96 protein-coding genes and 6 pseudogenes (1 of these 102 cut by a window edge) are annotated in these 112,713 nt (G+C 59.0%); 25 read left to right on the top strand and 77 right to left on the bottom strand.

What is annotated here, in order from left to right; all coding sequences use genetic code 11:
- Positions 1 to 819: the 5' portion of a DUF1036 domain-containing protein gene (locus NCT03_RS34225; RefSeq protein WP_250495055.1), read on the bottom strand. The gene continues 183 nt to the left of window position 1, outside the view; only the first 819 of its 1,002 coding nucleotides appear in the window; it begins with the start codon at positions 817 to 819; its stop codon lies beyond the left edge, outside the window.
- Positions 820 to 1,063: 244 nt separating this feature from the next.
- On the opposite strand from NCT03_RS34225, the gene NCT03_RS30160 reads away from it, so the two are divergent.
- Both NCT03_RS30160 and NCT03_RS30165 read left to right on the top strand, forming a co-directional pair.
- Positions 1,064 to 1,207, top strand: a complete 144-nt coding sequence (locus NCT03_RS30160) for a hypothetical protein (protein ID WP_250495057.1) — start codon at positions 1,064 to 1,066, stop codon at positions 1,205 to 1,207.
- A gap of 6 nt (positions 1,208 to 1,213) precedes the next feature.
- Entirely contained in the window at positions 1,214 to 2,032 is an 819-nt protein-coding gene (locus NCT03_RS30165) for a tyrosine-type recombinase/integrase (protein WP_250495059.1), read from the top strand.
- Positions 2,033 to 2,122: 90 nt separating this feature from the next.
- Here NCT03_RS30165 and NCT03_RS34230 read toward each other — a convergent pair whose 3' ends face one another.
- Both NCT03_RS34230 and NCT03_RS34235 read right to left on the bottom strand, forming a co-directional pair.
- The gene (locus NCT03_RS34230) at positions 2,123 to 2,299 is read right to left on the bottom strand and encodes a type I secretion C-terminal target domain-containing protein (protein WP_350030186.1); all 177 of its coding nucleotides are present in this window, start codon (positions 2,297 to 2,299) and stop codon (positions 2,123 to 2,125) included.
- A gap of 54 nt (positions 2,300 to 2,353) precedes the next feature.
- Positions 2,354 to 2,575 (bottom strand): calcium-binding protein, encoded by a 222-nt coding sequence (locus NCT03_RS34235; protein ID WP_350030187.1) that lies wholly within the window; start codon positions 2,573 to 2,575, stop codon positions 2,354 to 2,356.
- A 1,225-nt stretch (positions 2,576 to 3,800) separates the two neighbouring features.
- On the opposite strand from NCT03_RS34235, the gene NCT03_RS30170 reads away from it, so the two are divergent.
- Together NCT03_RS30170 and NCT03_RS30175 are read left to right on the top strand one after the other, a co-directional pair.
- Entirely contained in the window at positions 3,801 to 4,076 is a 276-nt protein-coding gene (locus NCT03_RS30170) for a hypothetical protein (protein ID WP_250495061.1), read from the top strand.
- Between the two features lie 227 nt (positions 4,077 to 4,303).
- Entirely contained in the window at positions 4,304 to 5,008 is a 705-nt protein-coding gene (locus NCT03_RS30175; RefSeq protein WP_250495062.1) for a hypothetical protein, read from the top strand.
- Between the two features lie 32 nt (positions 5,009 to 5,040).
- On the opposite strand, the gene NCT03_RS30180 is transcribed toward NCT03_RS30175, so the two are convergent.
- On the bottom strand, positions 5,041 to 5,196 hold the full coding sequence (locus NCT03_RS30180; protein WP_250495064.1) for a hypothetical protein: 156 nt from the start codon (positions 5,194 to 5,196) through the stop codon (positions 5,041 to 5,043).
- A gap of 77 nt (positions 5,197 to 5,273) precedes the next feature.
- Here NCT03_RS30180 and NCT03_RS30185 point away from each other — a divergent pair.
- Positions 5,274 to 6,245 (top strand): annotated as a pseudogene (locus NCT03_RS30185) (3'-5' exonuclease); the annotation flags it as partial.
- Between the two features lie 4 nt (positions 6,246 to 6,249).
- On the opposite strand, the gene flhC reads toward NCT03_RS30185, so the two are convergent.
- The 8 genes and pseudogenes from flhC to NCT03_RS30225 form a co-directional block, all read right to left on the bottom strand.
- A complete protein-coding gene (flhC, locus tag NCT03_RS30190; RefSeq protein ID WP_250495068.1) occupies positions 6,250 to 6,834 on the bottom strand; it encodes a flagellar transcriptional regulator FlhC in 585 nt (194 codons plus the stop codon).
- A gap of 2 nt (positions 6,835 to 6,836) precedes the next feature.
- Entirely contained in the window at positions 6,837 to 7,133 is a 297-nt protein-coding gene (locus NCT03_RS30195) for a flagellar transcriptional regulator FlhD (RefSeq protein WP_250495069.1), read from the bottom strand.
- A gap of 816 nt (positions 7,134 to 7,949) precedes the next feature.
- Positions 7,950 to 9,182, bottom strand: coding sequence for a hypothetical protein (locus NCT03_RS30200; RefSeq protein ID WP_250495070.1), 1,233 nt, complete (start codon positions 9,180 to 9,182; stop codon positions 7,950 to 7,952).
- 102 nt (positions 9,183 to 9,284) lie between these two features.
- The gene (locus NCT03_RS30205; RefSeq protein ID WP_250495071.1) at positions 9,285 to 10,589 is read right to left on the bottom strand and encodes a DUF2779 domain-containing protein; all 1,305 of its coding nucleotides are present in this window, start codon (positions 10,587 to 10,589) and stop codon (positions 9,285 to 9,287) included.
- Positions 10,590 to 10,747: 158 nt separating this feature from the next.
- Positions 10,748 to 11,910: pseudogene (locus tag NCT03_RS30210) on the bottom strand (IS3 family transposase).
- A 275-nt stretch (positions 11,911 to 12,185) separates the two neighbouring features.
- A complete protein-coding gene (locus NCT03_RS30215; protein WP_250495073.1) occupies positions 12,186 to 13,001 on the bottom strand; it encodes a shikimate dehydrogenase family protein in 816 nt (271 codons plus the stop codon).
- Positions 13,002 to 13,017: 16 nt separating this feature from the next.
- Positions 13,018 to 13,248, bottom strand: a pseudogene (locus tag NCT03_RS30220) (DUF2255 family protein); the annotation flags it as partial.
- Positions 13,249 to 13,454: 206 nt separating this feature from the next.
- Positions 13,455 to 14,174 carry a carboxymuconolactone decarboxylase family protein gene (locus NCT03_RS30225; RefSeq protein WP_250495074.1) on the bottom strand — a complete coding sequence of 240 codons (720 nt, stop codon included), beginning with the start codon at positions 14,172 to 14,174 and terminating at the stop codon, positions 13,455 to 13,457.
- A gap of 266 nt (positions 14,175 to 14,440) precedes the next feature.
- Here NCT03_RS30225 and NCT03_RS30230 point away from each other — a divergent pair, with 266 nt between their 5' ends.
- Together NCT03_RS30230 and NCT03_RS30235 are read left to right on the top strand one after the other, a co-directional pair.
- Positions 14,441 to 15,349 (top strand): LysR family transcriptional regulator, encoded by a 909-nt coding sequence (locus tag NCT03_RS30230; RefSeq protein WP_250495075.1) that lies wholly within the window; start codon positions 14,441 to 14,443, stop codon positions 15,347 to 15,349.
- 163 nt (positions 15,350 to 15,512) lie between these two features.
- On the top strand, positions 15,513 to 16,526 hold the full coding sequence (locus NCT03_RS30235; RefSeq protein ID WP_250495174.1) for an aldo/keto reductase: 1,014 nt from the start codon (positions 15,513 to 15,515) through the stop codon (positions 16,524 to 16,526).
- A gap of 376 nt (positions 16,527 to 16,902) precedes the next feature.
- On the opposite strand, the gene NCT03_RS30240 is transcribed toward NCT03_RS30235, so the two are convergent.
- On the bottom strand, positions 16,903 to 17,184 hold the full coding sequence (locus tag NCT03_RS30240) for a hypothetical protein (protein WP_250495077.1): 282 nt from the start codon (positions 17,182 to 17,184) through the stop codon (positions 16,903 to 16,905).
- Positions 17,185 to 17,242: 58 nt separating this feature from the next.
- Between NCT03_RS30240 and NCT03_RS34240 the strand changes: the two genes are divergently transcribed.
- Positions 17,243 to 17,566, top strand: a complete 324-nt coding sequence (locus NCT03_RS34240) for a hypothetical protein (protein WP_350030188.1) — start codon at positions 17,243 to 17,245, stop codon at positions 17,564 to 17,566.
- 424 nt (positions 17,567 to 17,990) lie between these two features.
- Here the strand turns inward: NCT03_RS34240 and NCT03_RS30245 are convergent, their stop codons facing one another.
- The 3 genes from NCT03_RS30245 to NCT03_RS30255 are packed head-to-tail and all read right to left on the bottom strand — an operon-like array spanning position 17,991 to position 22,318.
- A complete protein-coding gene (locus tag NCT03_RS30245; RefSeq protein ID WP_250495079.1) occupies positions 17,991 to 20,372 on the bottom strand; it encodes a membrane-bound PQQ-dependent dehydrogenase, glucose/quinate/shikimate family in 2,382 nt (793 codons plus the stop codon).
- A 31-nt stretch (positions 20,373 to 20,403) separates the two neighbouring features.
- The gene (locus NCT03_RS30250; protein ID WP_250495081.1) at positions 20,404 to 21,165 is read right to left on the bottom strand and encodes an SDR family NAD(P)-dependent oxidoreductase; all 762 of its coding nucleotides are present in this window, start codon (positions 21,163 to 21,165) and stop codon (positions 20,404 to 20,406) included.
- Positions 21,166 to 21,211: 46 nt separating this feature from the next.
- A complete protein-coding gene (locus tag NCT03_RS30255) occupies positions 21,212 to 22,318 on the bottom strand; it encodes an alpha/beta hydrolase (protein ID WP_250495082.1) in 1,107 nt (368 codons plus the stop codon).
- A 267-nt stretch (positions 22,319 to 22,585) separates the two neighbouring features.
- Here NCT03_RS30255 and NCT03_RS30260 point away from each other — a divergent pair, with 267 nt between their 5' ends.
- Together NCT03_RS30260 and NCT03_RS30265 are read left to right on the top strand one after the other, a co-directional pair.
- Positions 22,586 to 23,479: a LysR family transcriptional regulator gene (locus tag NCT03_RS30260; RefSeq protein ID WP_250495175.1), complete on the top strand. Its 894-nt coding sequence runs from the start codon at positions 22,586 to 22,588 to the stop codon at positions 23,477 to 23,479.
- Between the two features lie 72 nt (positions 23,480 to 23,551).
- Positions 23,552 to 24,445, top strand: coding sequence for a LysR family transcriptional regulator (locus tag NCT03_RS30265; RefSeq protein WP_250495084.1), 894 nt, complete (start codon positions 23,552 to 23,554; stop codon positions 24,443 to 24,445).
- 21 nt (positions 24,446 to 24,466) lie between these two features.
- On the opposite strand, the gene NCT03_RS30270 is transcribed toward NCT03_RS30265, so the two are convergent.
- Positions 24,467 to 25,240 (bottom strand): carboxymuconolactone decarboxylase family protein, encoded by a 774-nt coding sequence (locus NCT03_RS30270; protein WP_250495086.1) that lies wholly within the window; start codon positions 25,238 to 25,240, stop codon positions 24,467 to 24,469.
- A gap of 17 nt (positions 25,241 to 25,257) precedes the next feature.
- Complete coding sequence (locus NCT03_RS30275) at positions 25,258 to 25,737, bottom strand: (R)-mandelonitrile lyase (RefSeq protein ID WP_250495088.1); 480 nt, start codon at positions 25,735 to 25,737, stop codon at positions 25,258 to 25,260.
- Positions 25,738 to 26,179: 442 nt separating this feature from the next.
- On the opposite strand from NCT03_RS30275, the gene NCT03_RS30280 reads away from it, so the two are divergent.
- Positions 26,180 to 27,139, top strand: a complete 960-nt coding sequence (locus tag NCT03_RS30280) for a LysR family transcriptional regulator (protein ID WP_250495089.1) — start codon at positions 26,180 to 26,182, stop codon at positions 27,137 to 27,139.
- Positions 27,140 to 27,189: 50 nt separating this feature from the next.
- Here NCT03_RS30280 and paoC read toward each other — a convergent pair whose 3' ends face one another.
- From paoC to NCT03_RS30335, 11 genes are all read right to left on the bottom strand, one after another.
- Positions 27,190 to 29,400, bottom strand: coding sequence for an aldehyde oxidoreductase molybdenum-binding subunit PaoC (paoC, locus tag NCT03_RS30285; RefSeq protein ID WP_250495091.1), 2,211 nt, complete (start codon positions 29,398 to 29,400; stop codon positions 27,190 to 27,192).
- Positions 29,401 to 29,404: 4 nt separating this feature from the next.
- On the bottom strand, positions 29,405 to 30,355 hold the full coding sequence (locus tag NCT03_RS30290) for an FAD binding domain-containing protein (protein WP_250495093.1): 951 nt from the start codon (positions 30,353 to 30,355) through the stop codon (positions 29,405 to 29,407).
- Positions 30,352 to 30,993, bottom strand: coding sequence for an aldehyde dehydrogenase iron-sulfur subunit PaoA (paoA, locus tag NCT03_RS30295; RefSeq protein ID WP_250495094.1), 642 nt, complete (start codon positions 30,991 to 30,993; stop codon positions 30,352 to 30,354). Before paoA ends, NCT03_RS30290 begins: the two co-directional genes overlap by 4 nt.
- Positions 30,994 to 31,120: 127 nt before the next feature.
- The gene (locus NCT03_RS30300) at positions 31,121 to 32,266 is read right to left on the bottom strand and encodes an NRAMP family divalent metal transporter (RefSeq protein WP_250495096.1); all 1,146 of its coding nucleotides are present in this window, start codon (positions 32,264 to 32,266) and stop codon (positions 31,121 to 31,123) included.
- 147 nt (positions 32,267 to 32,413) lie between these two features.
- Complete coding sequence (locus NCT03_RS30305; protein ID WP_250495098.1) at positions 32,414 to 33,550, bottom strand: porin; 1,137 nt, start codon at positions 33,548 to 33,550, stop codon at positions 32,414 to 32,416.
- 212 nt (positions 33,551 to 33,762) lie between these two features.
- The gene (locus NCT03_RS30310; RefSeq protein WP_250495100.1) at positions 33,763 to 35,265 is read right to left on the bottom strand and encodes a sugar ABC transporter ATP-binding protein; all 1,503 of its coding nucleotides are present in this window, start codon (positions 35,263 to 35,265) and stop codon (positions 33,763 to 33,765) included.
- A complete protein-coding gene (locus tag NCT03_RS30315; protein ID WP_250495102.1) occupies positions 35,265 to 36,371 on the bottom strand; it encodes an SMP-30/gluconolactonase/LRE family protein in 1,107 nt (368 codons plus the stop codon). Before NCT03_RS30315 ends, NCT03_RS30310 begins: the two co-directional genes overlap by 1 nt.
- Entirely contained in the window at positions 36,352 to 38,490 is a 2,139-nt protein-coding gene (locus NCT03_RS30320; protein WP_250495103.1) for an ABC transporter permease, read from the bottom strand. Before NCT03_RS30320 ends, NCT03_RS30315 begins: the two co-directional genes overlap by 20 nt.
- A gap of 14 nt (positions 38,491 to 38,504) precedes the next feature.
- Entirely contained in the window at positions 38,505 to 39,512 is a 1,008-nt protein-coding gene (locus NCT03_RS30325) for a sugar ABC transporter substrate-binding protein (protein ID WP_250495105.1), read from the bottom strand.
- Between the two features lie 43 nt (positions 39,513 to 39,555).
- The gene (locus tag NCT03_RS30330; protein ID WP_250495107.1) at positions 39,556 to 40,605 is read right to left on the bottom strand and encodes an ABC transporter permease; all 1,050 of its coding nucleotides are present in this window, start codon (positions 40,603 to 40,605) and stop codon (positions 39,556 to 39,558) included.
- Between the two features lie 381 nt (positions 40,606 to 40,986).
- On the bottom strand, positions 40,987 to 42,609 hold the full coding sequence (locus NCT03_RS30335) for a GMC family oxidoreductase (RefSeq protein WP_250495109.1): 1,623 nt from the start codon (positions 42,607 to 42,609) through the stop codon (positions 40,987 to 40,989).
- Between the two features lie 11 nt (positions 42,610 to 42,620).
- Between NCT03_RS30335 and NCT03_RS30340 the strand changes: the two genes are divergently transcribed.
- The gene (locus tag NCT03_RS30340; RefSeq protein WP_250495110.1) at positions 42,621 to 42,824 is read left to right on the top strand and encodes a hypothetical protein; all 204 of its coding nucleotides are present in this window, start codon (positions 42,621 to 42,623) and stop codon (positions 42,822 to 42,824) included.
- Between the two features lie 306 nt (positions 42,825 to 43,130).
- On the top strand, positions 43,131 to 43,682 hold the full coding sequence (locus NCT03_RS30345) for a DUF2889 domain-containing protein (RefSeq protein ID WP_250495112.1): 552 nt from the start codon (positions 43,131 to 43,133) through the stop codon (positions 43,680 to 43,682).
- Between the two features lie 10 nt (positions 43,683 to 43,692).
- On the opposite strand, the gene NCT03_RS30350 is transcribed toward NCT03_RS30345, so the two are convergent.
- The 6 genes from NCT03_RS30350 to NCT03_RS30375 all read right to left on the bottom strand — a co-directional run bounded on the left by NCT03_RS30350 (position 43,693) and on the right by NCT03_RS30375 (position 50,954).
- Positions 43,693 to 44,970, bottom strand: coding sequence for a CaiB/BaiF CoA transferase family protein (locus NCT03_RS30350; RefSeq protein ID WP_250495176.1), 1,278 nt, complete (start codon positions 44,968 to 44,970; stop codon positions 43,693 to 43,695).
- A 228-nt stretch (positions 44,971 to 45,198) separates the two neighbouring features.
- Complete coding sequence (locus NCT03_RS30355; RefSeq protein WP_250495114.1) at positions 45,199 to 45,759, bottom strand: carboxymuconolactone decarboxylase family protein; 561 nt, start codon at positions 45,757 to 45,759, stop codon at positions 45,199 to 45,201.
- Positions 45,760 to 45,782: 23 nt separating this feature from the next.
- Positions 45,783 to 46,403, bottom strand: coding sequence for a 3-isopropylmalate dehydratase small subunit (leuD, locus tag NCT03_RS30360; protein WP_250495115.1), 621 nt, complete (start codon positions 46,401 to 46,403; stop codon positions 45,783 to 45,785).
- Positions 46,404 to 47,801, bottom strand: a complete 1,398-nt coding sequence (leuC, locus tag NCT03_RS30365; RefSeq protein ID WP_250495177.1) for a 3-isopropylmalate dehydratase large subunit — start codon at positions 47,799 to 47,801, stop codon at positions 46,404 to 46,406.
- On the bottom strand, positions 47,798 to 49,132 hold the full coding sequence (locus tag NCT03_RS30370; protein WP_250495117.1) for an MFS transporter: 1,335 nt from the start codon (positions 49,130 to 49,132) through the stop codon (positions 47,798 to 47,800). Before NCT03_RS30370 ends, leuC begins: the two co-directional genes overlap by 4 nt.
- A gap of 307 nt (positions 49,133 to 49,439) precedes the next feature.
- A complete protein-coding gene (locus NCT03_RS30375; protein WP_350030189.1) occupies positions 49,440 to 50,954 on the bottom strand; it encodes a 3-hydroxyacyl-CoA dehydrogenase in 1,515 nt (504 codons plus the stop codon).
- Between the two features lie 370 nt (positions 50,955 to 51,324).
- Here NCT03_RS30375 and NCT03_RS30380 point away from each other — a divergent pair, with 370 nt between their 5' ends.
- A complete protein-coding gene (locus tag NCT03_RS30380; RefSeq protein WP_250495119.1) occupies positions 51,325 to 52,554 on the top strand; it encodes a CaiB/BaiF CoA transferase family protein in 1,230 nt (409 codons plus the stop codon).
- Positions 52,555 to 52,616: 62 nt separating this feature from the next.
- Here NCT03_RS30380 and NCT03_RS30385 read toward each other — a convergent pair whose 3' ends face one another.
- Complete coding sequence (locus NCT03_RS30385; RefSeq protein ID WP_250495121.1) at positions 52,617 to 53,396, bottom strand: SDR family oxidoreductase; 780 nt, start codon at positions 53,394 to 53,396, stop codon at positions 52,617 to 52,619.
- Positions 53,397 to 53,680: 284 nt separating this feature from the next.
- Here NCT03_RS30385 and NCT03_RS30390 point away from each other — a divergent pair, with 284 nt between their 5' ends.
- On the top strand, positions 53,681 to 54,475 hold the full coding sequence (locus NCT03_RS30390) for an enoyl-CoA hydratase/isomerase family protein (protein ID WP_250495123.1): 795 nt from the start codon (positions 53,681 to 53,683) through the stop codon (positions 54,473 to 54,475).
- A 41-nt stretch (positions 54,476 to 54,516) separates the two neighbouring features.
- On the opposite strand, the gene NCT03_RS30395 is transcribed toward NCT03_RS30390, so the two are convergent.
- A complete protein-coding gene (locus NCT03_RS30395; protein WP_250495125.1) occupies positions 54,517 to 56,232 on the bottom strand; it encodes a sigma-54 interaction domain-containing protein in 1,716 nt (571 codons plus the stop codon).
- A gap of 346 nt (positions 56,233 to 56,578) precedes the next feature.
- On the opposite strand from NCT03_RS30395, the gene NCT03_RS30400 reads away from it, so the two are divergent.
- Genes NCT03_RS30400 through NCT03_RS30410 form a run of 3 tightly spaced genes read left to right on the top strand, consistent with a single transcriptional unit; the run spans position 56,579 to position 59,837 of the window.
- Positions 56,579 to 57,358: an enoyl-CoA hydratase-related protein gene (locus tag NCT03_RS30400; protein WP_250495126.1), complete on the top strand. Its 780-nt coding sequence runs from the start codon at positions 56,579 to 56,581 to the stop codon at positions 57,356 to 57,358.
- Between the two features lie 27 nt (positions 57,359 to 57,385).
- Positions 57,386 to 59,071 (top strand): class I adenylate-forming enzyme family protein, encoded by a 1,686-nt coding sequence (locus tag NCT03_RS30405; protein WP_250495128.1) that lies wholly within the window; start codon positions 57,386 to 57,388, stop codon positions 59,069 to 59,071.
- 22 nt (positions 59,072 to 59,093) lie between these two features.
- A complete protein-coding gene (locus NCT03_RS30410; protein ID WP_250495130.1) occupies positions 59,094 to 59,837 on the top strand; it encodes an SDR family NAD(P)-dependent oxidoreductase in 744 nt (247 codons plus the stop codon).
- Positions 59,838 to 59,894: 57 nt separating this feature from the next.
- Here the strand turns inward: NCT03_RS30410 and NCT03_RS30415 are convergent, their stop codons facing one another.
- The 25 genes from NCT03_RS30415 to NCT03_RS30535 all read right to left on the bottom strand — a co-directional run bounded on the left by NCT03_RS30415 (position 59,895) and on the right by NCT03_RS30535 (position 89,485).
- Positions 59,895 to 60,455: a carboxymuconolactone decarboxylase family protein gene (locus NCT03_RS30415; RefSeq protein ID WP_250495132.1), complete on the bottom strand. Its 561-nt coding sequence runs from the start codon at positions 60,453 to 60,455 to the stop codon at positions 59,895 to 59,897.
- Between the two features lie 100 nt (positions 60,456 to 60,555).
- Positions 60,556 to 61,971: an MmgE/PrpD family protein gene (locus NCT03_RS30420; RefSeq protein WP_250495134.1), complete on the bottom strand. Its 1,416-nt coding sequence runs from the start codon at positions 61,969 to 61,971 to the stop codon at positions 60,556 to 60,558.
- Positions 61,972 to 62,141: 170 nt separating this feature from the next.
- Positions 62,142 to 63,959 carry an NAD(P)-binding domain-containing protein gene (locus tag NCT03_RS30425; RefSeq protein ID WP_250495135.1) on the bottom strand — a complete coding sequence of 606 codons (1,818 nt, stop codon included), beginning with the start codon at positions 63,957 to 63,959 and terminating at the stop codon, positions 62,142 to 62,144.
- 60 nt (positions 63,960 to 64,019) lie between these two features.
- A complete protein-coding gene (locus NCT03_RS30430) occupies positions 64,020 to 65,453 on the bottom strand; it encodes an aldehyde dehydrogenase family protein (RefSeq protein ID WP_250495136.1) in 1,434 nt (477 codons plus the stop codon).
- A 3-nt stretch (positions 65,454 to 65,456) separates the two neighbouring features.
- Positions 65,457 to 66,824 carry an MFS transporter gene (locus tag NCT03_RS30435; RefSeq protein ID WP_250495137.1) on the bottom strand — a complete coding sequence of 456 codons (1,368 nt, stop codon included), beginning with the start codon at positions 66,822 to 66,824 and terminating at the stop codon, positions 65,457 to 65,459.
- Positions 66,825 to 67,203: 379 nt separating this feature from the next.
- Positions 67,204 to 68,151 (bottom strand): LysR substrate-binding domain-containing protein, encoded by a 948-nt coding sequence (locus NCT03_RS30440; protein WP_250495139.1) that lies wholly within the window; start codon positions 68,149 to 68,151, stop codon positions 67,204 to 67,206.
- A gap of 229 nt (positions 68,152 to 68,380) precedes the next feature.
- Positions 68,381 to 69,226, bottom strand: coding sequence for an oxidoreductase (locus NCT03_RS30445; RefSeq protein ID WP_250495141.1), 846 nt, complete (start codon positions 69,224 to 69,226; stop codon positions 68,381 to 68,383).
- Positions 69,227 to 69,278: 52 nt separating this feature from the next.
- Positions 69,279 to 69,761, bottom strand: a complete 483-nt coding sequence (locus tag NCT03_RS30450) for a MaoC/PaaZ C-terminal domain-containing protein (RefSeq protein WP_250495142.1) — start codon at positions 69,759 to 69,761, stop codon at positions 69,279 to 69,281.
- Between the two features lie 60 nt (positions 69,762 to 69,821).
- On the bottom strand, positions 69,822 to 70,943 hold the full coding sequence (locus tag NCT03_RS30455; RefSeq protein WP_250495143.1) for a CaiB/BaiF CoA transferase family protein: 1,122 nt from the start codon (positions 70,941 to 70,943) through the stop codon (positions 69,822 to 69,824).
- Positions 70,940 to 71,623, bottom strand: a complete 684-nt coding sequence (locus NCT03_RS30460) for a 3-hydroxyacyl-CoA dehydrogenase family protein (protein ID WP_250495144.1) — start codon at positions 71,621 to 71,623, stop codon at positions 70,940 to 70,942. Before NCT03_RS30460 ends, NCT03_RS30455 begins: the two co-directional genes overlap by 4 nt.
- Before the next feature lie 2 nt (positions 71,624 to 71,625).
- A complete protein-coding gene (locus tag NCT03_RS30465; RefSeq protein ID WP_250495145.1) occupies positions 71,626 to 72,501 on the bottom strand; it encodes a 3-hydroxyacyl-CoA dehydrogenase family protein in 876 nt (291 codons plus the stop codon).
- Positions 72,502 to 72,510: 9 nt separating this feature from the next.
- Positions 72,511 to 73,677: an acyl-CoA dehydrogenase family protein gene (locus NCT03_RS30470; protein WP_250495146.1), complete on the bottom strand. Its 1,167-nt coding sequence runs from the start codon at positions 73,675 to 73,677 to the stop codon at positions 72,511 to 72,513.
- 45 nt (positions 73,678 to 73,722) lie between these two features.
- A complete protein-coding gene (locus NCT03_RS30475; protein WP_250495179.1) occupies positions 73,723 to 74,493 on the bottom strand; it encodes an enoyl-CoA hydratase/isomerase family protein in 771 nt (256 codons plus the stop codon).
- 182 nt (positions 74,494 to 74,675) lie between these two features.
- Positions 74,676 to 76,115, bottom strand: a complete 1,440-nt coding sequence (locus NCT03_RS30480; protein WP_250495147.1) for an NAD(P)(+) transhydrogenase (Re/Si-specific) subunit beta — start codon at positions 76,113 to 76,115, stop codon at positions 74,676 to 74,678.
- Positions 76,112 to 76,447 (bottom strand): NAD(P) transhydrogenase subunit alpha part 2, encoded by a 336-nt coding sequence (locus NCT03_RS30485; protein WP_250495180.1) that lies wholly within the window; start codon positions 76,445 to 76,447, stop codon positions 76,112 to 76,114. The genes NCT03_RS30480 and NCT03_RS30485 overlap by 4 nt, the downstream gene beginning before the upstream one ends.
- Positions 76,448 to 76,530: 83 nt before the next feature.
- On the bottom strand, positions 76,531 to 77,682 hold the full coding sequence (locus NCT03_RS30490) for a Re/Si-specific NAD(P)(+) transhydrogenase subunit alpha (protein WP_250495148.1): 1,152 nt from the start codon (positions 77,680 to 77,682) through the stop codon (positions 76,531 to 76,533).
- Between the two features lie 116 nt (positions 77,683 to 77,798).
- Entirely contained in the window at positions 77,799 to 78,980 is a 1,182-nt protein-coding gene (locus NCT03_RS30495) for a thiolase C-terminal domain-containing protein (protein ID WP_250495149.1), read from the bottom strand.
- Between the two features lie 7 nt (positions 78,981 to 78,987).
- Positions 78,988 to 79,404 (bottom strand): Zn-ribbon domain-containing OB-fold protein, encoded by a 417-nt coding sequence (locus NCT03_RS30500; protein WP_250495150.1) that lies wholly within the window; start codon positions 79,402 to 79,404, stop codon positions 78,988 to 78,990.
- Between the two features lie 95 nt (positions 79,405 to 79,499).
- Positions 79,500 to 80,453, bottom strand: coding sequence for an electron transfer flavoprotein subunit alpha/FixB family protein (locus NCT03_RS30505; protein ID WP_250495151.1), 954 nt, complete (start codon positions 80,451 to 80,453; stop codon positions 79,500 to 79,502).
- Positions 80,454 to 80,466: 13 nt separating this feature from the next.
- Positions 80,467 to 81,216: an electron transfer flavoprotein subunit beta/FixA family protein gene (locus NCT03_RS30510; protein ID WP_250495152.1), complete on the bottom strand. Its 750-nt coding sequence runs from the start codon at positions 81,214 to 81,216 to the stop codon at positions 80,467 to 80,469.
- Between the two features lie 220 nt (positions 81,217 to 81,436).
- Positions 81,437 to 82,852 (bottom strand): aldehyde dehydrogenase family protein, encoded by a 1,416-nt coding sequence (locus tag NCT03_RS30515; RefSeq protein ID WP_284503530.1) that lies wholly within the window; start codon positions 82,850 to 82,852, stop codon positions 81,437 to 81,439.
- A 661-nt stretch (positions 82,853 to 83,513) separates the two neighbouring features.
- On the bottom strand, positions 83,514 to 84,920 hold the full coding sequence (locus NCT03_RS30520) for an amidase (protein WP_350030190.1): 1,407 nt from the start codon (positions 84,918 to 84,920) through the stop codon (positions 83,514 to 83,516).
- A 4-nt stretch (positions 84,921 to 84,924) separates the two neighbouring features.
- On the bottom strand, positions 84,925 to 86,361 hold the full coding sequence (locus tag NCT03_RS30525; RefSeq protein ID WP_250495154.1) for an aldehyde dehydrogenase family protein: 1,437 nt from the start codon (positions 86,359 to 86,361) through the stop codon (positions 84,925 to 84,927).
- A 20-nt stretch (positions 86,362 to 86,381) separates the two neighbouring features.
- On the bottom strand, positions 86,382 to 87,929 hold the full coding sequence (locus NCT03_RS30530) for an acetolactate synthase large subunit (RefSeq protein ID WP_250495181.1): 1,548 nt from the start codon (positions 87,927 to 87,929) through the stop codon (positions 86,382 to 86,384).
- Positions 87,930 to 87,949: 20 nt separating this feature from the next.
- On the bottom strand, positions 87,950 to 89,485 hold the full coding sequence (locus NCT03_RS30535) for an ABC transporter substrate-binding protein (RefSeq protein ID WP_250495155.1): 1,536 nt from the start codon (positions 89,483 to 89,485) through the stop codon (positions 87,950 to 87,952).
- Between the two features lie 161 nt (positions 89,486 to 89,646).
- On the opposite strand from NCT03_RS30535, the pseudogene NCT03_RS30540 reads away from it, so the two are divergent.
- Positions 89,647 to 90,812: pseudogene (locus NCT03_RS30540) on the top strand (pyridoxal phosphate-dependent aminotransferase).
- Between the two features lie 75 nt (positions 90,813 to 90,887).
- Here NCT03_RS30540 and gabT read toward each other — a convergent pair.
- The 9 genes from gabT to NCT03_RS30585 form a co-directional block, all read right to left on the bottom strand.
- Positions 90,888 to 92,189 (bottom strand): 4-aminobutyrate--2-oxoglutarate transaminase, encoded by a 1,302-nt coding sequence (gene gabT / locus NCT03_RS30545; protein WP_250495156.1) that lies wholly within the window; start codon positions 92,187 to 92,189, stop codon positions 90,888 to 90,890.
- Positions 92,190 to 92,247: 58 nt separating this feature from the next.
- A complete protein-coding gene (locus tag NCT03_RS30550) occupies positions 92,248 to 92,997 on the bottom strand; it encodes a class II aldolase/adducin family protein (RefSeq protein WP_250495182.1) in 750 nt (249 codons plus the stop codon).
- A complete protein-coding gene (locus NCT03_RS30555) occupies positions 92,997 to 94,454 on the bottom strand; it encodes an NAD-dependent succinate-semialdehyde dehydrogenase (protein WP_502800445.1) in 1,458 nt (485 codons plus the stop codon). Before NCT03_RS30555 ends, NCT03_RS30550 begins: the two co-directional genes overlap by 1 nt.
- 52 nt (positions 94,455 to 94,506) lie before the next feature.
- Complete coding sequence (locus NCT03_RS30560; protein WP_250495158.1) at positions 94,507 to 95,535, bottom strand: ABC transporter ATP-binding protein; 1,029 nt, start codon at positions 95,533 to 95,535, stop codon at positions 94,507 to 94,509.
- Complete coding sequence (locus NCT03_RS30565) at positions 95,532 to 96,587, bottom strand: ABC transporter ATP-binding protein (protein WP_250495159.1); 1,056 nt, start codon at positions 96,585 to 96,587, stop codon at positions 95,532 to 95,534. The genes NCT03_RS30560 and NCT03_RS30565 overlap by 4 nt, the downstream gene beginning before the upstream one ends.
- Positions 96,584 to 97,372, bottom strand: coding sequence for an ABC transporter permease (locus tag NCT03_RS30570; protein ID WP_250495160.1), 789 nt, complete (start codon positions 97,370 to 97,372; stop codon positions 96,584 to 96,586). The genes NCT03_RS30565 and NCT03_RS30570 overlap by 4 nt, the downstream gene beginning before the upstream one ends.
- Before the next feature lie 10 nt (positions 97,373 to 97,382).
- Positions 97,383 to 98,321, bottom strand: a complete 939-nt coding sequence (locus tag NCT03_RS30575) for an ABC transporter permease (RefSeq protein ID WP_250495161.1) — start codon at positions 98,319 to 98,321, stop codon at positions 97,383 to 97,385.
- Positions 98,322 to 98,353: 32 nt separating this feature from the next.
- Complete coding sequence (locus tag NCT03_RS30580) at positions 98,354 to 99,838, bottom strand: aldehyde dehydrogenase (RefSeq protein WP_502800443.1); 1,485 nt, start codon at positions 99,836 to 99,838, stop codon at positions 98,354 to 98,356.
- A 66-nt stretch (positions 99,839 to 99,904) separates the two neighbouring features.
- A complete protein-coding gene (locus NCT03_RS30585; RefSeq protein ID WP_284503525.1) occupies positions 99,905 to 100,885 on the bottom strand; it encodes an aldo/keto reductase in 981 nt (326 codons plus the stop codon).
- Between the two features lie 110 nt (positions 100,886 to 100,995).
- Between NCT03_RS30585 and NCT03_RS30590 the strand changes: the two genes are divergently transcribed.
- Both NCT03_RS30590 and NCT03_RS30595 read left to right on the top strand, forming a co-directional pair.
- Positions 100,996 to 101,781 carry an alpha/beta fold hydrolase gene (locus NCT03_RS30590; RefSeq protein WP_350030191.1) on the top strand — a complete coding sequence of 262 codons (786 nt, stop codon included), beginning with the start codon at positions 100,996 to 100,998 and terminating at the stop codon, positions 101,779 to 101,781.
- Positions 101,782 to 101,830: 49 nt separating this feature from the next.
- A complete protein-coding gene (locus NCT03_RS30595) occupies positions 101,831 to 102,541 on the top strand; it encodes a GntR family transcriptional regulator (protein ID WP_250495163.1) in 711 nt (236 codons plus the stop codon).
- Between the two features lie 61 nt (positions 102,542 to 102,602).
- On the opposite strand, the gene NCT03_RS30600 is transcribed toward NCT03_RS30595, so the two are convergent.
- From NCT03_RS30600 to NCT03_RS30625, 6 genes are all read right to left on the bottom strand, one after another.
- Entirely contained in the window at positions 102,603 to 103,217 is a 615-nt protein-coding gene (locus tag NCT03_RS30600; protein WP_250495164.1) for an amino acid synthesis family protein, read from the bottom strand.
- A gap of 2 nt (positions 103,218 to 103,219) precedes the next feature.
- Entirely contained in the window at positions 103,220 to 103,618 is a 399-nt protein-coding gene (locus tag NCT03_RS30605; protein ID WP_250495165.1) for a carboxymuconolactone decarboxylase family protein, read from the bottom strand.
- 18 nt (positions 103,619 to 103,636) lie between these two features.
- Positions 103,637 to 104,356, bottom strand: a complete 720-nt coding sequence (locus NCT03_RS30610) for a hypothetical protein (protein WP_250495166.1) — start codon at positions 104,354 to 104,356, stop codon at positions 103,637 to 103,639.
- Between the two features lie 110 nt (positions 104,357 to 104,466).
- Positions 104,467 to 106,224, bottom strand: coding sequence for a hypothetical protein (locus NCT03_RS30615; protein ID WP_250495167.1), 1,758 nt, complete (start codon positions 106,222 to 106,224; stop codon positions 104,467 to 104,469).
- 223 nt (positions 106,225 to 106,447) lie between these two features.
- Complete coding sequence (locus NCT03_RS30620) at positions 106,448 to 107,620, bottom strand: porin (RefSeq protein WP_250495168.1); 1,173 nt, start codon at positions 107,618 to 107,620, stop codon at positions 106,448 to 106,450.
- A gap of 258 nt (positions 107,621 to 107,878) precedes the next feature.
- Complete coding sequence (locus NCT03_RS30625) at positions 107,879 to 109,420, bottom strand: ABC transporter substrate-binding protein (protein ID WP_250495169.1); 1,542 nt, start codon at positions 109,418 to 109,420, stop codon at positions 107,879 to 107,881.
- 704 nt (positions 109,421 to 110,124) lie between these two features.
- Between NCT03_RS30625 and NCT03_RS30630 the strand changes: the two are divergent.
- From NCT03_RS30630 to NCT03_RS34430, 4 genes and pseudogenes are all read left to right on the top strand, one after another.
- A pseudogene (locus NCT03_RS30630) lies at positions 110,125 to 110,462 on the top strand (helix-turn-helix domain-containing protein); the annotation flags it as partial.
- A gap of 625 nt (positions 110,463 to 111,087) precedes the next feature.
- Positions 111,088 to 111,559 (top strand): annotated as a pseudogene (locus NCT03_RS30635) (cupin domain-containing protein).
- Positions 111,556 to 112,071 (top strand): (R)-mandelonitrile lyase, encoded by a 516-nt coding sequence (locus NCT03_RS30640; protein ID WP_250495170.1) that lies wholly within the window; start codon positions 111,556 to 111,558, stop codon positions 112,069 to 112,071. The pseudogene NCT03_RS30635 and the gene NCT03_RS30640 overlap by 4 nt, the downstream one beginning before the upstream one ends.
- 184 nt (positions 112,072 to 112,255) lie before the next feature.
- Complete coding sequence (locus tag NCT03_RS34430; RefSeq protein WP_502800444.1) at positions 112,256 to 112,510, top strand: carboxymuconolactone decarboxylase family protein; 255 nt, start codon at positions 112,256 to 112,258, stop codon at positions 112,508 to 112,510.
- Positions 112,511 to 112,713 lie beyond the last annotated feature (203 nt).

Consider the following 112,713-nt stretch of genomic DNA (forward strand, 5'->3'; position numbering starts at 1 on the left):
ATTTTTACGAGCGTCGTCTGCCGTTAGACTTTTTCCCGCGGCGTCCTGGGCGTAATAAAAAACATCTCCCAAAGGGACTGCGGCGTAGCCTTTACACGAATTGGTACCCACCGTGATCCATCCCTGCACTCGAAAACTCGTATATTCTGGTCCTTCTCGAAATGCGGTAGCGATCGTGATTGGGCCGTTGGTCTGGTTGCAGAAAGTCCATACAAACATTTTCGGATTTTTCGGGGCGGGTTTTTGCACTCCAAGTTGCGTACTGTCAAAGAAATCGCGATCGTAAAGTCCAGGATCAGCGTCTGAATCAGCGCTAACGGACGCGTCGCTTGTTGGACTACTTGACGCCGGACTTGCAGCCGAAGCAATAACCGGTTCACTGGGCGGTAAATTGGACTGAGTCTCCGTGGCCCTCGTGCCGGGGCCGGTGGCCGCGCTGACACCGTCATTAGAAGTTTTCGCTGCTGCCGATGAAGCCCCGGTTGTCACAGCCTGCGAAGAGCCATTGAATAATTGAGAGCCCCTGAGCACTGTGTAGGCAACGATGACGACTGCCACGAAAAATGAGCACAGAGCAAACCATAGCAGGCTAAGTGCCGGCAGGCGCAGGTCTTGTGTTGGCAGCTTCGTGATCGCGATAAAAACCAGCACAACAATCATAAAACCGACCAGAATTCCAGCACCGACCAGGAGCTGTGAAGTGCTTAGCCCAAATCGAGTGATGATAAGGACCGCTGCACACAACGCTACAACCGCTATCGCGTAGACCATCCCCGGTAGTTGTTTTACTGCCTCTTTCAGAACAGTCCACGGATCCACAAATCCCCCCTTTCTCGACAGTTGACGCTATCGGCTCTTTTTGAAGCGGAGTCGTGCAAGGTGCTATATGTGTTGTCATATGCAAAGGCGGTAACCGCGTGTTCGGCAAACCAATGCGAAGTGTGCGGGGATTCGATCAGTCGCAGAGGCAGGGGAAACTCTCGCCACAGAATATCCTTCAATTCCTATATGATGAATGATAACGTCCTTTATCATTCATGATCCTTCCCGCCCAAAGTCTGATATGACAAACGAGATCGCCACCATCGCCCGGGGACCGGAATTCAGGCCGCCGGCCGTGTTCGCGCCGGACCCGGCCGCCGCGAAGCGCTTTCTCGAGTTTTTTACCGCCAACATCCGAAATCCAAACACGCGCCGGGCCTATTGACGGGCCGTGCGCGAGTTTGCCGCCTGGTGGGACCAACACGGCGGCGGCGAGCTGCGCGACATCGAGCCGTTCCACATCGCCGCTTATGTCGAAACCCTGCAGCTCAGATTGTCCGCTCCATCGATCAAGGTCCACCTGGCGGCCGTCAAAATGCTGTTTGACTGGCTGGTTGTCGGTCAGGTCGTCGCCGTCAATCCTGCAGCCGTCGTCCGCGGTCCGAAGCACTCCGTCAGGCAAGGATCAACCCCTGTGTTATCGAAGGAAGACACGCGAACCCTCCTGGATTCGATTGACGTTTCGACGCCCATTGGATTGCGCGACCGTGCCTTGATCGCGCTGATGACTTATACATTTGCCCGGGTCGGCGTCGTCATAAAAATGCAGGCCGAGGATGTGTACGAGAAAAACCGGCGTCTATGGGTTTGCTTGCACGAGAAAGGCGGCAAGCTGCACGACATGCCGGCGCATCACTCCCTTGAAGAATATCTGCATGTCTATCTTTCTCAGACCGGCATGCAAGAAGGGTTCTTATTCCGGTCGGCAGTGGCACGAACAGGACAGCTAACCGATAAGCCGATGTCGCAGTCAGACGTTTACCGGATGATCCGGCGCCGCGTCGTCGCCGCCGGCATTGAGGGCGGACGATCGCGAAAGACCGGGTGTCACTCGTTCCGGGCGACCGGCATCACCGAGTACCTTCGCAACGATGGAAAGCTGGAAACAGCCCAGAAAATGGCGAACCATGAAAGCTCGCGAACGACCGGGCTTTACGACAGGCGCGACGACCAGGTTTCGCTCGACGAGGTCGAACAGATCAGAATCTAGCGGCAACTGGGACCAAACGGCGAAGCCGCCGGTCCCAATTGAGATTGTGGACCTAGTGGACGACCAGATTGCCGCTGGCGATGAGGTCGGTCACATGGGTATCAAGGCCCCGGTCACGCCTGTCAGCGTGGCAACGTTGACAAAACTATGCCCGGTAGCAGTGCCATCCGTATCCACCGAAACCACGGTATTCGACCCGCTGGTGGTCAGGTGCACGAAGTCCGTGATTGCCTGATGAACCGGGTCGTAGGACGACAGCTCCGACACAATCTATATCTCTGCAGGTCCGACGGGCTCAAACGAAAATCGCGGAGATCCAGTTTATCCCCCTGCGAAGTGCCGAAATTCGCCAACTGTGAACGATGTCCCCATGGCGGCCGCTTTGAACACAAAGATGTCCGCACCCAAGTCACCATATAGGGTGTCGGCACCGCCTCCGCCCGTGATCGTATCGTTCCCCGCTCCGCCGTGAATGACGTTCGCGCTGGTGTTGCCGGTCAGGGTATCTTTGTAAGCCGAACCCAGAACGGTACCGCAATTCATGCTGTTGACGGACTTAAAGAAAATCAGATCCTCGTCTTTTGTGAACGTTCGAGGAATTATCGCTATGTAAAAATCGGTCTGCTCACGAGATTGTGTAAGTCTTTTTTCTTTGCTGATTGTTTCGTTTAAAAATGGATATTCTGAGAGATTTTATATTTATCAGACACTGCGGCAAATTTGAATCGCTGCAGATCTCGGTTTGTTTTCCGAGGCTTTTCCATCTCTTAGAGCGAACCCTGCTTGAAGGATAAGAATGGCGGCGATCAAAGGTTTAATTATCTGTCTCATCGACTGCTTCTTTGCTGGTCTAGTTGCTATTTTTTAGCATTGCCCGCCTCGCTTGAAAAAACTAGCCCCAATATTTTTAGTTTTTGATGTATTTAAATTGACGTTACAACCAAGCTCTGAATGTGAGGGCATTCCGACTATGGCCACTAAATTTGGTGTACCGGCGTCGTCGGCCGGGTCTAGAGCGGCGTTGATCCGAGCCCCAAAGGCGATATCATTGATATTAGGGCGATCCATTTGCCCGATCCCTTTGCTGTGAAAACCAAAAAGCCACCAAGGCAGATCCCTGGTGGCCGGAGGTTAAACACTGTCAATTAGACCGGCGCGGCAGTCTTTAGCCGCGAGGCTTGGACATGCACTGCCGCCCCCCGGCCTAAGGCGCGAGGGCGTCTTTTCAGCAGACGCGAGCCGCTAATCGAGGGGTGTTTAAGGCCCCGGACCGGACAACGCCGACCCAACTTCAACCTGAAACGGCGCGCATCGGTTGTGAAGGGTAAAAATGATCGCGCGTAGCGGTTTTGGGTGTGGAAGCGGATTTCTAACTCTTGACCTTTCACGCCCACCTTGCCTTCATACCTTCGCAGGGTTGGGGGGCGCGACTAGCCCCCGAAATATGAAGCGGCAAAGCCTTGGTTAGACGCACGGAATCGGCCTGGCTGACGGCACCATTCGTGCTAAATCAAATGGAAACAGGCAGGAGGTCGTTATGTGCTACGGAAATCCGGCCGCAATGCTGTCAGCCTTGTTGGAGGCGCACCCGCTGGAGCCAAATTAGAACGGGCATACGCTTGAAGACGATTTCGAGCACTTTTGCGCGTATTCCGGGCTGAGCGAAAAGGCTGTCGGCCCGATCGCGTTTGCCTGGGCCAAACTGGCGTATTTCAACGGGACGGGGCCGCGCCCTGCCCTGCAACACGGGCTAACCTATGACGCCTTCATGTCCCAGCTGGGAATGCTGCTGCGTGACGAGCCAGCCGGCAGGGTGGCGCTGCTGACCGATTATGCAATCGCATGGTGGAGCGGGCCGGAAATCGTCTTTGCGTATCTCCGAGACGAAGATCCAGGCCAGGTCGACGAGGAATTCAACCTCGACGACTACCATTGGGAGGAATGGAAACCACGCCTGATCGCTTGGCTGGCAAAGCCGGTCTTTGTCGACCGGCCGCAGGTCGCGGAATGGCGCAGCGATGCTCCGCCTTTCGACGCGCCGTGACGATACCGAACCTTAAGCAGGGGACCTACGCCCTTTGTCCTAAGCGTAGGTTTCATTTCGTCGTTCCGTTTACTAATCTCCTTCTAGCGCCTGAAATATTGAAATAAGACTTCCAGGAGCGGTCTGGGCAGTTTGGTCTCGACGGACGGCCGAAGCTCGACCGTCAAGGTGGAATGTGGAATCGCTACGGAAATCCTATGGCTAAGGAGAGTTCGAAGTCGACAATCTTGGTCGCCATCATCGGCGCCATTGCCACCATCGTGGCGGCCGTCATTGGATGGATGAGCCACTCCGCAGAGCCGTCTGCGCAGAACAGCGGGGCACACACCACAACTATTACTGGAGACAATAATTCGACCGTCACTGGGAATGACAACTCGACGATTTCCAACAGCCCGGGGGCCACCATCGGCGAAGTTCTCAGCCCTTTCGACACACAGAACGCCGTGATGATCGGGACGGGTTATGGGACTTATATCATGGGCGATCCGCCTTCCTGGATGCATAAAGACAATGTTGCCTGGTTCATGATTGGCTTCTCGAACTCCTCGCACAGAGAACTGAAAAACGTATCGTTTTCCATGTTCACCGATAAAAATCTGGATGAAAAGCCCGCCTTATATTTCACTGCCGACGCAGTCAATACTCACGATTACGAACAGAAGAAATTCATCTTTGACGAAAACCGTCCGTTACCTCAATCGGTGACTCTGTGCGTGAGTTTCGATGGCGAGACGCCACAGCAATATATCAATATTGTGCATTATGCCGTTCGGCGCGATTCGCCGCCCGGTCACCTACCCGCAGCCATAAACTACTCATATAAATTCGTCGGAAAATATACTATTTTCACGTCCGATCGCCCGAACGATTGTGCCCGCAAAGGTGAAACCCACGACGTGGACCTTTCGAAATCGAGGTTTTATTATTGAAGGGCGGCCCCCTGTTTAGGCGCAAGGAACGGCTATTCAGGGATGATTTTCTTCACCTCGGTCTCCGCTACCTGATACAGCCCGGCCGCCTCGTATTGACGGACGGATGTCACCAGCTGCTTGGCCCGCTCTACTCGATCCTTTCGCCACTGCGCTTCCATGTAGCCGACGCCCAGATTATTGATCATTGTGAATGTCACGTCGAAAGCGCCCGGTCGCCACGCCGCGCTCCAGGATCGTGCTGATGACTTCGACCACCGGGCAGCTCGCGCCGAGCATCGCGCGGCTCTGGGCCGAAAGCGTCAATCCGCGCGGCCTGAAGGCAATACAGCCGGACGTTTATCTCAAGGTATGGGCTCAATCGAATCCGCGTATCAGCGCAGACTTCATCCTGTTCGACGAGGCTCAAGATAGCGACGGCATCATGCTGTCCGTCCTTGCACGGCAGCGGCATGCGCAGACGATTTACGTCGGCGATCCCTATCAGCAGATCTACGAGTGGCGCGGTGCCGTCAACGCGATGGCGCAGATCGATGCGCCCGAGCGGCCGCTGACAGAGTCGTTTCGCTTTGGGCCCACCTTCGCTGGACTTGCGAGCTGTGTGCTCGCGCTTCTCGGCGAGGCCACGCCGATCCGAGGCCAGCCCAGCATCGGCTCGATCATGGTCGAAGACCCGTCAGTGCAGCCACCGGTGGACGCAGTGCTTTGCCGCAAGAACGCGACCGCAATCTGGCAGTTCGCGGCGGGCATTGAGATGGGCCATCGACCGGCGCTTCGCATGAACCCGAGTGAGATCATCGCGTTCGCCGACGGTGCCGATCAGTTGCTCAACGGAAGGCGGGCTTTCCGGCCGACCGCCCTGTCGCTCTTCGAGAACTGGAGAGAAGCGCAGGCCTTCGCGCGCAGCGCGGTCGGGCGCGACTTGCTGCCGGTTGTCGAGATCGTCGACGATCGCGGTACCGACTACTTGCGGGCGCTCGCTCAGCGTCAGACGCCCGAGGCACAAGCCGACTATGTCATCTCGACCATTCATCGCGCGAAGGGGCTTGAATGGAAGCGCGTGCGGATCGTCAATGACTTCCGCTTCAAGATGGTCGACGGTCGGCTGACGCTGGATGAGGACGAGATGCGGCTGCTGTACGTCGCGCTCACGCGTGCTCAGCATGTGCTCGACATCTCGGATGTGCGGGATGAGTTGCTGCGGCTCTTTAACGTGCCCAAGGCGGCACGCCGATAAGCGGTCAGGCCGCCTGTGCTTGCAACGCGGCGTCGCGCTCGAGCGCTGCTTCCGCGGCCGCCTTCGTCTTGCCTGCTCGCGACGGCGGCTGGCAGATGCCGCAGACCATCGAGTGCGACGGCTCATGAGCGTGCGCGACAAACTTGCCGCGGCAACGCGTACAGCCGGCGAGACGAAGGATCCCTGCGTCCTTGAAACGGATAAAGGTCCAGGCGCGCGTCAGGTCCATCTGCAGCGGCTCGCCGTTCAGTTCGAAGTGCTCCGCATACAGCGAATAGGCGCGCGTCAGCAGGTCGACGCGGTCCAGCCCTTTGCTGTTCGCTTCCAAGAACGCGTAGACGTTAGCAAACATCGACGTGTGGATGTTTGGCGCCCACGTCAGATACCAGTCCTCGGAAAAAGGCAGCATGCCCTTGGGCGGCGAGGCGCCCTTCACTTCGCGGTATAGACGGATCAGTCGCTCGCGCGAGAGAGTCGGGATTTCGGACTCCAGCACCTGCATGCGCGCGCCGAGCTTGATCAGCGCGATTGCGCGCATGACTTGAGCAGCTTCGTCAGCGAGGCTTTTCGAGGCGGTCGTCGCGGTCATGGTCAGGCTGCCAGCAGAGCGTCGTCGGTTACTGCCGAGACCGGCGCTTCGCTGTTGCGGCCAGCGAGGCCGGCGAGCATCGCATCCGTGCTCATGCGGAAGAAGCACAGCACTTGCGACGATGATGCAAGCTTCTGCGCTTGCTCCGGCGAAAGCTTGAGAAGCAGGTTGGCCATTTCCACTGTGAGACCCAGATGCGACTGTGCCGCTTCCCGGTCCGATGCCAGGACGCGTCGCGCGAGCATCAGATACGACATGTTCAATTCGCGGATAGCACTGAGATCGGAGGTGGCGTTCATGGCGGCAGACCGTAAGTATTGTTGACTTGCTTATCGCGCCGTCCGTAGGCGCAAAAGAATTGTCTGATCTACAACCGACCTTTGCAACAATTTGTTACCTCGGGTTAACGTTTGCTATGAAGTAAAGAGCTCCCTCTAATCGTTACCGGTGAATTATCTCTCCCCGGAAAGTGGCGCGTCATTCGAACATTGTTCCGTCTATTGCGCCACGTAAATAATTTAATTGCGGTAGCCGCTGGCCACATCCGGGTTCGGTCGCTTGCTAACATGGTAACATTTGCCTTACTTTAAAATTTACCGACGTCTATTTACGACAAACTTACCCGCACGACTTCCCGCTCCTCCCCGCGCCAGCTCGCTACGCGCGAGATTCGATTTGGAACACGCCGACGGTGCCGCTGACGCAAGTCGACTCACTGCCGCCGGTCGGGCTGTCTGGAGTTCAACGGCCGGTAACGGAGTGGTCCGGTCATCCAAGCCAGTTTCTCAAAGATAGTAGTTCGGCCGTTGCGGACCCTCGATGAGGCTCTGCCGAACGTCGGCAATAGTTACAGTTTCGACAGTGGCGGCTGCGCACTGCGGGGATGACCGCTTTAGGGATGCCGCGACTCATGGTTTCAGCCCTATGCAACTTTTCGACCCTGTAGGCCGAATGTCTCTGGTTGACGTGCAAAGGACAGTCGCTTGTAAGAACGACCGTCCCGCCGTGCCGATCTACTGTCCGCTTAATGGCTTACAAGAACGACGCCCATGGGCAATCCCAGCCCATGCACAACCGCTCATCCTTCTGCTCACCCCCAGGGTGACAGGCATGATTTAATCTCTTTTGGGCTCGTAGTCAGCCGCGGCCGAGCGCACCAACGGCCGCAGAACGTTTACGAATGCATTCAGGCGATCGGCCAGCCAAGCGAATGCCTCAGCTTGCACTTGCGGATCAGATAAAGGCGCGAACCGGTGTTCTTCGATGATCCGCGGCCTGCCGTCCTTCTCCGTCAGCTTCGCGTTTCCGCCCAGCGCACCTCTGACCTCTGCCCAATTCTCCGCAATCGTCTCCATCGCGTATTCACCAGCCGTATTGCGATTGGAGGACAAGAAAATGCCCACTTCACCCTTATACAAGTCGCGATAGACAGTGAGCCAGGAACTGCCATTGGGCGCGGGAAGCATGAAGCCGAGCCAGCCTTTGCGCGATGCCTTGGGGATCTGCTGTTCCGGATCCGTCAACCGGAGCTGCTGCAGGAAGTGGGACCAAAAATCGAGGCGTTCCTGCATTAGTGCGGCGCGATCCGGATCGACCTCTGCGTCGATCGCAGCCTCTTGCGAATCCTCGATCGCCAGGCCCAGTCCATCCGGCAACGCGACCACATTGCGGGTCACGAGCTTCGTATGGGCGAGCACGCGCGGAACGACCAGCCGGCCGATGCCGTTCGGCATCTCATAGACCGGCAGTTCGACCAGCCCGAGCGTGAAATGCAGCGATACATGATCATGCAGATACTCGGCAATGGCCTCCACGCCTTCGCGAATTCCGTCGCCAACGATCAGGAGCAGAAAGCGCCCACGACGTAGATTGTGCGTCAGCGCATCGTTGAACTGGATCTCATCGACGCCCGGGTGCACCTCGCGCACGCGCGCGAGCAGCGGATTGCCTTCGATGCCGAGCCGCTCCTTCACGGCACGCTGCAAGTCGGCAGAGGACCAGCGGCTGAGTTCCTTCGCATAGTCCAGAATCTGGCCGACGACCTCGCGCCGCGCTTCCGGATTGCGCCAAAGCTTGCATTCGACTAGCACCGGCAATCCCGATGCGGTGACCATGAAATTGTCGATCGATCCGGCCGGCGTACGCAATTCCGTGCAAATAGCCACAGGTTCGACGAACATCGGATCGATCTCAGCGACTGGCAGACAGCCAGGATGGCGCTGGACCCATCCTTGAATGTCTGCCTCGCTGACAGAGTCAGCCCCTGACTGCTTGTCGAGCGCCATCAGCCTGGCTGCCTCGGTGATACCGGAACCAACGAAAAGTGGGCTGCAATGTTGCCGTGTCATGAGTCTCGTCCTGATGATGGTGTCGTTGTGATGAGCGGGGTCATTGTCCGTGTGTCGCCCCGTTTGCAGCGACGCACCTCGTGTGCTTTTGCGCATTACGCCTCATAATCCGTCAATCGGTCGACGGCCGTCTGCCATGCGCGCTGAATGCCTCACGCAGCGAAAGCGTTTGCTGCCGGCCATAGCAGAGCAGGTCATCGGCAAGGCGATGCCTGCGTTCCCTGTCAGTCGCGGATGATGCTGCTTCCCACCAAGCACGCTGCGGGAATTCGCTGTTCGTGACTTCGATGCATCTGGCAGCATCGGCGACGTCATGCGCCATGCGCGCCCGGGCGTCGGATACACGAGGCGCCGCATGAGCGCCTTCAGTTCCAAGCGCCGTTCGGGCACGCTCTCACCCAGCGCATTCAGGCCCGCACGCTCGACCGACGTCGCGACGATGACCGCGCCATCGTATCCGAGCGCATCGATCAGCGTACGGGTGAAGTCGTCCTTGGAAGGCGCATCGAACGAGTCGAGAAACGCGCGATGAATAAATGTTCCCGACCGCGTCTCCGCAAGGCATGACCATTGAACGGGAATGCGCTGATAAGGCCGCGTCCCGGTCCACAGCGGCACCGGCGACGCGATCGTTTCGAGCCAGAGAAAGTGTCTGGGGTACGCGAGCGCTGGCGGCGAACCGACTGTCGCGTGATGAGCAGAGCGGCCGCCCACCCCACGCGCGCCCGCATTGTGCGTGCCGCAATGCGCCATGAATGGGCAGGCGTAGGGCGAGCAGCAATGAGATCCTGCGGTAATCTGCGGTTCGTCGCTACTCAGCATCAGGCGCAGATCTTCGACGATGCCATCCACCGCCGCTTTTCTGCGCCCGACTTCCGCCGTGACGTCGATATACCGAAGCAATCCGTCATAGTCACCACCGCCCGGATAGACGAAGCGGCTTTCGATGCACGCAAGCGTCACCTTGTGAACCGGATAACCGGCGCCTTCCGCGACCCAGGCTTGAGTCGCGCAATCCTGATAGAAGTAGTCCTTCACGGCGTTGGCGGCCTTCACTTCCGTCATGTGCCACCCACCCGCGTATGGCGCAAATCCGTCCGCGCGCGCGACGACGTTCCGATGCGAGAAAGCTGCTTCATAGACCATCGATCCTCGGTCCGACGCTTGCTTCAGCGCCACACGCGTTTCCGCGATAGCTTTACCCACGTCCAGCACGTGACCGATCAGTTCGCCCTGTCCCATGAGCGGACGGGCGCGTTCACCAAACAGATGCCCCATCCGGAAGATGTGCTCGCTCGCGGGTGAAACGCGCGCAAGGTCGCGACGATGCGTTTCCAGCCACAACCGTCTGCGACATTGCACACCCGCCATGATTTTCGATTTGGAAAGACGAAAGTCTCTGGACATATCCGCTTTGCTCGAACCGTCGATCTCGATCAGGGTATCGACAGAATGAGACAAAATGTGTCTCGCCGAAAACACGAACCAGCGTCGCGGCGGTTAGTTTCGCCACCGCTTATCCGAACACTTATTGGTTCGGCTCGGCGCGATGTCGTCTGTAGTTGTCAACTAATCCCGGACACTGCGTTAAGTTTTTCTTCCGCAACAGCTGGTGCCAGTCCGTCGTTGAACTGATGCGGTCGTATCCAGTCGTACCGGTGCATCAGATAGTGGCTGATATCCCGGTGCGCTTCCTGCGCCGACATGTATCCCACTGACGGCAGCCATTCCGTCTTGAAGCTGCGGAACAGCCTTTCCATCGGGGAGTTATCCCACCAATTTCCTCGACGGCTCATGCTCTGCTGTATCCGATAGCGCCAGAGGCGCTGACGGAATTTCCGGTTTGCATATTGGCCGCCTTGATCCGAGTGAAACAGCAAGCCTTACGGTCGACCACGCTGCTCATAGGCCATCTCCAACGCCTGTACGACCAGATCGGCATCAGGGCGTGTCGAGAACGACCAGCCAACAACCCGACGCGTGAACAGGTCGAGTACTACGGCCAGATAATGCCAACGGCCCTGCGCCCAGACATACGTGATGTCACCACACCAGACCTGATTCGGCGTACCAACCTCGAATTCGCGATTGAGATGGTTCGGGATATCGATCCGCTCGACCGTGGCTTGCTTGTAGGTATGGCGCCCCGGCTGCTTGCAGATCAACCCGAGCTCTTCCATCAAGCGGCTGACCTTGAAGCGGCCAATTGCCGTACCTTCCTCACGCATCATGCCCATGATGCTGCGACTGCCAGCAGAACTTCGACTTTCGATGAACAGCTCACGTACTCGGCTACGCAGTGCCATGCGCTCGGCATCAACGCGTCTGGCTCGCCCTCGGCGGGCATACAGGCAGGACCGCGATACGTCGAATACCGCGCAGATCAGTTCGACCGATTCGCTTGCGCCAATCTGATCAATTACTTCGTACGTTCGATGCCTTCCAACATCAAGAGCGCGGTAGCCTTTTTCAAAATGGCCTTCTCACGCTCGAGGCGTTCGATACGTGCCTTGAGTTCCTGAATACGCTGTTGATCCGGCGTGATTGCCTTGCCCTGTGGCGTGACGCCCTGGCGTTCCATCTGAAGTTGCTGCACCCAGCGGCGCAGCACCGTCTCGCCAACGCCGACCGAGCGGCTTGCTTCCATATGGCTATTGCCCTGCTCGAGCACCAGACCGGCGGCGTGCTGTTTGAACTCCGGGGAAAACGTACGTCGTTGCTTGCGCATCAGACACCTCTTCATGGCGACCATTCTCGCCTAAATCAGCGTCCGGATTCATTAGACCACTACATACACGTCGACATTGCCTCGGCACCCTGGCGAATGTGGTCGCTTCTCCGGTTGCTCCGTCAGAGACTCTTGTCATTGTCGGCAAAATGGCGCAGCGATCTTTGGTGCGAGGACCATGACCATTAGTTGCGCTTTCACTTCAAGTCGGAGTTCCGTGACACTGTAACGTCGTGACGTGCTGGGTTGAACGCATATCGCAGCCAAGCTGTCGGCTAGGTGCTACGGCCGGAGTGCTGACCCAGCAGAAAAAAATCAAGCATCATTTCCTGGACCGCGTCGACCATCTCGACGCCGCTCGAGGTCTTGCAACCTGCGGACTGAGCCGCCTTTAATAGCGGCGTCATGCCGTGCCCGGCAATCACGTCACCCACGAACATGGACGAATCCAGCAGGTCGGCGGACACCGGAAGCGGATCGGTTTCGGCAAGTCCCATCGGAGTCGCGTTAAATACCAAGGTGCAGCCAACTGGATCCGCCGGGCCGACCCGCACACGGTTTCGGTCAAGGTCGGAGAGTAGAGCCTTCAGATGCGTAGCGCGAGATTCGTCTGCGTCATAAATGATCAGTTCGCGTACGCCCGCGGTGAGCAACGCGATGGCGATCGCACTGCCCGCCGCACCGGCACCGACCAGCAACGCGCGCCCATCCTTCAATCGCGCGCCGCGATCAGTTTGCGCTTTTACAAACGCGAGGCCGTCTAGCATGTCGCCGTGCCATGTACCGTCAGGATTGCGACGTATGACACTGACGCAACGAAGCAATCGAGCAGTATCGGAGCTGGTCGCACAGCAGGCGAATGCCGCTACTTTGTGCGGCATCGTGACCAGCAGGCCGTCAACGTTTCCCGTCAGCGTTAGCGCCTGCATGACCGGCTCAAGATCGGCTTTCGCCACCTGCATGGGCACGCATAGCCCGTTGTAGTCGCGTAACTTAAATCCCCGTGTCAATTGCTGCGGCGATTTCACGAACTCGATGGGGTCGCCGATGATTGGAAAAAGACGCGTGGCGCCATCGAGCTTTTCAGGCATCGGGTATCTCTCGCATTTATCTAACAACGCTTTCGGCGTCTGAGCGCCGCAGGATTTTGCCGGTCGCGGTGCGCGACCGCGTACCCGTCATCGAACTCAGATAGGCGCTAGCGCAATTCGCTCGGTAAGCAGCGTCGACACGTTCATTAAATTGATCCATGGCAGGCTCGAAGCTCGCGCCTCTCGTCATTCCGGCAACGCTGATTCGACCGCGCTGCAGCGGGTTCGCGGCGTGATACCAGCCAGAGGCATGGCCGTTCTATCCGCGCACGTTAAAGGTCACCATCGACGACAACCGACCAGATCCATGTCAGTACGACAGGTTACGCCAACGTCGCGAAACGGCTAGAAATGCAGGTTGTCGCTCACAGCGATTGCTTTGATCTCATTTTCAGGCCACGTTGGCATCCGCCCCCGAGGTTGTCAATCGGTTGCCACGCTACTGGAAGCAGGTCAGCCGGGGCGCTTTTCAAGCACTTCCTTGACGACTGGAAGTGCTGTAAAGACACTCGGCCAACCCGCATAGAACGCTAGTTGCGTCATGACTTCCGAGGCCTGTGTTTTGGTCAGTCCGTTATCCATTGCTCGGTTCAGATGGTAAGTCAGTTGTCCGACCTGACCGGTGGCAACCAGCGCGCTGACGGTTGCAAGACTCCGGTCTCGCGGCGCCAACCCTGGCCGCAGCCATAGGTCGTTGAACAGCGTGTCTCGCGTGAATTGAACGACCCCTGGCGAGACTGCGCCGAAATTGTGTTGCACCACCACCTCGCGCTCGGCTTCTGCTGCCTCGTCGAGAGGAAGAAGTTCAACAGACGCTAGCGGAAGTTGCGCTGACGTAATTCCACGTCTTTTGAATACATCGCTGGTCACTTTTATAGCCGCCGTCGCATTGGCCCAACCGGTATAGAACGCGAGGTGCGTGATGATCTCTGAAATCTCGCTGGGGTTAAGGCCACTGTCGAGTGCGACATCGAGATAAAACGGCAACTCTGTGGCCTGACTGCGCGCGATCAACACCGAGAGCGTAACGACGCTTCGGTCCCGCGTCGAAAGTTGCGGACGCTTCCAAAGGTTGCCCAGCACGACATCGGTCGTATAGTGCTCAAGGACGGGCGACACGGCGAGCATTCCGTCAATCAAGTTGACGGGGGAACAATGATCTTGACCTTCCATAGCACTCTTCCTTTCGATTTCAAACAGACGGCGCACCGGACGAGAGCGCTATCGCTACAGCGAGTAATCTCATGGGTCAGCTCCTCGCCGGCGTTCGCGGGTTTCGCCGCACTGGGTTGTTGTTCCGGAAGCACGTGTCCGACCCGACGGACTTTTCGCAAATATGAACATAGCGCACGGCGCAGTAGTTGAATTGCAATGTAATGCACATACTCGAGACCGACTAGGCGTTAGAATCGGCAAACACCTATGAGGCCAGTTCACTAATGCGTCGCGAAAGCTATAACGATTTATTGGCGCTGATCGCGGTGGCACGCGCGCGCAGTTTTACCCGTGCGGCCGCACACCTCGGCGTGTCGCAGTCCGCTCTGAGCCACACCATTCGCTCACTTGAAACCCGTCTTGGGATAAGACTTTTGATCCGAACTACGCGCAGCGTGGCGCCGACCGAGGCGGGCGAGCGTCTTCTACGGACCATCGCTCCTCGGTTTGAGGAAATCGATGCGGAACTGGCCGCCGTCACCGAATTCCGCGACAAACCTGCAGGCACGATTCGAATTACCGCGACCGACTACGCGATAGAAACGCTCCTGTGGCCCAGGCTAGCGAAGGTCCTGCACGACTATCCGGATATCAAGGTTGAGATCACGACCGACTATGGCCTTTCCGATATCGTGGCGGATCGCTACGACATTGGCGTTCGCCATGGCGATCAGGTCGCCAAAGACATGATCGCGGTGCGCCTTGCACCGCAAATGCGTATGGCAATTGTTGGTACGCCGGAATACCTCGAGAAACATGTACGTCCGAAGAAACCCCAGGATCTCACTGGGCACCAGTGTATAAATCTGCGTCTGCCGACGTTGGGTGGCTTCTATCCCTGGGAGCTCAAGAAGGGGAACCGAGAGGTGCAGGTTCGAGTCGATGGGCAACTCGCATTTAACGGGACCTACCAAATGTTGGCAGCGGCGCTGTCGGGATATGGACTCGCGTACGTTCCAGCAGACTTGGCCCAGCAGCATGTCGCAGCGGGGCTTCTCGTGAAGGTACTGGAGGACTGGTGTCCCGTCTTTCCAGGTTTGCACGCCTGTTACGCGAACCGTCGAGAGTTCTCTCGGGCGATGACGGTGATCATCGACGCAATCCGCTATCGCAATGACGGATCGAAGACATGACATGCAATTAATGAAGCCAGTTCATGGGAGCTTGCGATTTCAAAGGATTTATCACTGATCATCGACGGTCTATCATCTATCTCTGACGAACACCGCGCGCGCTACCTGCAACAGGAAGGTAGCGCTTTCGCAACCGCAGGCCCAGCCCTGCATGGAGATTATGATGGACTATATATATCTGGGTCGCAGCGCCCTCAAGGTTTCGCCCCTATGTCTGGGGGCAATGATGTTTGGCGGCGAAACGGATGAAGCCACATCGCACCGGATTATCGACAAGGCTTTCGACCAAGGCATCAATTTCCTCGACACCGCCGACGTTTATCACACGGGCCGGTCCGAGGAGATCGTTGGTCGGGCGATCGCGCAGCGACGCGACGACTGGGTCGTGGCGACCAAGTTTGGTTACCCGGCGTCTGCTTCAGCTCGCCCCAACGAACAGGGGCAATCGCGCAAATGGATTTACCAGACGGTCGATGCCAGTCTGAAGCGCTTGGGTACCGATTTCATTGACGTTCTCTACTTTCATCGCTCGCTCAACGATGCGTCTCTAGAAGAAGGCGTGCGGGCGATTGGTGACCTCATTCGTCAGGGGAAGGTGCGTTACTTTGGTTTGTCCAATTTTCGGTCTTGGCGTGTTGCGGAAGTCGTTCGTCTCGCTGATCAACTTGGCATTGATCGCCCGGTTGCGCTTGAGCCGGTGTACAACATGGTGGATCGCACGGCAGAGGTCGAACTGATGCCTGCTGCCGGACATTACGGCATCGGTGTGGTGCCTTACAGCCCGCTCGCACGTGGCGTGCTGACTGGCAAATATGCGCTCAACGGTGCCCCGCCTCCTGATTCGCGCGCGGGCCGAGGCGACAAGCGCATTCAGCAGACCGAGTGGCGACCGGAATCGCTCGCCGTCGCGCAAAAAGTCGCGACGCATGCTGCTGAGCGCGGTACGACTGCAATTGCGTTTGCTATCGCATGGGTGTTAAAGAACAGACTCGTGAGTTCCACTATCGCCGGTCCGCGCACAGAAGCGCATTGGGATAGCTACATGGATGCACTAACACTGCAACTCGGACCCGAAGACGAACAATTCGTCGACAGTCTGGTTCCTCCAGGGCATGCGTCGACGCCCGGTTATACGGATCCAAACTATCCAGTCGAAGGACGACAGACGATGGCTTAAACTGCCTTATAAGGAGCCGCAACCGCTCGAGGAGACGCGGGTGGGCCTGCGGGTCCCCGGCGGTTGCCTGGTTGGAGACGCGGCCGTCCCTTCCCGTTGTGTCGTGTTTTGTGTAACTGGGCAACGCGCATATCTCTGCCTCGGCTACACATCCCGTCTCTCCTTGGTTGGAACTGCTAAGCCCCAGGGCGACGCCGTCGTTTGTTGCACGGCGACGCTAGCGCTCTTCAAGCGGGCTAAACCTGACGCCGAAAATGCATGTCCCATTTATCACGTGCAGCGGCCATGTGCCATCAGCAGTCCAGTGTCGGCTTCTGGCTCGATTGCGGCATTCCGGTCGCAAAATTCGTCACGACATTTCCTAGGCGTAGCTAGCCTATTCGAGCTCCAGCAATTGCTGATGCAGCACTTCCACGCGTTGCAGATGCGCACTGCCTCTCGCGAAGATGTTCCGCCACCAACGAGCATCTTCGATTCGATATTCGCGGCACGCAGACGTGGACCTCGAAGGCCTGATTATCGCTACTCGTAACATGGCCAGGTACACAATCTCGCCAATGCGCCTGTTTTCGCGCGTCGTGGTATCAATCTGGACGATCTGCGTCACTGCGCGGCGGCCGTGCAGACCATCGATAATCCTCGCGTCAATGGCGCGCATGCTGAACACCGAGACCGCGATCATCGTGCCCAACAAGTAGGACGACAACGGCAAATGGATGGGAATCGCGTCGCAAGCGTGTGAGCGGCTACAACTTTGCGTACTCAACCTCGGCGTGCCGAGCGTACTTGTAGGCTTCAACATTGACACGAGGCACTTCCGCCTGCGGCACGTTGGCGAGAGATGGGAAACTTGGCGCAGGCGCGAGCCGGATCACCACTCATGCATCATCGAACTGGCGAAGCCGGGACGCCTTGCGCGCGCCGTCGTCGAGACGACATATTGCAAAGGCAATTTGTGTTGTTCGATGGTGCCGCAAGTATGGAATGCGGCACCGAAGCTTGCTGATCAGCGCGAAACCCTTGCGGCGAATGCTTCATAAAGAACTTCCGTAGACATCCCCTTTTTAGATCTAGTCGCGATGTAGCGGGATTCATTGCGGTCTTTGCGAAGCTCTGCCAACATCAGTTCGTTTCGCAGGCGCCTAAAGAAAATCACCTTGAGTGAGTTGAAGCGAGGATGTTTGCGAGGCGCTGAGCGGCCAGCGCATTACTCGGCGGCCAAGGGCTTTCACTTCTAAAAAAGGACTTGCAATGATCTCGACTTTTACGGCCCCTCGCTATGAGCATGGATGAACGTTACAATTTTTCTCACGAGCCCCTGCGCCGAAGAGATGCCAACTAAGATGGCAGACCGAGGCAGCTTTCGGTCCGCCATCCTATCTGGTTAGAGTGTCGCATGTGAACGTTCGATTGCCGTCCTTGCATCACGCGTTGAAAGCTCAGAACCGCACTGCTCATTCTCTTTTACTTGGGCAAGGCAAAGGCCACCACGAAATCGCCTTTCTTGGTGGTTACAGAATTACCTCCTGCGCTGATCACCACGAATTGCCGGCCGCTCTGTGACGAGATATATGTCATTGGCGTCGTTTCCGCACCGACAGGCAAGCTGCCTTCCCAAAGTTGTCTGCCTGTTCGTACGTCGAGTGCCCTTAAATTTAGGTCCTGCGATCCCGCCATGAACACAATTCCCGAAGACGTCGTCACCGGCCCGCCGCGGGTTGGCATGCCAATAGGAATCGGCAAATGCGTGGCGATGCCTAGCGGGCCCGTTTCCTGGGTGGTTCCCAGCGGCATCGACCAGACGACCTTGCGCGTCGACAGATCCACCGCGCTGATGGTGCCGTATGGTGGTTCCTGGCATGGGATGCCGAGTGGCGAAAGGAACCGCCCCTGCTCGATGCCCCATGGCGTTCCAGTCTGCGGAGCACTCCCTTCGTGACCGCCGTTCGTAACGTTGGCCTTATCGTAGGCACTGCGTTGAAGCATGCGGTTCCAGATGGGAACCCGTGTATCGTTGACGATCAGGTAGCCCAGATTCTCAGCGATGGAAACGGAACCCCAGTTCATGCCGCCAAGCCAGCTTGGATACTGAATTGTCCGCCGCTCGCTCGGAGGCGTGAATTCGCCCTCGTAACGGGCCTGGCGAAATTCAATCCGGCACACAAGCTGATCCAACGGCGTAAGACCCCACATGCGCCTCTCGCTTAGCGGCTCATTTCCAAATGCGGGCATGCCCACTGAATACGGCTGAGTAGGCGAAATCCTGTCGTCGGCCACGCCGCCTTGCGGAACATGTCTTTCCTCTACCTTGGCAATAGGATGGCCGTTACGTCGGTCCAGCATGAAAATCTGGCCGCGCTTGGTGGTCTGGATGAGGGCAGGCACTGTGCCGCCGTGGCCGTCAGGTACGTCGTAGAGCGCGGGCTGCGAAGGGACATCGTAATCCCAGAGATCATGATGGACAGTCTGAAAATGCCAACGCTCTCGGCCGGTATCGATATCCAGAGCGACGATGGACGAGGAGTATCGGTCGTCCGCTTCGGATCGATGCCCGCCCCAGAAGTCTGGTGTGGCGTTGCCCGTGGGCAAATAGATCAGCCCCAGTGAATCATCGAACGAGGGCGTAGACCAAACGTTTGGCGTGCCTCGCGTATAGCTCTCGCCTGCCGGCGGCAAGCGAGTGATGGAGGGATTGCCGAGATCCCAAGCCCAGACCAGCGCCCCGGTGTGTACGTCGAACGCCCGAACGACGCCGGATGGCTCTCCGACTTTCTGGTTGTCCCAAACCAGTCCCCCGACCACGACCAAGTTTCGCACGACCGTTGGAGCCGCAGTCGGAAAATAGAGTTCGGGATCGGCATTACCCATGCCCGTGCGCAGGCTCACGCTTCCGCCGACACCGAAGTCTGTGCAGGGTTTGCCCGTGATGGCATCGACGGCGATCAGGCGCGAATCTACCGTCGTGGAAACGATTCGACGCGTACACAAAGCTTCTACAGCCGGTGCCCGATTGCTCACGCCCGCACCGCCAGTTGCATCGCTGTGATACGCAACGCCGCGGCATCGTGGATACACGTTATTCGCCTGTGCATGTGAATCGAACTGCCACAGTTCCCGGCCCGTTTCTGCATCGAGCGCGAACAGTCGGCTCGATTGCGTGCAGCCGTAAAGCCGACCATCGACATAAAGCGGTGTGACCACGTGCCCCGCTTTGGGGCCCGGTATCTCTCCGGTCCTGTAGGTCCAGGCGATCTGCAGACCCGCCACGTTCTCGGGTGTGATCTGACTTTCAACGGAATGGCGCGTGCCAGACGGCGTGCGCCCATAGTAGCGCCAGTCGGCGCCCGCGACCGCGCCTACTGCGCGTCCCGCGACGGGCGGTGATGCGCCGCCAGCCTGCAAAATGGGGCGCGGCTGCAGAGACGCGTAGAGCGTCGCGGCTAGAATTACGGCGACAACGGCAGCACCCGGGTAAGCAAACTTCATCGAACGCGGACGGGGTCCGGCATGAAACGATTGGATGAGCAATAGAAGCGGCAGCGCGAGCACGACGAACAAGAACAGTCGCGAGAATAGCGGCCAGAAAGCGAACCCGACTTCCCAGATTGCCCATGCGATCGTTACGACGAGTGCCAACATATACAAAGCGACACCGCGAGGCCGGCGGCGAACGATCAGCAGGCCCGCCGTCGACAGCAACAAACCCGCGATCGCGAAGTACCATGATCCGCCGAGCACGATCAGATAGACGCCTCCGCCCAGCAGCGCAATTCCGAGCATCAGAATAATCACACCGAGTCCGACGAGTGTTACGGCCCCGATCTTGTGCATTTTCACACGCAGCATCTGGTCAGTATCCTTTTAAACGTCCGTGAACTCAGCGAACCGTGTATCCGCCATCGATAGGCAAGGCGTGGCCAATTACGAAAGTCGAGGTCGGACCGCACAACCAGAGCACCGCATCTGCGATCTCTTCTGCACGTCCGAGTCGTCCAATCGGGACTTCCTTCATGAGTTCGGCCATCGCCGAGGGCTGACTCTTCAGCATGCCCGCAACCATTGGCGTCTCGATGATGCCCGGACAGATCGCGTTGACCCGAATGCCCTGCGGTGCGCACTCCAGCCCGACGCTCTTCGTCAATCCAACGACGCCGTGCTTCGACGCATGGTAGATACCGCGGCCGGCAATGCCGACGAGTCCGCCGAGCGACGAATTGTTGACGATCGCGCCGCTTCCCTGCGAGCGCATTTGCTGCAACTCGAATTTCATGCAATTCCAGATTCCGCGAAGATTGACACCCATCACGAAGTCGTAGTCACCGGGTTCCGCATCTGCAGTCTCCGCAACCGGGCTCTGCACACCCGCGTTATTGAAGGCCGCGTCGAGGCGACCGAAGGTGGAAACGGTCTGGTGCACCATCGACTCCGCCTGGCTGATATCCGCCACATCGCACGAAATTCCGATAGCCTTGAAGCCAGCCGCCTTCAGTTCATCCGCGGCGGCCTGTGCGGCATTCCCGTTCACGTCCGCCAATGCAACCGACGCACCGGCTTTCGCGAACGCCTTTGCAGTTGCTAATCCCATGCCTGAAGCGGCGCCGGTGACCAATGCAACTCGGCCATGAAAATTGAGACTCATGTATATACTCCCTTGAACGGGTTGATGAGCGCCGCATCCGCTGGCGTCAAAGGTTTTTTCGGTAGAAGTCAGCAAGCTTGCTGACGGCCGGCATCACGTACTCCGGCTTGTCGTACATATCGAAGTGCGTTGCGCCAGGAACAATCATCAGTTCCTTCGGCTGCTTTGCCTTAACGTACGCCGTCTGGCTAAAGCTGAGTGTTTCAGCCTTCTCGCCAGCGATGAGCAGCACAGGCCTCGGTGAGACGAGGTCCATATGTTCGAGTGGGTAATACGCCATATGCAGCAACGGACTCGTGACCACATAACGATTCTTCGCGTTCGGATGTGCGCCGCGCGGCGTCAGGTAGTAGTCCGTGGCTTCGCGAATGAAGTTTGGCGTTTCTGTGGTGACACCATCCCGCGACGGAAGAAGTTGCTGCGTTAATACCGGCTCGCCGGCTGCTTCCTTGTTTAGTTGCTCTGCGATGCTTCTAAGCTGATCGCGGCGACCTTCATCCGACACCGGCGATCCTTGGATACCTGATCGGGTAGCCTCTCCGATGTCATACGCGACGACGCTCGCTACCGCTTTCACGCGAAGATCGGTCTGCGCTTCGTTCAACGTATAGCCTCCACCTGCACATACGCCGAGCGCCCCGATCCGGTTCGCATCGACCAGCGGTAGCTTGCTCAAATAGCCGATGGCACTTCGAATATCCGTCACGCGGTTGGCCGGATCTTCCAGATCACGAGGCTGACCGCCGCTCTCACCGTAATGTGATGCGTCGAATGCAAGCGTCACGAAGCCTTCTCTCGCCAACTTCTGTGCGTATAAGCCAGACGTTTGCTCTTTCACACCCCCCCAAGGATGCACGACCACGATTGCCGGATATTTCCTGGAACGATCGTAGCCGGGAGGAAGATAAAGATTCGCGACCAACTTGACCTGACCGGTGTAGAACGCGACCTTTTGCGAACCTGCCACGTTCGCGCCTTGGGCGACACTACTTGCGTTGCAAACATCCGCGTGCGATACCAGCGCGACCACAGCCGTTGCGATAAGCATCGACTTTCTGACAAGAAGCATTTTGGTCCTCAACTTTTCAATCCATAGACTTAAGAGAAGCTCACAGCTTACTATTATGTATTCCTTATCGACCTGATCGATCATCTGACGGTCGAGCGTTGACCTAGCTGTTTAATTGGTCCGGCTTTGCTAGTCGTTGCCTTGGCGTCATGTCACTACGACTCGATTCTAACCGTCAGCACACGATTGACGAAGCTTCTCAGTCAGCTTATAACGATAAGAACGATGCATATATCCGCCGACTTTCGGCAAGTCTACGCGGAAAGCGCGCGCCTCCCATCAGCAAAGGATGCTGGGGTCGAGAAAAACCATGACGATAAAATCTCTGTATCCGTTACAAGGGTCTCCTTAATGCCACGCGACAACTTCAGCGACCTGATGGCCTTCATTGCCGTTGCGCGAGCCGGGAGCTTCACGCGTGCCGCCGCCCAACTTCAGGTCACGCAACCTGCATTGAGCTACAACGTCCGCGCGCTTGAGGCGAAACTGGGCGTTCGGTTGCTCATGCGGAATTCCCGAAGCGTCGCACCTACGGCTGCCGGGCAGCGTTTGCTCGACCGTTTAGCGCCAGAATTCGACGAGATCGAAGCCGAGATCCGCGCCTTAAGCGACCTTCGCGAGAAACCCATCGGCACGATTCGCGTCACCGCGATCGACTATGCGATAAGAAGCACTCTCTGGCCAAAGCTGCTGAATTTCCTTCCGCTCTATCCGGATATCAAAGTAGAACTCGTCAACGAGTATGCAAGTGTCGACATCGTTGCGCAAGGCTACGACGCTGGCGTGCGATTCGGCGAGGAACTGGCGCAGGACATGATATCGGTAAGGATCGGCCCCGACGTGCGCAACACCGTCGTCGCGTCAAAGGCCTACTTTGCCAAACACACGCCACCCAAGACACCGCACGACTTGACAAATCACGCTTGCATCCGCCTACGGTTATCGACTCGAGGCGGTCTCTATGAATGGGAATTCGTTAAGGGCAAGCGCGTGGTCAATGCGCGCACGGACGGTCCGCTTGTGTTCAACAATGCGTACGACATCCTCGAAGCGGCGAAGGCAGGATTCGGACTTGCCTATCTGCCAGCGGACCTTGTTGACCCTTTCGTGCGCGATGGCGAACTTGTCACGGTGCTTGAAGACTGGTGTCCTACCTGGACGGGACTTCATCTTTACTACCCCAATCGTCGGCAACCTTCGCGTGCGTTCACGTTGCTTGTCGATGCGTTGCGTTTCAAGCTTTGAACAACCGGCCCGTGTTTCTGCTCCGAAGCCGAGTCAGCCCAAACCGCAAAACCTTCATACTTTGAGTCTCTTATGTCAGGCGAAAATTTCCGGGACATCATCGCTTTTCTAGCCGTTGCCAACGAACGAAGCTTCACGCGCGCCGCAGCGAAGCTGGGCGTTTCGCAATCCGCCTTGAGCCATACAATCAGCTCGCTAGAAGCCAGATTGGAACTGCGGCTGCTTACTCGCACTACTCGCAGCGTGGCACCCACCGAAGCCGGACACCGCCTGATCGAACGGGTCGCGCCACGGTTCGACGTAATCGCCGACGAGCTCGCCGCATTTGACGAACTCAGACACAAACCTGCAGGCACGGTTCGCATCACGACGTCCGACTTCGCGGCGAACTCGGTTCTCTGGCCCAAGCTATCGAAACTTCAGCCGCAGTATCCCGAGTTGAAAATCGAGATGTCGATCGACCCCGGCCTGACCGATATCGTCTCGGAGCGTTTCGATGCGGGTATTCGCTTTGGCGATCAGATCGCCAAAGACATGAGTGCGGTACGCATCTCGCCGGACATCCAGGTTGCGATCGTCGGCGCGCCTTCTTACCTCGACCAACACGCGGCTCCGAAGATTCCTTCGGATCTTACCCGGCACGCATGCATCAATGTGCGTTTCTCGGCTAGGAGCGGTCTGTATGCCTGGGAGCTCAAAAAAGGCAAGCGCAATGTTCAGGTACGCGTGGACGGGCCGTGGACCTTCAACTGCATCTATCCCGTGCTGGATGCCGCGCTAGCCGGGTTTGGCCTGGCATACGTACCTGAGGAGATGGCACGGGAACATATCGAGAGCGGCCGGCTTCGGTCCGTGCTAAAAGACTGGTGCCCGACTTTCCCCGGTCTGCACATCTGCTACGCAAGCCGGCGCGAATCGTCGGCCGCGCTTTCGCTGATCGTGGAGACGCTGCGCTACACAGACTGATCCGTAGACGTGTCTTGAGCTTCAACCCGCGCGCTTCTCTAGTACCTCCTTCACAACCGGCAGCGCCGAAAACACCTTCGGCCAACCCGCGTAAAAGGCGAGTTGCGTCATCGCCTCCGATGCTTGCGCGCGCGTCAGCCCGTTATCCATTGCCCGGTTGAGGTGGTAGCCGATTTGAGCGATCTGTCCCGTCGCGACGAGGGCACTTACCGTCACAAGACTTCGATCGCGAGGCGTGAGTCCGGGCCGCAGCCACAGATCGCGGAACAGAACGTCGGTTGAGAACTGCGCGACGCCAGCAGCAATCCTGCCAAAATTCTGCTGAACGCCGTTCGCCCGCCGCGCTTCCGCTGCCTCGTCGATCGGCAGCCGATCGCCCACAGCTGGCGGAATCTGATCGGCCGTAATGCCGCGTTTTTCGAACACAGCTTTGGTTATGCCCACCGCCGACGTGGCATTGGCCCAGCCCGAATAGAACGCGAGATGCGTGATGATCTCGGAGATCTCGCCGGGCTTTACACCGTTGTCGAGCGCAAGATTGAGGTGATAGGGCAACTCGACTGTTTGATTCAATGCGATGAGCACCGAGAGCGTCACCACACTGCGATCTCGTGATGAGAGATCGGGTCGCTTCCACAACTCGCCAATTACAACATCCTCGGTGTAATGCGCGAGCGCTGGCGAGACGGCGTTCATGTCCGAGAGCGTAGGCGCCGTTGCAGCATTCCTTTGCACCGTCGAACAGGCAGATAGGGCTGCGCAAAGAGTCAGAGTTGATAACAGGAACAGCTTCATGAATGATTTCCCGATGTTTAGTTGCCGTATTGCTCGTCTGTGACCTTTTCCATCCATTGGACGTTGTTACCGTCGACCGCTTCCTGAATCGCGATGTGAGAAACGCTCGTGGTCGCGGCCGCGCCATGCCAGTGCTTGACGCCAGGTGGAATTGTGACGATGTCGCCCGCCTTCATCTCCTGCTTCTTCCCGTCCCATTCCTGCACCCAACCGGTGCCTGCCGTGATAACCAACGTCTGTCCCAGCGGATGGGTATGCCATGCCGACCGCGCGCCTGGCGGAAAGGTGACGAGGCCGCCCGATACACGCGAAGGATTTTTGGCCGGAAAGAGTTGAGTGACGAGCACCGAGCCCGAGAACGAACTGGCTGATCCATCGGACTGCGTCAACGAATCTTTCTTGATTACGGCAATCGTCGGCGGCGCGGATGAATCCGTATGCGCGCTTACGGAGACGCAAAGCAGGACCGACATCAAGATTGGTTTGAATAGGCTCATCTGATGCCTCTGCGAGAACGGTTGCAAGATCAGCAATCGCAAGACGACGTGGATTCGTCTCGAAAGCCAACAACTACCTTACAATTTATCTGGTTTTTTCCCTCGTGAATAGGGTGGATAATCTGCATACAACCATGAAATTCGCTCATTAATTCATTGCAAACCGTGCGAGTACGTTGTATGAACCAGGAGATTCATGAGCGGTGTTTCTACGACTTGTCGACCGGAAAGTCTTTTTCAAAGAACGTCCTGATCTTATGATTTCAATCAACTAACGCCCTCGATCCGTCGAATTGCCCGGAGCATCGCGTCGAACATGAAGCAGACGGCGCAGGTCGATGCGATGTCGCAAGCCGTCCGCCTGTTCACTGGTATTCGCCAACAGCGGATAGCCGCAGCACGGCGTAATCGATCTCGAACCGCATAGCAACGGAGCTCTTCGATGACTGATCGTATCCAGGCCATGCGCACCTTCGTGCGCATCGTCGAAACCAACAGCTTCACGCGCGCAGCGCAATCGCTCGACATTCCAACCGCCACCGCAACGAGGATCTTGCAGCAGCTCGAATCCATGCTCGGTACTCAGTTGCTGATTCGCACCACGCGGCGCCTCAGCGTGACTATCGAGGGAGCTGAGTACTACGATCGCTGTTCGCACATCCTTGCCGATGTCGATGCGCTCGAAGCAAGCCTTCGCGACCAACGCCAAAATCCAAGTGGACGCCTGCGTGTTGAAATGCCATGGGTCGCCGCGACGGCGGTCGTGCTGCCGGCGCTTCAAGAATTTCACGAGCGTTATCCGCTCATCGACCTCGCCATGGGCGTCAGTCATCGCGATGTCGATCTCGTAGCGGAAGGCGTCGATTGCAGCATCCAGCTCGGAGCGCTTCCCGACTCGCTGCTCGTCGCGCGGCGTCTCGGCAGTCTCGACTATGTCACGTGTGCCAGCCCGGAGTATCTGCTGCGCAAAGGCGTCCCACGCGATCTCGATGAACTGGGTGACCATGTAGCCGTCAAGTGCATGTCCGAGCAGAACGGACAGGTCGCGGGCCTCGATTTTCAGGTGGACGGCGTGTCGCGCGTAGCCGAGGTCCGCGGCTTTCTTGCGTCAAGCGATGAACACGCATATGTCACGGCCGGACTGCAGGGTCTTGGGCTTATACAACCCGCGCGCATCGTGGCCCAGCCTTTCATTGAAGCCGGACGGTTGCAGGAAGTCTTGCACCCGTTCAAACCCGCGCCGACGCCAGTCTCCGTTGCTTACGTAAAGGGGCGCCACGAATCCCGCCGGGTTCGCGTCTTCGTCGACTGGCTCGCGGAACTGTTCGGACGAACCAAGCTCATCGACGCTGACCTGTCACGCGTTCGGCATCTGATTGAAAGCGAACGATGCTCCGCGTGATTACTTTCGTGGATTTCCTCCCGAAAGCGTTTAGCGGACGTGGACGCCGTTCACGTGACGACAGGCAATCTGTCGAGAAGCTTGTCGAGGGTAACCGGATATTCTCGTACGCGCACGCCGGTGGCGTTGTACACGGCGTTGGCAATCGCTGCAGCAACACCCGATATGCCTAGCTCCCCGACGCCTTTCGCCTTGAGCGGTGAGATTGTTGGATCCACCTCGTCGAGAAAGATCACTTCCTGATGCGGGATGTCGGCATGAACCGGCACTTCGTAGCCAGCGAGATCGTGATTCACAAAGAACCCCCGCTTCTTGTCGACGACGAGTTCCTCCATTAACGCAGCGCCTGCACCCATCGTCATCGCGCCGATTACCTGGCTGCGCGCGGTCTTCGGATTCATGATCCGCCCCGCCGCGCAGACAGCCAGCATTCGCCGGATCCGAATTTCACCGGTGGACGAATCCACTGCGACTTCGATGAAGTGCGCGCCAAACGTTTGTTGAGCGTAACGCTTTGCGAGATCGCCGTATTCCATCTCGTCCTCACCGACCAGATCACCCTTTATCGCCGCCTCGGCTAGAGAAACGGCGCGGCCCTCCGCGCGTACCCGCCCTCCTGCGAATTCGGCGACACTGCCTTCGAAGCCGATCCGCTCCAGTACGGCTTCGCGCAGTTTCATGCACGCCGCGTAGACGCCCGCCGTAGAAGACGCCGCTCCCCATTGGCCGCCGGAGCCCGGCGATTCCGGGAAACGCGAGTCGCCCAAGCGGACGACTACCTTATCGATTTCCACGCCCATCATCTCCGCGGCCGTCTGGGCGATGATGGTATAGCTCCCGGTTCCTACGTCAGTCATATCCGTTTCGACTGTGACCACCCCGTCTCTGTCGAGTCGCACCCGCGCCGCCGATTTCACAACCGGTGCGCCGCGGATCGCGGCAGCCATCCCCATGCCGATAAGCCAGCGCCCTTCACGCTTCATTCCCGGTCGAGCCTCGCGCGCGCTCCAGCCGAAGCGTTCGGCGCCAGTCCGCAAGCACTGAACAAGCTCTCGGGCCGAGAACGTTCGTTGCGGGTTCTCCGGATCGACTTGAGTGTCGTTCTGAACGCGAAATTGAACCGGATCGATCGCGAGTTTTTCCGCCATTTCGTCCATCGCGATTTCAAGCGCCATCATGCCCGTCGCTTCTCCCGGCGCCCGCATCGAATTGCCTTCGGGAAGGTCCAAAACAGCGAGGCGAAGATGCGTCATCCGGTTCGCACCAGCATAGAGGAGGCGCGTCGAGGTGGTCGCCGACTCAGGCCGGCCGCCACGAAGATTGCCGGACCAGCTCTCATGGCCGATGGCGGTCAGCATTCCGTCCGGCGTCGCGCCGAGGCGAATGCGTTGGATGGTAGCCGGGCGGTGCGTCGTATTGTTGAACATTAGCGAGCGTTGGAGCGCGACCTTAACGGGTCGTCCCGCCGCGCGCGCGCCAAGTGCGGCCATTACGCAATCCGAGAGAATCGTGCCCTTGCCGCCGAAGCTTCCGCCGATGTAGGGCGTGATGATGCGGATATTGTTGGCAGGCAAGCCGAGAATGCGGGCCAGGTCCCGCACGCCCCAATTAAGTTGCTGAATCGGACTCCAGCAGGTCAGTTGAGGTCCCTGCCAAATTGCGATGGTCGCGTGCGGCTCCATCATTGCGTGACTCTGGTCGGGTGTCGAGTAAGTCTCGTCGAGTGTGACTGGCGCCGCGGCGAACGCCCCTTCGAAGTCACCGACGGCCGTTTGCGGCGGCGGACCGAATGCGCCTTGCTTCGGAGTGAACGCCGTATCCTTGACCGCCGCCAGGTCGAAAGCACCTTCGCCGCGCACGTAGTTTATACGCACGAGTCCTGCTGCCGACCGTGCAGCTTCAAACGTCTCGGCCACGACAAGAGCGATCGCCTGGTGATAGTGATCGATCTGCGGTCCCGCGAGCGGCCGGTCGATATAAAACTCGCCTGTTCCAATCTTGCCCGCGTTTTGCGCTGTTACAACGGCGAGCACACCCGGCGCACGTTTCGCGTCGGATACATCAATCGTGGCGATGTTGCCCTTCGCAATTCCGGCTCCTACGATATAGCCGTATGCTGCATCCGGCGCTGCCTCATTTTGCTCGTAGGCGTACGTCGCACGACCGGTGGTCTTGAGCCGTCCTTCGAACCGGTCGACGGGCTTGCCGACAACTTGCAACTGGTCGATCGGATTGACGGTAGCGAGTGCGTCGAATTTCATTGCGTCAAGCCCTCGCTTCAGCAAGCACCGCACCGAGCGTACGTTCGACAAGCATCAGCTTGAAAGCGTTCGCCGCGGTCGGTGTGGAGTCAGCTAACAAGGTGGCGGCAACAACTTTGGCGCTCTGCTGCATCTGCGTTTCCGCAGCCTCAACGCGCCACGGCCGTGGCGCAACCCCGCCAAGTGCGACCCGCCCCGAACCGTCTGGTTGAACGATTGCAGCCACCGAAATTAACGCAAACGCATATGACGCTCGATCCCTCACCTTGCGATAGACATGCACGCCGCCGACTGGCGCGGGCAGCGTCACACCGGTGATGAGTTCGCCAGGATTCAAGGAATTTTCGATGTTCGGTGTGTTGCCAGGCAAACGATAAAAGTCGGCAATAGGTATGCGTCGCGCCTGTCCGCCAGTGTGAATGGTTTCGATCGTGGCATCGAGCGCACGCAGCGCGACGGACATGTCACCGGGGTGGGTAGCGATGCAATATTCGCTCCCGCCGATGACCGCATGTTGGCGACTAAAGCCGTCGATGGCCGCGCATCCGCTGCCTTGACGACGCTTGTTGCAAGGCTGGTTGATATCGTAAAAATAGGGACAACGAGTGCGTTGCAGAAGATTCCCCGCAGTCGTCGCCTTATTGCGCAGCTGACCCGAGGCGCCAGCCAGAAGAGCACGCGCGAGCAAAGCGTAATCACGACGCACACGATCGTTCGCGGCGAGATCAGTATTGCGCACTAGCGCACCAATCCGCAAGCCGCCGTCCTGCGTCGGCTCGATTCGGTTTAATCGAAGACCGTTGATATCGATCAGATGGGTAGGCGTCTCGATCTCCAGTTTCATCAGATCGAGCAGGTTCGTTCCACCGGCGATGAATTTCGCATTCGGATGGCGTGTCAGAGCAGCTGCGGCCGCAGCAGGTGAATTCGGGCGCTCATACGTGAAGGGCTTCATGCTCGGCTCCCCACGACTTCTTCGACGGCCTCGACAATGTTCGAATAGGCACCGCAGCGGCAGATGTTGCCGCTCATGCGTTCGCGAATTTCAAAGGTCGTCGTCTGTGGTCGCGCACAGAGGTCTACACTGACGTGGCTCGGCACTCCTGCCTCGATCTCTTCGAGCACTGCGACGGCCGAACATATTTGCCCGGGCGTGCAGTAACCGCATTGGAAACCGTCGTGTTTGACGAACGCAGCTTGCATAGGATGCAGATGATGCGGCGTGCCAAATCCTTCTATGGTCGTGATGGCGTCGTGCTCGTGCATGACGGCGAGCGTCAGGCACGAGTTAATCCGCCGTCCGTTGACAAGCACCGTGCACGCTCCGCACTGCCCTTGGTCGCACCCCTTCTTCGTGCCGGTGAGATGCAAATGTTCGCGGAGTGCGTCGAGTAGCGTGGTTCGCGTGTCGAGTTCCAGCGCGTGCGACGTGCCGTTGATAGTAAGCGACACCTTAGCAATGGATTGCCCCGATGGTGTCTCTGCGGAATCCGAGGCTTGCGCCATTTTAGGCACGACGATCGCCGCCACGGCGCCAGTGGAAACCAGCAGGAATTCGCGTCGAGTCAACTCGACCATATTGGGAATCGACATTTGCGTTCTTCGGTAGATGTGAATAGACGATGTCCGTAACTGATCAATGTATCTACCCTCATGTCGACTGACCATACCTAAGATGCGCATGCCTCTATAAGGCAGGTTCATCAATAGGCAACATCCGTCACAGCAGCCCGGAAAAGCCGCCGAACAGGCCAAGCACAGATAGCCCGCATGCCACACAGATAACGCACCATAGGTAGGTTCCCCGCAGTTGACGGCACCTGGGCAATGCGCGAACAGCAAGCGCTACGAGCAACCCTAATGCAAGCGGCAGCAGGCATGCGTTCAACACTTGGAGAATAATGTTCAGGCCGATCGGATCTGGCGCCCAAATGACGACTCCAACCCCACCTAAAATTGCAACCCCATAGACTGGAGACACCCACCACCCCGCAGGGCTATCCGCCTGTGCTGCCTCGCGCATACCCCATACCATCGACAAGGAGGCAACAAGCGCCGCCACAAGTGCCGAGCCGACCAAGCCTGCGGAAATGACCGATCGCTCGACACTATTTCCAATCGGGTAAGCCATCACGTCGCAAAGCTGTTGAATCGATTTAAATCCAATAATGGTCTTCGCATCGCCAACTTTTGCGGCGACCGTGACCATCACGGCGGCGGTCAGCAACTGAGTCAGTGCCGCGCCGCATAACGTACTTGCGCGAGCCAGCGAGTAATCCGAGAAACGTACTCTCTGTCTGGCCATCGCTGATTGTTGATAAAAGATCATCCAGGGATTGATCGATGCGCCGACTAATGCCGCAGCGAAGTACAAGTAGTCACGATCGGACACTGGCTGGTCCAGCGTATGTCGCGCGATAATCCCCATGTTGGGATGGGATTTCCATGCGACGAAGAAGAACGTTAGCTCCACTAGACCAATCGCCAGCGCTGCACGCTCGACCCGCCGGTGCGAACCGCTTAATACAATGCCAGCGATACTTACGGCGGCCAGAGGAACGGACACCTCGCGTGGAATACCGTACATTTCCCCGACTCCCGCAACACCGGCCAACTGCGCGATGACCGAACCGATGGCACTGACACTCATACCAACTGTCGCAAACCGCGACCAGCGCTTACCGAACGCGTCACGGATCAATTCGCCATGACCGAGCCCAGTAAACATGCCAAGTCGCAACGCAAGTTCCTGCACCACGTAAAGCGCCGGAATTAGACCGAGCAACAAAGGCAGCAAGCGATAACCCCATCGGGCGCCGCTTTGCGCAGCTGAAACAACGTTGCCGACGTCGGTATCAGCCAGCATCACGAGTACGCCGGGACCTGCGACGGCAAGCGGTATCAAGAGCCGGCCCAGGAACGGACGTGAGGCGGCCGAGGCGGAAGAGCTTTGATTCATGTCGGACCAAAAAGACGCGCGGGGAGTTCGGTCCCCACGCGTACCGAAGAACACTCAGAAAGCATGCTTCAGGCCGACACGAGCGACGACCTGGGACGTAGTGCTCGACATGCCCGCCGCACCCGGAACTTGAGCTTGGTCTAAAGCGGTCCCGGTTGTATCTCCGGCGACGTGTTGATAGGCCGCTTGAAAATAAACGTCTGTCCGCTTAGATAACGCATAGTCCGCCATCACGGCTGCCTGATGCCATTTAGGCTTGGACGTTCCGGACGACGCATCGAACGTACCCTTCGTGTATGTGTACATCGCAGTCAAGAAGAACGCCGGTGTGAACTGGTACTTGCCGTTGACTTCAAAATTATCGAACTTGAGGGAGCTAGGAAGGATGTTGAATGCACCCACATAAACCGACGCCGTGGGAGAGTCTACTGTCGTGTGGGTGTAGACGAACCCGACCGATGCCGCCTCCCATGTGTAATTGATCCCACCCCCCCAAATCTGCTGACGACTCGCGACGAAGTTCGTGTCGTCACCCGCTAACGCGCCATTTGCGTTGCCGCCTGGATTGTTTGCTTGCAGATACGCCGCGCCCAGAGAGAGCGCTGCGCCCGTGTATGTCACACCGACGCTGTACTCCCGATTGTTGGAGAAGCCACCGGCTTGGTTGCTGAATGCGTACATGCCTCCAAACTTTACGCCGCCGTAGTTGATGCTTGAAAACTTGACGGCGTTGTTGACGCGAAATGTGTTATCGGTATTGTCGTTATCCAGCGGGTGCGCAAAAATGAAGCCTGTCGTACTGCCATTGGATGTCAGCGGGGCGAGATAGTCGACAACCGAGTCGTATTGCCGACCGAGCGTGACAGTGCCATACGGAGTAGATTGCAAGCCGACGTACGCCTGCCGACCAAACTCGCGCCCACCTTGGCCAAGACGCCCGTTGTTATTGTCGAAGCCATTCTCCAGCGTGAAGATGGCCTTCACGCCGTTGCCCAGGTCCTCCGCCCCCTTCAGTCCCCATCGGCTGCCCGCGACCCAGCCGCTCTGGAATTGCCAAGCCTGGTGTCCGGCTGCATTGTTCGTGAACGCGAAGCCCTCATCGATGATGCCGTACAGCGTGACGCTATTTTGGGCAAACGCAGCAGTTGTTACAACAAGGGGGACCGCAGCCCCAAGAAGATGCTTTCTCATTCGGGTTGTCTCCGTATTTATTAATCGATTTGTTGTACGACGTTGGTCCATCCTGAAGGATGCATTCGCTCGTGCGGCTAGCTCATTCAATAAGCGAACAGCGCAACCTTGCCACATGTTCTCTCGATTTCGAACTCTCTTCGTTCTCCTATTTTTAATTCAGGAGCGTCTTTATCGGAATCATCACAGGCTACGAGGTACGATCTGACTGCTTAGTGAACTGCGGCGTACATGATCTTTTCTTCGGTCGCCTCTCCCGCGTTCATCTCTTCGACAATCTGGCCTTTCCGCGCAACCAGAATGCGATCAGAGAGCGACAAGATCTCCGGCAGATAGGACGAGATAAGAACGACGGCGATGCCGTCGTCGGCAAGGCGATTGATCAAGTTGTGAATCTCGACGATCGAACCGACATCTACCCCGCGAGTTGGTTCGTCGAAAATAATGAGGCGGGGCTTCTGAATAAGCGACTTGGCAATGACCACTTTCTGCTGATTGCCTCCGGACAGTTCAATGACCTTTGCGGAGGAATCGATGGCCCTAATCTGCAGCGATCTCGTCCAGTGCTCCGCAAGCTTACGCGCCTGCGCTGTCGACACCACGGAAACCGGATTTGACCCGTTGGCAAGATCGCCAATCTGAATGTTCTCCGCTATCGACATGGTCTCGAAAAAGCCATCGAGCTTACGGTCCTCGGTGACGTAGACGATGCCATCTCGCATCGCGGGCCGTGGAATCCTGTATCGCACTGGCCGACCCATAAAGCGAATCTCTCCTCCGTGGAAGAAGTTTCGTTTCAAGGCGCCTGCGACGACTTTCATTGTCTCGGTTCTTCCCGCGCCGACAAGCCCGAACATACCTGTGACCTGACGGTCGTAGACACTGAACGATGTGTTTCGCACTACGTTGACCATCGAAAGATTGTTCACGCTAAGGATTTTTCGCTTGGCTTTTCGAATCGGTAGTTCACGTCCCTTCCGTGCCCCGTACAACTCCTCCGACAGGCCCCGACCAATCATCGCCTGAATGATCTTCTCCCGCGTGAAGGTCGAAGTCGGTCCTGTCGCAACCTTCTCACCATCTCGCAGAATCGTGATGGTGTCCGAGTGCTGCAGAGCCTCTTCAAGCGCGTGACTAATGAAGAGCACCGAGATACCTTGCTCCTTCAGCCTATGAACGAGGCCGAAGAAATAATGCTTCTCCTCGGGCGTCAGCGTCGCTGTCGGCTCATCGAAAATGATGACCTTCGCGGCGTGATGTGCCGCTCGCGCCACCTCGACCATCTGGCGTTGCGCGGCGCCCAGCGTACTGACGAGCGCAGTTGGGTCGACGTTAAACTTCATCGATAACAGAAACGTTTGAGCGCGGATGTAGAGGCCTCGAAGCCGGTTCATGAACCGCTCTTCGCCCAAATAAATATTCTGAGCAACGGTCATGGAGCTGACGAGATTGGTCTCCTGAAAAACCATGGCAATGCCTTTCTTCAGCGCAGCCGCAGGTGTTTCGATGACCACCGGTTTTCCGTCGATGAGAATCTCGCCTGCGCTCAGCGGATATACGCCAGCCAGCGTCTTCATCAAAGTCGATTTGCCAGCCCCGTTCTCACCGAGGATGGCATGGACCTCACCGCGACGCAGCTTAAGGTCGATACCCTTGATCGCATAAACACCCCGAAAATCCTTCGTCGCGCCTTTGAGTTCAAGAACAGTGTCCATCAAAGCAGTTTCTCCGCAAGATCGCTTTCGTTCAGGACAAGGGCCAGTCCCGCTCCTTTTGCGCCGACGATCGTTCGAGCACGGTGCTCGGTCACGCTCGTCACGCCATGACGAACGCCGTCGGCGCGGCTGTGCCAGCTCGCGACAGGATTCAGATCCGCGCCCAGTAACACGACAAGTCCATAAGACCAAGTCGGAGCCCACGGTTTCAGCACGCCCATGCGCTTTACTGCACCATATTGAAGCGTTTCCTTAAAACTGACACCGCTCGCTAAAGAGGGCGCGATCCAATATGCGGGGTCGATCGTCCTGATCATCTGATCGCAATACCTGCGCTCTCCGAGAATGAACTCGAGCAGTTGATTGCGCGGTGCAAAGAGCGTGAGCCAGAATCCGCCTCTGGCGGCTGGCGCGAGCCGCGAGGGGTAGCCCGGCAAGTCTTCGAGTACCGTCATGACCGACGCTGCGCCTCCCCTCCCGATACGCAACAACCGGTGCCGCCATGCCTCGCTGACGAGCAACTCTGCGTTGCCCGCGTCGGCAACACCATACGGATAGCCAAGGCCGCCTGCGAGGCATCTTTCGCCGCCGCTGTCGAGAGCGACCTCCCAGACGGATCCGCTGCGACCGAGGTTCATCAGGTCTCGCTTCCACTGTGAAGCAGAGTAAGTAGCAGACCCGCTCACAACGACCAACCGGTCTGGACCAAAGAACAGTGCATCCGTAGGGCAGACGAGCGAAACTCCCCCAACCGTCTTAATCAATCGACCATCATGCACGCCACCGCGGATGGCGATGCCAGCTCCGTCCAATCCGATTGCCATCGCGCCACGACCGTCCGACGCAATACAGGTTATTTCGCTGTCAAAGGTGGCCACTTGTTCCCGCGAGCCGCCCGCGTCGCACCTGATCAGGCTTGATCCGCTGGAGAAATAGAGATTGTCTCCGACCGACGTCAGGTTATCGAGTTGTTGCTGGGACAGCAGCACTTCAGCAGAATCAAGCCCCTGATTGGGCTGCAGAGGGCCGTCCATCACAGGCACGAATGCGCTGTATTTCCCTCTGCCGAGCAGCGAATCGACTTTGTCACGAAGTACATTGATCACTTCGCTTCCCCCAATAGTTTTCAGGACCAGTCCACGTCGGATCGGCACCGGGAATTTTCCATTTTCCAACACGGTTGTTGAATACGCCCGCGATATAGAGGTGTCCCTCGTGCTCCTTGCACGAAGTGACCATCGGGTGATTGATCCCTCCCTTATCCCAAAGCGATTCGAGCACCTTCCCTTCGAGCGTCATCTTGAGGATGCAGCCGGTGTTGATGTTGGGAAACATCCAATTTGCTTGAGCGACCCGCTTCGTCATTCGCCGCCTGAAGCCGGGCTGTGTGATGGCCAGATCGAGTGCTGGGCCGCGCATTCCAACAAGGCAAAGCCAAAAGTTCCCGTCGGAGGCACGGTTGATGTTATCCGGGTATCCGGGCAAGTTCTCGAGCACTGTCTCGACCTTTCCCTTATTAGGTCCGTCGAACCAGTATCTGCTCACCTTGCACGCCCAACTCTCGGTAAAGAGCAAAGACTCTCCGTCTGGCAAGCACGTGATTCCGTTCGCGAAGATCAGATTCCTCACCACAGTGCGGGTCGACTTGTCGCGCGGGTCGTAGCAGATGAGCCGTCCGTTGCCGCGGCTCTCAATCATGTCGACTGGCCAGTCCCAATCGTTATAGCGAACGCTTGCCTCGCTGAAGAAGATACGGCCATCAGGGGCGATGTCCAGATCGTCGGCCAACCGAATTCGTGAGTCGTCGATGACGGAAAACAGACTTCGGTTCGTCTCGTCGGTGAGCTTCACTACTTCCGCGCAAGGCGTCACCATGTATAGCCCCATCCCGCCGACGCAAACGACGAGGTTGTCGTCCTTGTCAAAGTTCATGCCGAGCGTTGCGCCACCGACATGCGCAAAGATTTCGTGCCGCTTGAAGTCCGGCCCGAACCAGCGATGAATCTCACCATGACGTGATCCGGAGTAAAGGTTGCCCTGACGGTCGAGTAGCACGTCTTCCGGTCCTTCCACTTGGCCCAGGCCAATCGTTTCCGCACTGCGAAGCGCGTCGTTGACGGAGTACACACCCTTGGCTCCAACCTCCGCATCGGGACACTCCGGCAGTTTGAGATAAGCCGGAGACACATAGGTACTATCGATCGCCTTGTGCCGATTCTTGACCCAACGAACATCAAGCCACACTGCCAATAGCAAGACGATGCCGAGGATAAGTGCCGACGTCGTTCCACTGACGCCCTTTTCCAACAATCCGTTGGTCATGATCAGAACGATGACCGATCCGAGCAGCGCCTTAGCTACCGACCCTCGGCCGCCACCCAAAGTCGTCCCGCCAAGTACGACCGCTGTCAGGACCGTGATCTCCATGCCAACGCCCGTGTCGGAGCCGATACTGCCGAGCCTCGCACCAAACAGGATCGCTGCAATTGCTACCATCACGCCTGAAGCCACGTAAGTCAGGAACAGAACTCTCCGGACAGGAATGCCTGCGTTGTAAGCCGATCGTCGTGAGCCGCCCACCGCAGCGATATGCCATCCTGGCCGTGAACGGGACAGAATCAGATGCCACACGAGCGCTAAGGCGCCCGCGATATAGACCGCGTACGACAACCCCAAAGCCGATCCCGTCTGAAGCGTCGCCCACAGTGCCGAGTCGGACGAACCCACTACGACCTGCGTTGCAAATTGAGGCAGCAGAATCTCGTAGGCCGAGCGAAACAGAATGAGCGTCACGAGCGTCGTCAAAAAAGCTCGCAGTCGCAGGTAGCCAATTAGGACGCCGTTCAGTGCCCCACAAGCCGCACCTACAGCAAGCGTCAATGCAATTGCCTGCGGCAAAGCCAAGTTGTAGACGTTCAGTGAGGTGAGAACGGTCAGCGCGCATAACGCAAAGATCGAGCTAATGGAGAGGTCAATGCCGCCGGAGAGCACTACCACCGTCAGCGCCAATGCCATCAAACTGAATTCCGAAATTTGCGCGGAAAGGTTGTATAACCCCGCCGTCGAGAAAAGGCTGGAAGTCACAACGCCGAACACCGCCACGACAAGCGCCAGCGCGAAAAACGGAACTGCGTTGTCGGTCCAGCGTTTCGAAAGTATTTCCCCAATCAGATGATCGGGGAAAAAGCGGTAACGCAGCCGCTGCATCGTATCAATTGTGCTCATGGTCTTGGCCGCCCTCAGCGCATTGTGTCGAGCTTCCAGCAGGAATCGGAGGCTAGCGTGTCCTTGGTGACCAAATAATTCGGCCCGTAATACACGACCGGATTCGCGCCCGCCTTGTCTTTCGACTGAAGGAGCTGTGAAACCTGAACGTTGAGCGCCGCCCCTTGCATCCGGGCATCGTATTCGATGAACATTCCGAACAATCCGTCTTTCACCTTTTCGCAAGACGTCTGGTTGCCACCTCCCGACGTGACGACGAAGACCTGATTCGACTTGCCGGCTTCTCGCACCGCAGCGCCTACGCCGGAGTCCTGGCCGTCCCAGACGCCGAAGGTTGCGCACAGATCTGGGTTACGTTGCAGCACGCTGCTCATGATGCCGCGGGCCTTATTGGCGTCGTAGCCGGCAGATTGCTGCGACACGATCTGGATATCCGGTGCCAGTTCCTTGAGCGCTTTATGGAAGCCAAACATCTGATACAGATCGATTGAAGAGGTCGGCACACCTGTAACGACCGCTATCTTGTTGGAGGGACCCTTCCCTTTCGAGCAGCGCTTCGCAATCTCCCTGCCGCCGGTGTAGCCGATCCCCACCCAGTCCGCGCCGACATAGGTATCGCTTTGAGTCAGCGACTCCATGTTGACCTGGATTACTTTGATGCCTTCGTCCATTGCCTTCTTGATGAGCTTCGCATATGACTGGACGTCGGGATTCTGAAGAACGATGAGGTCTGCCTTTTCAGAGATCGCGGCAGAAAGCGCACGGGCTCCCACGTCCGTGCTCCAGTTCGGATCCCGTACGTCCACGGTGTAGCCGAGTTCGTCGGCCTGACGCTTGAGGATCTTGTACCAGGCGGCCGCGTTATCACGCATTTCCAGCGGAATATAGACGATGCGCTTACCCGCCACCGCTTTCAGGTAAGTGTTCCGCTTAGCATTGTCGATGCCCTCCTGCGCAAAGACGGGAGAGGCTGCAATCGCCAAAGCAAGGCATCCTACAATCATTCTTGTCAATCGTTTCATCGTTTCGTCTCCTTCGTATGACCGCATGGACTGCGGCGTCAATTTAGATATCACCTTGCTGGGACGTCTGTTCGTCACGCGGATTGGCGAATGTTTCGACAATCAAAGCCGCGAGCATCACGAGACTTTTCACGAGGTTTTGCACTGTGTATGACAAATCCATGATCGTCATGCCGGTCAGGAGCGTCCCGACGAACAGCGTTCCAACCACAACGTTTCTTACTCCGCCCCGGCCGCCGCTCAATCCGATACCGCCGAGCACGACGACCAGCACCACGTCGTAGACGAACGTCGTGTAGAACAGTCGCGTGTTGATACCCGAGTTGGACGCAACGATTACAAGCCCGATAAGAAACGACATCAAGCTCGTGAACACGTACTTGCCGACGATGATGAAACGAACGGGAAACCCGGTAAGGCGCGCGGCAGCCGGGTTGTCACCGATGGCATAGATGGTTCTGCCAAATCGCGTGAGCCGAAGGATCGAGTAGACGATCAGCGCACACGCGATGAAGACATAGATCGCGATGGGGACGCCGAACACCGACCCATACCCAAGCAGCCGAAGCCAGTCGATGCCGCCGGGAGCCAGAAAGGTCTCTTGTGAAAACAGGAACGCGTTTCCGAAGCCGAAAATGACCGGCCCCATCGCAAGCGTCGTGAACACGGCTGGAATCTCCGCATAAGCCACGATGCATCCGACAACCAGCCCGACTACCACGACAAATCCAGCTCCAGCGACCAAAGAGAGGCCGAAGGCATGACCGTCCTGGGTCATCTTCAAAGCCCAACCCATCCCGACCACGAGCGTTGCAATCATCGAGAGATCGATACCGCGCCCAATCACGGCCACACTCATGCCCAAACCCAGCATGCCAAGAACGGAAACGTTACGGAGCAAGGTGATAACGTTTCCGGAGGTCAGGAAGTCCTTCAGGACAACAGAAAACGCAATAAACATGCAGGTCGTCAGTAGAAATACGATGCTCTCTTGTGTGAGCTGAAATCGGGGGAGCCCGAACCTCCTGGACGCATCTCCATCGATCGCTTCCGGCCCATGGCGTCCATCGGTGCTTTTAATGGCGTCTGTCAATCTCGTCTCCTTTTGATCTTGCATTCGATTGATATCAGTGCAATGCCTATGCCAATTTATCTCTATCGATAACCCTTAGATTCGGAATGCGTACCATCGATCTTTAAACCGCAAATATGAACATACTCACGCGGTCCTGATCGCTACATCGACTTCAATCATGGTCGGTCAATTCGTATACCTAATTTTTTGTCTGACTGCATCCTCCATGGACATGTCGATGTACATTGAAAGGACATTCGCAGAGGAACCCAAAGACAACAGGCATTGCCATAAGCCTCGGTCCCCGGATTCATCATGGACAAGTCTGTCCTACGTTCGCAGCGAACCAGACTCCTTTATTGGCGGAACGTGAGCACCATCCCGACTACACATGACGCCTCACGCAACGACGGCTCGGACATGCATCGCGTCGCTTAGGATCATGTCGGCGCCCTTCTCGCCGATCATGATGCTGGGAGCATTGGTGTTGCCCGATGTCACTGTCGGCATGATCGAGGCATCGACCACGCGCAGTCGATCCACGCCGTGAACACGCAAACGCGAATCCACGACCGCCATGCTGTCGTTGCCCATCTTGCATGAGCCCGCCGGGTGGAACGCGCACTGACCTTCACGCTCCATGTAGTCCGTTAGCTCCTCGTCGCTTTTGACTGTTGCACCTGGCGCAATTTCCTTCAACACGCGCGACGCGAGCGGTTCCGCGGCGAAGATGCGACGTATCATCCTGAGTCCCGCCACCATTACCTCGACGTCGGAAGGGTCCCCGAGATAGTTCGGGTTGAACGCTGGCGGCTTCATGGGATCGGCGGACTGCAAGGTGATTTCGCCGCGAGAGGCGGGACGCATGTTGTAGACCGACGCACTCACGCCCGGAAAGCCGTCCACTTCAACAGCGCCGGTCGGCAGATATCGGAAGGTCATGGGACGAAAGCTGATCTCGAGATCGGCATACGAAACCTTTGGGCTGCTTTTAACAAACGCAGCAGCCATTGAAGATCCCAAAGCCAGATATCCCTGATGCGTCGCGACGTAGCGGGCACCTTCGAGATATTTACGCCATCCCGACAGAACATGATTGTAGGAACTGTCGCGAGTTGCCTCCGCCTGAACGCGAACGACGAAATGGTCTTGAAGATTTTTCCCCACACCCGGTGCGTCGACCAGCGTAGGGATACCGAAGCGATGCAACATCCTTCCGTCGCCGATACCCGAAAGCATGAGGACATGCGGCGAGTTCAAGGCCCCGGCGCAAAGAATCACTTCACGGCGTGCTGTAATCGTCCGGGTTTGAAGATCGTCGATGATCTCGACCCCCGTCGCTTGGCCGTCTTCGATCACGATGCGGCGCACATGCGTGTTCGCCTTCACCACCAGATTGGGCCGACTCTTGATCGGCTCGATGTACGCGGAGTAAGCCGACTTCCGAACCCCGCCCGCTATGGTTGCCTGCAGAAAACCTGCACCATGCTCCTCGACGCCGTTGATCGCGTCCAGTGTTGGAATTCCGTTGGCCGCAGCGGATTGCAAGAAGGCGAACGCGGAGGGATGCTTCACGGCCGGATCGCTGATGATCATCGGCCCATCGGTGCCCCATAGGGGAGGCCCGACGCGTCGATTGGACTCGGCACGCTTGAAGTACGGAAGCACGTCTTCCCACCGCCATCCATCATTGCCGAGACTGGCCCAGTGGTCGAAATCTGCCCGGTGACCACGGACATAGACCATCCCGTTGATCGCACTGCTGCCGCCGAGCGCTTTGCCTCTTGGCCAGTAAATGCGACGATCGCGTAGCGTGGGAACAGGCTCCGTGAAGTACTTCCAGTTGTAGTCGTCGTGCTTGAAAAGCTTTCCCATACCCGCCGGCGTACGGATCCAGAAATCGTCGGAAGGCGGCCCGGCTTCGAGAAGCAGAACGCGTAGATCTGGATTGTCGGACAGCCGGCGAGCGACCGCGCAGCCCGCCGAGCCTGCGCCAATAACGATGTAGTCGTAGCTTTCCAATTTCTTGTCTCGTGATGGTTCGTGCAACGACGACCCTTTTTTCTGCAGAGGCCGACATTGCTGGCCGGACGATGCGTCCGGCCGAAGATTGCGAGTGGATGGCTCTGTCTTGCGGCGTTCCCATCCGCGCGATGCAGGGCGGTATGCGGCTCGTCTCCTTCTGTTATTTCGGCGATTCAGGCAAGGAAGAGAAAGTCTCCAAGACCGTGATCTGAAAAGACGCCGCGCCGCATGGCCTCTTAAGCAAATCGAATGCCGGTTTGTATCCGTCGGGCTTAGCCCCGCTGTGATGCACGGTCACAGGGATTTCAAAGGTCGCCTGCGCATCGCAGGCTCGCGGCCTTCGCTGCTCGCGAACCCGAGGTGTCGCTGCGAACGACACCCCGTGTCTTTCACACGCTGTGCGCACTGAACGCTTCGAGTCGTCACTCTGCGCACTGGCGCAGGTCTTGCATCTTCCGAAGCCTTGAGCAGCATCTACACGTGCTGCTATCACCGCCCACCCCGAAAACGAGGTAATCATGCCCCTGCCCGACCCGCACGTCCGTCGCGCGATGCATCATCGTGTCATTGACATGAACGCGTATCTTCGCGAAGACGGGTTGTATGATATCGACGCCCATCTGGTCGATACCAAACCTTTTGATTTTCCGCTCGTCAGTTCTCTTGATCCGCTGCCTGCGGGTCGGCCGCTGCACGATCTGTGGATTCGAATGACGGTGGACGAGACCTGCATCGTCCGCGACATCGATGCTCGCTCGGACTCCACGCCCTACTCGTTATGCAAGGAAGCCGAATCGACTTTGGGCGTTCTAATCGGAGAGCGTATTGCTTCGGGCTGGTCGGCGAAGGTCAAGGAGCGCCTTCGTGGCGCGGCGGGATGCACGCATCTGATGGAGATGCTGACACCGATGGCGACCACCGCCTTGCAGGCGATTGGCGGTGCTCATAGAGAGGGAGCGACAACGGTCGATCTCGCCAAGGTTCCTTTGCGGCTAGACAGTTGCTATGCCTACTCCCGCCATCGTGAAGTCGTTCTACGCTATTGGCCGCAACACTACTCTGTTGGCTAAATTACTTGCCTCAAGTGGCGCTTTCAATCGCGGCCGCTCCGAACGCGCCCGCTTCCGCAAGGGCCCGAATGCGCTTAGCGTCATAACCCAGCCATTCGGCGAGCACGGCGTCAGTGTTCTGCCCTACACGAGGCGCGGCAACCGGATCAGCCAGCGGCGTTTCTGAATATCGAATCGGCAATGCGACGTTGGGCACCCAGCCCAGCTCGGGATGAGGAATGCGGGTGACAATCTCGCGCTCGCGCGCTTCGGGAGCACGGATCGCTTCGCCGACCGTGCGCAGTTCGCCGCAGGGAACGTTGGCCTCACGCATGCGCGTTTGCCAATATGCCCAGGGCTGCTTCGAAAATGCCTCCTGCAATATCGCAAAGAGCGCTTCGCGCTTCGCGACACGGTCCTTGTTCGTCGCGTATCCTGGGTCGGCCGCAACTTGCGGAAGATCGACTACTTGCGTCATCAGACGCTGGAAAATCTGCGTGTTGCCGCAGTTGATCAAGAACGATCGGTCGGTGGCTTTGAAGACACCTGACGGGCACGTGTCAGGGCTGGTGTTGCCGGGCCGGACGGGTTCCTTGCCTGTGTACAACTGCTGCAGCGGTGCGTACCCGGTCATCAGCACGGCGTTGTCGAACAACGCGACCTCGACCGACTGGCCTTGTCCCGTTCTTGCCTTGGCGACCAGCGCACCGAGAATCGCGTTGCACGCCATCATCGCCGTACTGATATCCATCACGGGAGAAAGAGCGCGCACACCTTCGCGATCGGGGTAACCATTCATCGAAATGAAGCCGCTCTCCGCCTGTGCGATCGGATCGAAGCCGAGCCGATCGGCGAACGCGCCCTTGCGTCCATACGCCGACACAGAGCAGAAAACGAGTCCTGGATTGCTCTCGCGCCAGGTCTCATAGCCGAGCCCGAGCCGCTCGATTACGCCTGTCGAAAAGTTCTCCACGACGACGTCCGCCTTCGAAATAAGCTCGCGTGCGAGAGCGAGCCCTTCGGATGTCTTTAGATCCAGCGCAATGCTGCGCTTGTTGCGATTGGTCCAGGCGTACGGCACTCCACCGCCGAAGGCCGGGACGATCGGGGGATACTGGCGGAAGTCATCCCCTCGGCCGGGCGCCTCGACCTTTATCACTTCCGCGCCCATGTCCGCGAGGATCATTGTCGCGAACGGACCCGCGATAAAATGCGTGAAATCAACAATCTTGATTCCTTGCAGTGCCAACTCCGCATTTGCCGGACGGGGGCGATGAGCGGGAAAGTCATTTTCGATGTCATTGAACATAATGGTCTGTTTCGCTGTTTCGATGCGATGAGCAAAGCCGCTTCCGAGCACGAGACGGCAATCGGCGTGTCTGCTTTAGGGTGCAACATGTATGCCATCCTCGAGGCACCGGCATACGCGCTTCTCAAGCCAGACTTACCTGAATTGCTGTGCGTCCGGGCGACGTAGCCGGGCTAGACTGTCCACGGCGTGTACATTGAAGAAGACACCACATGGCCCTCTTGACAACTACTTCTTCTCGCGAAACGCGGAATAGAGATTGACATAGCCATGCTCGATCCGCTCCTTCGCGCGCTTCACCGCTTTCTCGCGAGACATCGGCGTAAAGCCATGACCTTCGACGAGCCGTTGCATGAATGCAGCACGACCAGTGATCGCGATCGTATCTTGAAGCGCCTGCTCGTTCCAGCCCACTTCGAAGACCGCATCGGCATCGGCTTGCGTCATTCCGCCCGGGGTCAGCGTGAGCTTTCTCACGAACGCAAGTAGCGGCTGCAACCGGGGCTCAACCTCGCGTGTGTTTGGATCTGCCAGAAGATGCTCAATCAGGCCATTTTTTATGCCCCATGCGTAGGCCACTTCGGAATGCGCCACATAGACAAACTCGCAACCGGCGACAGCAGCCGCATACGCCAGGATCAACTCGCGTTCGCCTTGGCTCAACGGCGACGGGCCGTTCATCATCGCCTGGCTCATGCTCGACCAGGGGCCGTAAATCTCCGGATACAGTGTGAAGACGCTAGGCGGACCGGCGTCAACGGGGAGAGATTTTAAGAATGGCATGTGCATTACCTTTTCCGGACGAGCCGGTGTTAGCTTTTCGAATCAAAGAGCCAAGCGAAGCGCTCTTCATAAGAGCGCTCAAAAGATGAGATGTCGGCGTCGTATTGAAGCGTGAAACCGACATCGTCGAGGCCTTCGAGCAAGCAGCGTTTCGAAAACGGATCGATCCTGAATTCGTGATGTGTACCGTCGAGCACCATCACGCGTTGCTGCGGCAGATCAATGCAAAGCGTTGCGCCAGGAAAGGCATGCAGATGCTCCCTGAGCGCCACGCACACGGACTGGTCGAGTTGCAGCGGCAGCAATCCACTCTTTAACGAATTGCGGTAGAAAATGTCCCCGAAGTCCGCGGCGATTACGCAGCGGATCCCGTAGTCCACCAACCCCCACGGCGCCTGTTCGCGACTCGACCCGCCTCCGAAATTGCGGTCCGCGACCAGAATTTGGGCATGCCGGTAAGGCGCTTGATTAAGGACGAAAGCAGGGTCTTCCATGCCGTCGGCGTTGAAGCGCAGATCGCGGAATAGAAAGCTCGCAAAACTGTCTTTGCGCGGCCGTCGAAGAAAGCGAGACGGAAGTATTTGGTCCGTATCAACGTTTGGGCGATCGAGCGGCGCAGCAATCGCATCGAGAATTACGAACGGTTGCATTCAAACCTCGAGCGAGCGAATATCTGTAATTCGGCCAGTCAGCGCCGCTGCAGCAGCCATCGCTGGACTGACGAGATGGGTGCGGCTTCCTGGTCCCTGGCGCCCGACGAAATTGCGATTTGACGTCGACACGCAACGCTTGCCTGCGGCCACGACATCTCCGTTCATCGCGACGCACATCGAGCAACCTGATTCCCCCCAGACAAAGCCTGCATCGCGGAAGATTCGATCGAGACCTTCAGCCTCGGCGGCGAGCTTCACTTGATTGGAGCCGGCGACAACGAGTGCGGGTACGACTGCGCGAGCCCCTTTGACGATCTTCGATGCCGTCCGTAGATCTTCAATGCGCGCGTTGGTGCACGACCCGATGAAAACCTGATCGATTCGTATATCCGTAATGGCGGTTCCCGGCGTCAGTCCCATATAGTCGAGTGTGCTCGTCAAATAGGTCCGACGATCCACATCAGCTTCGCGCATCGGGTCCGGTACAAAACCATCGACCGGCAACGCGTCTTCAGGACTGTTTCCCCACGTCACCATAGGCGCCAGCGATGCGGCATCGAGCGAGACTTCCTTGTCGAAGCACGCACCTGGTTCAGAAGGCAGCGTGCGCCAGTAGTCGAGCGCTTTGTCCCACATCGCGCCTTTCGGTGCGAACGGACGTCCGCAGAGATAGGCATACGTCGTGTCGTCGGGGGCGACCATGCCCGCTCGTGCGCCAGCCTCTATAGACATGTTGCAGACGGTAAGCCGTTCTTCAATCGACATCGCGCGCAGCGCTGTTCCAGCGTATTCAATCACATGCCCGGCGGCGCCATTGGCGCCGACCTTGGCGATGATGGCGAGTATGACGTCCTTCGCGCTGACGCCCCGCGGCAACCTGCCATCGACGGTGACGCGCATTGTTCTGGCGCGCCGTTGCCAGATGGTCTGCGTTGCGAGAACATGCAGCACGTCACTCGCGCCCAGACCGAACGCGAGCGCACCGAGCGCGCCATGCGTCGACGTGTGCGAGTCTCCACAAACCAGCAGCATGCCCGGTTGCGTAATGCCCTGCTCAGGCCCGACCACGTGCACGATTCCTTGCCTGCTGTCATCCAGCCCGAAATGCACAATGCCGAAACGGAGACTGTTATCGCGCAAGCCCACGACCGCGCGACGTTGATCCGGGTCCCGAATCGCCTCGATATCGCGACTCGTCGACGATACCCCGTGATCGGGCATGGCAAACATCTGTTCGGGGCGACGTACGATGAGACCGCGATCTTCAAGCGCTTCGAAGGCATGGCCCGAACCATCCTGAACGATATGTCGGCCAACGTGCAACAGCGTCTGGCCGTCATCTCGCTCAAGGATGGCGTGAGCCTTCCAGATCTTTTCGTAAAGGGTTAGGCTCATTGAGCTTCTTTCAACTGGTACGCCGCCCGGTTTCGAAAGAACGGATAGAACAACAGCGTAGACACGACCAGCAAGGCACTGCCGGCATAGAGGCTGACCGTGAAGCCGCCGTAGGCAGTTTTGAGAAGCGCAAGCCCATAAGGACCGACCATACCGGCGCTGCCGTGCATCACCGTGATGATCGCAAGGCAAGTAGCCGCCACCTTGCCGCTGAAGACCCGGCCCGGCAGTGCCCACAACATCGCGTACGCGCTCGTCAGTCCGGTCCAGGTGACGCAGAGGCACAGCAGGGTTAAGACGGTGTTGGTGGGAAAGAGCGTCGTAAGCATCAGCCCTGCCGCTGCCGTCAGCGCGCACAGGATGTAGTGCCAGCAACGTTCGCCCGTCAGGTCCGAATGTCGGGCGATGATCACCGATGCTACGACGCCGCAAAGCGACGGTATCACCGAATAGAGTCCCACCTGCATGACGGTCAGGCCCATCCCTTTGAGCAGCGTGGGCTGCCAGAAGGTCAACCCGAAGAGAGAGATAAGCATCAAAAATCCCACCAGGCCAAGGATCCAGAGACGAGGATCGCGCAGAACAGTCAACAACTCCTGGCGATCGAGCGTGTGATGCGCGACGTTTCCATCGGTGATCAGTTGTTGCACGCGCCGACGCTCGTCGGTCGACAACCACCTGGCTCTATCGGGGCTGTCCGACAGTACAAAGTAGGCGAAGAATGCGAGCGCGATGCACGGCAGTCCTTCCATGATGAAGAGCCACTGCCAGCCCTGAAAGTTGCCAAAACCGTTCAGATATGTCATGAAGACGCCTGCGATCGGACCTGATACGATGCCCGCGCAACTCGGCGCCGTATAAAACATGGCGGAGGGCTGTCCGCGCCGTTGACTCGGATACCAGAGCGTAAGGTAATACAGCACACCGGGTACCAGTCCTGCCTCAAAAACGCCAATCATGAAACGCAGGATGTAAAACTCCGTCGGTGTGGTGACGAGGCTCATCGAAGCACTGCACAGACCCCAAAGGATCATGATTCGTACGAGCGTTTTTCGAAGGCCGATGCGAGCAAGTACGAGGTTGCTGGGAATCTCGAATGCGATTAATCCAAAGAAGATGAGACTAGCGCCAAGCCCGAAGACCGCGTCGCTGAAGCCGAGGTCCTCCTTCATCCGTAGATGCGCATACGCAACGTTCGTGCGATCGAGATAGTTGAAGCAGTAGACCAGCCAGAGAATCGGCATGATGCGGAAAGTGATCTTGCGAAACAGTCGGTTGTCCGAATCCGTCATCTCGCTATGCGCTTCGACAGTGCGGGCGTTGCTGCTCATTTGGCTGACCCCCACGTGAACTCGAAATGTTGACGTTCGATGAATTTCAAAGAGCGCCCGCATGGCAGCGCAAAAGAAGGTGGTGTTATGACTCGGGTGCGCGACACGCTGTCCATCGTCGTCTCCTTGATCGTTATGCCCCTGCTCGACAAGCCACCGGGGAGCAGCGTCGTGGCTGGGCTTTTGAGTAGCACTGAAAAAGCAAGGCCTATACCATGCAGATGTTCAATCCTATACGCCTTCGAAACCAGCGCTTGTGTTCATTAAAGTCATGACCATGTCCTCAGCGACGACACGAGGGAAGCGTCTAAGGCATGCAGTCAGGTGCTGAAAGCGACATCGACAAGTGTGCTCGGCGCGCCAGCCACGGCGATGGCCGGTATCGTTGGTCGCCGAAAGTCGAATAGAGACCCTTGAGGATCTCAAGGACGAGCGACGGGCCTAGACGATCGCCCCATTCGAACGGACCCGCCGGATAACCCAGTCCGAGTCGTACCGCGAGGTCGATGTCGTCGGGTGAGGCAATTCCCTGCTGAGCGATCTCGCAAGCCAGATTGACGATGCAGGCAACGACACGAGGCGCAACGAACCCAGGGGAGTCGGCAATAACAAATGTGGGAATCGAGTGGGCGCCAAATAACGCGCGCGCCCTCGACACCGTTTCTGGCGTCGTTGCAGGACACACCATTAGGGTCACGCCAGCAGCCCCGCCAAATACACCATCGACGCCGATCGCTCTCGCGGGATTGAAACCAAGATTGCTCACCGTTGACGAGAGGTCAGAGCCGATCGGCGCAACAAGAATGACATCTGCTTCGGCCACATAGCGCGCCCGCTTTGCGTCGACTAACAGCGCGCTGATTGACTCCGGTACTTTTGCGAAACCTTCGTCCGGCCACCACACGGTGAAAGCCACATCTAACGATTCAAGCGGGGACGCGGTCCGATCGTTTGGGGCACTCCCGTCATAAGCATAGAACCCCTGACCGGACTTTCGACCCAGTAAACCTGCCTCCATACGTGTACGTGCGAGTGTCGCGGGGCGGTAGCGGTCGTCACCATAGAACTGCGTATGAATCGATTCCATCACTGGCACCGATACATCAAGACCGGTGAGATCGAGGAGTTCCAACGGCCCCATGCGAAATCCGGCGCAGGTTCGGAAAATCTCATCGAGCACCTGGTAATCGGCAGCACATTCGGAAAGCAGCTTGAGACCCTCGGTGACGAATGCCCGCCCCGCGTGATTCACCACGAAGCCCGGCGAATCGGAAACGACGATGGCTTGATGCCCGATCCGTTCCGACAGGCTCAGCAAGGCTTGCACCGTCTCGGCGTCCGTGCGCGGCGCTCGAATGACTTCGACCAGTTTCATACGCGGCACAGGGTTGAAGAAGTGCCAGCCCGCTACGCGACCGGGCTTCGCGCAGGCAGCCGCGATCGCCGTTACGCTCAGCGACGACGTGTTGGTCGCGAGCACGCAATCTAACGCGACGATCGCCTCCAACTCAGTCATGAGCGCCTGCTTCGCGTCTAGTCGCTCGACGATAGCTTCCACGACCAGATCGCAGACGCTAAACGTCTGCAGCGTCGTCACAGCGGTCATTCGCTCGAGTGCGGCAGCGGCGTCGGTCTCTGCGAGCTTCCGTTTGGCGACGGCCTGCGCGAGATCCTCGCCAACAAGCCCGAGGGCTCGTGTAGCCGCACCGTCCGATACGTCGAACAGATACACACGGCATCCCGCCAGCGCGCAAACCTGCGCGATCCCGCGCCCCATCGCGCCCGCGCCCACCACACCAACCACCAACATTTCCTTTGCCAATCCGATCTCCCGAATCGATACGCCAAGCGTGCAAGCATTCAGTGAGTCGAAGAATCTTCACGCTCAATGGGCTCTGAAAATTGCAACATGCATGCCATGCGTATCTCCGCGGACGCAAACGGACGTCGCCCGCTTCAGGCCTATATCAAGACGATGGTTAGTTCTATTTGTGTGTCTATGCGAAAGACAAGTGCGTCGCGTGACAACGCAACCTGGCTTCATCGAAGACACCGCAACACACAGGACGAGGCGATTTAACGCAGCGATATGCAGACCAGCAGCGACTTGGGTCGTTTGGGTTTGGTACATCACAAATGGCACAGGTCTTGCCCTACTCAACGCCAGCCGAACACTTCCGCTTAAAGAGACCATGAACGAATTCGATGATTTGCCCCCGCCCCGTGAAGGCGCGCCGTTGCGGTTGCTCGACGGTACGCGTGTTCTGGACTTGACGACTTCCGTGTCCGGCCCCTACACGACGTTGCTTCTAGCGGATCTGGGCGCGACGGTTGTCAAGATTGAACCCCCGGGCTATGGCGACGATGTACGGGCCTGGGGTCCTCCGTTTCTCGATGGTGAGTCGCTATGGTTTCTCAGCGTCAATCGCAACAAGCAAAGCCTGACTCTCGATTACGGAAAACCTGAAGGGCTGGATGTACTCAAACGCATGGTCTCGCACGCGGACGTCGTGGTCGTCAATAAGACGGCGTCCGTGCAGCGTAAGCTCGGTATCGACTACGAAAGTCTCAAGTCTGTTAATTCCCGCTTGATTCATGCATCGATTTCTGGATTCGGCCTGCAAGGCGAGCGCAGCGAACTGCCGTGCTATGACCTGATTGCCGAAGGCTATAGCGGCGTCATGGATCTCACTGGCGAAATCGAGGGCGATCCGCAGAAGGTGGGAACCCCCGCAGCTGACTTGCTATCGGGCACGGACGCGGCACTTGCCGTGCTTGCCGCATTGATCGATCGCAATCGCACGGGACTCGGGCATTGCATCGACGTTTCGATGATCGAGAGCATGACGCGCTTCATGACGCCGCGCATTGTTCCCTATCTGGGTTCAGGCGAACTGCCGCGGCGTTCGGGTGGACGCGACAGCGTGATCGCGGTCTACCAGGTTTTTCAGGCAGCCGACGCACCTTTGACGATCGGTCTCGGCAACGACGGTATCTGGGCCCGCTTCTGGGCAGCACTTGACGAACCGGAGACTGCGAAGGAACTTTGCTATGCCACGAATAGCGATCGACGCCGCCTGCGCACCGAGATCGTAGCGAAGATCCAGGCGATCATCGAAACCAAAAACCGCGATTTCTGGCTGGCTGCGTTTCGAAAGGCTCGGATTCCAGCAGGACCGATCAACAGGATCGACGAAGTGGCGGCCGATCAGGAACTGCGTCGGCGGGGGTTTTTCTTTGCTGCTCCACTTGGCGAGACACGTATCCCTCAAGTGGGTCTCGGCATACACGTGGACGGCAATGCCCACACGTTTCGCAAGGCGCCACCGCGGCTCGGCGAGGATAGCGAGCAAGTCCTGCGCACGTGGCTTGACATGGACGCCGGAGAATACGACACCCTGAAACAGGCGGGTGTAACCTAAGTTCGCGGGCGCATCTCAAGGGCCATCGCAACGTCAAATGCGGCGATGGCCCGCCTTTGACGTTAAGCCGCCACGTACTTCAGCCACCGACCGCCATCCACAATCAGGTTCTCTCCCGTCACATAGGCGCCGAGGCCGGACGCGAGATAGACAGCGGCGTTCGCGATGTCCTCCTTCTTGCCAAAGCGTCCGAGCGCCGTCTTTTTTTGCTCGAGCTCGCCTCGGCCGCTTTCGATATACATCCGCTGTACGCCCTCCGTATCGCCGATGGGACCGGGCGAAATCGTGTTGACCCTAATGCCGTCGGCACCCCATTCGACCGCCAACGTCCTCGACAGCGAGAGAATGCCGCCCTTGGCCGCAGCCGCATGCGCGGCCTGCGGCCAGCCGGTCACACCAAGCATTGTGATGATGCTGATGATTGAACCGCCGTGCTTTGACTGTTTCAGGTGCTGGTAAGCCGCATGGCAGCCGTGAAACGTCCCGTTGAGGTCGATGTCGATCACCGTCGACCAGCCTCGCGGGGATAGTTCGGCAGTTGGGCAGACGAAGTTTCCGGCCGCGTTGTTCACCAGGATGTCGAGCGAGCCGAAATTTTCAACTGTCGCTTCGACCGCTGCCTTCACTTCGTCGTAGTTGCGCACGTCCGCCTTGCGGGCTATTGCTCGTCCACCCGCCTCGATGATTCCACTCGCCGCCATCTGCACGCGCTCCTCGTTGCGGCCGACGAGCACCACCGAGGCGCCCAGCCGTGTATATGCGGTGGCAATCTCAAGGCCGATTCCGCTACCGCCTCCGGTGATCAGGGCAACGCGTCCCTCGAGCGTGTCATTCGTGAACATTCAGAATCTCCGTTGGTTTCAGTTGTCGTCGGCCGACCGTCATAGCAGCCGCAATCGGAGCGAATCAAGGCAAGGTCCATGCCGGTTTGGATAACGCACGCCAAGCCTTTACGACCAGCCTGGAGCAATTGGCGAAACTACGTGAGTGTTTCTGGCGTGGACGGAGGTGTTCTCGACAAAAGCACCGACTTCGCCGCAAGGCAATACTTGCGGTGGGCTCTCGAAGTGGCATAGCAGTTGCATCGTCGATGCCTTTTCATCGACAACACTGTTAGGAGTATTTGATGACGAATCAACTCGTGAGTACCGTAACCGAAGGGTCCGTCCTCGTGGTCAAGCTATGCAGCCCCGAGAACCGTAACTCGCTCACGACGGAGCTTCGAACGCAACTTGGAAAAGCGGTCGAGCTTGCGGAGAGCGATCGATCGATCCGTTCAGTGTTCCTCACGTCGGATGGCCCGACGTTCTGTTCTGGTGGCGATCTCAAGATGCTGCAAACCGCTTGCGATCCGTGGCCCGTACATCGGCGCTTTCGGAACCTCAGCCGCTGGCTCACACCGCTTATCACGCTCGACAAGCCTGTGGTCGTCGGAGTGCGTGGTGCGGCCGTGGGCGGAGGCCTGGGGCTGGCACTCACGGCCGACGTTCTCATCGCGGGTGAAGGCGCGAAATTCATCCCCGGTTTCTTCAAGCTGGGCGCGCTGCCCGACATAGGCACGATGTATCACTTGCCGCGGCTCATCGGCATGGCACGCGCGAAGAACCTGCTCTTTAGCGGCGCAACGCTCTCAGCGCGGGATGCGTCCGAACTCGGACTGGTCGCGAGAGTTGTACCCGACGATCAGGTAGAAGCGGCTGGTTTCGCGGAAGCGAAACGTCTCGCTGAGGGGCCCGCCGAGGTCATGGGACTGGCCAAGATGTTGATGGCACGCAGCTTCGAGTCCACGCTGCACGATATGTTTGCGTTCGAGGGATTGGGACAGGCGCTCGCCATGTCGAGCGCCGAGTTCCGCGAGGGATTGTCGGCGGCGTTGGAAACCCGAAAGGCGGATTTCGCAGGCGCGGCCGCCAAAGCTTAAAACGCCGTCGCGCGCGATACGCGCACGCGACGACGTCTGCTCTACGCGCCGATACCCATCTGCGCGAGGCGCTTGTAGAGGTAGGAGCGGGAGATTCCAAGACTCGCGGCGACACGTTTCTTGTTGCCGTCGTACTGCGCCATCGCTTTGCGAATCAACTGTTCCTCCACTTGGCCGACCGCACTGCTGACTGACAGCGGCTCCGACCCCAGCCCCTGGTGCACGGTCTGGTACGGAGCAACGCCGCGACGTACGACCGCCGGCGTCGCGGGTTGAAAATCGGCGGATTCGACCAGCCCAAAATCATCCACGCTGATGACGTCGGATTCGCTGAAGATCGCCGCGCGTTCTACCGTGTGCATCAGTTGCCGCACGTTGCCGGGCCACGTATGGCTCTGGAGAAATTCGACGGCTTCGGCTGAAAGCCGTTTGGGCTGATGTCCATGCCGTTCGGCGAAGTGATTGAGCGCAAGCTCGGCAAGCAGTGGGATGTCATCGAGGCGTTCGCGCAACGCGGGCAGACGGATCACCACAGCGCCGATCCGATAGAAGAGGTCGAGGCGGAACGTGCCCTCATCGATCATTGCTTCAAAATTGCGGTTGCTCGCGCTGATGAGCCTGAAATTGGAATGGCGTGGCTCGTTGCCTCCTACGCGCTGGAACGAGCCATCCTGCAGAACCCGCAACAGTTTCACCTGTACCTCTGCGGGCATGTCGCCGACTTCGTCGAAGAAAAGGCTGCCCTGATCGGCCTGCTCGATCTGACCGCGCCTGCCCTTGCGTTCCGCACCGGTGAATGATCCGGCCTCGTAACCGAAAAGTTCGCTCTCGACAAGCGTGCTGGGAAGCGCTGCCGCATTCACCATGACGAGGTTAGCGTCGCGGCGTCCGCTTAGCTTGTGGATGGCATGAGCTGCAAGCTCCTTGCCGGTACCGCTTTCGCCTGTAAGAAGCACTGGGACATCGAGCGGCGCAATCTTGATGATCTGCTGCTTGAGACGTTGCATCGCGGCACTCTCGCCAACGATCTGATCCAGTCCGTAACTGCGCGTCTTGAGATCCTTTAGCTCGCGGCGATAGTACGCAACTTCAGATTTAAGTTTGGCAAGCTCCGTTGAAAACGCCTGCAGCTGCTCAGGGCCCTTGAACATGACCTGACCAATTGCGCCGACGGAGTCGCCCCGGCCGTTCATGATCGGATGCCGAGTCACGACGCGGGTCACGCCGCGCATTTCCTGTAGCGAGCCGATTTCGGCCTTGCCGGTCGCCGCCACCTGATGCAGATGGGTGTTCTCGATTACCTCGGTGACCGGGCGCCCGATGCCGCTTCCAGGCTTCATGCCGAAAAATCGCTCATGGACGGGACTCATGTAGCGCAGCACGCCTTCGCGATCGACGACGGTCAATGCCTCATACGGATTCGTGAGGAAGTGCGAAAGAATGTCGCTTGCGAAATCGACCGAGCCGACGAACTCGAAAAGCGCGTCACGACCCTCCCTCACCATCGCAACTAGGATGGTTGCGTCGGTCCCCGGAAGAACAACGACAACGACCTGGGAAGCATCCGGGCCCTCGATGGAAAACATTCGCTGCTGCCGACGTCTTGCGATATGCCAACCGGCAACAATGCGCGTCGCCATGTCGCGTTGCTCGGCGATACCGCTTGCGATCAGTTCCTTGCCGTCGGCCGCCAGAATCAGCACGCCACGCAAGGACGTCGCAATGGGGCGTTGCCTGACCAGTTCTTTTGTCTCCATGTTCTCCGTCCTGTGTCTCCGTTGCGAGCATCGGTGTTGTTAGAGCCTGCGTCTGTACTCGCCGTGGACACAAGCCTATCACCATGAGCCCCGCGATTACCTGTCTTTTGCTGATAAGTCTCATAGACGCGCTTCATCAATACAAGTGCTTTTACACGCGGCATCCTTTGTCTTAGTAGGGTAACGGTCAATACGCTTACCTGAAATGCCGGCACAAACGAGGGTAAGCACGTATGCCTGCATGTGGGACGGAAAAATGGCATACGTCTTGCAGAAAGTGAGAGCATGCGTTCCGAAGGATCCCAATCCAATTGCGCATCGCATTCCAACAGAGAGGAGCAGATCCATGCAGTTTGAGGAAATCATCTATCAAGAAGACGGACCCATCGGCGTTATCACGCTTAATCGTCCTGACGACGGGAACATGTTCACGGCGAAAATGTGCCACGAGATCCGCGACTGTATCAACGAGATCCGGCGCGAGACTCGCACGCGTGTGATCGTGCTCACCGGAGCTGGTGACAAATTTTTTTGTACCGGCGGCCGCAAGGACGGCATGGAGGACTCGCTGCTGTATGCCGGTGTCCTGCCCACGCTCGAGATGTACGAGAGCATCGACCGATTGCAGAAGCCCGTAATCGCGTCCGTCAACGGCTTTGCGGTGGGCGGCGGCAATGTCCTCCAGATGGTGTGCGACATCACCATCGCCAAGGAAAGCGCGGTATTCAGGCAAGTTGGGCCGATGGTCGGCAGCTTCGACGCTGGATACGGCACCTGGTATCTCGAAGATCTCGTCGGTAAGAAGCGCGCCAAGGAAATGTGGTATCGCAATCCGAAGCTTTCCGCACGCGAGGCGATGGAATGGGGACTCATCAATCACGTCGTTCCCGACGCCGAACTCAGGGAAGCGACCCGCAAGTTTGCACTCGAGATCGCTGAGCGCGGCGCCTTCGCGCTCGCCTCGATCAAGGCCGCCTTCAATGCGAGGCATGGCGGGGTGGGTGGTCTGTCGCGCATGGCGCACGACCTCCTCTTGCGCGGCTACCTCGAAACCGACGAGCATGCCGAACTGGCTTCCGCCTTCGCCGAGCGTCGCAGCCCCGATGCTTCGCGCTTCGGACAATGAACCGCGAGACCTCCCGGAGCTTCGACCATGTCTCACCTTCTGACTCTGCATGATCCGGCAGCGGCACGCCATCACTACCTGACGAGCGTGTGGCAAAGCGACACCATGTATGCGCTCGCACGGCGCCATGCAGAGGAACGCAGCAGCGCCTTCGCTGTACGCGACGGTACGCGGAGGATTTCCTGGAGTGCCCTCGTCGCGTGGGCAGATGCAGTAGCCGCCGATCTGCACGACAGCGGCCTGCGCAGCGGCGACCGCGTATCGATCTGGCTGCCGAACCGGATCGAGACCGTGGTCGTCATGCTGGCCTGTTCGCGCAACGGTTACGTATGCAATCCCTCGCTGCATCAGAACTACACCGTGGCTGAGATCGTGGCGATGCTCAGCCGGATCGATTGTCGCGCACTCTTCGCGCAACCCGGATGGGGCGCCGATGCGGATACGGCGAACATCTTCGCTCGCGCGGCCGATCTGAGTCACATGAAGCGTGTCTACGCATTGCCGCCTCAAAGCGCCGAAGACGCTCAACTGCCCGCTGGCATCCATCCGATGCCCTATCTGGGCCAGAAGTCGCGCATCCCGCTTCCGCCACCGAGCACCAATCCGGACCAAGTGGTCTACCTGGCTTTCACGAGCGGCACGACCGGCACGCCAAAGGGCGTTATGCACAGCGATAATACGCTGCTCGCCAACGGTCGCGCGCTGGCCGCCGACTGGGGTCAGGATCACAACACAGTGCTTCTGACGCTGAGTCCGATGAGTCACCACATTGCCACGGTCGGACTCGAACAGGCGCTGGTCGCAGGCTGCGAACTCGTTATGTACGATCCCGCCGCCAAGGTCGCGCCGCTCGACTGGATCGAGAGCACAGGCGCGACCTACGTGATGGGTGTGCCCACTCACGCAATCGATCTGCTGCAGGAGGTCGACCGCCGCGGTGTCACCCGACTCGGTGCCGTGAAGGCCTTCTATATGGCGGGCAGCCTGATTCCGACCGAGACGGCGCGCAAACTCCTCTCGCTTGGAGCCAAGCCGCAGAACGTCTATGGCATGACAGAGAACGGCTCGCATCAGTACACGAGGCCAACATCCACGGTAGAAGTCATTACCGCAACGTGCGGGAGATCGTGCTCTGGCTACCAAATCCGACTGTGGCAACCCGACCAACCAGACCTCGAAGCCGCGCCAGGCGAGGTGGGCGAGATTGGAGGACGCGGCGGAGTGCTGATGCTCGGCTACTTCGACAATCAGACAGCCACCGAATCGTCGTTCAACAGTAGCGGCTGGTTCATGAGCGGCGACCTCGGACGGTTCGACAGCACGGGCAATCTGGAAATTGTCGGGCGCAAGAAGGACCTGATCATTCGCGGCGGACACAACATACATCCCGGTCACATCGAGGAGTATGCACATCGTCATCCCGCCATCAAGAAAGCCGCGGCTTTCAGCGTGGCCGATGACCGGCTCGGAGAAAAGGTTTGCCTCGCGGTTATCTGCGAAGGAAGCCCGCCAGATCCCGACGACGTGCTGCAGCATCTCGCGCAGCAAGGACTTTCGAAGTTCGACATGCCTGAGTACTTTCTGGTGCTTTCTGCATTCCCGCTGACGGCAAGCGGGAAAATTCTGAAGCGGGAACTTGCCCTTTGGGTCCAGGACGGACGGGTGGAACCGCAACCGGTCCGGTATCGGGCGAGCGCGCTCAACCATGAGTGATCCATCGACTGGAGTGGACCGAATGAATCGAAAATGCATCGTCGTAACAGGTGCGAGCAAGGGAATCGGCGGCGCTGTAGCGCTCGCGCTTGCGGAACAAGGGTATCGGGTCGTCTGCCTCTCGCGGTCAGGCTCACTACCGGAAATTGCGGGTGCCGATGCGAAGGCCACCCGGGCTTTGATCGCCTGCAAGGCTGACGTAACGCAGCCCGGAGCATTGGCGACGGCGTTCCGCAAACTCGCCGACGAGGGCTGGCAGATCACCGGGCTCGTCAATAACGCGGGCCTCCATATCGACGCACCGTCCACCGAACTCGCGTTGGAACAGTGGCACCAGATAATGGACATGAATGCGACCTCAGTCATGCTCGCCTGTCAGGCGGTTTATCCCCATCTCATCGACGCGGACGGTGGACTCATTGTCAACATCGGCTCATTCTTCGACAAGCTTGGCGTAAAGCGCAATCTCGCCTACTGTGCAAGCAAGGCCGCCGTCGGAGCGATCACGCGCTGCCTCGCGGTCGAATGGGGCGGCAAGCGCATCCGTGTAATGAACGTCGCGCCCGGCTACATCCAGACGGATCTCAATGCGGATTCGATTGCTGCCGGCCCGCTCAAAGCCTACCTAGAGAAACGCATCCCGCGGGGGAAACCGGGCACCGCCAACGAAGTGGGCGCGTTGGTTGCCTCGCTCTTCGCGCCCGCTTGTGGCTTCCTCACGGGCGAGACGATTTACGTCGACGGCGGACAGGGCGTGGCGCACTAACCAAGACCTTTGCACTGAACATCGCCCTCGATTCAGTCGAGGGCGACGGCAAAGTCCTTATCGATTGCCTGTCTGCTCAAACGCCGCGACGAGCTTGACATAGCCCTGCTTGACCCGCCTCTCGGCGTTCTGGGCCGCAACCTCACGGCCCATCGATACCAGCCCAAAGCCCGCGACAACCCGATGCATGAAGGCGGCCCGTCCTGCGATGGCAATCGCGCTGTGCAAGGCATCTTCGCCCCAACCCGCCGCGAATACAGCGTCGACGTCGGCTTGAGTCACATCCGCGGGATGCGCTGCCAGTTTTTGAACCAGAGCCAGAACAGGCCGCAGACGGTCGTCAACATTGGCTTGCTGAGGATCACGCAGCAGCACTTCCACAGTCCCTCGTTCGACGCCGCGCGCATAAGCCACTTCGGAATGTGCGATGCAGACGAATTCGCAGCCGGTCGCGCCAGCCGCATAAGAAAACAAAAGTTCGCGTTCGGCCTGACTGAACTGCGAGTCACCGTTCATCAACGCTTCGCTCATATCGGACCAAGGCCGATAGATCGCGGGATATTTTTCGTACACAGCAAGTGGCGTCGCGTTGTCGGCGAGATAGGAAACGAAAGGCATGATAGTTCTCCTTCAAAAGCACGATACGCGGCAATGCAGGCCGCGTCTTCGTTAATCGAATCAAGATGAGGTCTTTACCTAGGGCAAGATGTTCGGGATGTCATCGGCCTGCCCCTTCGAACAGTCGTGTGAGTTCCCCGATATCGCGCACTTCCTCGAGACGCATGATGAGGTTTAGGGACTCAATCGCGATTTCTCGACCAAACTCCCTTGAAACGAGATCGAGATATTTTTGCTCGATGTCGTCGCGCGTCACTGGATTGCCCGGTGAGCCAGGCGCGTATGCGCTATCGGTCAAAGTTCGACCATCTCGCAAGCGGAGGGTAACGCGTCCGAGCGGATTTTCGAATGTGCACTCCGAATCGTGCTCCATCCGCACGCGGTCGGCCATCGCGTGAATCGCGGCGTCCTCGAATTCGACCGCTTCAAGGTCCAGATAGCTGCCGACATCGTTTTTGCCCTTGACGATTCGCATCGCCATCCCGTATTGCGCGCTGAACTGGGCGCCGAGCACGTCGCTCGGACGAGGTCCCACCGCGCCAGTGTGAACATAGGCCAGCGGATCGCAACCGAGCAGTACCTCTTCAATGTCGTTAGCAACGACCTTATGGCGCGCCCTGATCTTGTCGAGCGCCGCAAAGTGCGGTTGCATCAATGCACACGAGGCGAACAGCTTGATCGCAATACGTTCGGGGAAGTGCCAATGCGAACCCAGCCTCTCCGTGAGATAGCTAGGTTCAAAGTCATTGCAGAACGCCTGAAGAAATCCGCGCTTGCCTTCGAGAATCGTCGGCGGACCGCTCAGACCTAGACGCGCCAGCCTGGCTGCGCGAATGCCACCTGCAACGCTGATACCCGCATGGACGCGCTTGACCTCACCGCCGCTTTGAGCGAACTCGGTTGTCCCGGATGCGTGACTGCCTGCGATCGCCAGTGCGTTGACGGCCGTCTCGACGTCATCGCCTTCGAGCATCGCGCTTTCCAGCGCAACGGCGAACACACCAAGGGCGCCCGTATGGTGAAAGCCGCGCTCGAGCAACAGTGAAGGCATGCTCGCCAAAGCGAGACGAATGACCGTTTCGAATCCGATCGCGGCAGCCCGAAGCACATTGGCGCCGCTAGCTTTCACGGCTTCACCGATCGCCAGTGCTGCCGGTACGACGGTGCACCCCGGATGCGAGTTGGCGCCCTTGCCGCCGTAGTCGTCGATTTCGAAGCTGCTGCCGGCTGTCCCGTTCGCGAAGCCAGCATATTCGGCGTCGACTCGGTGAGCTGTACCCAGAATGGACGACACGCCGGGCAGGCCGAAGCGCATCACATAGTCCTGAGAAATGCGGCAGGTCGGGAGATTACGGCAACTGACTTGCGCACCGACCTGATCGAGCAGATGAAGTTTGCTACGTTCCAGCATCGCCGGGTCGATATCGCTTAGTCTCGTGGAAATGGCCCATTCGGCGAGATGTCGCGCGGCAGGCTGGATCGTTGAAGGTTGCATGGCTTTCCTGTCTTTGCTCATGGGTTCGCACCACGATTACGAATTGAATGCGTCTGCGTTTAATAAACGACGATGATTCATGTTTTGTAGGCGTGACGAATCCCGATGAAAATTGATGTCCGCTTCAAGATTCAAATTGGCTTCGAACGAACCAAAACGTTCAACGCTCCTGAGGCGAGTCAATTTCGACGTCAGACAAAAGAATGGTCGACCCGAAGTTCAATGTCGGTCATTTCTTCGTACAGACGAATGGCGTCGATCGTCGAAATGGGATCTCCAAATCGAATTGACGCCCTGATGGCGAGCGTGCGTACCGCGTTCAGGACAAGACATGAGGTGCCGTACTCGGCTGACAGCGAAGCCGCGTTCTGCAGGTCCGCGACCCTCAAGTGGAACGCGCGCGCGCCCTCCTTGTCGTCGTTGGTAAGTGCAGGCAAAAGTTCTTTCGACGCCGCACTGTGGCCGGAACTGCCGTTGATGACGTTGCAGACGTCGACCAGAGGGAGACCGTGACTCACGCCCGCAAGCAATCCTTCGGTGCTGGCGAAAAGGCCGACTGCAAACAAAGCTGCTTCGAGTATTCTTGCGACCTGTGCGCTGCCCGTACTGCCGCAATAGGCAACATCCGGAGCAAGCGAAGTAAGGATCGATTTGACACATTCGAATGCATCGGGAGACCCAGACACGAGTAAATTTCCACTTGTACCGGACGCTTCGATATCCTTGTCGACCGCGGCTAAGTCAAGCACAGCGACACCGCTAAGACCAAGCTCCGCTTCAATCGTGCGAGCGGTTCGCCAATCGTGCTGAGCGAGGTCAATGACGATTGACCCAGCACTCAGTCCGCTTGCGAGTCCTTGCGCCCCGAACAGCACTTCGCGCTTGGCTTGTACATCCGGTTCGTATAACACGATCACATCGCATGCACGTGCGAGCTCGGTCAAATCCGCTACGACGGCTGCGCCGTCTGTTGCGAGCCGCTCTGCGAGTCCGGACCGATCGGCGTGGACGTGCAATCGGCATGAGCGCATTAGAGCGCGCGCATGGATCACGCTTTTCTCGGTTAGCCCGACAAAACCGACTTGCGCTTCGTTCCACCCGGTGACCGCCTCCCTCTCTTGCGCGGGCTCCTGCTCGAAACGTGCACCGCTCAATCTCGCGACAATCTCGATCATGTCGTCGAGTTTCGCCCTGGGACCCAGGAGATTGACGCCGATCTGCAAAAGGCTGCGGGTGGCATCGACGATCGGCATCGGCGTGCCGTGAGCGAGGCCTAGCGACACCGCGAGGTTCAGATCCTTGAGCATGAGCGCCAAGGCGAAGTTGGTGGCTGCACGCCCCGCAAGAATGGCGGGCAGCATCTTCTCGGTAGTGAGATTGCGCGCCTTGCCGCGATTGAAAAGCTCGGTGAGGCTTGCGAGGTCGAGACCGGCCTTTGCGGCAAGGGCAGCAAGTTCGAGTGTACCTAGACAGCAAGCCGCGTAGACCGCGTTGTTCACCGTCTTCATCGTTTGGCCGTCTCCTACGTTTCGGCCGCATCGGTGGATGCTCTCGGTAATCGTGCGCAGGACGGGCATCGCGCGCTCGAAAGTATCGTCGGGCCCCGACGCCATCAGTGTGGCACCACCGGCCGCGACGAGCGCGGGACTGCCCGAAACCGCTGCGTCCATTAGCGAGACGTCCTGCTCGGCTAGTCGTTGCGCGATCTCGCGCGTGACCGAAGCATCGCCGCTCGTCTGATCGATCACCAGTGTGCCCGGCCGAAGCGCAAGAGCGATGCCGCGAGCGCCGAACAAGAGGTCGCGAACGTCGTCGCTGCGGGGCAAACAAAGTAGAAGGACATCCGCCTCATGCGCGAGTTCCGAAGACGAGGCGACGCGCGCGCCACGAGCGCTCATCCGTTCGCACGCTTCCTCGCTCAGGTCCCACACGACGAGGTCGTGTGCCGGAATGAAACGACCCGCAAGTTCGCTGCCGAGCGCGCCGAGTCCGATATAGCCAATTCTCATCTGATCAAGCCTTCCTCTACAGAATCACATTACCTTCCGCAACGCCCGCTTTGAGCAAGCTCAGCCGCTAGGTGCATCCAGATAACCGAACATCGCCTTGACCTCGAGGTACTCTTCCAGGCCGAAGGTGCCCATTTCACGGCCATTTCCCGATCGCTTGTAGCCGCCCATCGGCGCGTCGGGCCGAGGCGGCGCGCCGTTGCAGAACACGCGCCCCGCGCGCAGCCTGCGGCCGACGGTCAGCGCGGTCTCCCGATCTGAGGAAAACACGTAGGCACCGAGGCCATAGGATGTAGCGTTGGCGATCTCGATCGCTTGTTCGAGACTCGAATACGTCATGACCGACAGCACCGGCCCAAAGATCTCCTCACGTGCGACGACCATGTCCGGAGTGACATCGGCGAACACGGTCGGCTGGACGAAGTAGCCGCGATCCAGCCCCGCCGGACGCCCAAGGCCACCGCAGGCGAGCCGCGCACCCTCGTCCATAGCGGATTGAATGAATTGCTGGATACGCTCGTACTGCGACCGATTCACGACCGGCCCCATAGTGGTAGCTGGATCGTTCGGATCGCCGGCTTTCACCTTGCCGGCCTCCTCGCGCATTACCGCCAGCAATTGCTCTTGTTGCTCTTCGTGAACCAGCACGCGAGTCGGAGCGTGGCAGGATTGGCCGCAATTCGAAAAGCCTCGCGCCACATTCCAACGCGCGGCCGCGTCGAGATCGGCGTAGGGGAGGATGATGTTGGCCGACTTGCCGCCGAGTTCCTGGCACACCCGCTTGACTGTCGGCGCCGCGGCTTCGGCGACCAGTACGCCGGCGCGCGTCGATCCGGTAAACGAAACGACGTCGATGTCGGGGTGTGCGCTAATCGCGTGGCCAACGGTCGGACCATCGCCGTTGACGAGATTGAAAACACCCTTGGGCACGCCTGCGGTGTCCAGTACCTCCGCTAAGACAAGCGCGCTTAGCGTTGAGTACTCGCTCGGCTTAAGAACGATCGTGCAGCCAGCGGCCAGCGACGACCCCAGCTTGTTCGCGACCAGTTGCACGGGCCAGTTCCACGGCGTGATAAGCCCGCACACACCAATGGCTTCGCGACGGATGATGGTGTCTCCGAGGCGCGTCTCGAATGGAAAGTCTTTGAGCGTCGCCAGGGCCTGCTGAAACCCTTCGAGTCCGGCTCCGACATGCGCCCGCATCGAAATCGGGGCGCCCATCTCCTGGGTCACTGCCGCCATGATGTCGTCCTCACGCGCCCGGAACGACTCGACGATACGTTCGAGCAGGCGGATGCGGTCTGCGACCGATGTTTGGCTAAATGCTGGAAACGCACGGCGCGCCGCGCTGACCGCACGATCGACGTCTTCCACACCGCCCAAAGCGATGTTGACCCCGGCCATTTCAGTAGCCGGATCGGTCAGTTGAAAACGCGTCGCTTTAAGTGGCTCGACCCAAGCACCGTCGATATAAAACTCGTCCAGATGGTTCATTTGTCAGGTACCCCGTGTTTCGGATTCAGCGCCCGAAAGATCGGGCCGAAGGCGTTGGTTTTGCCGGCGCTCGCTGGAGGTGAACTGCAACGAGTGATGCGGTACGCTCTTCACGACAGCGATCAGGCTGATCGCGGCGATCAGCATCGTGTAACCGGCGAACAACCAGACGGAGCCGCCTTGCATCGCGATCAGAACCGTCGCGATGATGGGCAGCGGTCCCGCGAAAATAGCGCCCGATGTTTGATAAGCAGCCGACAGACCGGTGTAGCGGACGGCGGTCGGGAACATGTCGGCGAGAAAAGCGGGAACGACTGCGAGCGCAGCGGAATGTCCGATCCCGAGGATCATCACGTATCCCAGGGCTAGCCACTCGATCGAGCGGGTCTGGGCTGCCATGAAGAAGGGAATGGCTGCAAAAGCCAGAAAGATCAACCCGCCAGCCAATACCTTGCGTCGGCCGACCCGGTCCGCGAGCGTGCCGAAAAACGGCAGCGTGATCAGTTCGGCGAAGGCACCAAGACAGACGACACCGAGCATCTCGGTCTGGGTGAAACCGAGCGTCTTCGTACCGTAGGAGACCATGAAGACGACACACACGTAGAAGAACGTATTCGGCGCTGCCGGTCCCAGGACGGCGGCCAGTAACTGCCCGGGATGGTGACGAATGACCGACATCAGCGGCGACGCCTCGACGCGGCCCTCGCGCTGCGTCTTCTGGAATTCCGGCGACTCTTCCATCTTGGCGCGGATATAGACGCCCAGCAGCAACATGACGGAGCTAAGGAGGAAGGGAACTCGCCAACCCCATGCGAACAGCGCATCTGGATTAAGCTGGCTCATCGTGAAGAAAGTGAAATTGCCGAGCAACAGGCCCATCAGGGTACCCATCTGCGACAAGGTTCCGAAAAGGACGCGCTGCGACTTCTTTGCATGTTCGACCAGCGTGATCACTGCGCCGCCATACTCGCCACCAGCCGACAGCCCTTGCAGAATGCGCAGGAGCACGAGCAAGATGGCGCCGGTCGCACCCGCGGTCTCGTAGGTCGGAAGCAGACCGATCAGCGTACTGGACACGCCCATCAGAATGAAGCTCCAGTAGAGCGTAGTCTTCCGGCCGATGCGGTCGCCGATGTGACCGGCGATAATGCCGCCGATCGGACGCGCGATCCAGCCCGTGGCAAATGCCATGAAGGCAAGCAAGCTGCCAGTGCGAGGATCGAATGCGGGAAAGAACAGTTTGTTCAAAAACAACGCCGAAGCGATGCCGAAGATGAAGAAGTCGTACCATTCGACCGTTGCACCGATGAGCGTTGAAGCAACGACGATGCGCCGCCGGCGCGCATCCGAATCGGATGAAAGAGTGGTCATGCCTGTCTCCGTCGCGCATACGATCGGTGCTCGTCGGGAGTTCCGGCAGCTATCCGTCGCAATGCTTTTTTTCAGAAAGCTTGCTGAGATCGGTTCTTTTTAGCGTGGGCGGAGGCAAATTCTCTTGCTCCGGCCTGCAGCGGCCTTGGCTCGTAGGTTCCCGATCGTTGAGACGAGTGTAGAGGCGTCCGCGCCGCCCTCGGTAGGCCAGAAGGAATGACCTGCCCCTCACTTTTTGTGAATACCCTTCGTTGGGTGAGGCCGTCAGCGGCTCACGCGGTCCAGCCGAGACAACGCCATTGGATAGTCAAACGGTATTGGGTGGCAGAAAGGAAGCAATGCGCTTGATCTGCGGCGCTCCACGCGGCCTCGTGGGCATTCAGGCACGGGGGCCCGCGGCGGTCCTTGAATGGAGCTCTGCGCCAGGCCAACGGCCCTCATGGACCAGGCTCTCGACCGTATCGCACAGCACGGCGTGCGCCGCCCACGCAGCCGGCGAAAGCTCCTCCCGCGGAAGACTGACCAACGTGCTGACACGTGGCATCTGAAGGTCGGATATCTCGCGACAGATGACCGAGTCAGCGGGCACGCGTAGCGTGGCCGCACCCGGAAGGATGGTCGCGCCGACCCCCGCCAGCACCGAATTCATCAGCACCTGTAGGCCGTCCACTTCGAGGAAAATGCGCGGTTCGCATTCGGCTTGCGCAAATGCGGCATCGACTGCGTCGCGCAGACCTTGGGAGCCAAGCACTAGGGGAATGTGAGCGATCTGCTCGACCCTGAGCGGGCCGGCGTGCAGGTCCTGCATGTATGGCGTGGATGCGGCGCCGATCAAGTAAAGCCGTTCCCGAACGAGTGGCCTTGCATTACCACGCAGTCCCCCGACCGATTGCGCGATCACGGCGAGGTCCAGTTGCCTCCCGTTGATGAGCATCGCGAGACTGGTCGACAGACTGTCCACAAGCCGCAATCGGACGTCAGGATAACGCTCGCGCATCGCTTCGAAAAAAGGCATCGCGAGTACCGCAGAAGTCGTGGAAGCGAAGCCTACTGCCACCTTCCCCGACAGGCGGGCCTCCTGGGCAGCTCTTACTGCCTCTTCCGCATGACGCAGTGTCAGTTGCGCGTGCTGATAAAACGCCATACCGGCTTGCGTAACACAGACGCCCGTCGTCGAACGTTGCAACAATCGCGTATTGAGTTCTGTCTCGAGCCGGCTCATCTGCTGACTGAGCGCGGAGGTGACGATTTCGAGATCCTTAGCGGCGCGGTTGATACTCCCGAGCTCCACGAGGCGAACGAAGTAGCGAAGTTGCCGGAGTTCCACTGTCGGTGCCTCCTACGCACACGGCGCCGGTGACCGAAGCATCACAAATCTGCGTCTGCGGGTAAACCCAAACATGGATGATCTAGTCGCCGGGAAGATGCAGCGATGATAGACCGGCACGCGCAAGAGCGCGATCGGGACAGAAAAAAGTTCTCGCGGCCAGAACTTCATGGCCATCCCGATCGGGCAAGTTAACAGGTTAGAAGCCGGAAAGAAACGCGCGCGGCCTTCATTCCTCTACGGCGGTTGACCTCGAAAGCTCTTCCCATCGATCCAGCTCTGCGCTCACCGAGCGGATATCTTCGCGGATAAACTCGAGACTGTCCGCGCCGAGCGGCAGGCGCAACGGCGGCGCATCCGCATCGACGAGACGACACAATGCCGGACCGAATTTTGCCGGATCGCTTTGTTGTTTACCGTGACGCTGTTCGACGTAATCCTCGATCATCCGATTGGTCTCCGCATAATCAGCCACCTCGCTTTTCGCGGATACGAGCGATGGGCCCGCGAAATCGCTACGGAAGCCTCCGGGTTCGATAATCGTCACGTGGATGCCTAGATGCTTTACCTCCATCGCGAGCGCCTCCGAGTAGCCTTCGACTGCGAACTTCGAAGCGCTATAAAAGGCAAAGCCGGGCGACGCGCCGTATCCAGCCTTCGAAGAAAGGTTGATAATGTGGCCCGATCGCTGCCGCCGCATAACCGGCAACACGGCACGCGTCATCTCGGCCAGTCCGAAGAAGTTAATCTCGAACATGTTGCGGTATTTGTCGGCGGGTGTCGCCTCCGCGACGGCCAGCAAGCCGTATCCCGCGTTATTGACGAGTACATCGATGCCACCGAAGACTTCGTCGGCTTTTGCGACCACCTCGTCGAATCGGCCATGATCCCTTGCGTCTAGATGGAACGCGCGCAACGTTTCCGGGTACTCCGTCGACAAACTATGGTTGCCGTCCGCGGCCAACACTGTCACGATCACGCGATCACCTTGCTCCAGGGCCGCCTTGGCAGTGAAATAGCCGAGGCCCTTGTCCGCGCCCGTGATTAGCCAGGTTCGAGGTTTTTTCGTTGTCATTGCAGAATCTCCATGTAGTTTTGGAACACTGATCGGAATGCAGTTCGCGTCATCAAAGGCCCGTTCGCCCCGAGTCCGTCGGCCGCCGCCGGTAAAGCATCGTGGCTTCCATTTCCTGAACCACGGTGCCGTCGTGGCGAACGAATCGCCGTTCCATCTTGACGGTGCCGCGATCCGGCTTGCTCGATTCCTTGCGTTCGATCACTTTCACTTCCGCATGCAACGTGTCACCGTGCTTGACCGGCACGAGCATGCGCCAACGGTCGATCTGCAGAAGTGCCAAAAGCGTTCCGTCGTTGATACCGCTTGCGTATTGCAAGCCGCCCATGATTCCGTAGATCAAGGGCCCATGAGCGACCGGTTCACCGAAGGAAGTCGTCTTGCAGTACTCCCAGTTCGTGTGCACTTCATTGAAGTCGCCGGTCAGGCAGGCAAAATTGACGATGTCCGTCGATGTGATCGTGCGGGCCGGTGTCTGAAATACCTTGCCGACCTCGAAGTCTTCCCAATAAAGCCCTCGTCTGGTTGACGACATGGCGTGTCTCCTTGAATGAATGGGTCCTACTGCACCGCTTAAGGCAGCCTGCGCGCGAGATCACGGGTCGTAGGCAAAGCGCGGCTTTGAGGCGCCGAGGGCGGGCGCGTCGAGAATTGGTGCTTCCGTGCGCAAGGCGCCCGCGAGTGGCACCGGTAACGCCGCGATTAACTCGCCACCCGGCATGCGCACCTTGCGGTCGAGCAGCCCTCGTTCAATAAAATGCCGGTTCTCCAACGCTTCTTCGAGGCCGATGACGCGAACCGTACAGGCATCGACATTTTTAAAGCGATCGGCCCATGCCTTGGCTGTCTCACTCGCGATCAGCGCGGACACCCGTTCTTTGACTGAGGTATCAAGCCCGCTGCGCGTTGCGAGTTCCGGCGCGCCGATCACTCGCGTGAAGTTGCGCCAGAAAGTCTCCTCCAACGGAGCCGCCGCCAGATAGCCGCCATCCGAAGTACGATAAATCTGATAGCGCGCATTGCCGCCCGTTACGAACTCTGCAGCCGGTTTCGGCCATTCGCCGGTGTTCGTGCCCTTTCCTATCGCCCAGTACATCAGCGTGAACAGACCGTCCGCCATCGAGATGTCGAGCCGGCTTCCGACACCTGTCTGCTCACGCTGCCTGAGGGCTAACAAAATGTTCATCATCGCGGGATAGGCACCACCTGCGATGTCCCCGATCAGGGCCGGCGGCAAAACCGGTGCACCATCGATACCGGCTGACAGTGCCAGCATCCCTGTCTGGGCAAGACAATTGAGATCATGCGCGGCCATCGCCGCTTTCGGCCCGCTTTGTCCGAAGGCAGTGATCGAGCAGTAAATGAGCCGAGGATTGCGTGCGCGCACGGCGTCGAAGCCAAGGCCTAGCCGCGCCATTACGCCTGGCCGAAATTGCTCGACCAGGACATCCGCTTCATCGATCAGCGTCATTGCCGCTTCGCGCCCTGTCTGGCTCTTGAGGTCGAGCACCGTCGAGCGCTTGCCGCGATTCAGCATGCCGAAGTTCACCGCGTCCGGGCCAGCCTTAGGCACATAACTACGCATTTCGTCGCCGCCAGAAGGCTTCTCGACCTTGATCACGTTGGCGCCTGCTTCCGCCATCAAAAGCGTGCAGAGCGGACCCGGCAACAACGTGCTGAAATCGACAACTTTGACGCCTTCCAGCGGCAACATCATTTCGACGAATCTCGCGTTCGGCGATACGCGACCTGCGCACGACGCGCGGGCGCGTAGGCTGTGTCGCCAAGCGCTTCGTAGAGAGATTGCGTGACTTCGTAGTGGTGCTGGAGGCCAGTTCGCTCCAGGAGCGCGATCGGCCCCTCGGGATAGCCGAGTCCGAGCCGCAACGTCATGTCCATGTCGGTTGCGCTTGCCAGCTTTTCGTCGAGCCGGCGCAAGGCGGCGTTGTAGTACGGCCGCACGAGCCGGTCGACGATACGACCCGGAAAGTCGCCGCATACAGCCACTACGAACCCCGCGGCCTCGAACGCTGCCTTTGCCGCACCGAGCGCAGTAGGGTCAGCCACTGCGGGCTTGACCAGTTCAATCAGGTTGCTAGGCTTGGCGTCGCCGAGTCTGAAACGCGCGAATCCAAACACGTTCGACGCGGCGCCTCCTTCGAGGTCCGCCAGCGCGCAATCGCCAGTATGGTCGCCCAGGCACTCGTTTCCGAGCTCGATCGCGACGAATGGGGCATCTTCCAGTCGCCAACCGCCACGACGCTCTTCAACGAACGCACGTCCGGCATCGGTGCCGATATAGACTCGCGCTGCCGCGTCGCCGCTGGCCGCCTCAACGAATGCGTGGCCCTCGGAGAATGAACGGCTGTCGCCTGTCGAAATAATCCGATAAGTCATCGTCATGCTCCAAACATCTTCGTGTTGTCGTAGGTGTGAAAACCACGGCCGGTCTTCTTGCCGAGCCAGCCTGCGGCGATCATGCGTCGCACGAGCGGCGGACACGCGGCGCGTGGTTCATGCGTGAGCCCATACATGGCTTCGCACAAGAGCCGCTGTGTGTCCATGCCCACGAGATCCAGCAGCTCCAACGGCCCCATCGGATAGGCGAGCGCGGTCTTGATCGCGCGATCGATGTCCGCTGCCTCGGCAACGCCCTGTTCCACGAGCCGAATTGCATCGTTGTTGAAAGGGATGAGGAAATAGTTAAGGATGAAACCCGGCGTGTCCTGAGTCTTCACAGGCTTTTGCCCCAGCGCCTCTGCAAACGCCCAGGCACGCGCGAAGGCTTTATCGCTAGTGTTCAGGCCAGGCGACATCTCGATCAGCTTCATTAACTGTGCCGGCAAGCAGAAGTGCATGCCGACGAACCGGTCCGCACGGCCCGAGCCGCCCGCGATTTCCGTGATCGATATTGTGGACGTGTTGGAAGCGAACAATGTCTCATGCGGGCAAACCTTGTCGAGAGCGCTGAACAACTCATGCTTGACGCCGAGATCTTCGAACACCGCCTCGATCACCACATCGCAATCAGCGAGGTCGTCGAGTTGCGTCGTGCCGTGCCAGCGCGACATGATCTCCGGCACCGCGTCGGCGGGAATCTTGCCGCGCTCGGCACTTTTATTGAAGAAGCTTTCCGTCTGCTTGCGCGCGCGATCCAGCGCATCTTGCCGCGTGTCGAACACCCGCGTCACGAACCCGGCGCGTGCGGCGACAATGGCAATGCCGCAGCCCATCGTCCCGCTGCCGGCCACGCCGACGGTCCTGATCTGAGTCATGTGGATCTCCTATTTCTGAATGAAGCTTCGTCCGATCAGTTGCCGGTGCACCTGATTAGTCCCTTCCCAGATCTGCGTGATCTTGGCGTCACGCATCAGGCGTTCGACGCGGTAGTCCGAGCAGTATCCGTATCCGCCAAGCAACTGCACCGCATCGGTCGTGATGCGCATCGCCGCATCGGACGCGCGCATTTTGAGCATCGACGCCTCGATGCCGAAGTCGCTTTCGCCCGCGTCGACCATCGCCGCGATGCGCCACAACCACGATTCGCACATCGCGAGTTCCGACGCGAGATCGGCCAGCATGAACTGGATCCCCTGAAACTCGATGACCTTGCGGCCCGACTGCTTACGTTCGTTGATGTAGGCGACGGCGTCGTCGAACGCTGCGCGGGCGATGCCGAGAGCGTGCGCTGCGACGCTTGGACGCGAGCGATTCAGCGAGCCGAGCAGAATTCGCAGTCCGTCTCCAGGCTCGGCGACTAGGTTCGAACGCGGCACGCGACAGTTGTCGAAAGCAAGCGTCGCCGTGCCGGACGCACGCGTTCCCATCTTGTGCTCGGTTCCGAGCACACTCAATCCCGGAGTGCCCTTCTCCAGCATGAGCACCGAGATCGCGCGCTTGGGATCCTCAATGCCGCTCCACTTGCCGAAGAGCAGGTACAGATCGGCTACGTCGCCATTGGTAATGAAGGTCTTGCCCCCGTTGATGACGATATGGTCGCCGTCCTCGCGGAATGTCGTCTGCATGCCCATCGCGTCTGATCCCGCGCCCGGTTCGGTAATGGCGAGCGAAGCAAGCGCGCCTTCCGCAACCGCAGGCAGAAAGCGCTGTTTTTGCGCGAGGCTGCCGTACTCGATCAGAGGCTTGATTGCGTGAAAATTTGTCGCCCAGATGATCCCGGTGGAAGCGCACGCTTTCGAAATCTCTCGAACACATAGCGCATAGCAGGTGAAAGAGAGCTTTGCGCCGCCGAATTCCTCCGGCACGAACATCGCGTTTAACCCCAGCGAATTGATTGCATCGATATTTGCCTGCGGGAAAGAGCCCTCGCGGTCGTGTTGCGCGGCTCGCGGCGCTATCTGTTCTTGTGCGAGCGACTTCACGCTCTCGACGATCATCCGCTCATCGTCGTTGAGGTGAATACCCGCATCGATCCTGTCCAATACGTTCATTGCGATTCCGGTTTCCGGTCAGTGAGATGGGTGGGCCTTGCCGCTTCACGCGTCCTTGAACATAGGCGCGCGTTTGTCAACGAAGGCTTGCATGCCTTCGGCCGCATCTGCCGTGCGATAGGCGAGCGTTGACAGATCCGCTTCGATTCGAAGTCCCTCGCTCAGGTCGACATCGAAAGCGCGTTGCACCGCATCGCGAGCGAACGATGAGGCGCACCGACTGAATCCGGTATAGCGTTCGGCGAATTGCATTCCGAGTGTCTGCGGATCGCTACCCTCGACGATTGCGTTGACGAGTCCGATCCGCTCCGCCTCTTCGGCTCCGACCGTTCGCCCGGACATGATGATGTCGAGCGCTCGTGCCTGCCCGATGAGGCGAGGCAAGCGTTGCGTCCCGCCATAACCGGGAATCAGCCCGAGCTTGATCTCGGGCAACCCAACTTTGGCTTTGGCCGTGGCGATGCGGAATGTACAAGCCATCGCAAGTTCGAGCCCGGCACCGAATGCATAGCCATGCAGCACTGCGATCGAAGGAACACGCAAGCGATCCAGTTTCGTGAACGTGGCCTGACCGACGAGCGCGCCATCGCGCTGGGCGACGAGATTTCGATCCATGAGCTCAGGTATGTCCGCGCCCGCGCAAAAAGCCTTATCGCCGGCTCCAGTGATTACGAGCGCTCGCGCATTAGATGCGGCGACCTCGTCGACGGCATCGGAAAGGTCTTTCAACAGCTTGAAGCTCAAGGCATTGAGTGCTTGTGGGCGGTTAATTCGGATCGTTGCGATTGGGCCGCCTGCACTCATTTCAATGGTCATGTTTGTCTCCGACTGGCTTTTAAAGCTATGCCTAGTAACTAAGCAAGCATCACGCCAATTGCCAACAAGCACGTCGATGCACGTCTGAGGCCTTGCGCGTTTGATAGATGTCCTCTGCGAAGACACAGTGTTGTTGATGGTGACATCCGTACGACGCAAGAAGACGGGTAAGTGACGTTTTCTCAGGCGGCTTTGAGCATGTCTTCCACAACCTTCTTGGCATCCCCGAAAACCATCATCGTCTTGTCCATATAGAACAACTCGTTATCGAGCCCGGCATAACCTGCCGCCATCGACCGCTTGTTCACGATGATCGTCCTCGCCTTATAAGCTTCCAGAATCGGCATCCCCGCGATCACCGACTTCGGATCGGTCTTCGCCGCCGGATTCACCACGTCGTTCGCGCCCAGTACCAGTACTACATCCGTCTGCCCAAACTCGCTGTTGATGTCCTCCATGTCCTGCACGAGTTCGTACGGCACTTCGGCTTCGGCCAGCAGCACATTCATATGCCCCGGCATCCGTCCCGCGACAGGGTGAATCGCATATTTCACGTCGATGCCTTTCTCTACTAGCTTGTCGGTGAGTTCCTTCAACGCATGCTGCGCGCGCGCCACGGCAAGGCCATAACCCGGCACGATCACCACGCTCTCGGCGTTGCCGAGCATGAAGGCGGCGTCATCGGCAGAACCGGACTTGACGGGACGCTGCACCGTCGCGCCGCCCGAACTCGTCGCACCCGCCTCGCCGCCGAAGCCACCCAGGATCACGTTGAAGAACGAGCGGTTCATCGCCTTGCACATGATGTAGGACAGAATCGCGCCCGATGAGCCGACCAGCGACCCGGCGATGATCAGCATCGGGTTGTTCAGCGAGAAGCCGATGCCCGCCGCCGCCCAACCCGAATACGAGTTGAGCATCGAAACCACCACCGGCATGTCCGCGCCGCCGATTGGGATGATGATCAAGACGCCCAGCCCGAACGCGATTAGCGTCATCACGATGAACGGCAGCCACGACTGCGTCACCATGAAGATGACGCCGAACCCGAACATCGTGATCGCGAGCAGCAGGTTGATCATGTGCTGGCCTGAATACACAACAGGCGCGCCCAGGAACAGCCGGAACTTGTACTTGCCCGACAGCTTGCCGAACGCGATGACCGAACCCGAGAACGTGATCGCCCCGACGAACGTGCCGATGAACAACTCGACGCGATTGCCGTAGGGAATGAAGTATCCCGACGGCGCGAGGCCGAACGCGGAAGGCTCGGCGACCACCGCATACGCGATGCACACCGCCGCAAGACCGATCAGCGAGTGCATGGCGGCGACGAGTTCCGGCATCTTCGTCATCTCGACTTTCGCCGCGATATACGAACCCGCCGCGCCGCCGATGATCAGCGCCCCGAACAGCAAGCCGACGCCGAAGCCAAGGTTTGAGCCGAGATACGACGCCTGCTTCACAATCAGCGCAAGCGTCGTCAGAATGGCGATCGCCATGCCGGCCATGCCGAACGTATTGCCGATGCGCGCGGTCTTCGGATTGGACAAGCCCTTCAGCGCCTGGATGAAACACACTGAGGCGATGAGATACAGCAGCGTGACCACATTGAGGCTCATCGCGCGCCCTCCTTTCCATGACCGGATGCGGCGAGCTTCTTCGGCTCCTTCTTCTTGAACATTTCGAGCATGCGCCTCGTGACGAGGAAGCCGCCGAACACGTTCACCGCCGCAAGCAACACCGCGAGTGTGCCGAAGAACTTCGCCGTGCCGCCGATTGTGAGGCCGGTCGCGAGCATTGCGCCGACGATTACGATCGCCGAAATGGCGTTGGTCACGGCCATAAGCGGCGTGTGCAGCGCAGGCGTGACGTTCCACACCACGTGATAACCGACGTAGATCGCCAGCACGAAGATGATCAAGTTGATCACCGTATGGTTGATGATATCCACTTCCATGTCTCTCTCCTGTCGATCAGCGTTAGCTCGCGTGCGCCTGGCGCCGGTCCGTTCCAAGTGATTGGGCGTCTGGTGTGTTAAGCCGCCGTCGCCGCCCGCGCGAGCTGTCCGTCGCGGCACTGAAGTGTGGCTGCGACGATGTCGTCCGCGAGATCAATGTTCAGCGTCCCTTCTTTCGTGATGATCAGCTTGAGGAAGTCGAGCAGATTGCGCGCGTACAAGGCGGAGGCGTCGGCGGCGACCATTGATGCCAGATTGGTATAACCGACGATATGCACGTCATGCCGCATCACGGCTTCATCGACCACCGTGAGTGGGCAGTTGCCTCCGCGTATTCCCTTGTATTCGGCACCACGTCCCGCCGCGAGATCAACGATCACCGAGCCCGGCCTCATATGCTTGACCGTTTCGACCGACAGCAACGTCGGTGCGGGACGGCCCGGAATCAGCGCGGTGGAGATCACGATGTCGGCCGCCTTCGCGCGCTCGTGCACTTGCGCGGCCTGACGAACGAGCCAACTCGGCGGCATCGGTCGCGCATAGCCGCCGACGCCTTCGGCCGCGTCGCGCTCCTGGTCCGTTTCGAACGGCACGTCGACAAACTTCGCGCCGAGCGATTCGATCTGCTCCTTCACGGCCGGGCGTACGTCCGACGCTTCGACCACCGCGCCCAGACGCTTGGCGGTTGCGATGGCCTGCAAACCCGCGACGCCCGCGCCGAGAACTAGCACGCGCGCGGCTTTGACCGTGCCGGCAGCCGTCATCAGCATCGGCATGAAGCGCTGATACAAATTGGCCGCGACCAGGACGGCCTTATAGCCCGCGATGTTCGCCTGTGAAGAGAGCACGTCGAGGCTTTGCGCGCGCGTCGTGCGCGGCGCGGCTTCGAGCGCGAAAGCGGTGATGCCGGCGGCGGCGAGCCGCGCGGTGTTCTCCGTGTTGAAGGGATCAAGCATGCCGGCCAGCACGCTGCCTGACTTCAGCAACGGCAATTCGGTTTCGCTCGGAGACTTGACTTTGAGGACCAGTTCGCAACTGAACGCGCCGGCCCGGTCGGTAATCTCAGCGCCTGCCGCCGCGAAAGCGTCATCCGTTGCATTTGCCGCCATGCCCGCGCCGGACTCGATCAGTACCGTGTGGCCTAAATCCTTGAGTTTTTTTGCCGTCTCCGGAGTGACGGCAACGCGGGTTTCGCCTGCGGTAGTTTCCGCAGGCACGCCAATCTTCATGGGTCCAACTCCCTGTATGCAAGATGATTCGATTCGTCGGCGACGATCCAAACGAATGTCGCCATCGCCGGCTCTCCCGCAAAGAGGAGCGCTCGCGCGAAACATGTGGATGCAGATCAGCCCTTCGCGTTAGCGAGAATGACTGTGCAATGAGATGAGAGAATGCCGCCTTCGTTGTGAACGAGTGCAACTTCGGCACCCTCAACTTGGCGCGCTCCGAGGCCGCCGCGCAACTGGCGAACTGCTTCCACGATGTCGAAGAGGCCGCCGGCCGCACCGGCATGTGCATGCGATAGCATGCCGCCATGGGTGTTGACTGGCAGCGTCCCGCCGATGCGGGCATGACCGTCGGCGAAAAACGCACCACCCTCGCCTCGGCGGCAGAAGCCCAATTCCTCGAGCTCGATTATCGGAACGATTGTGAAGCAGTCGTACAATTCTGCGACATCAATGTCCTTTGGCGTCAAGCCCGCCATCTCGTAGGCGATCCGCCCCGACTCCGTCGCGCCGAACTCGGTGAGACTCGGTGCGCACATCAGATGCTCATGCGTGTGGTATTCACCGATCCCCTGCAGGTAGACGGATTTGCATCCGAGATCGGCCGCGCGTTCGGCCGATGTGACAATAAAGGCACCGCCGGCATCGGAAATAAGACAACAATCCAGCATCCCGAGCGGATCAGCAATCGGCTTAGCGGTCAGCACCTGCTCCATGGAAAGCGGTGTCTTCATATGCGCGTTAGGATGCAGCAAAGCGTGCGAGCGCGACTGCACAGCCACATGAGCCATTTGCTCGCGCGTAGTCCCGTACTCGTACATATGCCGGTGGGCGATCATTGCGTAAAAGCCGGGGATCGACGTGCCGTAAGGTTGTTCAAAATACGGATGTCCGACCGCAACGAGTGAAGCGACCGCGGCGTCGCGGGTCTGACCACTCGCCCGATTTTCTCCCGCACATATCAGTATTGTTTCCGCCTGGCCCGAGGCGATGGCTTCGGCCGCGTGCTTCAGCATGACAGCCGGGCTTGCGCCGCCCGCCACCACGGAAGCATTGAAACGCGGTTTGAGCCCGAGATATTCACAAATTACCGAGCCCAGCATGAAATAGGGTTCGGTAAAAGAATACGCGGTCAGAACGCCGTCGATGTCGGACACCTTCATGCCCGCGTCGTTGAGCGCGCGCTTCGCGGCCTGAGCGTTCAAGCCTAGTCCAGACATATGCGGGACGCGGCCAATTTCCGACTCACCAACGCCGACAATCGCAACCCTGTTCTTGAGCGATTCTCCTCCTTTCATCATTCGATCCTCATGCGACTACGCGATTGAATTGCGGGACCATGGCGCCCTCCTCGCGTTCTTCGAACGTGACGCAGACACGATCGCCGATGCGAACCAACAGCGCGTCGTTGCCAATGATGTTTGCCATCATCCGGGGGCCTTCATCGAGCTCGATCAATGCAACAACATAGGGCGTGCGGGCGGCGAACGCAGTGACGGGCGCGCGTCGGACAATCGTGTAACTGTGGACCTGTCCCATGCCTTCACTGTCGATCCATTCGAGTTCATCGGACCAGCACGCAGGACAAAGATAGCGAGGCATGAAGTGAAGGGTCTTGCACGCGGCACACTTGCGGATGACGAGCCTGCGCTCGCGCGCAGCATTCCAGTACACCTGCGAATCGGCATTCGCTGTCGGCGCCGGCAAGGGCGGAGCGTTTTCCATAGTTTTCTCTTTTTGCGTTAGCGGTAGAAGACCAGCTTTGCCGCGAATTAGCTCGGTGGAGGTGCCTGCGCCGGACTCATCGAACGCGGACGTACTTAAGCATTACGATTCAGCAGACCGACCATCTCGGGAATGACTGTGAACAAATCGCCGACGAGCCCATAGTCCGCGACGCCAAAAATCGGTGCGTCAGGATCCTTATTAATGGCGACGACGACTTTCGAATCCTTCATCCCGGCCAGATGCTGTATTGCCCCTGAAATGCCGAAGGCCAAATAGAGCTGCGGTGCAACAATTTTTCCGGTCTGACCGACTTGAAAGTCGTTTGGCACGAAGCCGGCATCGACAGCGGCCCGGGAAGCACCAAGTGCTGCGCCCAGCCTGTCGGCGAGTGGCGCAAGCAATTGCTCGTAGTTTTCCGCGCTGCCAAGCCCTCGACCACCCGACACCACGATGTCCGCGCCGATGAGTTCAGGCCGGTCCGACTTGCTCTCCTCGCGAGACACAAACCGAGAACTCTTTGCGTCGATAGAACCGATGAGCTCCAAAGGCGCGAGGCCGCCTTCCGAACTCGTTGCTTCGAACGCTGTCGGACGTACCGTGACCACTTTGACCGAATCCAGCGACTGCACGGTAGCAACCGCGCTACCCGCGTAGATAGGCCGCTCAAATGTGTCCGCACTCACTACGCCCGTTATATCGCTGACTTGTGCGACATCAAGCTTCGCCGCGATGCGTGGCGCCACGTTTTTGCCGAACGACGTCGCCGGCAGAAGGATGTGCGTATAGTTCGGCGCAATCTGTAAGACGGTGGCCTCTACGTTTTCGGCCAGCGACGCCTCGAGTGCCGGGGCATCGGCGACCAGCACCTTCGACACACCGCCAATCTTCGCGGCAGCATCCGCGACACCTTGCACTTGATGTCCAGCAAGCAAAATGTGAACGTCATGGTCGGCAAACGTGGCGATCATTGCCGCCGCCTTCACGACGCTGAAGGTTGCGCGCCTGAGCTCGACATTGTCGTGCTCCGCTATCACTAAGATGGTCATGTTAGTCTCTGTTCTAAATAACTTTTGCTTCGCCTCTCAGCTTCTCGATGAGTGTCGCGACGTTAGGGACGATGACGCCTGCACTGCGCGTTGGAGGCTCGCCGATTTTGATCGTTCTAATACGTGGCGTGACGTCCACATCAAGATCATCTGGCTGCATCTTCTCCAAAGGCTTTTTCTTGGCCTTCATGATGCTCGGCAACGTTACATATCTGGGCTCGTTAAGCCGAAGATCGGTAGTAATGATTGCCGGCAGGCTTACTTCAAGCGTTTCCAAGCCGCCATCTACCTCGCGCGTCACACTTGCCATTCCGTTCGCGACCGTTACCGCGGAGGCGAAGGTCGCTTGTGGAAGGTCAAGAAGAGCGGCCAACATCTGCCCCGTCTGATTGCAATCGTCATCGATAGCTTGCTTACCTAGGAACACGAGCTGCGGCCGCTCCTTCTCGAACAATCCCTTGAGCAGCTTCGCCACTGCAAGTGGTTGAAGCTCTTCGGCCGACTCGATCAGAATCGCACGGTCCGCACCGATAGCCAACGCGGTCCGCAAGACTTCCTGGCTTTGAGCGGTGCCGCAGCTCACTGCAATAATCTCCGTGACCTTGCCGGCTTCCTTTAAGCGGACACACTCTTCCACCGCAATCTCGTCGAACGGATTCATAGCCATCTTCAGATTGGCGGTATCGACGGCAAGATTGTCAGATCTGACTTTAACCTTGATATTTGGATCGACCACTCTTTTTACTGACACCAAAACCTTCATCTTCATTCCTTGAGATTGATCGAGCGCGGAAGATTGCGCATCGTCGGTCGCGAGGGCAAATTCTAGCCACGACAGCTTTTCTTCCAGCTGATCACTAGTGGGCTAGCTTCGCTTCCTACTAAGGAGTAGCATTGCAGCCATAGACGAGTCGTATAGGCGTACTACATGGGGCTCGTACACCCTGCCCCCGACAAGGCGTCGTAAAGCAAACAATTTATTGCTACAGGCGCATATAAACTGACTTCGTCTGCGTATAGGCCTCGATAGACTCCGCTCCCATTTCACGCCCGAACCCTGACTGTTTGTAGCCGCCCATGGACATTACTGGGTCTGCTTCCGCGTAGGTATTAATCCATACGCGGCCCGCCTTGAGCGCGCGCGCTACTCGGTGCGCCCGACCGATATCGCGCGTCCAGACGGCTGAGGCGAGGCCATATTCGGTATCGTTCCCCTTAAAGACAGCATCGTGTTCGTCCTTAAACGGAATGATCGATAGCACGGGCCCGAAGATTTCCTCGCGCGCGATTTTCATGTCGTTGGAGACAGAGCTGAAAATGGTCGGCTGTACGAAATAGCCTTGGTTACCGACACGGTCGCCGCCCAGTTTTAGGCTTGCACCCTCTTCCGTTCCGGCCTTCACATACGACAACACCCTTTCCATCTGCTTGGCTGAGATCAGCGGTCCAAGCTTCGTGTCGGGTTCGAAGGGCGAGCCAACCTTGTAGGTCGCGGCAATTTTCGCCACACGCTCCGTGACTTCGTCGTGCATGCTTTCGTGGACGAAGAGCCGCGTGCCGGCCGAACAGATTTGGCCCGAATTGCCGCAGAACGTAGCAACGGCTGTCGCCAGAGCCTTCTCAAGGTCGGCGTCCGGAAAAATAATGTTGGGAGATTTCCCACCGAGTTCTAGCGTGACCTTCTTCATGTTGCCGGCGGACGCCTGAAGTATCTGTTTGCCGATGAGCGTCGAACCCGTGAAGGCGATCTTATCGACACCGGGATGCGACACCAGCGCTGCTCCCGCCGCCGCACCAAAGCCAGGAACAATGTTCAACACTCCTTTCGGAAGTCCCACTTCTTCGATAAGCTCGGCGAGGCGCAAAGTGGTCAGAGGAGTCTGTTCAGCAGGCTTAAGTACAGCCGTGTTTCCGCAGGCCAAAGCCGGCGCAATCTTCATTGCAGCCATCACCAGCGGAACATTCCACGCGTTGATCAGCCCGCATACGCCCATCGGCTCCCGCAGCATGTAGATGAAGCGTTCACTGTCCGTAGGGTTGGTGGTACCAAACATCTTGGTTGGCCATCCCGCGTAGTATCGAAAGATCTCGGCCACTTGGGTCGCACGCGCGGTACTGCTTGCGAGCGGCATGCCGTTGTCAAGCGTCTCGAGTACAGCGAGTTCGTCCACATGCCGATCGACCGCCTCTGCGATCTTGAGCAGATAGCGCGTACGGACATGTGGAGAGATACCCGACCATGACGGTGCTTCGAAGGCGCTGCGCGCGGCAACTACCGCAGCGTCGATGTCAGCTGCTTCCGCTTCCGCAACGCGAGTTAGGGTTTTTTCGGTGGACGGGTTGATTGTCTCGAAGGTCTTGCCCGAGACTGCATCGATCCATTTCCCGCCGATCAACATCCTCTTCGTAGCGGAGGATTCAAGCCACTCCAGCGCTTTACGGTGGCCCGCGCTAATTGCGGATTCACTTACAGATGCTGACGGGGGCGAAGCATGGGACATTGGTCGGTCTCCTTTGAGTTGCGATCTGCAAAACGGCAGCCCACAATCCAAAGCATTTTCGATGCCAATCTTGGCTGGCAACCTACACCCTGTCTAACGGCCTTCCGTGCGTCTCGATCGGTCGTCGCGTCGTACACGTTGTGGACATCTGTCGTCGAAAAAGACACTCGAAAGTCAAATTTGGCTCCCCCTCTACCTAGCCTCATGGCTTTTGGTGCACCGTCGCAGATGTCTTATAAGATCTTGTCGGCGTCCGTGCGGGACTGCGCTTGTAAGTCAATCTTGAGGTTGACATCGAAGAGCGGCGAAAGAAAACCGGGGACGTCAGCTCAATGACCTCTTCTTTCAGCGCTGCTTGCTAACGCAGGGCGTTGCAAAGTGCTTGCGCAGTCATGGCAGCATCGACGGGCTGCGCAAAGCCCTTGGACTACACCCGGCAAATAAGCCTCTGCCGTTTCCGATATGCCGTCGCCTGTTCATACGCATATGCAATGTTTAGCAGCGACGCCTCACTCCACATTGGTCCGACGACTATCAACGCGAAGGGTGCGCCCGAAACCTAATACCCTGCTGGCACTGTAACGGCCGGTAACCCGGCGATGTTGATCTCGCCGACTGTAGTTCCCTTAATTGTGTCGTCGGCATGCAGCAAGGGCAACTCATAGCGCATCTGCGGAAAGACCAATGCGTCAAGACGATGCGCGGATATCACATTGTCGAAAAGACGCAGGTACTTCGCCTTTAGCGCAATGAAGTCTGACAAGTCCGGTGGTGCTGAAGGGCACGCAAGAGCACCGGCGAATTGAGGCAAGTTATGCAGCGCCGCGAGTAATCCTGCTGCGCCAAATGGGTCCTGTGACGCGGTTGCACGAGAAAAGTCAGCGAAAGTTCTTAGAGCTGCGTTTGGCCCGAGGTGGCGTAAATAACTTTCGATGTCGTAGGGGATCGACTCCAGCCCACGTGCGTCGAAATTCAGCGACGGGGGCGTCGGCTGACGAAGGTCGGCAAATCCTGATCCCGCAAACGGATCGTCGACCAAAACTGCACCTGCGATGCGCAACTCATGCTGCGCTCGCGAGTAAAGCTCATTAGCTTCTTCGGAAAGCGGTTGCGCGCGCCAGCCGGGACCGTAGAGACCAATTCGTTTGCCCATCAATGCATCGGCGTGCAAACCGGCCGCGTAACCGCCGAGGGGAATGTATCCGACGCTCGCCAGCGTTTTCACATCGTCGGATGCATAGCCTGCGATCGCGTCGAGACAGCACGCCGCGTCGCGCACCGTCCGCGCGATTGGGCCAACGACGTCGCGGTTACTTGACATAGGGAACACTCCTGAATTTGCCACCAGACCAAGCGTCGGTTTGATGCCGACGAGATCCTGCGCCGACGCCGGATTCTGAATGGAGCCGCCGGTTTCCTCGCCGAGCGCAAGCACCGCCATTGATGCCGCCACCGCTGACGCACTTCCAGCGCTGCTGCCTCCCGGCGCGCGATCCGGCATAACCGCGTTGCGTGTCGGTCCCGCCCAGCTATCGTTCGCGTTTGTGCCCGAGTGACTCAGCACCGGCACGTTGGTTTTGCCGATCAAGACAGCCCCCGCCGCGCGCAACCGGGCGACCACCGGCGCGTCCCTCAATGGAATGAGGTTGATGCCGCCCGCCTTGCCACATAGCAGTGACCATCCGGCTGTGGTCGGCGCACCAGCGACATCAATCGTGTCCTTGATGACGACCGGCACGCCCGCCAGTGGCCCTGGTGCCTCCCCCGCCACCCGCCGTCGATCAATCTCTCGCGCGTTATCGAGCGCACAAGGATCAAGCCATATGAGCGCGTTGATGGAAGGATTCAGCGCATAGATGCGCGCGAGACAACGTCGCGTCAGCGCCTCCGCCGTCAGTTGTCCTTTTGCGAACGCCCCCTGCACGCCGCTTACGTCTAGCGAATCGAGATCGGCAATGTTTGGCATCCGATCACACTCGCCAGCCTGCAACGGCTTTCATGTCGAGAAACTCTTCGATGCCCCATACACCGCCTTCACGCGCCCGTCCCGACGCCTTCACGCCGCCGAACGGCGAGCCCGCTGCGGCCGCCGAGCCGTTGATCTCGACCATTCCGGAGCGCAGCCGCTTTGCCACACGTGCGGCGCGTCGCCAATCCCCAGACTGCACATAGTTGGCGAGACCGTACGGCGTGTTGTTAGCGATTGCAATCGCATGTTCTTCGGTGTCAAACGGCGCCATACACAGTACCGGGCCAAAAATTTCCTCGCGCGTAATGGACATGTCTGGCGTGACGTCGGCGAAGATCGTCGGGCGGACGAAGTAGCCGCGTTCGTGCGGTGCGGGCCGGCCGAGCCCACCGGTCACGACGCGCGCGCCTTCGTCGATACCCTCAGCGATCATTTTCTGCACCCGCTGGAACTGCGCGTCGGAAGCGAGTGGTCCGAGATGTGGTCCCGCGCGATGCGCGGAATCGACCGTCACCGCTTCTGCGCAACGACGCGCTTTGTCGATTGCGCGTTCGTACATGCTTCGCTCGACCAGCATCCGCGTTGGCGCATTGCAGCTTTGCCCCGTATTGCCGAAGCACTTCAGCACACCGCGTTTGACCGCATCAGTGTCACTGTCCGCGAAGATTACATTTGCGCCCTTACCGCCGAGCTCGAGCACGACCTTTTTAAGCGTTGGCGCTGCAGCTTCGGAAATCGCGACGCCCGCGCGGGTCGATCCGGTAAAGCTGATCATCGCGACATCGGGATGCGTCGAGAGCCGTGTGCCGACTCCCGCGCCATCGCCGTTGACGAGGTTGAATACACCTGCCGGAAACCTTGCCTCGTCGATCATTTCTGCAAACAGCATTGATGAAAGCGGCGCGATTTCCGATGGTTTGAGCACCATCGTGCATCCAGCGAGCAACGCTGGAACGACCTTCAGGGTCACTTGGTTCATCGGCCAGTTCCACGGCGTAATCAGTCCCACAACGCCGATCGGGTCCATCACGATGCGGTCGTTCGGCGCGCTCGCGCTCAACGGCCGCTCAAATGTGAAATTCTCGAACGCCGACAGAAAGTTACAGATGTGCCAGTATCCTGCGCCCACCTGCTTTTGCAGCGCCATGTCGATCGGCGCGCCCATTTCCGTTGCGATCGCCTCGGCCATCTCGGGCGCGCGGCGTTCGTAGATCGCAAGCATGCGTTTTACCGCCTCGGCGCGTGCGGCGGGCGGCGTCTGCGACCAGCCATCGAACGCAGCGGAAGCGGCGGCGATCGCGCTGTCGGCGTCGCGCTTGCAACCGAGCGAGATGACCGCGCACGGCAGTTCCGTCGACGGATCGATGACGGCGAGTTCTCGCGCGCCAGCTGGCGCGATCCATTGGCCGTCGATGTAAAAGCGTTTCTTGTCGAGCATCTCACTCTCCCTGCGGATGTTCAGATGACCAATTCAATAAGGAATGGCCCGCCCTGCGCGAAGCTCTGCCGCATTAGATCGGCGCACGCTTCGAGCGACGTCGCGCGCGCGGCTTCCACGCCGAGGCCGTTCGCGAGCTTGACCCAGTCGAGACCGGGATTAGACAGATCGAGCATGCTCATTGCGGTCTGTCCCGGCGTTGCGCCGACGTTGCGATATTCGCCGATCAGAATGTTGTACTTGCGGTTGTTCAGCAGAATCGTCGTGCACGGCAGTTGCTCGCGCGCCTGCGTCCAAAGCGCCTGCAGCGAGTACATCGCCGAGCCGTCCGCCTGCAGGCTGATCACGCGGCGCTGTCCCTGTGATGCGAGTGCCGCGCCGGTCGCGACCGGCAAGCCATCGCCGATCGCGCCGCCCGCGAGGTTAAGCCAGTCGTGCGCGGGCGCTGCATGCGTCGGACCGTGCAACGCGCGGCCGAATGTGAGGCTTTCGTTCGACACGATCGCGTCGTCGGGCATCAGCGCCGCGAGCGTGCGAGCGAGACCCTCGGGTGTCGGTTCGCCTTCGCCCGGTTGCGGACGCACTGCGACGCGCGCTTCGGGCAATCCGGCGTGCGGCGCATTCAGTTCGTCGACGAGCGCGTGCAACGCATCCTGCGCATCCTGATCCGGCCGCGACAACACGTGGATCTGCGTGCCAGGCGCGATCTGCAGTGACGGCTTGCCGGGATACGCGAAGAAGCCAACCGGCGTCGCTGCGTTGACCAGCACGATGTGCTTGTAACGGCGCAGCGCGTCGATCGCTTGAGCGGTGTCGTACGGCACGCGTTCGAGCGGCACGCGCCCGCGCCCGCGGGCCATGTGCGCGTTTGTGTTGCTCGCGAGCAGGCTCGCGCCGGTCGCCTGCGCGATGCGCCATGCGAGCCGTTGCGAAGGCGCGAGCACGGCCTGATCTGCAAGCAGGAGCAGCACGTCCGCGCCCGAGCGCAACACGCGCGCGACGTTGTGCACCGCGTGCGGATCGACGGCGGGGGCGCGCAGGTCCGGCAGCGGCTCGCCGATGCGGCCGCCCGCGCTCCACGACAGATCGGCGGGCAGGATCAGCGTCGCGATCTGGCCGACGGCCGCGCGCGCCGCCTGCACAGCGGCGGCGGCGTCGCGGCCGACTTCGGCGGCGTCCGACGACGTGCGTAGCCAGTGCGACACGGTACGCGCGAGGCCTTCGGTGTCGGCGGTCAGCGGCGCGTCGAACGGGCGGTGATAAGTGGCCTGGTCGCCGACGATGTTGACGATGCCTGAGCGCGCGCGCCGCGCGTTGTGCAGATTTGCGATGCCATTCGCGAATCCCGGGCCGCAGTGCAGTAGCGTGCTCGCGGGTTTGCGGGCGATGCGGTAGTAGCCATCGGCCATGCCAGTCACGACGTTCTCGTGCAGGCCGAGCACGCAGCGCATGCCCGTAATTCGGTCGAGCGCGCCGACGAAATGCATTTCGCTCGTGCCCGGATTGGCGAAGCACGTATCGACCGAACAGCCAAGCAACGTGCGAACGAGGCTTTCCGCGCCGTTCAGATCCTGCGTTTCAGGTGAGTTCATGCAGTGGTCTTCCAGACATCGCGAAAGCGCGGAATTTCATCGGGGATCCACACATGGTTCTGCACGACGCTTCGCATCGCCGCGTATTCGACGGAGAAGAAAAGTGGGACGTACGGCAGGTCATGCGTAAGGATCGCTTCAATTTGTTTGTAGGTGGCCGCGCGCGCGGCTTGATCGGTAGTGCTGCGGCCCTGCTCGAAGAGCCGGTCGACTTCCGGGTTGCGGTACTTCGTCGAGTTCTGCGCGCCGTTGCTTGCGAAGAGCAGCGACATCAACCCGTCGGGATCGGGGCGCTGAGCCCAGCGCATCGGACTGAAATTGATCGCGCCTTGAACCACGCGCGGATACCAGTCGCTTTGCGCAACCGGATCAAGCCGCACCGCAATGCCGACAGCTCTTAACTGCTCCTGCACCAACTGGTTGATCTGCTGCATTTCAATGATGTCGGGGGTCGCGAGCGTCAATTGCAGATTCGTGAGACTCGCCTGCGCGAGCAACGCCATCGACTTCGCCGGATCGTAAGGATACGAATGCAGCGACGGATCGAACCACCACGCGCCGGGCGGCGCAATGGACTCGGCCAGTGGCACGTTACCGCTCATCAAGATGTCGACCATGCGCTTACGATCGAGCGCGTGCGCGATCGCTTGGCGCAGCGCGAAATTGTTGAACGGCGCACGATCGACCTGCCATTGCATTGCGTACCAGCGGCTTGCAGGACCGCGATCAAGCTTGATCTCCGGGCGATTCTGCAACTGACGGATGTCGATCGGCGAAAGCGCAGACACGTAATCCGCCTCGCCGGTGCGCAACCGCTGGATGCCGACCACCACATTCCCGATATCGCTGAAGACGACGCTGTCAAGATACGGCTTGCCCGGCTCCCAATAGCGCGGGTTCTCCGCCACCGATAGCGAATTGCCTGGCGTCCATTGCTGAAACACGAACGGCCCGGTGCCGACCGGACGCGTCGCAAAATCCTTGCCGCTCTTGCGCACAGCCGCAGGCGAGGCCATGAAGCCTTCGCGTTGCGCAAGCATGCCGAGCAGCGCCGGACTTGGCGATTTGAGTTGCAGCGTGACTGTCGAAGGATCGTTGACCGTGGTTGTTTCGACGACCGCGCTCAGGCCGCTGCGCAGTGGCGAACCGGTCGCGGGATCGAGCAGCCGGTCGAGATTGAACTTGACAGCGGCAGCGTCGAATGGCGTGTCGTCGTGGAAGCGCACGTTCCGCCGCAAGTGCAGAATCAAGCGCTTGCCGCCATCCAGTATGTCCCAGCGTTCGGCAAGTTCCGGTCCGATCGACGCGTCCCTGTTGATTGACAGCAGCGTGTTGAAGATCAGGTACAGCGGCTGGCGCTCGGCCCAGTTCACCGAGAACGCTGGGTCGAGCGTTTTCGTGTCCGATTCGTATGCGACGCGCAGCTGGCCGCCGTAGACCGGTTTGTCGGGTAACGCCGCATGCGACGCATTCATTAGAACCATGTGTCCGGCGACTGCGGGAACCGCCCCAAGGAAAGTTCGGCGACGCATGCACTGCCTCCTTTAAACGTTCGCTTCTTAAACAGACGGAATGTAGAATGATGGTATTCTGTCGGACAATCAAGTGAATTTCAAAAAGGTTTCGGGTTATCGGGGATGCCAGTGCGCTTATGACGACGACAGTCCCCGCCCGTCGGACGGAGACGCCTAACTTGAGATATGCCAATTTGGTCGAGCGACTGCAGGGCGAGCGCACTTCGGCATGGGACATCCATACGGCTGCGAAAGCCGCGGCCGCGCGCGGCGAGGACGTGATCGTGCTAAGCGTCGGCGATCCCGATTTCGCAACCCCAGCGCCGATCGTCGATCGCGCGATTGCGGCGCTGCGCGAAGGTGATACACACTACAGCGGCGTCAGCGGCCGCGACAATCTGCGCGACGCCATCGCCGCAGCGCATTTCGAGGACACCGGCCGCGCGATTACCCGAGCCAACGTTTTCGTCTGCGCAGGCGCGCAGAACGCCCTGTTCGCGTCGTCGCTTTGCCTGTGCGAGTCGGGCGACGAAGTGCTGGTGCCCGAGCCGATGTACCTAACCTATGAAGCCGCGGTCCGCGCATCCGGCGCCACGCTCATCCCTGTTCCCGTCGATGCGGCCAATGGCTTTCATCTCGATTGCGATGCGCTCGACGCCGCCGTGACGCCGCGTACGCGCGCTATCTTCTTCGCGACGCCGTGCAATCCTACGGGCGTCGTGATCCCACGTAAGCATTGGAGCGGATCGCGGAATTTGCGCGCGCAAACAACCTATGGGTCATCTCCGACGAGGTGTACGCGGACCTGACCTTCGAACGCGACCACGTGGGCATCGCGTCGCTCGACGGCATGGCGGAGCGCACGCTGACTATCGGCAGTTTTTCGAAGTCGCACGCGATGACCGGCTGGCGGCTGGGCTGGATCATCGGGCCGGAAACCGCGATAGGCCATCTGGGTAGGCTCGCGTTGTGCATGCTGTACGGTTTGCCCGGCTTCATCCAGCAAGCGGGTCTTGCCGCGCTCGAAGACCGCAAAGCCGTCGTAGCGCAGATGCGTGACACCTACCGTCGACGTCGCGATGCAGCGTTCGAACGGCTGAAGGCGGTTGACACACTGCGTTGCTTGCTGCCCGAAGCGGGCATGTTCATGATGATCGACGTGCGCGCAACGGGGCTTTGCACGCACGACTTCACGTGGCAGCTGTTCCTCGAGAAAGGCGTCTCACTGCTGGACGCGAGCCTATTCGGCGAAACGGCAAAGGGCTTCGTGCGGCTCGGACTGGTAGTCGAGGAGCCGCGTCTGATCCAAGCCTGCGATCGCATCGCGGATTTCGCGCGCCGTTGAAGTTGCACGGGCGTCGATTTGCGAGACGCCGATCTCTCGCAAAGAGCGGGCTGTCGGGGCCCGCTCGCGTGTCGGCTAGTGTTGAAGCGCTAGCGCTTCGCGTTGCGTCGCCGCTTCTCGCATCACGTCCGCCAGAATCACAAGCCCTTCGGCGAACTGCGCATCCCCGATCGTCAGTGGAAACAGGAAGCGGATCGCATTAGCATTCACGCCGCAGGTTAGCAGGATCAGCCCGCGTTCGAGCGCGAGCGTCTGCACGCGCCTAACGAACGCCGCGTCCGGCTTGCGCGTTTGCGGATCGCTAAATTCCGCCGCGATCATCGCGCCGGGACCGCGCACGTCGGCCAGTTGCGGCACGGTTTCGCGCAGCGCGTGCAGATGCGCCTTCAGGCGATCGCCGAGCACGGTCGCACGCTCGCAAAGCCGCTCTTCGTCGATTACGCGTATCACGGCCAGCGCGGCCGCGACCGCCAACGGATTGCCTGCGTACGTGCCGCCCAAACCGCCTGGCGCGGCGGCGTCCATCAGATCCTTGCGTCCGGTGACCGCCGACAGAGGAAAACCGCCCGCGAGACTTTTCGCCATCGTTGTGATGTCGGCGCACACATCGTGGTGTTCCATCGCGAGCAGCTTGCCGGTGCGCGCGAAGCCGGTTTGCACTTCATCGGCGATCAGCAAAATGCCGTACTGATCGCAGATCGCGCGCAGGCCGCGCACGAAGTCGGCGGGCGCGGGATTGAAGCCGCCCTCGCCCTGCACCGGCTCGAAGATAATCGCGGCGACGCGCTGCGGCTCTACGTCCATTCTGAAGAGCGCGTGCACCGCCGCGAGCGCGTCGTCGGTGCCCACGCCGGCCAATGCGCTCGGAAACGGCGCATGAAAAACCTCTGACGGGAACGGGCCGAAGCCGAGCTTGTACGGCGCGACCTTGCCGGTCAGCGCCATGCCCATCATCGTGCGGCCATGAAAACTGCCGCCGAACGCGATCACAGCGGGCCGCCCGGTCGCCGCGCGCGCGACCTTTATCGCGTTTTCCACGGCTTCCGCGCCGGTGCTAAACAGCGCGGTCTTCTTGTCGAAGTCACCGGGCACGCGCGCATTCAGCGTTTCCGCGAGTTCAACGTACGACGCGTATGGCACGACCTGATAGCAGGTATGTGTGAAGCGATCGAGTTGTTCGCGCACTGCATTGATGACCCTCGGATGACGATGCCCCGTATTGAGCACCGCAATTCCCGCTGCGAAGTCGAGATAGCGATTGCCTTCGACGTCCCACAATTCGGCGTTCTGCGCGCGATCGATATGGAACGGACACATTACGCCGACGCCGCGCGGCGTGGCGGCTTCCTTGCGTTGTACGAATTCGCTGTTATTCATGGCGCTGATTCCTTGATGATGGCGACGGCTCATGGCCGATGAACCGCCGGAAGAAAAGTCAGTCGAGATACGACGCCGTAGTCGGCGCTAGGCGTCGCAGATGCGCATTCCACTCGCGTCGATAGGGATCGTCGCTGGCAGCGTGCGACGTGCGCTCCCACTCCTTATACTGGCCGGCGGTCAGTTCGCAGACGGCGTCGCTAAGCGGCCACGCACGCTCGCCGGTCGCTTGAATCGCAAGTTGCACGCGGCACGCGCGATCAAGGTTGAGCATCAGGATGACCGCTTCGGCGATCGATCCACCGCACGTCAGCAGACCATGATTGCGCAGGATCATCGCGGTGTGTGCGCCCAGATCGGCGACCAGCCGCTCGCGCTCGGCGAGATTGACAGCGATGCCTTCAAACGCGTGATACGCGATGCGTCGATAAAACTGCAACGCCCACTGGTTGAACGGCTGTAAGCCGCACGCTAGCGACGCCACCGCGACTCCAGCCACCGTATGCGTGTGCGCGACACATTCGGCGTCATGGCGTGCCTGATGGATTGCACTGTGAATCACGAAGCCAGCGGGATTTACGACGTGATTAGTCGGCTCGACGATGCGTCCTTCCGTATCGATTTTCACCAGCGACGACGCGGTGATCTCGCGGAACAGCAGGCCATACGGATTGATCAGAAACTGGTCACGTGTGCCAGGAACGCGCGCCGAAATGTGCGTATCAATGCCGTCGTCGAGACCAAAATGTGCGATTAACCGATAGGCTGCGGCCAGGTCTTCGCGTGCTCTTCGCTCCAGTGCGGCGATCAAGCAACACCGCCCATGCACAAGTATTTCAGCTCAAGGTAATCATCGATGCCGTACTTTGAACCTTCGCGCCCGAGTCCGCTCTCCTTGATGCCCCCGAACGGCGCAACTTCGGTCGAGATTAGCCCTTCATTGATGCCGACCATGCCGTATTCGAGCGCCTCAGCAACGCGCCAGATGCGCCCGATGTCGCGACCGTAGAAGTACGACGCAAGGCCAAATTCGGTGTCGTTTGCCAAACGGATCGCTTCTTCCTCGGTCGAGAAGCGGAAAATCGGTGCGACCGGTCCGAAAGTCTCTTCGCGGAAAATCTTCATGTCGGGCGTCGCGCCGGTCAGTAGCGTCGGCTGGAAGAAGTTTGCGCCATACGCATCTGCTTCGCCACCCACCATCAGCCTGCCGCCGCGCGCGAGCGCGTCGTCGATGTGCTCCCGCGCCTTCGCCACGGCCTTGTCGTCAATCAGCGGACCGACCTTCGTGTCGCCGTCTAGACCGTTGCCGACCTTTAATTGTGTGATCGCTTTCGCCAGCTTGCCGACGAACGCGTCGTGCACGCCGTCCTGCACGAGGAAGCGGTTCACACAGACGCAGGTCTGTCCCGCATTGCGGAACTTAGACGTGATCGCGCCGTTCACGGCTGCATCAAGATCTGCATCGTCGAACACGATGAAAGGCGCGTTTCCGCCCAACTCCATTGACGTCTTCTTGACGGTGCCCGCGCATTTTTCCAGCAGCAGCTTGCCAATCTCAGTCGAGCCGGTGAACGAAAGCTTCCTGACGACTGGGTTGCGGCACAACTCGTCGCCGATCAGCGCCGCATTGCCTGTTACACACGACAGCACACCGCGCGGCACGCCCGCGCGTTCGGCCAGCACACATAGCGCGAGCGCCGAGAATGGCGTCTGGCTTGCCGGCTTGAGCACCATCGTGCAACCAGCGGCAAGCGCTGGGCCAATCTTGCGCGTCAGCATTGCGGCTGGAAAATTCCACGGCGTGATCGCCGCGCATACACCGATCGGCTGCTTGATGACGACGATGCGGCGATCGCCGGCCGGAGCGGGAATCGTGTCGCCGTAGACTCGCTTCGCTTCTTCGGCGAACCACTCGATGAACGAGGCCGCATAGACGATTTCGCCGTGGCTTTCCGCGAGCGGTTTGCCCTGCTCGCAGGTCATCAACGTCGCGAGATCGTCCTGATGTTCGAGCATCAGTTCGTACCAGCGCCGCATAATTTCCGAGCGTTCCTTGCCAGTTTTCTTCGACCACGCGGGCAACACGCGTTGCGCGGCATCAATCGACGCACGCACATGATCGACCGTCGCGCGCGGCACCGTGCCGATCGTTCGGCCATTGGCCGGGTTAGTCACGACGATCCGCGCGGAAAGGTTCGACGCGGTCCATTCGCCGGCGATGAACGACTGTTCGCGAAACAGCGACGGGTCGCGCAACGCGGGCATGGCAAGCACATCAATCGACATCAACAGCTCCAGTTCGGGGATGAAAGTGAGGTCACAACACGTCGTCGCGAATGCATGCTTTGAAGTGCAGCGGCGCAATCTCGCGTATGGCTGGTCGCTGCTGCGCACATTCCGGCAATGCGTAAATGCAGCGCGTGCGGAACACGCAACCGCTAGGCGGCGAAACGGGATCGGCGACATCGCCTTGCAGCACGACGCGTTTTCTACGCTGATCCGGCCGATCGTTGGGCACGGCGGAGATCAGCGCTTCGGTGTACGGGTGCTTTGGCGTCTGCGTGATCGAACGCGCCGGTCCGATCTCCATAATCTGCCCGAGATAGACCACGGCGATTCGATCGGAAAGGTATTCCATCACCGTAAGATCGTGCGAAATAAATAGCATCGCAAGATTCAGGCGCTGCTTCAGTTCGTCAAGCAGGCTTACAATCTGCGCCTGAATCGATACGTCGAGCGCGGAGATTGGCTCGTCGGCGACGATAAACTTAGGATTGACTGCTAGCGCCCGCGCGATCACTACACGCTGCCGCTGGCCGCCCGACAGCGCGGTCGGGCTGCGATCCTTGTAGTCATCGGACAACGACACAAGGTCCAGCAGTTCACTCACGCGCCGGTTCACTTCGCCTTCTGTCGCGTAGATCTTCTGGACCCTCAGCGGCTCCGCGATCACATCGCGGATCTTCATGCGCGGGTTGATCGACGCGAACGGGTCCTGGAAGATGATCTGTGCGCTGCGGCGGTACTCGCGCAGCGCCGATGCGTTCATCGCCATCACGTCCCGGCCATCGAAACGTATTGCGCCGCCCGTAGGCTCGATCAGACGCAGCACGGATCGGCCGATCGTCGTTTTGCCCGATCCGGATTCACCCGCTAGACCGAGCGTCTCGCCCGACGCGATATCGAATGAGACGTCGTTGACGGCATGCACGTGGCCGACGAGCTTCGAGAACATGCCGTGCCGTATGTCGTACAACTTGCGCAGGTGGCTCACAGTCAAAAGCGGCGGCGCCGCGGCAGCTTGCGTAGGCGCCATGTCGACGGACGAGTCAAGAGTGGGCGTCATATCGCTTGTCCTTGCAAGACGGGCACGCATTGCGGCGTCTGCTCCAATTCGCGCCAGCGCAGACAGCGCACCTGGCGCAGGCCGTCGTTGGTAGTTTCGAGCGGCGGCACCTGTTTGTCGCAACGTCCGACGACCGCATGCTCACAGCGCTTATGGAAAGCGCAGCCGCCCGGAAGTGACGCCGGATTCGGCGCACCCCCCGGGATCGGTTGGATGCGGTGACGAGCGTCACCCAGACGCGGACGTGAGCGCATCAGCGCCTGCGTATAAGGCATTAACGGACGGTTGAACAGCTCCCCGACTGGCCCCGTTTCGACGATCTCACCCGCATACATCACTAGGGCGCGATCCGCGATTTCAGCTACCAGCGAAAGATCGTGTGTGACAAAAAGAATCGCCATTTGCGTTTCCTGCTGCAGCTGTTTCATGCGTTCCACGATCTGCGCCTGCACGGTCACGTCGAGAGCGGTCGTCGGCTCATCCGCGATCAGCAACGCGGGATGGCACGACAGCGCAATTGCGATCATCACGCGCTGGCGCATGCCGCCGGAGAGCTGATGCGGGTAGCTTTTCAGACACTCCGCGGGGCTCGGAATGCCGAGCATCGATACGAGGCGCAGCGCTTCAGCGGCGCGTTCTCTTGGCCGCATCTTGCGATGCGTTCCAAGCGCTTCTTCGATCTGCGCGCCGATACAATGAAGTGGATTCAGCGACGACATTGGCTCCTGAAAGATCATCGCTGCATCGTTGCCGCGCATGCGTTGCAATTCACGCTCTCGCAGCATGGCGACGTCGACGGCGCGTCCGTCTTTGCAAGCAAGATGAATGCCGCCGCGCACCGACGCATTGCCATCGATCAAACCGAGCAGCGCAAGTCCGGTCGTCGATTTGCCGCAACCGGACTCACCCACGATCGCAACGATCTCGCCCTTGTCTATTGAGAACGAAACGTCGCGTACGACTGGAACGGGCAGGCGTCTCTTGCCACTGTGGAACGACACCGAAAGATGGTCGACCGTGAGCAGGCGGTTGTCTACTAAGGTGGCGGTCATTTGATGCTGGTTCCGATCAGGTAGAAGCTGAACACGGTGGCGGCGACGGCGGCGCCCGGCGCAAAACTCATGCTGGGATTCATCGCCAGATAGTCGAACCCAGCGCGCACCATCGCGCCCCAGTCAGGCGTCGGCGGCGGCATTCCGAGGCCAAGAAACGACAGACTCGCAGAAGTGAAGATCGAGTACGCGACCGTCAACGCAAACTGCGCGGCAACGATGCGCGCGGTGTTCGGCCAGATGTGCTTGAGCATGATCCAGTCAGCGCGCGCGCCAACCGCTTTAGACGCCTCGACAAACACCGACTCTCGCAATGCAAGCGTTTGTCCGCGCACAAGACGCGCGATGCGCGGCCAGCTGACGAAACCCAGCACGAGCACAAGGTTAATAAGCGTCGGACCTATCATCGCGGTAATGATGAGCGCGAGGATTAGCCCCGGCAGCGCAATAAAGATATCGATTACTTGCGTGCACATCAGATCGACACGGCCGCCAAGATAACCGGCGACAAGGCCGACCGGAATGCCGATGATCGCCGCCATTACCGCCGCGCCGATCCCGACGATCAGCGACGATTGCCCGCCAAAAATCAGTCGCGAAAGGATGTCGCGGCCAAGCTCATCGGTACCGAGCAAATTGTCGCCGCCGGGCGGCGCGAGAAACATGATGCTGCTCGCGGTCGGATCGTGTGGCGCGAGAAACGGTGCGAGCAGCGACACCGCGATCATCACCAACAGAATCAACCCGCCGACTTGCACCTTGGGACGTTTCATAATGTCGTGCACTTCGAACTCCTTAGTTAAGCCGGATCTGCGGATTAATCAGCATGTAGACAACGTCGGCCAGCAAGTTCATCACGATCACCGCGACGATGATGAACATTCCGACCGCTAGCATCACCGGATAGTCCCGTGAAAGAATCGACGTGACGAACAGCTTTCCGATCCCGGGCATCGAGAACAGCGTCTCGGTGACGACGGCGCCGCCCATCAGCTGACCGAGACTAATGCCGATGTATGTGATTACCGGCAGGATCGAATTGGGCAGGATGTGCCGGAACGAAACGCGGTGAGCGGAAAGGCCCTTGGCCCGCGCGACACGCACGAACAGCCGCTCGCGAACCGCCTGATACTCAGCGCGATAGACAAGCGTGAAGGCGCCGAAGTAATAAGCAGCGAGCGTAGCAGTCGGTAAAATCAAGTGCTCGAGATGTACGAACAACCCGCGGTCCCATGACACCCAGCCCACCGACGGTAACCAGCCAAGCTTCACCGAAAAGACGAAAATCGCGACCATCCCAAGCATGAAGTTCGGCACGGTCATACCGATGATCGACAGCACGGTGACAAACGGCGTGATCGCGCGTTGGCCCCACGTCATACTGCTAAGGCCAACCGAGACGATGGTCGCGAGCAAGATCGCCAGCACAGCGAGTTCGACCGTCACCGGAAGCGAGCGCAACATCATCTCGGCGACGGTCTGATGCGTCGTGTATGAGCGGCCGAGGTCGCCGGTTAGCGCATGACCGACCCAATTCAGATACTGCAGGACGGCCGGTCGGTCGAAGCCCATCTGATGGCTCAGATCGGCAATCGCTGCAGGCGTCGCATCCTGGCCGAGCATTAGCGCTGCTGGGTTGCCGAAGAACACCGCAACGCTAAAAAACAGCAACGCGGTGATGAAAACGAGATTTGGGGCGGCCCATACAAGCCGTCTGCCTATCACTGTCAACATAAGAGCATGCCCTCATTAAGCGTGCGGCGCGTTCAACGCATTACGAATGGATCTGCGACCGCTTCGCCGCCGACCTCGATCATTATCGCCTTCGTCTCCGTGTAGTCCTTGAGGGCGTCAATGCCCGCTTCGCGCCCGTATCCGCTCTGCTTGAAGCCGCCAAACGGCACGTTAACGCCGGTCACACGATAGGTGTTGATCCACAGGCGTCCCGCCTGAACAGCGCGCGCCGTGCGCATCGCGCGCGCGAAATTGCGGCTGAAGATGCCGCCGGCGAATGCGTAGTCACTGTCGTTGGCGATGCCAATGGCTTCCTCGTCCGTTTGGAATTTAAGCACGCTGAGTACGGGGCCAAACAACTCTTGACGCACGATTGGGTAGTCGCTTGAATCGCATAGCGCGATCGTTGGCTCGAAGCACAGGTTATGCAATAAGCCGCTCACGCGCTTACCGCCGGCGACCAATCTGGCCCCCTGTGCCACTGACTGCGCGAGCAGCGTTTCTATGCGATTCACCTGCCGCTCGGTCGCGAGCGGCCCCATGTTCGTCGACGCGTTTGTCGGATCGCCGATTGTGATTGTCTTCACGCGGTCGACCAGCTTTGTGATCAGCACATCGTGGATCGACTCATGTGCGATAAGCCGGGAACCTGCCGCGCAACTCTGCCCGCTTGCGCCAAAAATTCCAGCGACGATTCCGTTCACACAGCTGTCGAGGTCGGCGTCGTCGAACACGATCACCGGCGACTTGCCGCCCAGTTCGAGCGAGAGTTTGGCAATGTTGTGCGCAGAGTTCGGGATCAGCTTGCGCGCGGTTTCCACACCGCCGGTGAACGCGATACGGCGCACCAACGGATGGCTAGTGAGCGTTATTGCGCAAGGATTGGCGTGCCCGGACACAAAGTTGATGACGCCCGGCGGAAAACCGACCTCGTGCGCGAGTTTCGCCAGCGCGAGCAACGGTGCCGACGCATCTTCGGATGCCTTCACGACGATCGTGTTGCCGGTGGCGAGCGCGGGCGCGATCTTGTAGGCCGATAGCTGCAGCTGCGAATTCCACGGGATGACAGCCGCGACCACGCCGACCGGCTCGTGCAATACAAGATTCAGCATGTTCGATGCAGACGGAGGGATCTCTCCGTGAAGCTTGTCGGCAAGGCCTGCGTAGTAAGTGTACGCGCGCGCCGTATGCGCTGCCTGCCAGGTAGTTTCCCTCAGCAGCTTGCCCGTGTCCTGCGTCTCGACGAAACCGAGCCGGTCCTTGTTTTCGACGAGCTTGTCCGCAAACTTCTGCAACAGCGCCGCGCGCTCATTCGGCGTCATCCTCGGCCACGGTCCGTTCGTGAATGCGCGATGCGCGGCCTGTACGGCGCGATCCACGTCGGCGGCGCTCGAGTCGGGAATTGTCGCCCATGGCTGGCCAGTCCACGGATTAACACTGTCGAACGTGCGGCCGTGATCCGCCTGCACGAATTCACCGTCGATGTACATAGCGAAATTTTCGATCTGCTGGGTCATAGAAGCGCCTCGATGAGGGTTGGCACGGCGTGCAGCGTCCGTGTCGATGAGTGGCCGCGGTGGCGCTCAGTGAGTCCTTACACCGAGCGGACGCGTTTCGTACGTATCGGTCAGCACTTGGTTATCGTCGTCATCCAGCCGGGCATTGAGCGCCGCTACGGCACTTGTCACATGGTTGGCTTTCGTGGCACCAAAGATTGGTGTTGTGATGCCGGGCTGGCGCAGCGCCCAGGCAAGCGCGATCTGCGCCGGTTCCACGCCGTGCTTTTCCGCAATTTGCGCGACGCGTTGTTGCGCCAAAAAGTCGCTTGGACGGTGGTAGTGTTTGAGCGTGTAATCGTCGGACTCGTGACGGACGGTGTGATTGGCAGCGTCACGCCGATCCGCGCACAGGAAGCCGCGCGCGAGCGGACTGTACGGCACTACCGCAATGTCATATTCACAACAGAACGGGAGCAGCTCGCGCTCGGCTTCGCGGTGGCAGATGTTGTATTCGCATTGCATAGACGCGAACGGCGTGCGTCCCATCTGTTTCGCTAGGTTCACACATTGGACGAAGGCCCACGCGGGCATAGTCGTTGCACCGACATAACGGACTTTGCCGCTCGTAATCAGGTCGTCGAATGCGACGACCAATTCTTCCAGATCCGCGTCCGGCTGCCAAATATGCGTTTGCAGAAGATCGATGTAATCGGTTTTCAAACGCGCGAGCGATGCGTCGACGGCGCTGACCACGTGCTTGCGCGAATAGCCACGCGCGTTCGCGTGCTTGGCCATCGGATTGCCGAGCTTGGTGGCGAGTACGATCTCGTCACGCGAAGCGTAGTCCCATAGCGCATTTCCAAGCACCGTTTCGCTTGCACCTGACGAATAAAAATCACAGGTATCAATCAGATTGATACCGGCCTCGACTGCGGTGCGTAGGATCGGGCGCGCCGCATTCTCTTCCAAAACCCACTTGCGCCACGAGGGGCTTCCGATGCCCATTGCGCCGAGTCCGATGCGCGAAATGCGAAGGCTCGAGCGGCCAAATCTTACGTACTCCATGAAGCATTCCCCCGTGAGTCGTATGCCTTTCCAATATTGACCAAGTCTAGCCGAAATGTATTTTGTCAGCTAGTATCTCGTATACCAACAGATTAACTGAGGTGACGCAAGTGGAAAAAATTCGTGCGAACGACGGGTTGGAGCTCAGGTATGTGAGGCGTGGGAGCGGGCCGTTCGTTACGCTGCTACACGGCATTGGTGCCGATCAGGCAAGCTGGGACGCAATAGCCAATCAGCTTGAAACGCGCTTCACAGTGCTTCGCGCGGACCTGCGCGGCCACGGCGCGTCGGGCAGAATGAGTCGCTGCTCACTGGATGATTTTGTAGCGGATCTTGGCGCGATGCTGGATGCGCTGGGCATACGGAAAACGCACCTAGTCGGCTTTTCACTCGGCGGGCTAATCGCGCAAAAATTCGCGATTGAGAATTCCGTGCGGCTCGACCGGCTTGTGCTGATTAGCTCGGTGGCAGAGCGTACTGATCAGGAACGGGCCCGGGTGCTGAAGCGCGCCGATCAGATAGATCGCGAGGGCATTGCTTCGGTCGTTGCCGCAGCCGACGAGCGGTGGTTTACGCCAGCATTCAAGGCTGCTAATCCGCAGCGCGTCGCCGAGCGCCTTAAACAACTCGTGCAAAACGATCACCGTTCATACGCAGCATCCTATCGCGTGTTCGCCGAAGCGGATCGGGGCATGGCGTTTGAGCGCATTACCGTACCGACGCTCGTAATGACCGGCGAAAACGACCCGGGATCGTCGCCGCGGATGTCGCGGCTGTTACATGAGAAAATCACGGAATCGCAGCTTCGCATCCTGCCGGAATTGCGTCACAGCGTGCTGCTTGAAGCGCCGGATCTGATCGCCGGTTTGCTGCTCGAATTTCTCCAGCCAACATAAAATCGATCGGGCCGCGCCTAGCGGCCCACATGTTAGACAAGGTGTAACAATGACAGAAGACGCAATGGTTGCCCAGGAACTAGGGTTGGGCGTCGCCAAGAACGAAACCATCCGCATAAAAACGCTTAACGTGCTGCGTGAAGCGATCATCGCGGGACGCCTTGCGCCGGGGCAGAAGCTAATCGAACGCGACTTATGCGAACAGACCGGTGTGAGCCGCAGCAGCATCCGTGAGGCGCTGCGCAATCTCGAATCCGAAAGGCTGGTCGAGAGTCTTGACACTAAAGGCGTCGTGGTAGCGACGTTGACGCCCCAGATTGCCGCAGAGATCTACGAAGTGCGCGCGGCGCTTGACTCAGAAGCGGCGTTGCATTTCGCCGAGCGCAGCACCGATGCCGACATCGCGGAACTTAAAGCGACATTCAACATGCTGAAGACGACTCCGGTCGAAAACGACGATGCGTTTTTAGCGGCATCAAATCGGTTTTACGCAATCATCTATAAGGGCGCACGCAACGAGACCGCGATGTACGTGATGCAATTACTCGGCGCACGCATCAGTCTCTTACGCGCCACAACGACGCGACGAGCACCGATCGATCGCCGGCATCGCACAGTTGAACTGATGGGCAAAATCTTTACTGCGCTGAGCAAGCGCGACGGCAACGCAGCCGCCTTAGCGGTTCGCGCACTGATTGAGCGATCGGCGCAATCAGCATCCGCGCTTCTAAAAGAGGCAGAGGCAAACCGGCAGAGCTGATTCCCGATCGATCACGTTGATTCGACAAGGCAGAGCTTTGACGAGCACTGCCCTTTTTGCGTTATCGTGCCGCTGTGGCTTCCGCTTCCGCCCTCGTTTCCTGGGCGATTTCTTTTACGTCCTGATGGCGGTCTCCGATACGCGCGTGCGGCCGCCCGCCGCTTGACGCTCCCAGCACAACGACAATCTCGTCGGAATTCGGCGCATCGGGAATCGCAAATTCAAGCGTGATGAAATATGCTCGCGCCGACCCGTCGTGAATGTGCTTAATTGGAACCTGCAACGACGTATTTAGCCCGCCACGCTTATTCGTGAACGACAGAAAACTCTCAGCTTCGACAGCGTTACGGAAGTGATTGCCAAAGCGCAGATTGTGGATTACCGCCGACGCGTGCTCGACCTCTCCACCACCGCCGACGACCGCGCACTTGCCATATGCCTGGATGGATCGCTTGCCTCCGATCTCTTCAAGCATGCGCGCCGTCAATACTTCGCCGAGTTCACTGCAACCGTCGCGCTGTTCCGGCGACAGATCTTCGACGAAGCCCCGTCCAAACCAAGGATTGCGGACTACCGCCGCGACGCCGGCGACGGTGATAGGCGTGACCAGCGCCTTAGCGCCTTCGATAAAAGTGGTTTCCTTGTAGACCACGATTTTGCGGATCGAGAACGGCATTGTCATTCCTTCGGAGTTGTGGATTGAGTAGCGAGCTCGGCAAGCACCTTGCGCGTCACGCGAAAGCAGTCGACGCCCACAGGAATGCCGCAATACACTGCGATTTGAATTAGCGCCGCGCGTAGCTCGTCGCGGCCGATGCCATTCTTTAGTGCACCGCGCACGTGCAGTTCGAACTCGTGCATTTTGCCGAGCGCGGCGATCATGCCGAGGTTAAGAATACTTCGCTCGCGCGGCACGAGCGTCGCGTCGCCCCACACCGTGCCCCAGCAGTATTCCGTGACTAGTTCCTGGAACGGCCGACTGAAATCATCGGCGTTTTTTAACGACTGATCGACGTACGCATCGCCAAGTACCGCACGGCGGCACTGTTCGCCAAGCGAGAAGCGTTCTGCATCCATTGGATATCTCCTTTCATGTCACGCGGCGGAACTGATCGCCTGGAAGCCCGCCTGCATCCGCGAGCGTTCCGACGATGGCGCCCACGTGCGGGTTTCGAGTTCGTACAGGAAGGCGAGATCGGCTATGGGAACATCCACACCATGCGAGTAGGCGCGCTTAAGCACGCGGCTAACGTGCTGGCATGTGATACCGCGTGCCTTCGCGTTTTCCGCACGCGCGCTAAAAGCGTCGTCAGCGACGAAGGGGAAGGCGATAACATCGAGCGCGCTTTGATCGGCGTTCATTTCAGGCAACGTCGGCAGGAATCGCGCGCCCACGATCTCGCGCCACGACGCAATTAACGCATCGTTGATTGACGCATCCCGCAGTAAGCCCGACATCGCTGTCACATTGCCGTCGCGCGTTGCCGCGTAGACACGCCAAGTATGCTTGCTGTCGATGATTGCTAGCCCGAGCCCGCGCTTCGCCGCGATCGTCGCTGCGCCCGCAAGACCGATGAGATCAGGGAGATGCAGGACCTCGACGCGCACCACACCGTCTTTCCGCTTCGCCATTCCAGCGACTAGATCAACTACGCGCGGCCCCATGTCGAGCATCGAGCGTCCCGCTGCTTCGATCTTGCCAGTGCTTGCATCAAAGCTCGGCTGATCGCCAGAAAATGCGGCGATCAGCCGAGCTTCATTCTCGCGCAGCGCGCCGAGCGTACGGCCGTCGAGCGCCTGCGAATACGCGAGCATCCGCGCTCGCGCTTCGATCGCACCTAGGGGACAGCCTAGCGATCTTAAACTCCACCACGCGACGCGTACAATCTCCGACATCGCGGCCGATACCATTGCCGGCTGCTTCATTAAAATGTCTCCGTTTGGATAGCCGGCTCGACCGGATAACGCCAGTCTCGTGTTGCGCCGGCGGCAATCTCGCTAGGCAGGGGGACGCCCTGGAAGAACACGCCGCGGACGTACCGGATCGACAGCGGCGTCGAACATTCAATGCCGAGCGATGCAAGGAAGAAACGGATTAGCTGCGCAGGAATGAAATCTCGATGGATCAGGTTGTCGCGAATTTCGGCGTACGGCAGGCCGTCGAGATACTGCACGCGCGACACTGCCATTTCCAAATCAGAATGCGTGAACATCAGATCGCCGACCAGCGCATCGTCGGCGAAAGTAGTCGCAACGCATGCGAGCCGCTGCACGGTGCCGATGTGATCGACAAAAGATTCAAACTCCTCATGTGGATCGATGATGCGTTCACCGCGACGCTGCTCGCCGTTGTCGGCGGAGTGATACCAAAATGTCTGACGCGTCTTCGACATCAGCAAGTCATACTGCAACGCCCACGTGTAATTCTTCCGTAGCAAGTGCTTTAGTTCGCCAACCGTCATCTCGGCGGCCACTTCGCGATCGCGCGCTGCACCGACGGCAAGATAGTCGGCGAATCGGTCGGAGACTGAGGGGTACAGATCGATCAGCGCGGAATTGAGTTGTTCCTGGGTTTCCGCGTCGAATGATTGCGCCGCTTGCGCGAGGTCGTTCCACGTTTTAAAACAGCGACGGTCGTCGAGCCAGCCAAGCATCGTTCGCAGATTTGCGGCAATCACCTTATTAGGGATTACATAATCTTCCGACTGCAGCTGCACTGTGTCGCAATAGGTGGCAATACGCGTGAGCAGATCGCGCAGCCGCTCGGTGTGCGGCGCATCGACGGACATCGATTTCGCGTAGCCGAGCGCCGCCTCTCGCACCGTCAGCCAGGTCGAAACCCAATGCGGCCAGCGCTGCAACGCGACGCACATGCCCTGTCCCGACGAATTGCCGACTGCAAGGTACCGCGCGAGGTCGTCGGCGAGCCTGACCGCGTGCGGATTGCGCGCGCGGGCGATTGCGTTGACTAGATCGATTGACACCTGGCGAACCATGTAGAGTCCAAAGAGATCCGCAAAGAACGGATGGGCAAGCGGATGATCTACTGGAATGCCTAGATACGATAACGAGCCGTTGCGGCCGCTACCCTGGAACCCGCCGTTACGAAGCAAATACGCCGACGCACCACCAATCAGTCCCGACTCCGGCTGATGCCCGGCCGCAAGCGCGTCCACAACGTGATCGAAGATGCGCGCGCTGCGATTGGCAGGCGTCCAGCCAAGCACCGTCGCATCGGTGCGCATCGCTTCGACGTTCTTCAAATCAAATGTGGCGAACTCCCGCTCGATGCGCGCCGCATCCGGAGTGCCGACAAACAGCGCGCCGAACATGTCGCGATTCGCGCCGTCCGAGCGCCGCCCTACTTTTTCCTTTCCATCCCACTCGTAGGCGCGCGCCACATACGTGAAATCAACACCGCGTGCTTTGATGCGATACACCAGCCGCGCTTGTCCGGCTGCCTCCGCTTCACAAAAATCAAGCGAAATCTTCCAGCGTTCGGTGATCATTCGGCGCGCCAGCACATACGCAAAGCTCACGCGCGACGCTTTCATCGACCCGAGCAGCGGGCCAACCATGATCGATTCCGCAGGCCGCATATGGCTGACGATTCTATCGACCGCTCCGGTACCCAACAGATCCGTTGCGGCCTCCCTCAAAAAGGATGGCAATTCAATCGGCATTACATGTCCTTGTCGTTGCACGCAGTGTCCACGCCGACGTCCTCGAAGGACCCGCGGTGACTCATGTCTTTTAGTATACCATCTGCTTGTCAGATGCACTGTTAATTTTCGACGCCTCTGACAAGGTTTGTGCAGCGACCGTGTAGGGCGTGAAGTCGCGAGAGGCGAAAGCCCAAAGGCTCAGGCAGGCCCTGGGGACAACTGAGCCAGCGATATGTAATGATCAAAACCGGTGTCGAATGCCCGCGACAGTGACGACCTGCCGATTCGTCGACGATTGGGTCGCGAAAGCTATCTGCGCGACGGCATTGGCACCCGTCGAATCATGGCCAGAGGCCTGCTGGAAGATACCGACAAGATAGAGATCCGTGCGTTTCGACAAGCTGTAGTCGACTCCAAGATCAACTTGCTGATAACGTGCGCCCGACCGACCGCCAAGACTTCCGCCTGCCGTGTAGTGATATGCCGCGCCGACCAATAACGACGGCGTCAACAAATACTTTGCGTTCGCTTCGACGATGTTGAACACGGCGGTGCCACGCAGTCCGCCGGGCGCACCAATGACTGCGGTCGTGCCGAGGTTATTGAAAGACGCGTGGCTGTACACAACGCCAATCGAGCCGTCTCCGATCTTGTAAGTGATGCCTGTCGCCGCCACGTCCTGCGTGCCTGCCCTCGAGAGTCCGGAGATCACCGGGCCGGACATGTTCGAGCCGGTCGTGCTGTCATTGGCTTTATTACCCCACAATGCGTAGTTCGGGTTGAAGGTCTTCGTGTACTCCGCGGCTAACCCAATTGGGCCGATGTTGTAGCCGGCCGCGAGCGACCAAACCTGGTTGCGCGCAAAATTGCCAGCGACTCCGCCGAAAGAATACGTGCCGCCGAACGAGAAGCCGCCGAAGCCTGGCGACTTGTACTTGACCGAGTTGTTGACGCGATAGGTGCCGTCGAGGTTGTCGAGATCGGCGGGATGCGCCCCATAACCTGCGCCGCCGAGCGCCCATTGCGCTGCTGCGGTCATGCTACCGACGAAGTCGTAACCTGTCGGATAATGCCGGCCGAACGTCAGCGAACCCCACGATTGCCCGCTTAGGCCGACGTAAGCCTGGCGTCCGAAGACGTCACCGTTCTGACCAAGCGCGCCCGTCGACGAATTGAAGCCTCCTTCAATGTTGAAGATGGCCGCGAGTTCACCGCCTAGGTTCTCAGTGCCGCGCAGCCCCCATCGGCTTCCGGATTGACTGCCGCTTACTAGCCCCACCTGCGAACCGGTGCGGGCGTTGTTATTGAACAGAAACCCTTCGTCGACGATGCCATATAGCGTCACGCTGCTTTGCGCCACCGCCACGCCGGAGCTTCCTGCGAGAAACAGAGCCGCCAGAGAAATCTTTTTCATGTTGTCTCACCGTAAAAGCGCTTTGATCGATCACGCCCTGCGCGTCGGCTGGGTGATCGTAAGGGAACTAGGTATGCGGCAAACGCGATGACGCTCCTCCGCTATGGGGCGGATTTGTCGCGTCTACGCTCATGCTTCCGCGTCACGCAAATCGCATACGGCGCGCGGTGCGCCTGGCGTCTGCGGATCCGTCGGCCGCCCTACTGCGCCGTCACGACACGATCCGTGATGCCGTCGCGACAGACTCGGTCTTGCCGATCAACCCGTCGATTTCCACATGTTGCGAAAACGCGGAATCTCGTCGGGCAGCCATACGTGGTTGTGCACATTGCTGCGCATCGCTGCGTATTCGATCGAAAAAAAGAGCGGCACGTAAGGTAGATCGTGTGTGACGATCGCCTCGACCTGGCCGTAGAGCTGCTTGCGTGTTGATTGATCGCTGGCGTCGCGTGCTTGCTGGAGCAGCTTGTCGACTTCGGGATTGCGATACTTCGTACTGTTTTGCGCGCCCGTGCTGCCAAACAGCAGTGGAAACAGTGCGTCCGGATCGGGACGTTGCGCCCAGCGGATCGGACTGAAGTTGATAAGCCCTTGCGAAAGCCGTGGATACCAGTCGCTTTGCGCGATCGGATCGAGCCTCACGACGATGCCGACTGCCTTAAGCTGCTCTTGCACAAGCTGATCAATCTGCTGCATCAGCATGATCTGTGGCGTTGACAGATTCACGGCCAAGTTCGTCACGCCCGCCTGCACGAGCAGTGCCTTCGCCTTCGCCGGATCGTACGGATACGACTTCACCGATGCATCGAACCACCACGCGCCCGGCGGCGCGACTGATTCAGCAATAGGCACTTTACCGTTCATGAGGATATCGACCATGCGTTTGCGGTCGACTGCATGCGCGATGGCCTGACGCACTAGCGGATTATTGAACGGCGGCCGGTCGACCTGCCATTGCAGCGCATACCAGCGACTCGCAGGACCTGGTTCGAGCACGATGTCAGGCTGTTTCTCGATCGGGCGAATATCGATCGGCGAGAGCGCCGAAATGTAATCGACCTCGCCGGTACGCAGCCGCTGCATTGCGACGATTGGGTTCGACGTGTCGCTAAACACGACGCGATCAAGATACGGCTTGCCCGGCTCCCAGTACTTCGGGTTTTTTTCGACGGTCAATGAATTCCCCGGAATCCATTCCTTGAAGACGAACGGTCCAGTGCCGACCGGATGCGTCGCGAAGTCCTTGCCGTACTGCTTCATTGCGGCTGGCGACGCCATGAAGCCCTCGCGTTGCGCGAGCATGCCAAGCAGCGCCGGGCTTCGCGATTTCAAGTGGAGCGTGACGGTTTGCGGATCGTTGACTTCAACGCTTTCAACGATCAACGCGAGTTGCGGACGCAGTGGCGAACCGACAGTTGGATCAAGACGATGATCAAGATTCACCTTAACGGCAGCGGCATCGAACGGTGTACCGTCGTGGAACAACACTCCCCTTTTTAGATGCAACACGAGCCGCTTGCCAGCGTCAAGGATTTCCCATCGTTCAGCGAGTTCCGGCCCAACCGACGCGTCGGGAGTAATGGACAGAAGGGTGTTGTAGATCAGGTAGAGCGGCTGACGCTCAGAAAAATTGACAGAGAACGTCGGGTCGAGTGTCTTTGTATCCGACGTGAATGCAACGCGCAGAGTGCCGCCGCTGACTGGCCTTGAAGCGGCATCCGAAGCGGCGTGGCTAGCTTGTGCGAGCAACAATGCGGCGCTCGCAGCGCCGGTCATGGCCAAAAAGGAACGACGACGCATCAGGAAAGCTCCTCGCGAGAATGAACTGATTGGATGTAGGATGATCGTATTCTGTCTGACAAGCAACGAAAAAAAAATAAGTGATTTCCTGTGTCATATGCCTCGGTTCAGTGCTTTCGGGAATACACCCGCGGTTTTCGAAGCGCATCAATCTAACGTTTCGAGCTTGCGAACAAAGAGAGCGAATGCTTAGATGTTTTCGTCTGCGGCGCAAACAAAACCTCCGAAAAACCGATCCGACTTAATCGAGGCACGCTTTAGGTCGCGTTGCCGCAATCTGCGCTAAAGGCGCAATGCATTAACCCTCCTGCGCAAAGTAGGAGCTCGTCCGCACGTGGACTCGCCGCGGCGTCCACAAACGGTGATTGCACGACGCAGGCTTTTGTAGTCACGCAAGCAAGATGGCTGCGCATTGAAGAAGGCTGGTTAGCCGCGTCCGAAGGAGGAATACAGCCGAGAACGCAGCCGTCGATGATAGAAGAATGCTGCTATTACGCAGCATGTGTGAGGTCAAAGATGGGAGGCGCGAGACCGGCCGGGGACATAGCGAATTACGCTTTAGGATCGCGTAGGCTCGGCGCTGCACCGAGCCCGGCAGGCTGCATCATTCGGACGGGGGAACCCAAGGTGAATTCAACCGGTCGTCGCAACACGTTCAATCAAGGGATGTTGCATGGCGCGAAGATGCAAAGAAGGTATATCGGTTGACCGGGCAGGGGCGATGTAGTCACCGGGCGCGCCATTATTCGGGCATGAAAATCGGGCACCGGGTTTGGCAACGGGTCGCAACCGAAATTACAATCGAGAAAGCGCGGTGGCGGTAAGCGCATATCAGGCGGTGGGCTCACGCTACTTTCGCTATCGTGCCTGAAGGTCACCATTCATGTCGGAAGCTGTTGCGGGTCGATGCCTGTCGTTTGCTCAGCGAGAAGAGATAGCATTGCTTCCCGTCCAAGGCGTTGGGTTCCGCGAGATCGCTCGGCGTATCGGACGAAGTCCATCAACCGTTTCACGAGAACTCACGCGCAATGCTGTAAAACGTAAGCCCCGCGCCCAAGCCGGCAAGGCTGGTGCAAGGCTCAGCTAAGCAAGGATGCCAACTCCAAACTTGGGGTTTGGAGGGCCGGAAAAGCGGCCGAAGCTCACTTCGGTGTCAACGCCGAAAATACTTTCCGTCTCCTGTGGCAGCGCACCTGTAGCTTTGATCGGCAGCCAAATCAGCCAGCTAAAGAACAAGCCGATACGTTAGCAGAATTAACGAACATCCTCTCCATTTACAGAAAGCGACTGAGAAGGCAAATAGTGTGGACATCGCCAGACAAACCTAACGGACGCCAACACCAACCGGCTCAATTTGTTACCTAAACTGTCACCGCTCGTCGAGAGATTGGGTAACGGACTAATATGAGCCAAGGCGCACTAGCGACTCGATTGATGTGTACCATTTATAAGTGCATGCGTTTCTGACTTCTAGTCGCGCGGACCTGCTACGACTATATTCGGTGGAAGGCGCAACGGCGGTGTTGAGCATTCTCAACGGTCTTTCGAAAATCGTTGCAAAACGAGCTCATTTCCGATCAAGCGTGTGATGACGCTGGCAAAAGGAATGCTCTTTTGCTGCGTGAGCAACGTCGCGACAGAAGTCAACCAATTGGAAGGAACCATTTGTGGAACGGAAGCGCGCTGAATCTCAGCCGTCGATTAAGGGTCCTGCCGGATGGTTCAACGGCACTGTTTGTATCAACCCACTCATAGCCCTGCTGCTCCGGCCCGCACCCTGTGCGCGGCCGATCCTCCGAGCCGGGCGCATGATCGGCTTGGCATCTCCACCCTCTCGGAAAGACGATGGTTGTCACCGCTGGCTACGGCAAGTTGCATTGCGAAGGTGTACCCGTCGTCGAAACCCGAGCGGGCGATGTCACCCGGTGTCCACCCGGGCATAAACACTGGCACAGTGCCACACCGATCTACGCCATGACTCACACCGGAATCCACGAAGCGCTCGACGGAAAGAACGCGGACTGGCTGGAGCATGTAACCGTGAAGCAATGCCTGGCAGGCCCGCTACGGGATGGGGAGGAGCCACTGAGTAGCCGCGCCGATAGTGCCTCCCTCTCTTCAAGGAAAGTCCCTTTATGAAAATCTTCTCCTTCAAAATTTTCCTGACAGCCGTCACGCTACAGATCGCCACGACCGCTGCTGCCGCCCCTCAGGCCGATAGCACCGCATCGGCGCCAGCCCGGCAGGAAATTGTGCTTGCAGGAAGTCAGGCCTCAATCGCCGGTCCCGCCGAGACCTTCACCGGCCGAGCGCGGATCGACCCTTTGTGGTCGCCCAATGCAGAAATCCGTGCCGCAGGCGCTATGGTCACATTTGAGCCAGGCGCCCGCTCGGCGTGGCACACCCACCCCTACGGACAGCGGCTTGTGGTGACTTCAGGAGTCGGGCGCGTTCAGGAGTGGGGCAAGCCCGTTGTCATCGTGCGCCCCGGCGATGTGATCTGGTGCCCTCCCGACGTCAAACATTGGCATGGTGCTGCGCCCATGACCGCAGTGACCTATCTGACCGTCACAGGCACCGTGAACGGTAGGAACGTCGACTGGTCGGAGAAAGTCACCGATGACCAATACGACGGTAAGCAGGCACAATGAAAAGCGCGCCATGACCCGTCCAATGGCCGTCATTGTGCTCGGCACAGCATCAACGCTATGCCAAGCCGCCCCTCATACCCGGGAGGCAAGGGGATGTGGCCGACAAGCCCGCAGCGTCTGCAGCCCTCTCGGCCCGACAGCGCACCGTCGGTCCCATCGCAGCCTTCGCCCCGCTGGGGGCGATATGGCGAAACTGAATGCTGCGCTAAACCAGGGTCTGAAAACCGGTCTAACGGTGAGAGATGCCAGGGAAAACCTAGTGCAGCTGTATGCCTACGCGGGATTGCCGCGCGGCTTCAATGCACTGACTGAATTGATGAATGTGCTAGAGGCGCGCAACCAGCGCGGCATTCAGGATGCGCCGGGCCAAGGCCCCCGCCACGCAAGCCCGAAGGGCGACGCTGTCCTGGCTGCTAGCACGGCCAACCAGACCAAGTGACGGGCTCACCGTTCAAGGTACCGCTGTTCGCCTTCGCTCCGGCTAAAGACGAATACCTCAAGTCCCATCTATTCGGCGAGATCTTCGAGCGAGGCAATCTGGACTGACAAAGCTGCCAGCTTGCAAGTAAGCGCCTCGCGGCGGCCATTCTCGATGCATTGCGCACGTATGGCATGCTCGTGGCAGTGCGGTGACCAAAGGTT

This window comes from Caballeronia sp. GAWG1-1 (genome assembly GCF_023631465.1).
Taxonomy (GTDB): Bacteria; Pseudomonadota; Gammaproteobacteria; order Burkholderiales; family Burkholderiaceae; genus Caballeronia.

Bases quoted from the DNA above. Each gene is read 5' to 3' on its own strand.
- NCT03_RS30160 (WP_250495057.1), top strand. From the start codon at position 1,064: ATGACAAACGAGATCGCCACCATCGCCCGGGGACCGGAATTCAGGCCG.
- NCT03_RS34235 (WP_350030187.1), bottom strand. From the start codon at position 2,575: ATGAATTGCGGTACCGTTCTGGGTTCGGCTTACAAAGATACCCTGACC.
- NCT03_RS30170 (WP_250495061.1), top strand. From the start codon at position 3,801: ATGTCCCAGCTGGGAATGCTGCTGCGTGACGAGCCAGCCGGCAGGGTG.
- NCT03_RS30180 (WP_250495064.1), bottom strand. From the start codon at position 5,196: ATGATCAATAATCTGGGCGTCGGCTACATGGAAGCGCAGTGGCGAAAG.
- flhC (WP_250495068.1), bottom strand. From the start codon at position 6,834: ATGACCGCGACGACCGCCTCGAAAAGCCTCGCTGACGAAGCTGCTCAA.
- NCT03_RS30195 (WP_250495069.1), bottom strand. From the start codon at position 7,133: ATGAACGCCACCTCCGATCTCAGTGCTATCCGCGAATTGAACATGTCG.
- NCT03_RS30200 (WP_250495070.1), bottom strand. From the start codon at position 9,182: ATGACACGGCAACATTGCAGCCCACTTTTCGTTGGTTCCGGTATCACC.
- NCT03_RS30205 (WP_250495071.1), bottom strand. From the start codon at position 10,589: ATGTCCAGAGACTTTCGTCTTTCCAAATCGAAAATCATGGCGGGTGTG.
- NCT03_RS30215 (WP_250495073.1), bottom strand. From the start codon at position 13,001: ATGCCTGAAAAGCTCGATGGCGCCACGCGTCTTTTTCCAATCATCGGC.
- NCT03_RS30225 (WP_250495074.1), bottom strand. From the start codon at position 14,174: ATGGAAGGTCAAGATCATTGTTCCCCCGTCAACTTGATTGACGGAATG.
- NCT03_RS30230 (WP_250495075.1), top strand. From the start codon at position 14,441: ATGCGTCGCGAAAGCTATAACGATTTATTGGCGCTGATCGCGGTGGCA.
- NCT03_RS30235 (WP_250495174.1), top strand. From the start codon at position 15,513: ATGGACTATATATATCTGGGTCGCAGCGCCCTCAAGGTTTCGCCCCTA.
- NCT03_RS30240 (WP_250495077.1), bottom strand. From the start codon at position 17,184: ATGCGCGCCATTGACGCGAGGATTATCGATGGTCTGCACGGCCGCCGC.
- NCT03_RS34240 (WP_350030188.1), top strand. From the start codon at position 17,243: ATGGGAATCGCGTCGCAAGCGTGTGAGCGGCTACAACTTTGCGTACTC.
- NCT03_RS30245 (WP_250495079.1), bottom strand. From the start codon at position 20,372: ATGCTGCGTGTGAAAATGCACAAGATCGGGGCCGTAACACTCGTCGGA.
- NCT03_RS30250 (WP_250495081.1), bottom strand. From the start codon at position 21,165: ATGAGTCTCAATTTTCATGGCCGAGTTGCATTGGTCACCGGCGCCGCT.
- NCT03_RS30255 (WP_250495082.1), bottom strand. From the start codon at position 22,318: ATGATCGATCAGGTCGATAAGGAATACATAATAGTAAGCTGTGAGCTT.
- NCT03_RS30260 (WP_250495175.1), top strand. From the start codon at position 22,586: ATGCCACGCGACAACTTCAGCGACCTGATGGCCTTCATTGCCGTTGCG.
- NCT03_RS30265 (WP_250495084.1), top strand. From the start codon at position 23,552: ATGTCAGGCGAAAATTTCCGGGACATCATCGCTTTTCTAGCCGTTGCC.
- NCT03_RS30270 (WP_250495086.1), bottom strand. From the start codon at position 25,240: ATGAAGCTGTTCCTGTTATCAACTCTGACTCTTTGCGCAGCCCTATCT.
- NCT03_RS30275 (WP_250495088.1), bottom strand. From the start codon at position 25,737: ATGAGCCTATTCAAACCAATCTTGATGTCGGTCCTGCTTTGCGTCTCC.
- NCT03_RS30280 (WP_250495089.1), top strand. From the start codon at position 26,180: ATGACTGATCGTATCCAGGCCATGCGCACCTTCGTGCGCATCGTCGAA.
- paoC (WP_250495091.1), bottom strand. From the start codon at position 29,400: ATGAAATTCGACGCACTCGCTACCGTCAATCCGATCGACCAGTTGCAA.
- NCT03_RS30290 (WP_250495093.1), bottom strand. From the start codon at position 30,355: ATGAAGCCCTTCACGTATGAGCGCCCGAATTCACCTGCTGCGGCCGCA.
- paoA (WP_250495094.1), bottom strand. From the start codon at position 30,993: ATGTCGATTCCCAATATGGTCGAGTTGACTCGACGCGAATTCCTGCTG.
- NCT03_RS30300 (WP_250495096.1), bottom strand. From the start codon at position 32,266: ATGCTGGCTGATACCGACGTCGGCAACGTTGTTTCAGCTGCGCAAAGC.
- NCT03_RS30305 (WP_250495098.1), bottom strand. From the start codon at position 33,550: ATGAGAAAGCATCTTCTTGGGGCTGCGGTCCCCCTTGTTGTAACAACT.
- NCT03_RS30310 (WP_250495100.1), bottom strand. From the start codon at position 35,265: ATGGACACTGTTCTTGAACTCAAAGGCGCGACGAAGGATTTTCGGGGT.
- NCT03_RS30320 (WP_250495103.1), bottom strand. From the start codon at position 38,490: ATGAGCACAATTGATACGATGCAGCGGCTGCGTTACCGCTTTTTCCCC.
- NCT03_RS30325 (WP_250495105.1), bottom strand. From the start codon at position 39,512: ATGAAACGATTGACAAGAATGATTGTAGGATGCCTTGCTTTGGCGATT.
- NCT03_RS30345 (WP_250495112.1), top strand. From the start codon at position 43,131: ATGCCCCTGCCCGACCCGCACGTCCGTCGCGCGATGCATCATCGTGTC.
- NCT03_RS30350 (WP_250495176.1), bottom strand. From the start codon at position 44,970: ATGTTCAATGACATCGAAAATGACTTTCCCGCTCATCGCCCCCGTCCG.
- NCT03_RS30355 (WP_250495114.1), bottom strand. From the start codon at position 45,759: ATGCACATGCCATTCTTAAAATCTCTCCCCGTTGACGCCGGTCCGCCT.
- leuD (WP_250495115.1), bottom strand. From the start codon at position 46,403: ATGCAACCGTTCGTAATTCTCGATGCGATTGCTGCGCCGCTCGATCGC.
- leuC (WP_250495177.1), bottom strand. From the start codon at position 47,801: ATGAGCCTAACCCTTTACGAAAAGATCTGGAAGGCTCACGCCATCCTT.
- NCT03_RS30370 (WP_250495117.1), bottom strand. From the start codon at position 49,132: ATGAGCAGCAACGCCCGCACTGTCGAAGCGCATAGCGAGATGACGGAT.
- NCT03_RS30380 (WP_250495119.1), top strand. From the start codon at position 51,325: ATGAACGAATTCGATGATTTGCCCCCGCCCCGTGAAGGCGCGCCGTTG.
- NCT03_RS30385 (WP_250495121.1), bottom strand. From the start codon at position 53,396: ATGTTCACGAATGACACGCTCGAGGGACGCGTTGCCCTGATCACCGGA.
- NCT03_RS30390 (WP_250495123.1), top strand. From the start codon at position 53,681: ATGACGAATCAACTCGTGAGTACCGTAACCGAAGGGTCCGTCCTCGTG.
- NCT03_RS30395 (WP_250495125.1), bottom strand. From the start codon at position 56,232: ATGGAGACAAAAGAACTGGTCAGGCAACGCCCCATTGCGACGTCCTTG.
- NCT03_RS30400 (WP_250495126.1), top strand. From the start codon at position 56,579: ATGCAGTTTGAGGAAATCATCTATCAAGAAGACGGACCCATCGGCGTT.
- NCT03_RS30405 (WP_250495128.1), top strand. From the start codon at position 57,386: ATGTCTCACCTTCTGACTCTGCATGATCCGGCAGCGGCACGCCATCAC.
- NCT03_RS30410 (WP_250495130.1), top strand. From the start codon at position 59,094: ATGAATCGAAAATGCATCGTCGTAACAGGTGCGAGCAAGGGAATCGGC.
- NCT03_RS30415 (WP_250495132.1), bottom strand. From the start codon at position 60,455: ATGCCTTTCGTTTCCTATCTCGCCGACAACGCGACGCCACTTGCTGTG.
- NCT03_RS30420 (WP_250495134.1), bottom strand. From the start codon at position 61,971: ATGAGCAAAGACAGGAAAGCCATGCAACCTTCAACGATCCAGCCTGCC.
- NCT03_RS30425 (WP_250495135.1), bottom strand. From the start codon at position 63,959: ATGAGAATTGGCTATATCGGACTCGGCGCGCTCGGCAGCGAACTTGCG.
- NCT03_RS30430 (WP_250495136.1), bottom strand. From the start codon at position 65,453: ATGAACCATCTGGACGAGTTTTATATCGACGGTGCTTGGGTCGAGCCA.
- NCT03_RS30435 (WP_250495137.1), bottom strand. From the start codon at position 66,824: ATGACCACTCTTTCATCCGATTCGGATGCGCGCCGGCGGCGCATCGTC.
- NCT03_RS30445 (WP_250495141.1), bottom strand. From the start codon at position 69,226: ATGACAACGAAAAAACCTCGAACCTGGCTAATCACGGGCGCGGACAAG.
- NCT03_RS30450 (WP_250495142.1), bottom strand. From the start codon at position 69,761: ATGTCGTCAACCAGACGAGGGCTTTATTGGGAAGACTTCGAGGTCGGC.
- NCT03_RS30455 (WP_250495143.1), bottom strand. From the start codon at position 70,943: ATGATGTTGCCGCTGGAAGGCGTCAAAGTTGTCGATTTCAGCACGTTG.
- NCT03_RS30460 (WP_250495144.1), bottom strand. From the start codon at position 71,623: ATGACTTATCGGATTATTTCGACAGGCGACAGCCGTTCATTCTCCGAG.
- NCT03_RS30465 (WP_250495145.1), bottom strand. From the start codon at position 72,501: ATGACTCAGATCAGGACCGTCGGCGTGGCCGGCAGCGGGACGATGGGC.
- NCT03_RS30470 (WP_250495146.1), bottom strand. From the start codon at position 73,677: ATGAACGTATTGGACAGGATCGATGCGGGTATTCACCTCAACGACGAT.
- NCT03_RS30475 (WP_250495179.1), bottom strand. From the start codon at position 74,493: ATGACCATTGAAATGAGTGCAGGCGGCCCAATCGCAACGATCCGAATT.
- NCT03_RS30480 (WP_250495147.1), bottom strand. From the start codon at position 76,115: ATGAGCCTCAATGTGGTCACGCTGCTGTATCTCATCGCCTCAGTGTGT.
- NCT03_RS30490 (WP_250495148.1), bottom strand. From the start codon at position 77,682: ATGAAGATTGGCGTGCCTGCGGAAACTACCGCAGGCGAAACCCGCGTT.
- NCT03_RS30495 (WP_250495149.1), bottom strand. From the start codon at position 78,980: ATGATGAAAGGAGGAGAATCGCTCAAGAACAGGGTTGCGATTGTCGGC.
- NCT03_RS30500 (WP_250495150.1), bottom strand. From the start codon at position 79,404: ATGGAAAACGCTCCGCCCTTGCCGGCGCCGACAGCGAATGCCGATTCG.
- NCT03_RS30505 (WP_250495151.1), bottom strand. From the start codon at position 80,453: ATGACCATCTTAGTGATAGCGGAGCACGACAATGTCGAGCTCAGGCGC.
- NCT03_RS30510 (WP_250495152.1), bottom strand. From the start codon at position 81,216: ATGAAGGTTTTGGTGTCAGTAAAAAGAGTGGTCGATCCAAATATCAAG.
- NCT03_RS30515 (WP_284503530.1), bottom strand. From the start codon at position 82,852: ATGTTGATCGGCGGGAAATGGATCGATGCAGTCTCGGGCAAGACCTTC.
- NCT03_RS30520 (WP_350030190.1), bottom strand. From the start codon at position 84,920: ATGCCAAACATTGCCGATCTCGATTCGCTAGACGTAAGCGGCGTGCAG.
- NCT03_RS30525 (WP_250495154.1), bottom strand. From the start codon at position 86,361: ATGCTCGACAAGAAACGCTTTTACATCGACGGCCAATGGATCGCGCCA.
- NCT03_RS30535 (WP_250495155.1), bottom strand. From the start codon at position 89,485: ATGCGTCGCCGAACTTTCCTTGGGGCGGTTCCCGCAGTCGCCGGACAC.
- gabT (WP_250495156.1), bottom strand. From the start codon at position 92,189: ATGAATAACAGCGAATTCGTACAACGCAAGGAAGCCGCCACGCCGCGC.
- NCT03_RS30555 (WP_502800445.1), bottom strand. From the start codon at position 94,454: ATGCCCGCGTTGCGCGACCCGTCGCTGTTTCGCGAACAGTCGTTCATC.
- NCT03_RS30560 (WP_250495158.1), bottom strand. From the start codon at position 95,535: ATGACGCCCACTCTTGACTCGTCCGTCGACATGGCGCCTACGCAAGCT.
- NCT03_RS30565 (WP_250495159.1), bottom strand. From the start codon at position 96,587: ATGACCGCCACCTTAGTAGACAACCGCCTGCTCACGGTCGACCATCTT.
- NCT03_RS30575 (WP_250495161.1), bottom strand. From the start codon at position 98,321: ATGTTGACAGTGATAGGCAGACGGCTTGTATGGGCCGCCCCAAATCTC.
- NCT03_RS30580 (WP_502800443.1), bottom strand. From the start codon at position 99,838: ATGACCCAGCAGATCGAAAATTTCGCTATGTACATCGACGGTGAATTC.
- NCT03_RS30585 (WP_284503525.1), bottom strand. From the start codon at position 100,885: ATGGAGTACGTAAGATTTGGCCGCTCGAGCCTTCGCATTTCGCGCATC.
- NCT03_RS30595 (WP_250495163.1), top strand. From the start codon at position 101,831: ATGACAGAAGACGCAATGGTTGCCCAGGAACTAGGGTTGGGCGTCGCC.
- NCT03_RS30600 (WP_250495164.1), bottom strand. From the start codon at position 103,217: ATGCCGTTCTCGATCCGCAAAATCGTGGTCTACAAGGAAACCACTTTT.
- NCT03_RS30605 (WP_250495165.1), bottom strand. From the start codon at position 103,618: ATGGATGCAGAACGCTTCTCGCTTGGCGAACAGTGCCGCCGTGCGGTA.
- NCT03_RS30610 (WP_250495166.1), bottom strand. From the start codon at position 104,356: ATGCTCGCGTATTCGCAGGCGCTCGACGGCCGTACGCTCGGCGCGCTG.
- NCT03_RS30615 (WP_250495167.1), bottom strand. From the start codon at position 106,224: ATGCCGATTGAATTGCCATCCTTTTTGAGGGAGGCCGCAACGGATCTG.
- NCT03_RS30620 (WP_250495168.1), bottom strand. From the start codon at position 107,620: ATGAAAAAGATTTCTCTGGCGGCTCTGTTTCTCGCAGGAAGCTCCGGC.
- NCT03_RS30625 (WP_250495169.1), bottom strand. From the start codon at position 109,420: ATGCGTCGTCGTTCCTTTTTGGCCATGACCGGCGCTGCGAGCGCCGCA.
- NCT03_RS30640 (WP_250495170.1), top strand. From the start codon at position 111,556: ATGAAAATCTTCTCCTTCAAAATTTTCCTGACAGCCGTCACGCTACAG.
- NCT03_RS34430 (WP_502800444.1), top strand. From the start codon at position 112,256: ATGGCGAAACTGAATGCTGCGCTAAACCAGGGTCTGAAAACCGGTCTA.